Annotated in this window: 114 protein-coding genes, 1 tRNA gene and 1 pseudogene (2 of these 116 cut by a window edge); 62 read left to right on the top strand and 54 right to left on the bottom strand. The window is 64.6% G+C overall.

Annotation, left to right across the window (positions count from 1 at the left end; genetic code table 11):
• Nucleotides 1-693, bottom strand: partial view of a GNAT family N-acetyltransferase gene (locus tag IVB41_RS30735; RefSeq protein ID WP_027567426.1) — the 5' portion only. It extends 150 nt beyond the left edge of the window; 693 of the gene's 843 nt are visible here — the first part of the coding sequence; it begins with the start codon at nucleotides 691-693; the stop codon falls past the left edge of the window.
• A 122-nt stretch (nucleotides 694-815) separates the two neighbouring features.
• Between IVB41_RS30735 and IVB41_RS30740 the strand changes: the two genes are divergently transcribed.
• Together IVB41_RS30740 and IVB41_RS30745 are read left to right on the top strand one after the other, a co-directional pair.
• Nucleotides 816-1,520, top strand: a complete 705-nt coding sequence (locus IVB41_RS30740; RefSeq protein ID WP_247438253.1) for an SDR family oxidoreductase — start codon at nucleotides 816-818, stop codon at nucleotides 1,518-1,520.
• Between the two features lie 271 nt (nucleotides 1,521-1,791).
• The gene (locus tag IVB41_RS30745; RefSeq protein ID WP_247437962.1) at nucleotides 1,792-2,613 is read left to right on the top strand and encodes an outer membrane protein; all 822 of its coding nucleotides are present in this window, start codon (nucleotides 1,792-1,794) and stop codon (nucleotides 2,611-2,613) included.
• Between the two features lie 71 nt (nucleotides 2,614-2,684).
• Here IVB41_RS30745 and IVB41_RS30750 read toward each other — a convergent pair whose 3' ends face one another.
• The gene (locus IVB41_RS30750) at nucleotides 2,685-3,740 is read right to left on the bottom strand and encodes a serine hydrolase (RefSeq protein ID WP_247287428.1); all 1,056 of its coding nucleotides are present in this window, start codon (nucleotides 3,738-3,740) and stop codon (nucleotides 2,685-2,687) included.
• 381 nt (nucleotides 3,741-4,121) lie between these two features.
• On the opposite strand from IVB41_RS30750, the gene IVB41_RS30755 reads away from it, so the two are divergent.
• On the top strand, nucleotides 4,122-4,526 hold the full coding sequence (locus tag IVB41_RS30755; RefSeq protein ID WP_247286965.1) for a helix-turn-helix transcriptional regulator: 405 nt from the start codon (nucleotides 4,122-4,124) through the stop codon (nucleotides 4,524-4,526).
• 2 nt (nucleotides 4,527-4,528) lie between these two features.
• On the top strand, nucleotides 4,529-5,020 hold the full coding sequence (locus tag IVB41_RS30760; RefSeq protein ID WP_247286963.1) for an SRPBCC family protein: 492 nt from the start codon (nucleotides 4,529-4,531) through the stop codon (nucleotides 5,018-5,020).
• Between the two features lie 121 nt (nucleotides 5,021-5,141).
• On the opposite strand, the gene IVB41_RS30765 is transcribed toward IVB41_RS30760, so the two are convergent.
• From IVB41_RS30765 to IVB41_RS30775, 3 genes are read right to left on the bottom strand one after another with little or no spacing between them, the layout of a single operon-like run.
• A complete protein-coding gene (locus IVB41_RS30765; protein WP_247437963.1) occupies nucleotides 5,142-6,362 on the bottom strand; it encodes an ABC transporter substrate-binding protein in 1,221 nt (406 codons plus the stop codon).
• A gap of 22 nt (nucleotides 6,363-6,384) precedes the next feature.
• Nucleotides 6,385-7,359: a tripartite tricarboxylate transporter substrate binding protein gene (locus IVB41_RS30770; RefSeq protein ID WP_247437966.1), complete on the bottom strand. Its 975-nt coding sequence runs from the start codon at nucleotides 7,357-7,359 to the stop codon at nucleotides 6,385-6,387.
• Nucleotides 7,360-7,395: 36 nt separating this feature from the next.
• Nucleotides 7,396-8,274 carry an IclR family transcriptional regulator gene (locus IVB41_RS30775; RefSeq protein WP_247437978.1) on the bottom strand — a complete coding sequence of 293 codons (879 nt, stop codon included), beginning with the start codon at nucleotides 8,272-8,274 and terminating at the stop codon, nucleotides 7,396-7,398.
• A gap of 210 nt (nucleotides 8,275-8,484) precedes the next feature.
• On the opposite strand from IVB41_RS30775, the gene IVB41_RS30780 reads away from it, so the two are divergent.
• The gene (locus IVB41_RS30780) at nucleotides 8,485-9,327 is read left to right on the top strand and encodes a hypothetical protein (RefSeq protein WP_247437980.1); all 843 of its coding nucleotides are present in this window, start codon (nucleotides 8,485-8,487) and stop codon (nucleotides 9,325-9,327) included.
• A gap of 4 nt (nucleotides 9,328-9,331) precedes the next feature.
• On the opposite strand, the gene IVB41_RS30785 is transcribed toward IVB41_RS30780, so the two are convergent.
• Entirely contained in the window at nucleotides 9,332-9,994 is a 663-nt protein-coding gene (locus tag IVB41_RS30785) for a response regulator transcription factor (RefSeq protein ID WP_027518509.1), read from the bottom strand.
• Entirely contained in the window at nucleotides 9,991-11,373 is a 1,383-nt protein-coding gene (locus IVB41_RS30790; protein WP_247286958.1) for a HAMP domain-containing sensor histidine kinase, read from the bottom strand. The genes IVB41_RS30785 and IVB41_RS30790 overlap by 4 nt, the downstream gene beginning before the upstream one ends.
• 191 nt (nucleotides 11,374-11,564) lie before the next feature.
• On the opposite strand from IVB41_RS30790, the gene IVB41_RS30795 reads away from it, so the two are divergent.
• On the top strand, nucleotides 11,565-12,431 hold the full coding sequence (locus IVB41_RS30795) for a DUF3280 domain-containing protein (RefSeq protein WP_247286957.1): 867 nt from the start codon (nucleotides 11,565-11,567) through the stop codon (nucleotides 12,429-12,431).
• 13 nt (nucleotides 12,432-12,444) lie between these two features.
• Here IVB41_RS30795 and IVB41_RS30800 read toward each other — a convergent pair whose 3' ends face one another.
• Genes IVB41_RS30800 through IVB41_RS30810 form a run of 3 tightly spaced genes read right to left on the bottom strand, consistent with a single transcriptional unit; the run spans nucleotide 12,445 to nucleotide 15,482 of the window.
• Complete coding sequence (locus tag IVB41_RS30800; protein ID WP_247437982.1) at nucleotides 12,445-13,476, bottom strand: L-idonate 5-dehydrogenase; 1,032 nt, start codon at nucleotides 13,474-13,476, stop codon at nucleotides 12,445-12,447.
• A 26-nt stretch (nucleotides 13,477-13,502) separates the two neighbouring features.
• Nucleotides 13,503-14,270, bottom strand: a complete 768-nt coding sequence (locus IVB41_RS30805; protein WP_247286955.1) for an SDR family oxidoreductase — start codon at nucleotides 14,268-14,270, stop codon at nucleotides 13,503-13,505.
• A 12-nt stretch (nucleotides 14,271-14,282) separates the two neighbouring features.
• Nucleotides 14,283-15,482 carry a mandelate racemase/muconate lactonizing enzyme family protein gene (locus IVB41_RS30810; protein WP_007603145.1) on the bottom strand — a complete coding sequence of 400 codons (1,200 nt, stop codon included), beginning with the start codon at nucleotides 15,480-15,482 and terminating at the stop codon, nucleotides 14,283-14,285.
• Between the two features lie 180 nt (nucleotides 15,483-15,662).
• Between IVB41_RS30810 and IVB41_RS30815 the strand changes: the two genes are divergently transcribed.
• Both IVB41_RS30815 and IVB41_RS30820 read left to right on the top strand, forming a co-directional pair.
• On the top strand, nucleotides 15,663-16,427 hold the full coding sequence (locus IVB41_RS30815) for a GntR family transcriptional regulator (RefSeq protein ID WP_027567412.1): 765 nt from the start codon (nucleotides 15,663-15,665) through the stop codon (nucleotides 16,425-16,427).
• A gap of 25 nt (nucleotides 16,428-16,452) precedes the next feature.
• Entirely contained in the window at nucleotides 16,453-17,817 is a 1,365-nt protein-coding gene (locus tag IVB41_RS30820; protein WP_027567411.1) for an MFS transporter, read from the top strand.
• An 8-nt stretch (nucleotides 17,818-17,825) separates the two neighbouring features.
• Here the strand turns inward: IVB41_RS30820 and IVB41_RS30825 are convergent, their stop codons facing one another.
• From IVB41_RS30825 to IVB41_RS30835, 3 genes and pseudogenes are all read right to left on the bottom strand, one after another.
• Nucleotides 17,826-19,076, bottom strand: a complete 1,251-nt coding sequence (locus tag IVB41_RS30825; protein WP_247396900.1) for an arsenic transporter — start codon at nucleotides 19,074-19,076, stop codon at nucleotides 17,826-17,828.
• Between the two features lie 24 nt (nucleotides 19,077-19,100).
• Nucleotides 19,101-20,384 (bottom strand): annotated as a pseudogene (locus IVB41_RS30830) (MFS transporter).
• A 254-nt stretch (nucleotides 20,385-20,638) separates the two neighbouring features.
• Complete coding sequence (locus IVB41_RS30835) at nucleotides 20,639-23,116, bottom strand: PAS domain S-box protein (protein ID WP_247437987.1); 2,478 nt, start codon at nucleotides 23,114-23,116, stop codon at nucleotides 20,639-20,641.
• Between the two features lie 215 nt (nucleotides 23,117-23,331).
• On the opposite strand from IVB41_RS30835, the gene IVB41_RS30840 reads away from it, so the two are divergent.
• The 4 genes from IVB41_RS30840 (at nucleotide 23,332) to IVB41_RS30855 (ending at nucleotide 27,928) form a co-directional block, all read left to right on the top strand.
• Nucleotides 23,332-24,402: a putative zinc-binding metallopeptidase gene (locus IVB41_RS30840; RefSeq protein ID WP_247437989.1), complete on the top strand. Its 1,071-nt coding sequence runs from the start codon at nucleotides 23,332-23,334 to the stop codon at nucleotides 24,400-24,402.
• 184 nt (nucleotides 24,403-24,586) lie between these two features.
• Nucleotides 24,587-26,602 carry an acetyl/propionyl/methylcrotonyl-CoA carboxylase subunit alpha gene (locus tag IVB41_RS30845; protein ID WP_247437991.1) on the top strand — a complete coding sequence of 672 codons (2,016 nt, stop codon included), beginning with the start codon at nucleotides 24,587-24,589 and terminating at the stop codon, nucleotides 26,600-26,602.
• Between the two features lie 163 nt (nucleotides 26,603-26,765).
• The gene (locus IVB41_RS30850) at nucleotides 26,766-27,632 is read left to right on the top strand and encodes an oxaloacetate decarboxylase (protein ID WP_247437993.1); all 867 of its coding nucleotides are present in this window, start codon (nucleotides 26,766-26,768) and stop codon (nucleotides 27,630-27,632) included.
• Complete coding sequence (locus IVB41_RS30855; RefSeq protein ID WP_247396934.1) at nucleotides 27,629-27,928, top strand: acylphosphatase; 300 nt, start codon at nucleotides 27,629-27,631, stop codon at nucleotides 27,926-27,928. Before IVB41_RS30850 ends, IVB41_RS30855 begins: the two co-directional genes overlap by 4 nt.
• Nucleotides 27,929-27,936: 8 nt before the next feature.
• Here IVB41_RS30855 and IVB41_RS30860 read toward each other — a convergent pair whose 3' ends face one another.
• Nucleotides 27,937-29,457, bottom strand: coding sequence for a PAS domain-containing sensor histidine kinase (locus tag IVB41_RS30860; protein WP_247437995.1), 1,521 nt, complete (start codon nucleotides 29,455-29,457; stop codon nucleotides 27,937-27,939).
• A 152-nt stretch (nucleotides 29,458-29,609) separates the two neighbouring features.
• Here IVB41_RS30860 and IVB41_RS30865 point away from each other — a divergent pair, with 152 nt between their 5' ends.
• The 3 genes from IVB41_RS30865 to IVB41_RS30875 are packed head-to-tail and all read left to right on the top strand — an operon-like array spanning nucleotide 29,610 to nucleotide 32,282.
• On the top strand, nucleotides 29,610-30,167 hold the full coding sequence (locus IVB41_RS30865; protein WP_247286936.1) for a GbsR/MarR family transcriptional regulator: 558 nt from the start codon (nucleotides 29,610-29,612) through the stop codon (nucleotides 30,165-30,167).
• 16 nt (nucleotides 30,168-30,183) lie between these two features.
• A complete protein-coding gene (locus tag IVB41_RS30870; RefSeq protein WP_247437997.1) occupies nucleotides 30,184-30,849 on the top strand; it encodes a DUF4166 domain-containing protein in 666 nt (221 codons plus the stop codon).
• On the top strand, nucleotides 30,846-32,282 hold the full coding sequence (locus IVB41_RS30875; protein ID WP_247437999.1) for a TIGR01777 family oxidoreductase: 1,437 nt from the start codon (nucleotides 30,846-30,848) through the stop codon (nucleotides 32,280-32,282). The genes IVB41_RS30870 and IVB41_RS30875 overlap by 4 nt, the downstream gene beginning before the upstream one ends.
• Nucleotides 32,283-32,294: 12 nt before the next feature.
• Here IVB41_RS30875 and IVB41_RS30880 read toward each other — a convergent pair whose 3' ends face one another.
• A complete protein-coding gene (locus IVB41_RS30880; protein ID WP_247438000.1) occupies nucleotides 32,295-33,149 on the bottom strand; it encodes a LysR substrate-binding domain-containing protein in 855 nt (284 codons plus the stop codon).
• A 112-nt stretch (nucleotides 33,150-33,261) separates the two neighbouring features.
• Between IVB41_RS30880 and IVB41_RS30885 the strand changes: the two genes are divergently transcribed.
• Nucleotides 33,262-33,684 carry a 4-oxalocrotonate tautomerase family protein gene (locus IVB41_RS30885; RefSeq protein WP_027567400.1) on the top strand — a complete coding sequence of 141 codons (423 nt, stop codon included), beginning with the start codon at nucleotides 33,262-33,264 and terminating at the stop codon, nucleotides 33,682-33,684.
• A gap of 61 nt (nucleotides 33,685-33,745) precedes the next feature.
• Here IVB41_RS30885 and IVB41_RS30890 read toward each other — a convergent pair whose 3' ends face one another.
• Nucleotides 33,746-34,459: a DNA helicase gene (locus tag IVB41_RS30890; RefSeq protein WP_247361751.1), complete on the bottom strand. Its 714-nt coding sequence runs from the start codon at nucleotides 34,457-34,459 to the stop codon at nucleotides 33,746-33,748.
• A 184-nt stretch (nucleotides 34,460-34,643) separates the two neighbouring features.
• Entirely contained in the window at nucleotides 34,644-35,381 is a 738-nt protein-coding gene (lipB, locus tag IVB41_RS30895) for a lipoyl(octanoyl) transferase LipB (protein WP_027567398.1), read from the bottom strand.
• Between the two features lie 80 nt (nucleotides 35,382-35,461).
• Between lipB and IVB41_RS30900 the strand changes: the two genes are divergently transcribed.
• Together IVB41_RS30900 and IVB41_RS30905 are read left to right on the top strand one after the other, a co-directional pair.
• Nucleotides 35,462-35,704 (top strand): FliM/FliN family flagellar motor switch protein, encoded by a 243-nt coding sequence (locus IVB41_RS30900; protein ID WP_007603171.1) that lies wholly within the window; start codon nucleotides 35,462-35,464, stop codon nucleotides 35,702-35,704.
• 184 nt (nucleotides 35,705-35,888) lie between these two features.
• A tRNA-Leu gene (locus IVB41_RS30905) sits at nucleotides 35,889-35,973 on the top strand.
• Nucleotides 35,974-36,117: 144 nt separating this feature from the next.
• Here the strand turns inward: IVB41_RS30905 and IVB41_RS30910 are convergent.
• From IVB41_RS30910 to fdhD, 3 genes are all read right to left on the bottom strand, one after another.
• Complete coding sequence (locus tag IVB41_RS30910) at nucleotides 36,118-36,939, bottom strand: DUF2182 domain-containing protein (RefSeq protein WP_247438003.1); 822 nt, start codon at nucleotides 36,937-36,939, stop codon at nucleotides 36,118-36,120.
• 65 nt (nucleotides 36,940-37,004) lie between these two features.
• Nucleotides 37,005-37,634, bottom strand: coding sequence for a DUF1326 domain-containing protein (locus tag IVB41_RS30915; protein WP_247438005.1), 630 nt, complete (start codon nucleotides 37,632-37,634; stop codon nucleotides 37,005-37,007).
• Nucleotides 37,635-37,796: 162 nt separating this feature from the next.
• Nucleotides 37,797-38,609 (bottom strand): formate dehydrogenase accessory sulfurtransferase FdhD, encoded by an 813-nt coding sequence (gene fdhD, locus IVB41_RS30920; RefSeq protein ID WP_247438007.1) that lies wholly within the window; start codon nucleotides 38,607-38,609, stop codon nucleotides 37,797-37,799.
• A gap of 177 nt (nucleotides 38,610-38,786) precedes the next feature.
• On the opposite strand from fdhD, the gene IVB41_RS30925 reads away from it, so the two are divergent.
• A complete protein-coding gene (locus IVB41_RS30925) occupies nucleotides 38,787-41,108 on the top strand; it encodes an FdhF/YdeP family oxidoreductase (RefSeq protein WP_247438009.1) in 2,322 nt (773 codons plus the stop codon).
• Between the two features lie 34 nt (nucleotides 41,109-41,142).
• Nucleotides 41,143-41,751: a cysteine hydrolase family protein gene (locus IVB41_RS30930; protein WP_247361738.1), complete on the top strand. Its 609-nt coding sequence runs from the start codon at nucleotides 41,143-41,145 to the stop codon at nucleotides 41,749-41,751.
• Between the two features lie 12 nt (nucleotides 41,752-41,763).
• Here the strand turns inward: IVB41_RS30930 and IVB41_RS30935 are convergent, their stop codons facing one another.
• From IVB41_RS30935 to IVB41_RS30955, 5 genes are all read right to left on the bottom strand, one after another.
• Nucleotides 41,764-42,924, bottom strand: coding sequence for a DUF305 domain-containing protein (locus IVB41_RS30935; protein WP_247438011.1), 1,161 nt, complete (start codon nucleotides 42,922-42,924; stop codon nucleotides 41,764-41,766).
• Nucleotides 42,921-43,100 (bottom strand): CsbD family protein, encoded by a 180-nt coding sequence (locus IVB41_RS30940; protein ID WP_247286918.1) that lies wholly within the window; start codon nucleotides 43,098-43,100, stop codon nucleotides 42,921-42,923. Before IVB41_RS30940 ends, IVB41_RS30935 begins: the two co-directional genes overlap by 4 nt.
• 145 nt (nucleotides 43,101-43,245) lie before the next feature.
• Nucleotides 43,246-44,850, bottom strand: a complete 1,605-nt coding sequence (locus IVB41_RS30945; protein WP_247438012.1) for an alpha-amylase family glycosyl hydrolase — start codon at nucleotides 44,848-44,850, stop codon at nucleotides 43,246-43,248.
• A 27-nt stretch (nucleotides 44,851-44,877) separates the two neighbouring features.
• The gene (locus tag IVB41_RS30950; RefSeq protein ID WP_247438014.1) at nucleotides 44,878-45,420 is read right to left on the bottom strand and encodes a hypothetical protein; all 543 of its coding nucleotides are present in this window, start codon (nucleotides 45,418-45,420) and stop codon (nucleotides 44,878-44,880) included.
• A 12-nt stretch (nucleotides 45,421-45,432) separates the two neighbouring features.
• Nucleotides 45,433-46,608 carry a zinc-dependent alcohol dehydrogenase gene (locus IVB41_RS30955; RefSeq protein WP_247438016.1) on the bottom strand — a complete coding sequence of 392 codons (1,176 nt, stop codon included), beginning with the start codon at nucleotides 46,606-46,608 and terminating at the stop codon, nucleotides 45,433-45,435.
• Nucleotides 46,609-46,781: 173 nt separating this feature from the next.
• On the opposite strand from IVB41_RS30955, the gene IVB41_RS30960 reads away from it, so the two are divergent.
• The gene (locus tag IVB41_RS30960) at nucleotides 46,782-47,564 is read left to right on the top strand and encodes an SDR family oxidoreductase (RefSeq protein WP_247438019.1); all 783 of its coding nucleotides are present in this window, start codon (nucleotides 46,782-46,784) and stop codon (nucleotides 47,562-47,564) included.
• A gap of 343 nt (nucleotides 47,565-47,907) precedes the next feature.
• Here IVB41_RS30960 and IVB41_RS30965 read toward each other — a convergent pair whose 3' ends face one another.
• Complete coding sequence (locus IVB41_RS30965; protein ID WP_247287427.1) at nucleotides 47,908-48,312, bottom strand: response regulator; 405 nt, start codon at nucleotides 48,310-48,312, stop codon at nucleotides 47,908-47,910.
• An 88-nt stretch (nucleotides 48,313-48,400) separates the two neighbouring features.
• Here IVB41_RS30965 and IVB41_RS30970 point away from each other — a divergent pair, with 88 nt between their 5' ends.
• From IVB41_RS30970 to IVB41_RS31025, 12 genes are all read left to right on the top strand, one after another.
• Nucleotides 48,401-49,408 carry a chemotaxis protein CheB gene (locus IVB41_RS30970; protein ID WP_247286913.1) on the top strand — a complete coding sequence of 336 codons (1,008 nt, stop codon included), beginning with the start codon at nucleotides 48,401-48,403 and terminating at the stop codon, nucleotides 49,406-49,408.
• A gap of 8 nt (nucleotides 49,409-49,416) precedes the next feature.
• Nucleotides 49,417-49,683, top strand: coding sequence for a hypothetical protein (locus tag IVB41_RS30975; RefSeq protein WP_247286912.1), 267 nt, complete (start codon nucleotides 49,417-49,419; stop codon nucleotides 49,681-49,683).
• Between the two features lie 340 nt (nucleotides 49,684-50,023).
• On the top strand, nucleotides 50,024-53,191 hold the full coding sequence (locus IVB41_RS30980) for a CheR family methyltransferase (protein WP_247438021.1): 3,168 nt from the start codon (nucleotides 50,024-50,026) through the stop codon (nucleotides 53,189-53,191).
• Nucleotides 53,191-53,937, top strand: coding sequence for a Crp/Fnr family transcriptional regulator (locus tag IVB41_RS30985; protein ID WP_247286909.1), 747 nt, complete (start codon nucleotides 53,191-53,193; stop codon nucleotides 53,935-53,937). The genes IVB41_RS30980 and IVB41_RS30985 overlap by 1 nt, the downstream gene beginning before the upstream one ends.
• 88 nt (nucleotides 53,938-54,025) lie before the next feature.
• Nucleotides 54,026-54,319, top strand: a complete 294-nt coding sequence (locus tag IVB41_RS30990) for a hypothetical protein (protein ID WP_247286908.1) — start codon at nucleotides 54,026-54,028, stop codon at nucleotides 54,317-54,319.
• 253 nt (nucleotides 54,320-54,572) lie between these two features.
• Nucleotides 54,573-54,776 carry a hypothetical protein gene (locus tag IVB41_RS30995; protein ID WP_247286906.1) on the top strand — a complete coding sequence of 68 codons (204 nt, stop codon included), beginning with the start codon at nucleotides 54,573-54,575 and terminating at the stop codon, nucleotides 54,774-54,776.
• Complete coding sequence (locus IVB41_RS31000) at nucleotides 54,773-54,982, top strand: hypothetical protein (protein ID WP_247438022.1); 210 nt, start codon at nucleotides 54,773-54,775, stop codon at nucleotides 54,980-54,982. The genes IVB41_RS30995 and IVB41_RS31000 overlap by 4 nt, the downstream gene beginning before the upstream one ends.
• Nucleotides 54,983-55,062: 80 nt before the next feature.
• Nucleotides 55,063-56,139, top strand: a complete 1,077-nt coding sequence (locus IVB41_RS31005) for a flavodoxin family protein (protein WP_247438024.1) — start codon at nucleotides 55,063-55,065, stop codon at nucleotides 56,137-56,139.
• Nucleotides 56,136-57,041: an NAD(P)/FAD-dependent oxidoreductase gene (locus IVB41_RS31010; protein ID WP_247438036.1), complete on the top strand. Its 906-nt coding sequence runs from the start codon at nucleotides 56,136-56,138 to the stop codon at nucleotides 57,039-57,041. Before IVB41_RS31005 ends, IVB41_RS31010 begins: the two co-directional genes overlap by 4 nt.
• Before the next feature lie 18 nt (nucleotides 57,042-57,059).
• The gene (locus IVB41_RS31015; RefSeq protein ID WP_247438037.1) at nucleotides 57,060-58,004 is read left to right on the top strand and encodes a cation diffusion facilitator family transporter; all 945 of its coding nucleotides are present in this window, start codon (nucleotides 57,060-57,062) and stop codon (nucleotides 58,002-58,004) included.
• Between the two features lie 100 nt (nucleotides 58,005-58,104).
• A complete protein-coding gene (locus IVB41_RS31020; protein WP_027567375.1) occupies nucleotides 58,105-58,434 on the top strand; it encodes a four-helix bundle copper-binding protein in 330 nt (109 codons plus the stop codon).
• A 10-nt stretch (nucleotides 58,435-58,444) separates the two neighbouring features.
• Complete coding sequence (locus tag IVB41_RS31025) at nucleotides 58,445-58,633, top strand: hypothetical protein (protein WP_247286900.1); 189 nt, start codon at nucleotides 58,445-58,447, stop codon at nucleotides 58,631-58,633.
• Nucleotides 58,634-58,655: 22 nt separating this feature from the next.
• Here the strand turns inward: IVB41_RS31025 and IVB41_RS31030 are convergent, their stop codons facing one another.
• Nucleotides 58,656-58,913 carry a hypothetical protein gene (locus tag IVB41_RS31030; RefSeq protein ID WP_007603214.1) on the bottom strand — a complete coding sequence of 86 codons (258 nt, stop codon included), beginning with the start codon at nucleotides 58,911-58,913 and terminating at the stop codon, nucleotides 58,656-58,658.
• Nucleotides 58,914-59,201: 288 nt separating this feature from the next.
• On the opposite strand from IVB41_RS31030, the gene IVB41_RS31035 reads away from it, so the two are divergent.
• Nucleotides 59,202-59,576: a hypothetical protein gene (locus IVB41_RS31035; protein WP_247438039.1), complete on the top strand. Its 375-nt coding sequence runs from the start codon at nucleotides 59,202-59,204 to the stop codon at nucleotides 59,574-59,576.
• Between the two features lie 3 nt (nucleotides 59,577-59,579).
• Here the strand turns inward: IVB41_RS31035 and IVB41_RS31040 are convergent, their stop codons facing one another.
• Nucleotides 59,580-60,887, bottom strand: a complete 1,308-nt coding sequence (locus IVB41_RS31040; RefSeq protein ID WP_247438041.1) for a polysaccharide deacetylase family protein — start codon at nucleotides 60,885-60,887, stop codon at nucleotides 59,580-59,582.
• Between the two features lie 178 nt (nucleotides 60,888-61,065).
• Nucleotides 61,066-61,839, bottom strand: a complete 774-nt coding sequence (locus IVB41_RS31045; protein WP_247438043.1) for a polysaccharide deacetylase family protein — start codon at nucleotides 61,837-61,839, stop codon at nucleotides 61,066-61,068.
• A gap of 116 nt (nucleotides 61,840-61,955) precedes the next feature.
• Here IVB41_RS31045 and mgtE point away from each other — a divergent pair, with 116 nt between their 5' ends.
• From mgtE to IVB41_RS31065, 4 genes are all read left to right on the top strand, one after another.
• A complete protein-coding gene (gene mgtE, locus IVB41_RS31050) occupies nucleotides 61,956-63,377 on the top strand; it encodes a magnesium transporter (protein WP_027567370.1) in 1,422 nt (473 codons plus the stop codon).
• A gap of 161 nt (nucleotides 63,378-63,538) precedes the next feature.
• Nucleotides 63,539-63,856 carry a DNA-binding transcriptional regulator gene (locus tag IVB41_RS31055; RefSeq protein WP_027567369.1) on the top strand — a complete coding sequence of 106 codons (318 nt, stop codon included), beginning with the start codon at nucleotides 63,539-63,541 and terminating at the stop codon, nucleotides 63,854-63,856.
• Nucleotides 63,857-64,027: 171 nt separating this feature from the next.
• A complete protein-coding gene (locus IVB41_RS31060; RefSeq protein ID WP_247438045.1) occupies nucleotides 64,028-64,846 on the top strand; it encodes an aldo/keto reductase in 819 nt (272 codons plus the stop codon).
• A 49-nt stretch (nucleotides 64,847-64,895) separates the two neighbouring features.
• Nucleotides 64,896-65,882, top strand: a complete 987-nt coding sequence (locus tag IVB41_RS31065) for a hypothetical protein (RefSeq protein ID WP_247438047.1) — start codon at nucleotides 64,896-64,898, stop codon at nucleotides 65,880-65,882.
• Nucleotides 65,883-66,377: 495 nt separating this feature from the next.
• Here the strand turns inward: IVB41_RS31065 and IVB41_RS31070 are convergent, their stop codons facing one another.
• From IVB41_RS31070 to IVB41_RS31080, 3 genes are all read right to left on the bottom strand, one after another.
• The gene (locus IVB41_RS31070) at nucleotides 66,378-67,430 is read right to left on the bottom strand and encodes an HlyD family secretion protein (protein WP_027567366.1); all 1,053 of its coding nucleotides are present in this window, start codon (nucleotides 67,428-67,430) and stop codon (nucleotides 66,378-66,380) included.
• Nucleotides 67,427-68,692 carry a glycosyltransferase gene (locus tag IVB41_RS31075; protein ID WP_247438050.1) on the bottom strand — a complete coding sequence of 422 codons (1,266 nt, stop codon included), beginning with the start codon at nucleotides 68,690-68,692 and terminating at the stop codon, nucleotides 67,427-67,429. Before IVB41_RS31075 ends, IVB41_RS31070 begins: the two co-directional genes overlap by 4 nt.
• Before the next feature lie 1,037 nt (nucleotides 68,693-69,729).
• Nucleotides 69,730-70,443: a DUF599 domain-containing protein gene (locus IVB41_RS31080; RefSeq protein WP_247286889.1), complete on the bottom strand. Its 714-nt coding sequence runs from the start codon at nucleotides 70,441-70,443 to the stop codon at nucleotides 69,730-69,732.
• A gap of 123 nt (nucleotides 70,444-70,566) precedes the next feature.
• On the opposite strand from IVB41_RS31080, the gene IVB41_RS31085 reads away from it, so the two are divergent.
• From IVB41_RS31085 to IVB41_RS31105, 5 genes are all read left to right on the top strand, one after another.
• Nucleotides 70,567-71,229, top strand: a complete 663-nt coding sequence (locus IVB41_RS31085; RefSeq protein ID WP_247361703.1) for a glutathione S-transferase family protein — start codon at nucleotides 70,567-70,569, stop codon at nucleotides 71,227-71,229.
• Nucleotides 71,230-71,313: 84 nt separating this feature from the next.
• Nucleotides 71,314-71,682 (top strand): YidB family protein, encoded by a 369-nt coding sequence (locus IVB41_RS31090; protein ID WP_247361701.1) that lies wholly within the window; start codon nucleotides 71,314-71,316, stop codon nucleotides 71,680-71,682.
• Nucleotides 71,683-71,860: 178 nt separating this feature from the next.
• A complete protein-coding gene (locus IVB41_RS31095; protein WP_007611353.1) occupies nucleotides 71,861-72,064 on the top strand; it encodes a hypothetical protein in 204 nt (67 codons plus the stop codon).
• A gap of 158 nt (nucleotides 72,065-72,222) precedes the next feature.
• Nucleotides 72,223-73,194 (top strand): hypothetical protein, encoded by a 972-nt coding sequence (locus IVB41_RS31100; RefSeq protein WP_247438052.1) that lies wholly within the window; start codon nucleotides 72,223-72,225, stop codon nucleotides 73,192-73,194.
• Nucleotides 73,195-73,236: 42 nt separating this feature from the next.
• Nucleotides 73,237-73,677: a DUF1489 family protein gene (locus IVB41_RS31105; protein WP_027567361.1), complete on the top strand. Its 441-nt coding sequence runs from the start codon at nucleotides 73,237-73,239 to the stop codon at nucleotides 73,675-73,677.
• Nucleotides 73,678-73,695: 18 nt separating this feature from the next.
• Here the strand turns inward: IVB41_RS31105 and IVB41_RS31110 are convergent, their stop codons facing one another.
• The 3 genes from IVB41_RS31110 to panC form a co-directional block, all read right to left on the bottom strand.
• Nucleotides 73,696-74,013: a hypothetical protein gene (locus IVB41_RS31110; protein WP_247438054.1), complete on the bottom strand. Its 318-nt coding sequence runs from the start codon at nucleotides 74,011-74,013 to the stop codon at nucleotides 73,696-73,698.
• A gap of 29 nt (nucleotides 74,014-74,042) precedes the next feature.
• The gene (locus IVB41_RS31115) at nucleotides 74,043-74,447 is read right to left on the bottom strand and encodes a hypothetical protein (protein ID WP_247438065.1); all 405 of its coding nucleotides are present in this window, start codon (nucleotides 74,445-74,447) and stop codon (nucleotides 74,043-74,045) included.
• Nucleotides 74,448-74,522: 75 nt separating this feature from the next.
• A complete protein-coding gene (gene panC / locus IVB41_RS31120; RefSeq protein ID WP_247438067.1) occupies nucleotides 74,523-75,374 on the bottom strand; it encodes a pantoate--beta-alanine ligase in 852 nt (283 codons plus the stop codon).
• Between the two features lie 282 nt (nucleotides 75,375-75,656).
• Here panC and IVB41_RS31125 point away from each other — a divergent pair, with 282 nt between their 5' ends.
• The 4 genes from IVB41_RS31125 (at nucleotide 75,657) to IVB41_RS31140 (ending at nucleotide 79,449) form a co-directional block, all read left to right on the top strand.
• Nucleotides 75,657-76,580, top strand: a complete 924-nt coding sequence (locus tag IVB41_RS31125) for a division plane positioning ATPase MipZ (RefSeq protein WP_027567358.1) — start codon at nucleotides 75,657-75,659, stop codon at nucleotides 76,578-76,580.
• 345 nt (nucleotides 76,581-76,925) lie between these two features.
• The gene (locus IVB41_RS31130; RefSeq protein WP_007603233.1) at nucleotides 76,926-77,786 is read left to right on the top strand and encodes an alpha/beta fold hydrolase; all 861 of its coding nucleotides are present in this window, start codon (nucleotides 76,926-76,928) and stop codon (nucleotides 77,784-77,786) included.
• Nucleotides 77,787-77,907: 121 nt separating this feature from the next.
• Nucleotides 77,908-78,657: a VWA domain-containing protein gene (locus tag IVB41_RS31135; protein ID WP_247438070.1), complete on the top strand. Its 750-nt coding sequence runs from the start codon at nucleotides 77,908-77,910 to the stop codon at nucleotides 78,655-78,657.
• 66 nt (nucleotides 78,658-78,723) lie between these two features.
• On the top strand, nucleotides 78,724-79,449 hold the full coding sequence (locus tag IVB41_RS31140) for a DnaJ domain-containing protein (protein WP_247438072.1): 726 nt from the start codon (nucleotides 78,724-78,726) through the stop codon (nucleotides 79,447-79,449).
• Nucleotides 79,450-79,674: 225 nt separating this feature from the next.
• Here the strand turns inward: IVB41_RS31140 and IVB41_RS31145 are convergent, their stop codons facing one another.
• The gene (locus tag IVB41_RS31145) at nucleotides 79,675-81,516 is read right to left on the bottom strand and encodes a D-alanyl-D-alanine carboxypeptidase (RefSeq protein ID WP_247438074.1); all 1,842 of its coding nucleotides are present in this window, start codon (nucleotides 81,514-81,516) and stop codon (nucleotides 79,675-79,677) included.
• Nucleotides 81,517-81,905: 389 nt separating this feature from the next.
• Here IVB41_RS31145 and IVB41_RS31150 point away from each other — a divergent pair, with 389 nt between their 5' ends.
• The gene (locus IVB41_RS31150; protein WP_247438076.1) at nucleotides 81,906-82,244 is read left to right on the top strand and encodes a phasin family protein; all 339 of its coding nucleotides are present in this window, start codon (nucleotides 81,906-81,908) and stop codon (nucleotides 82,242-82,244) included.
• Between the two features lie 74 nt (nucleotides 82,245-82,318).
• Here IVB41_RS31150 and IVB41_RS31155 read toward each other — a convergent pair whose 3' ends face one another.
• The gene (locus IVB41_RS31155) at nucleotides 82,319-83,617 is read right to left on the bottom strand and encodes a pilus assembly protein (protein WP_247438078.1); all 1,299 of its coding nucleotides are present in this window, start codon (nucleotides 83,615-83,617) and stop codon (nucleotides 82,319-82,321) included.
• Nucleotides 83,618-84,104: 487 nt separating this feature from the next.
• On the opposite strand from IVB41_RS31155, the gene clpS reads away from it, so the two are divergent.
• The 3 genes from clpS (at nucleotide 84,105) to IVB41_RS31170 (ending at nucleotide 87,763) form a co-directional block, all read left to right on the top strand.
• Nucleotides 84,105-84,437, top strand: a complete 333-nt coding sequence (gene clpS / locus IVB41_RS31160; protein ID WP_018455182.1) for an ATP-dependent Clp protease adapter ClpS — start codon at nucleotides 84,105-84,107, stop codon at nucleotides 84,435-84,437.
• A gap of 293 nt (nucleotides 84,438-84,730) precedes the next feature.
• Entirely contained in the window at nucleotides 84,731-87,136 is a 2,406-nt protein-coding gene (gene clpA, locus IVB41_RS31165; protein ID WP_018455181.1) for an ATP-dependent Clp protease ATP-binding subunit ClpA, read from the top strand.
• A gap of 81 nt (nucleotides 87,137-87,217) precedes the next feature.
• Nucleotides 87,218-87,763, top strand: a complete 546-nt coding sequence (locus IVB41_RS31170) for a cupin domain-containing protein (RefSeq protein ID WP_247438080.1) — start codon at nucleotides 87,218-87,220, stop codon at nucleotides 87,761-87,763.
• A 46-nt stretch (nucleotides 87,764-87,809) separates the two neighbouring features.
• Here the strand turns inward: IVB41_RS31170 and IVB41_RS31175 are convergent, their stop codons facing one another.
• The 5 genes from IVB41_RS31175 to IVB41_RS31195 form a co-directional block, all read right to left on the bottom strand.
• Complete coding sequence (locus tag IVB41_RS31175; protein ID WP_247438083.1) at nucleotides 87,810-89,231, bottom strand: MFS transporter; 1,422 nt, start codon at nucleotides 89,229-89,231, stop codon at nucleotides 87,810-87,812.
• A 148-nt stretch (nucleotides 89,232-89,379) separates the two neighbouring features.
• Complete coding sequence (locus IVB41_RS31180) at nucleotides 89,380-89,541, bottom strand: hypothetical protein (protein ID WP_197031132.1); 162 nt, start codon at nucleotides 89,539-89,541, stop codon at nucleotides 89,380-89,382.
• Between the two features lie 89 nt (nucleotides 89,542-89,630).
• Nucleotides 89,631-90,656 carry an aldo/keto reductase gene (locus IVB41_RS31185; RefSeq protein WP_247438085.1) on the bottom strand — a complete coding sequence of 342 codons (1,026 nt, stop codon included), beginning with the start codon at nucleotides 90,654-90,656 and terminating at the stop codon, nucleotides 89,631-89,633.
• 116 nt (nucleotides 90,657-90,772) lie between these two features.
• Entirely contained in the window at nucleotides 90,773-91,009 is a 237-nt protein-coding gene (locus tag IVB41_RS31190; RefSeq protein ID WP_247438087.1) for a hypothetical protein, read from the bottom strand.
• Between the two features lie 98 nt (nucleotides 91,010-91,107).
• Nucleotides 91,108-92,064 carry a helix-turn-helix domain-containing protein gene (locus IVB41_RS31195; protein ID WP_247438090.1) on the bottom strand — a complete coding sequence of 319 codons (957 nt, stop codon included), beginning with the start codon at nucleotides 92,062-92,064 and terminating at the stop codon, nucleotides 91,108-91,110.
• A gap of 196 nt (nucleotides 92,065-92,260) precedes the next feature.
• Between IVB41_RS31195 and IVB41_RS31200 the strand changes: the two genes are divergently transcribed.
• Both IVB41_RS31200 and IVB41_RS31205 read left to right on the top strand, forming a co-directional pair.
• On the top strand, nucleotides 92,261-93,277 hold the full coding sequence (locus tag IVB41_RS31200) for a carbon-nitrogen hydrolase family protein (protein WP_247438092.1): 1,017 nt from the start codon (nucleotides 92,261-92,263) through the stop codon (nucleotides 93,275-93,277).
• 27 nt (nucleotides 93,278-93,304) lie between these two features.
• The gene (locus tag IVB41_RS31205) at nucleotides 93,305-94,345 is read left to right on the top strand and encodes a phenylacetaldoxime dehydratase family protein (RefSeq protein ID WP_247438095.1); all 1,041 of its coding nucleotides are present in this window, start codon (nucleotides 93,305-93,307) and stop codon (nucleotides 94,343-94,345) included.
• A gap of 4 nt (nucleotides 94,346-94,349) precedes the next feature.
• On the opposite strand, the gene IVB41_RS31210 is transcribed toward IVB41_RS31205, so the two are convergent.
• Nucleotides 94,350-94,988, bottom strand: coding sequence for an HAD family hydrolase (locus IVB41_RS31210; protein ID WP_247438097.1), 639 nt, complete (start codon nucleotides 94,986-94,988; stop codon nucleotides 94,350-94,352).
• A 605-nt stretch (nucleotides 94,989-95,593) separates the two neighbouring features.
• Between IVB41_RS31210 and IVB41_RS31215 the strand changes: the two genes are divergently transcribed.
• Nucleotides 95,594-95,794, top strand: a complete 201-nt coding sequence (locus IVB41_RS31215) for a hypothetical protein (protein ID WP_027567346.1) — start codon at nucleotides 95,594-95,596, stop codon at nucleotides 95,792-95,794.
• A gap of 55 nt (nucleotides 95,795-95,849) precedes the next feature.
• Here IVB41_RS31215 and IVB41_RS31220 read toward each other — a convergent pair whose 3' ends face one another.
• Nucleotides 95,850-96,890 carry a TRAP transporter substrate-binding protein gene (locus IVB41_RS31220; RefSeq protein ID WP_346770877.1) on the bottom strand — a complete coding sequence of 347 codons (1,041 nt, stop codon included), beginning with the start codon at nucleotides 96,888-96,890 and terminating at the stop codon, nucleotides 95,850-95,852.
• A 114-nt stretch (nucleotides 96,891-97,004) separates the two neighbouring features.
• Here IVB41_RS31220 and IVB41_RS31225 point away from each other — a divergent pair, with 114 nt between their 5' ends.
• The 4 genes from IVB41_RS31225 (at nucleotide 97,005) to tsaA (ending at nucleotide 99,668) form a co-directional block, all read left to right on the top strand.
• On the top strand, nucleotides 97,005-97,952 hold the full coding sequence (locus tag IVB41_RS31225) for a transglycosylase SLT domain-containing protein (RefSeq protein WP_247438255.1): 948 nt from the start codon (nucleotides 97,005-97,007) through the stop codon (nucleotides 97,950-97,952).
• A gap of 105 nt (nucleotides 97,953-98,057) precedes the next feature.
• On the top strand, nucleotides 98,058-98,798 hold the full coding sequence (locus IVB41_RS31230) for an AzlC family ABC transporter permease (protein WP_027567343.1): 741 nt from the start codon (nucleotides 98,058-98,060) through the stop codon (nucleotides 98,796-98,798).
• Entirely contained in the window at nucleotides 98,795-99,145 is a 351-nt protein-coding gene (locus tag IVB41_RS31235) for an AzlD domain-containing protein (protein WP_007603256.1), read from the top strand. Before IVB41_RS31230 ends, IVB41_RS31235 begins: the two co-directional genes overlap by 4 nt.
• 31 nt (nucleotides 99,146-99,176) lie before the next feature.
• The gene (gene tsaA, locus IVB41_RS31240) at nucleotides 99,177-99,668 is read left to right on the top strand and encodes a tRNA (N6-threonylcarbamoyladenosine(37)-N6)-methyltransferase TrmO (protein ID WP_247438110.1); all 492 of its coding nucleotides are present in this window, start codon (nucleotides 99,177-99,179) and stop codon (nucleotides 99,666-99,668) included.
• A gap of 109 nt (nucleotides 99,669-99,777) precedes the next feature.
• Here the strand turns inward: tsaA and IVB41_RS31245 are convergent, their stop codons facing one another.
• From IVB41_RS31245 to IVB41_RS31260, 4 genes are read right to left on the bottom strand one after another with little or no spacing between them, the layout of a single operon-like run.
• A complete protein-coding gene (locus tag IVB41_RS31245; protein ID WP_247438112.1) occupies nucleotides 99,778-100,206 on the bottom strand; it encodes an HIT family protein in 429 nt (142 codons plus the stop codon).
• Nucleotides 100,207-100,258: 52 nt separating this feature from the next.
• Nucleotides 100,259-101,500 (bottom strand): GNAT family N-acetyltransferase, encoded by a 1,242-nt coding sequence (locus IVB41_RS31250; protein ID WP_247438114.1) that lies wholly within the window; start codon nucleotides 101,498-101,500, stop codon nucleotides 100,259-100,261.
• A gap of 54 nt (nucleotides 101,501-101,554) precedes the next feature.
• A complete protein-coding gene (locus IVB41_RS31255) occupies nucleotides 101,555-102,301 on the bottom strand; it encodes a glycerophosphodiester phosphodiesterase (protein ID WP_247438116.1) in 747 nt (248 codons plus the stop codon).
• Between the two features lie 5 nt (nucleotides 102,302-102,306).
• Nucleotides 102,307-102,774, bottom strand: coding sequence for a RidA family protein (locus IVB41_RS31260; RefSeq protein WP_007611287.1), 468 nt, complete (start codon nucleotides 102,772-102,774; stop codon nucleotides 102,307-102,309).
• A gap of 235 nt (nucleotides 102,775-103,009) precedes the next feature.
• Between IVB41_RS31260 and IVB41_RS31265 the strand changes: the two genes are divergently transcribed.
• Together IVB41_RS31265 and IVB41_RS31270 are read left to right on the top strand one after the other, a co-directional pair.
• Nucleotides 103,010-103,855, top strand: a complete 846-nt coding sequence (locus IVB41_RS31265; protein WP_007611285.1) for a cell envelope integrity EipB family protein — start codon at nucleotides 103,010-103,012, stop codon at nucleotides 103,853-103,855.
• A gap of 65 nt (nucleotides 103,856-103,920) precedes the next feature.
• Nucleotides 103,921-104,322, top strand: coding sequence for a RidA family protein (locus IVB41_RS31270; protein ID WP_247438118.1), 402 nt, complete (start codon nucleotides 103,921-103,923; stop codon nucleotides 104,320-104,322).
• Nucleotides 104,323-104,363: 41 nt separating this feature from the next.
• On the opposite strand, the gene IVB41_RS31275 is transcribed toward IVB41_RS31270, so the two are convergent.
• Genes IVB41_RS31275 through IVB41_RS31285 form a run of 3 tightly spaced genes read right to left on the bottom strand, consistent with a single transcriptional unit; the run spans nucleotide 104,364 to nucleotide 106,368 of the window.
• Nucleotides 104,364-104,771, bottom strand: a complete 408-nt coding sequence (locus IVB41_RS31275; RefSeq protein WP_247438120.1) for an ACT domain-containing protein — start codon at nucleotides 104,769-104,771, stop codon at nucleotides 104,364-104,366.
• Nucleotides 104,771-106,060, bottom strand: a complete 1,290-nt coding sequence (locus IVB41_RS31280) for a DNA polymerase IV (RefSeq protein ID WP_247438122.1) — start codon at nucleotides 106,058-106,060, stop codon at nucleotides 104,771-104,773. Before IVB41_RS31280 ends, IVB41_RS31275 begins: the two co-directional genes overlap by 1 nt.
• Entirely contained in the window at nucleotides 106,057-106,368 is a 312-nt protein-coding gene (locus IVB41_RS31285) for a DUF3572 domain-containing protein (RefSeq protein ID WP_247286843.1), read from the bottom strand. Before IVB41_RS31285 ends, IVB41_RS31280 begins: the two co-directional genes overlap by 4 nt.
• Before the next feature lie 254 nt (nucleotides 106,369-106,622).
• Here IVB41_RS31285 and IVB41_RS31290 point away from each other — a divergent pair, with 254 nt between their 5' ends.
• Both IVB41_RS31290 and IVB41_RS31295 read left to right on the top strand, forming a co-directional pair.
• Nucleotides 106,623-106,988 carry a response regulator gene (locus IVB41_RS31290; RefSeq protein WP_007603272.1) on the top strand — a complete coding sequence of 122 codons (366 nt, stop codon included), beginning with the start codon at nucleotides 106,623-106,625 and terminating at the stop codon, nucleotides 106,986-106,988.
• A 14-nt stretch (nucleotides 106,989-107,002) separates the two neighbouring features.
• Nucleotides 107,003-108,376, top strand: a complete 1,374-nt coding sequence (locus IVB41_RS31295; RefSeq protein WP_247438124.1) for a PleD family two-component system response regulator — start codon at nucleotides 107,003-107,005, stop codon at nucleotides 108,374-108,376.
• Between the two features lie 287 nt (nucleotides 108,377-108,663).
• On the opposite strand, the gene IVB41_RS31300 is transcribed toward IVB41_RS31295, so the two are convergent.
• The 3 genes from IVB41_RS31300 to IVB41_RS31310 all read right to left on the bottom strand — a co-directional run.
• Nucleotides 108,664-108,897, bottom strand: a complete 234-nt coding sequence (locus IVB41_RS31300; protein WP_245287767.1) for a hypothetical protein — start codon at nucleotides 108,895-108,897, stop codon at nucleotides 108,664-108,666.
• A gap of 295 nt (nucleotides 108,898-109,192) precedes the next feature.
• Nucleotides 109,193-109,867: a hypothetical protein gene (locus IVB41_RS31305; RefSeq protein ID WP_247438126.1), complete on the bottom strand. Its 675-nt coding sequence runs from the start codon at nucleotides 109,865-109,867 to the stop codon at nucleotides 109,193-109,195.
• Nucleotides 109,868-109,916: 49 nt separating this feature from the next.
• Nucleotides 109,917-109,977: the 3' portion of a hypothetical protein gene (locus IVB41_RS31310; RefSeq protein WP_247361659.1), read on the bottom strand. 212 nt of this gene lie beyond the right edge of the window; the window shows 61 of its 273 coding nt (coding positions 213-273); its start codon lies beyond the right edge, outside the window; the stop codon is at nucleotides 109,917-109,919.

Here is a 109,977-nt window from a genome sequence, read left to right on the forward strand (position 1 = left end):
GAGGAATATCTCGCCGCCGTTCGCGCTCGCCAGCAAGGCCTGCACGATCGCCTCCGCCGCCGCGCGGTCGTCGGCGACGAGCGGGCCGATCTTGCGGCCGGTCCGGCACGGCCGGATCACACCCCATGCCGCGAGCTTGCCATCGCGCAGCAATGCGCGACCGACATGTCCTGACGTGCCGATCCAGGCCCGCAGGAAGGCACTGCGCGGAGCCGGAAACACCGTTGCATCGTTGGCTTCAACGAGCGCGAACGGGATCGTGTCGAGCGCAACGACATCGGCGGGCGGCCTCGATGGTGCGGCGGCGATGCCGCCATAGCGGATATTGGCGTAAGCAAGCTGGAAGCCGGACTTTCGGTAATTGTCCTGCTGCGCCACGACGCCGTCGAGACCGATCACGCGAGCGCCCGCATGCGCAATCGCAGCGTTCCAGATGCGCAGGCCGTGGCCTCTGTCGCGATGATCCGATCGCACGATGTAGAAGCCGAGAAATGCGAAGCGATCGTCGTAGTTGACGCAGGAGACGGTCGCGACCGGCTCGCCGTCGATCTCGCCGACAAAGAAGCCACGCGCGTCCGGGATCGCGAAACAGGCGGCGTCGGAGAAGCCCGGATTCCAGCCCTCCGCCGCGGCCCAGTCGACAGCGATGGCGATCTCCTCGGGGCGCAAATTGCGGATCTGCAAATCGCTCATCTTTCAAGTCGCTTTCGACGGTGGACCTTCCGCCTGGTCCGGCGGTAGAAGGCCTCATGATAGGCCGGGCATGCGGCTCGCCTCCACGATATCATAGAGGATGATCGGTCATGGCAGCAGAGATGGCAGCAGAGAAGGTCGCACTCGTGACCGCCGGCGGCAGCGGCATGGGGGCAGGGGCTGCGCGCCGGCTCGCAGCCGACGGCTTTCGCGTCGCGATCCTGTCCTCCTCCGGCAAGGGCGAGGCGCTGGCAGCCGAGCTCGGCGGATTGGGGGTCACCGGTTCCAACAAGTCGAACGACGATCTGAAGCGGCTTGTCGACGGCGCTATGGCCAAATGGGGACGCATCGACGTGCTCGTCAACAGCGCGGGCCACGGGCCCCGGGCGCCGATCACGGAGATCACCGATGAGCAATGGCACACCGGCCTTGACACCTATCTGCTCAACGTGATCCGTCCGACCCGGCTGGTGATGCCAATCATGCAAACGCAAAAGGGCGGCGCCATCATCAACATCTCGACCGCCTGGGCATTCGAGCCGAGCGCGATGTTTCCGACCTCTGCAGTGTTCCGCGCCGGCCTTGCCGCCTTCACCAAGATCTTCACCGACACCCATGCCGCCGAGAACATCCGCATGAACAATGTGCTGCCGGGCTGGATCGACAGCCTGCCAGAGCTAGATGCACGCCGCGACAGCGTGCCGATGCGGCGCTACGGCAAGGTCGAGGAGATCGCCGCGACGATCTCGTTCCTGGCGTCCGACGGCGCGGCCTACATCACGGGACAGAACATCCGCGTTGACGGCGGACTGACGCGTTCGGTCTGAGAGGCGGGGATTCGAATCGCGTCGCGCGGGGTGTCGCGATGCGACAGTGGTGTGCGTGGCCCGCCGCTGCCGCAGGGTGATGCGTGGCTCTCGAGTCACACCCGTCACGCGTTCGCGCGCCGCACGGCTCACACTACGTCACAGTCTCTATGAACTTCGCCGCAGCCCAAGACGGCGAGGGACCGGCAGCCTATGCCCGAACTGCGCCGGACAACTTCCGCCCGCGCGCGTTCGAAACGCGAGATCAATCGCGTGGGGTAAGGAGACCGGAATGAAGAAGTTTTTGCTGGCGGTTGCCGCGGTTGTCTTGGGCTCCGCATCCGTGCAGGCGGCCGACCTCGCAGCGCACTACACCAAGGCGCCGATGATGGCGACGGCCTACAACTGGACCGGCTTTTACGTCGGCGGCAATGTCGGCGGGCAGTGGGGCAGTGCCGATCCGGCCACCTCGACCGCGTTCGCTCCCGCCGGCTATTTCGCGGACACCAGTGTTACTGCGATCGCGGCAGTCGGCGCCCAGCGGGTCAACAGCTCCAGCGTCACCGGCGGTTTTACCGCCGGCCACAACTGGCAGGTCAACAACGCCGTGTTGGGCCTCGAAGGTGACATCAACTATTTCGGCTTCAAGGGCAGTGCGACGGGTTCGGCGCTCTATCCCTGCTGCGCGCCGACCGGCTTCACCGTGTCGTCGTCGGTCTCGGCCGATTGGCTCGCCACCATCCGCGGCCGCATCGGTTTCCTCGCGGCTCCGACCTGGCTGCTCTACGCCACCGGCGGCGCGGCCATCGCCGAGGTGAAGGGCAATTTCAGCTTCACCGACACGTTCGCCGCCGCGACCGAGTCGGCCGCGATCCGCGACACGCGGGTCGGCTGGACCGCAGGTGTGGGCACCGAATATGCCGTCGGCGGCGGCTGGTCGCTCAAGGCAGAATATCTCTACGTCGATCTCGGACGCAGCACCGTGACCAGCACCAATCTGCTTGGCGGCGCGTTTCCGGCCAACGTCTTCACCCATTCGGTCGATCTCAAATCGAACATCGCGCGCGTCGGCGTGAACTACAAGTTTGGCGGACCCGTCGTCGCCAGGTACTGAGCTTCATCCCGTTCCTGATCTGGCGTGGAAAGCCCCGGCTCAGCCGGGGCTTTCTGTTTTAAGGGATGTGTTCAGTGCGGGCCCATGAGCTTCGCCAGCGCGGGCAGGATCTTGTAGCGGGCGATCTCGTGCGGGTATTCGCCGCGATTGGCCAGCAACACGATGCCGATCCGCTGTGCGGGCACGAGGCCGATATAGCCGGAGGCGTTGTTGAGCCCACCCGGTTTGTCGACGACGGTGACGCCCGGAAGATGCACCGTCTCCCAGGCCATTCCCTGTCCGAACTTCTCGTCGACGCGGAAAATCTCGTGCTGTGTCATCCGCAATGCCTCGCGCAAATGCGGATCGATCGATCGGCCGTCGACGCAGGCGGCAACGAAGATCGAGAGATCCCGCGGCGAGGAAAACATCTGGCCCGTGCCGGGGAAATCAAAATAGCTCTGCTGGTTGCCGATGGGGCCGATCGCCATACCCTGATCCGAATAGCCCTGGACCGCGCGCTGCATCCAGGCCTCGTCCATGACGGCACGGCTGTCTTCGCCGCGTTCGGGCACGGAGGTCGCATTCATGCCGATCGGCCTGAGGATGCGTTGTTCGAGCAGGGTCGATATCGGAGCGCCGCAACAGCGCTCGAGCACGAGCTGAAGCAGGACGTAGCCGGCGTGGCTGTAGATGCGCTGCTTGCCGGGCGCTTCGCCGGCTTGCGGTCTCCAGCTGTTGAACATCTCGATGAGCTGCGCGCGGGAAAAAGTGTCGCTCGGCCAGGGCGGATGGTCGGTCGGCAGCAGCATGCCTGAGGTGTGCGTGACGAGCTCGCCGACGGTGACGCGGCGGATATAGTCGCCGGTGAGCTCCGGGAGATATTTCACCAGACGATCGTCGAGCCGCAGCTCGCCGCGGAGGGTGCCGAGCGCGACCAGTGTCGCCTCAAACGGCTTGCGCAGGGAACCGAGGTTGAACAGCGTGTCCGGCGTGACCGGCCTTCGCGTGGCGTCGTCGGCAAAGCCGTAGTTGAAGAACTCGACATGGTTGCCGGCATAAAGCGCGGCGGCCAGACCGCCCGGCTGGTCCGGCGTTGCGGTCGGCGCCAGCTCGTTCGCGACGATGTCGCGCATCTGCGCGATCATGTCGGAATCCGCGGCGGCGCCGCGCGGCCAGGCAAGCGCGAGCGGAACGAGCGCAGCCCGGGCCAGCGCCCGTCGGGTGAGGTACGATGAGGTGACAACAGACGGCACGGCTCTGGCGCAGGATTCGATGCGCCCCCGGTCTCTTGTAGCGGGAAGGACCGTGCCCCCCTATTCACGATCGCGCGTGGTGGGTTCCGTCTGCGGAGCCTTGCGACAGTCCGTAGCCTGGATGGAGCGAAGCGCAATCCGGGAAAGTGCCGCAGCCGAGCGAGCGGTCCTCGATTACGCTTCGCTTCATCCAGGCTACCAGTCGGCAAAATTAACTTAGCTAATTGGCTAACAATGTTGACGCCGGATGGCGACAGTGCTATAGTTAGCCTCATGGCTAACCAATTATCCCAACTCGATCAGGTTTTCGCGGCCCTTGCCGATCCCACCCGGCGGGCGATCGTGATGCGGCTCTGCGCAGGTGAGGCGTCGGTCGGCGAGCTTGCCGGTCCCTTCGAGATGGCGCTGCCGAGCTTCATGAAACACATCCACGTGCTGGAGATGAGCGGTCTCATCCTGTCGGAGAAATCGGGGCGCGTGCGCTCTTGCCGCCTCAGTCCTGACGCGCTCCTCACTGCGGAGGACTGGTTCCAGCATCAGCGCGCGATCTGGGAGGCGCGGCTTGATCGCTTCGAAGCCTATGTGATGAAGCTGAAGAAAGACAGGGCCGCTGCCAAGCGGCCGTCCAAGACAAGTAACAAGACGACCGGCAAGACAACCAAACGGAAAGGTTCCTGACGATGACGAATTCTGCCAATCCCGCCCTGTCGCAATGGTCGCTCGACCGCGAGATCGTGATGTCGCGCGTGATCGACGCGCCGCGCGATCTGGTGTTCGAAGCGTGGTCCGACCCAAAGCACCTGCCACAATGGTTCGGGCCGAAGGGTTTCAAGCTCGATACCTTCGAGATCGACGTGCGGGTTGGCGGCGTCTGGCGCTTCAACATGATCGGCCCCGACGGCACGGTCTACCCGAACCGCATGCGCTTCCGCCGCATCGAGCGACCGTCGCTGTTGGAGATGGATCACGGCGACGACCAGGACGAGGATCCCGGAATGTTCCGTTTCACCGTCACCTTCGCCGAACAGAGCAACGGCAAGACGGTTCTGATGATGCGGCAGCTGGCGTCGAGCACGGCGCAGCGCGACGGCATGATCAGCTTCGGTGCCGTCGAATACGGCTACCAGACGCTCGACAAGCTCGCGGCCTATGTGGGCGGGATGAAGAGATAGGGCGAGCAGCCACCTTCCTCCTTCATGCCGAGGAGGCCGCGGAGCGGCCGCCTCGAAGCACGAGGACCATCGGTGAGGCCTTCATTCTTCAAGGCGCGCGCCCCTCAGGATGAGGGGCGCTTCATTCCTTCGCCTCGTCCGTGACGATGTCGCCGAGTTTCTGCCAGCGCTGGCCGTCGAACTGCACCATCTGGAACTGTTTGTTGACGCGGTAGTCGGTCGGCGTCGTCGTCACCGAGATGCCCGGCAGCGTCAGGTCGAGTGTGATGTTGTTCAGACTGGCGGCCTGGCGCATCACGTTCTCGCGCGTGAGATCGTCGCCGCATTGCTTCAGCACCTGCACCAGCAGCTGCGCGGTGATATAGCCGTATACGTTCAGGTTCGAATCCCTGTCGCCCTCCGGGTAGTATTTGGCCATGAAGGCGAGATATCGCTTCATGCCGGGATCGTCCTTCCATTCGGGGTCGGCCGAATCCTTGACATAACCGACGCTGACGACGCCCTTGGCGTTGTCGAGTCCGGCGGGTTTCAGCACCGCGCTGACCGAGGAGGCGTTGATGTCGATGATGTGCAGCGGCTTCCAGCCGATCTCGGCAACCTTCTTGATCGCCTGCGCGGCCTGTTTCGGCGTCGTGGCGCTGAACAGCACGTCGGCACCTGCATCCTTCAACCGCAGGATCTGCGAATCGATGGTCGGCTCGGTGATCTCGTAGGACGTCTCGGCGACGATCATCTTCGACTTGTCACCGAGACCTGCTTTGAAGCCGGCGAGGTAGTCCTTGCCGAGATCGTCGTTCTGATAGAGCACGCCGACCTTGGCGTTCGGATGGTTCTTCAGAATATATTGCGCGTAGATCCGGCCTTCGACGAGGTAGGAGGGGTTGAAGCCCATGGTCCAGGGGAAGTTCTTCGGATCGGTGAAACGCGCCGCGCCCGTTGCCGCGAAGAGCTGCGGGACCTTCTTGGCGTTAAGATATTTTTGCACGGCGACATTCGGCGCCGTGCCGATGATCTGGAAGGTCAGCAGCACCTCGTCGCTTTCGACCAGCTTGCGGGTCTGCTCAACCGTCTTCGGAGGCGAATAGGCATCGTCATACTGGATCAGATTGATCTTGCGGCCGTTGACGCCGCCCTGGTCGTTGATCATCTTCATGTAGGCGGCCTGGGTCTTGCCGATGACGGCATAGGCCGAGGCCGGCCCGCTGAGCGGGACGGTCTGGCCGACCTTGATCTCGGTGTCGGAAGCGCCGGGATCGTATTTCTTCTGCGCCTGTGCTCCCGGGATCGATAGCGCGAGAGCGATCGCGGCTGCCGCGACATGTTTGAGAAGTAGTTTTTTCATTCCCATTCCCCGTTCGTGACTGTCACTCGCCCTTGAGGCCGGCCTCGCGGATCAGCCGGGTCCACTTTTTTGTTTCGTTGTCGATGAACTGGCCGAATTCGGCCGCGGTGCCGGCGCGCACTTCGAGGCCCTGGGCAGTCAGCTTGTCCTTGATCGCCGGCTCGGCCAGCGCGCGCAGCACTTCGGCCTGCAGCTTGTCGATGATGGCGCGCGGCGTCGTCGAAGGCGCCATGAAGCCGTACCAGCCGGCCGCAGCCACGTTGGGAAAACCCTGCTCGCGCAAGGTCGGCGCCTGCGGATAGAGCGCGCTGCGTTCGGCCGATGCAACGCCGAGCACAATGAACTTGCCGCTCTGGATGTAAGGCAGTGCGGTCGGCAGCGCCGTCAGCGTGGCATCGACGCGGCCGGCGAGCAGCTCGGTGTAGGACGCGGCATCGCCACGGAAGGGGATGTTGAGCCCCTTGACACCGGCATCCCTGAACAGGAGTTCGCCGGCAAGATGTGGCTGCGAGCCGGCACCGGGCGAGGCGAAGGTCAGGCCATCCGGCTTCGATTTGCCGTAGGCGATCAATTCGGGAAGCGTCTTGAACGGCGCGTCCGCGCTGATGATCAGGAACAGCGGCGCGATCACCGCCATCGCGACCGGCTGCAGATCCTTACGCTCATAGGTCAGCTTGCCGAACAGCGCTTCGGCGGTGGCGTAGGGGGCCGCGACATAGAGAAGTGTGTAGCCATCGCCCGGCGCATGCGCGACCGTGTCGTTGGCGATGCGCGTGCCGGCGCCCGGCTTGTTTTCGACGATAAACTGCTGGTGCAGGTTGCGGCCGAACTCTTCGGCCAGCAGCCGCAGCGAGATGTCGTTGGAGCCGCCGGGCCCGTAAGGCGAGATCAGCCGCACCATACGCGACGGCCAGGCGTCCTCAGCGCGTGCAGTAAATGGAAGTCCGGATAGCGAAAGGGCGAGGGTGCCCAAAAATGTTCGCCGTGTGACGGTCATGGTGGCCTCCCGGTGGCGGAGCGCCGATTGCCTTGTTCATCGCTTGGCGCTCTTCTTGTTTTGCTTTTGTGTTTCGGTGGGCGGCGCCGCCCCAATCATGGTGCGGATGCTGTCGGCAAGGGCGGCAATGCGCGGGCCGATCTCGCCCTCCAGCTGGCCGGGCTGGAGCCGGAATGCGGGAATGCCGCAATTGATCGAAAAGGCCTGCTTCGCCTCACGCGCATGAAACAGCGGCGCCGCGACCGCATGGATCGAGGCGATGTACTCGCCGAAGCAGGTGCAGAAGCCGCGGCTGGCGCATTGTGCGAGGCCGGCGCGGTATGTCTCGCGGAAGGCCGACCACAGCTCGGTATCCTCGCTTGCAATGCGCTCTTCGAGCAACGCGGCATCGGCCTGCGGCAAGGTCGCCGCCGCGGCACGGCCCATCGCCGTCATCACCACGGAAATGGGCATGCCGATGTCGGGGACGTGCGGGCCGACGTCGCCGGAGCGCGCGGTCTCGACATAGATCATGGAGGTCGCATCGAGCAGGCCGATCGAGACCGTGCCGCGCACGCTTTGTGCCAGCTCCTGCATCATCGGACGCGCGACCTGGCGGAACTGCATGTCGGCGAGCAGCGGATGCGCCATGCGAAGTGCACGCGCGCCGACGCGATATTTGGCGCGTTCGGCATCGTAGCGGAGGTAGCCGAGCTCGGCGAGCGTATGAGTCAGTCGCGGCACCGTCGGGCGCGGAATCCCGGTCAGCGTCGACAGCTCCATGTTGCCGAGCTGCGTCGCCCCCGCCTTGAACGCTTCGAGCACCACGAGACCTTTTGCCAGCGTCGTCGCGAACGCAGCGTCATCGACGCTGTCCGCCAGCACGGCGGCGGCGGACGAGGAGGCGCGGATCGGTTTGGACGCGGTTCTGGTCATGCGGGCTTAATGAACCCGGTCTCGCCCGTTGTCCAATAGATTCAGAAAATATGCGGTTATGTCCACTATCCGGACGCGGAGCGGCTTTGCCGGCGGGGATAAAATGTGCGCGAAGGGCTCCGCCGCGCACAGATTTTCGTCGCGATTCCGTGGCTTGTTGTGACAGGTTTATTACGACTGAATGTCATATCGATTACATCGGAGCGATTCATGTTGCAGTGGCAGGCGCGGACGAATCCCCTCGCGTGGTGGTGGGGGTCCCTGACGCTGGTCAGTGCTGCCAACATTCTCGTCTGGTTCATGCTGTACCGCGCGTTCTCGCCGACGCCCTCCGGCAGCCTCAGTAGTGGCTCCGACATCGGGCTGATGTTCCTGCTCTGCGCCGGCTATGTCTTCGGCTGCGCCTTCCGTTCCTTCCTGCCGCGCGCCGACGTGCAGCGCATCTGCCTGTTCGACACCTGGCTCTCCAGCGTCTTCGTCGGCCGCACGGTCGCGACCGTGGCCGAACTGTGCTTCGCCGCGCAATGGGCGGTCATCCTGCATCAACTCGGGACCATGACGGGCGCCGAGACGGTCGTGAACATCGCGTGGGTGATCGTGCCGATCATCATCATCGCGGAGTGCTTCTCCTGGTATGCGGTGGTGACGACCAACTTCCTCTTCAACGCGATCGAGAACTCGCTTTGGGCCGTGACATTCTTCCTCGCGGGCATCGCGCTGTGCCGGCTGATGCCGGAATTCCAGGGGCCGGTGCGGTGGGCGCTGATTGCCGGCATCGTCGGCATCGCCTGCTTCCTGGCCTTCCTCGTCACCGTCGACGTGCCGATGTATCTCAGCCGCTGGCGGGCAGGGCATGAAGAGGGCAACAGGTTGCTCGGCTTCCTCGAAGGCTTGCATGACGTTTCGACCCGCTGGGTCGTGACCCACGACATCGCGCACTGGAAGGGCGAGCTGACCTGGATGTTCCTGTATTTCACCGTCGCCGTGTGGTCGAGCCTCGCGCTCTGTGCGCTCTACGCGATGGAAGGCTATCTCACGCGCTATCTGGCCTGAGCGATCAGGCCTCGCCGAGATCGACCTCCGTCAAGATGCCCTGGCGCAGCGCCAGCCGGACCAGCTCGATGTCGGAGCCGACACCGAGCTTGTCCTTGATCAGAGAATGCAGGTTCGCCACCGTCTTGGGGCTGACATGGAGTGTCTCCGCGATCTCCTCTGTCGTGTTCTCGGCGAGCAGCAGCCGCAGCACCTCGAACTCACGCGGCGTGAGGACGTCGGCGGCAGAACTTTCCCCGGCCAGCCGGCTCAGCGCGAGCTCATGGTCGATGTCGGGGCTGATCGCGATCTTGCCGGCGAGCACGTCCATCACGGCGCGCACCAGCGTCTCTGGTGGACTGGTCTTGGTGACGTAGCCTCTGGCGCCGGCGCGGATCGCCTGCACGGCAAAGCCGGCGTTTTCATGCATGGTGAAGACGAGGATTCTCGCGCCCTTGTCCCACTGCCTGATGCGCCGGACCGCCTCGATGCCGCCGATGCCGGGCATGCTCAGATCCATGATGACGAGGTCGGGCGCCTCCGATTTGTAGAGACGGTAGGCCTCCGCGCCGTCGGCGGCTTCGGCGATGACGCGTAGTCCCGGCTGCTTCTGGAGCACGGAGCGGTAGCCCTCGCGGACGACGGAATGGTCGTCGACCAGCAGAATGGTGGCGTCGGCCGCGCTCATGCGGCGTGCTCCAGCGGCGGCCGATCGGCGGCGAGCGGAATGACCACGCGCAGTGCGGAGCCGCCGTTCGGCGAGGCCTCGAAGCTCAATTGGCCGCGCAAAGCCGCGACGCGCTCGCGCATGCCGAGCAGGCCCATTCCCGATTTCGCGACGGAATCGGTCGCGCGTCCGTCATCGTCGATCGCAAGCGCGATCTCGCTCGCCCCCATCGTCAATTCCAGGCTGACTCGTGTGGCGACGGCATGCTTGGCGGCATTGGTGAGCGCCTCCTGCACGATCCGGTAGAGGCTGGCGCTGATCGTGGCCGGCAGGGTCTCGAATGCGCCGTCGAACCGGATCGAGAAGCGCGTCTCGCCGCGGCTGCGCCCGTTCCAGCCCGCGACGAGGCCTTCGAGGCTGGCAACGAGCCCGAGCTCCTCGACATCGGGTGGCCGCAGCCGGAACAGTGTGCCGCGCAACGTCTCCATCATGCCGGTTGCGGTCCGCGCGATGCCGTCGCATTCGCCAAGCAGGGAGGGACACTCTTGTGCGGCGGTCTGGCGGGCGGAGGAGGCGAGCGCGCGGATGGCGGCGAGCGATTGGCCGAACTCGTCATGCAGCTCGCGCGCGAGATGGCGGCGCTCCTCGTCCTGGAGCGCAATCAGCTTCCGCGTCAGCTCGCTGCGTTCGGCAAGCGCGGTCTCGAGGCTTTCGGCGAGATGGTTGAAGCCGTCGCGGATCGCGGAGAGCTCGGCGAGGTCGAACGGCGGCAGCCGCGTGGTGAGGTCGTTGGCGGCAATCCGCTCGAGGCCGGTGCGGATCATGCGGGTGGGGCGCAGCGCGCGTGCCAGCGCGGCGTAGACCAGCGCGCAGAGCAGCGGCAGCGCGATCGCGAGCGCGAGCATCAGGCGGCCGGCCTCGTGCCAAGCCTCCGCGGTCTGCACGGCCGGCTCGACCGAGACCACGGCCTCGCCGAGCTTCGTCCCGCGCACGATCACAGGCCGTGCCGCTTCTCGGCCGGGATCGAACAAGCCGCGATAGAAGGCCGCGAAGGCTTGCGGCGGCGGGTTCGCCGGAACGGGCGCGCCGCTGCAGAAGCGCTGGAGGACGTCGCCGCTGGTGCCGCGGAACGCCAGGCACAGGCCGGGCGTCATCACATAAGCCGAAACGGGGTCGAGGTTGGGAAAGTCCGAGCGCGGGCTCGCGACCCACTGGATCTTGCCCTGCTGCAGCTCCAGCGTCTTGGCCACGATGGCGGCGATATCGTCGAGGCGCGCATGCGCCGCGCGGTCGGCCGTAATCAGGAAATAAGCGGAGATGGCGGCGAAGCAGGCGGCCGATATCGCGGCCACGCGCAACGTCAGACGGACTTTGAGATCGAACCTCGGGCGGTTCCACATCGGCAGGCACCTGGTGCGAACGGGTTTGTCGCGTCCGCATTAAACGGCAGAACGCATCCGGCGCAAAGCCGCCAGGCGCCAGTGCGGTGCACCGTCGTGAAATTTTCCCGGCCATCGCCGGGACCGGCACCGCTGCATGTCCTGATTGCGCCGTCCAGATTGGCGCGCCGCTCCGTCATACGAGGCACATTATGCACCTGCGCCGGTTGATCCTCTCAGTCTGTCTCCTCGTCGTCCTTCCGGTGTCTTATGCGCTGGCCGGCGCCGAGACCGCCATCGGCATCGCCATGGACGATTTCAGTTATACCGATACGTCAGCAGAGCCCGCCAACCAGACCGCCGCCCACGAGCGACGGCTGGCGGCCTTCATGGCCGCGCTCCGGCAAGATATCGGCGGAGATCGGCGCTACCGGCTCGTGCCGTCGGCCCAGGACGGCGCGGCGTTCAAGGTGATCGGCGGCATCCAGAAGACGAGCACGCTGGTGCAATGGGCCAAGATCGCCGTGATCGACGTCGGCGGCAGGAAGGTCGTGATGGACAAGCTCTACACCTTCCGGGGCGACAATGATGAATCATGGGAGCGCGCCGAGATCTTCGTGTCGCGCGAGATCATGGCCGCGCTCGCCACGCCTGCGCCGATTGCCATGGCCGTCTTCGATTTCGAGCTAGAGGATACGACCGCCGCTTCGGCTGGCGCGCCGGCCACATCGGATGCGTCATATCTGGCCGAGGTCACCGGCAGCGTGCGCGAGGCGCTGGGTCAATCCGGCCGTTACCGCATCGTCGATGTCGGCGGCGAGGCGCTGAAGGCGCGTGCGTTGCGCGACTGCGACGGCTGCGAGGCGGCGATTGCGCAGAAGCTCGGCGCGGACCAATCGCTGATCGGCGTGGTGCGGCGGGTCAGCCGCACCGAATACACGCTGGGCTTCCAGGTGCGCGACGCCAGGACCGGCGCGGTGCTCGCACGCGGCGACAGCGGCCTGCGCCTGGGCGCGGACTATTCGTGGAAACGAGGCGCGGTGCGGCTGGTCAGCGACCGGTTGATCGAGATCCAATAGCAGCGGTCCTCGCTCAGAACGTCAGCTGCACCTTCATCGACTGCGAGCGGTCGCTGGCGAGCTCGAACGCTGCGACCGCGTTCTCGAACGGCATGGTCGCCGTGATCAGCGGCTTCACGTCGATCAGGCCGTCACCCATCAGCCGCACCGCCAGCTCGAACTCGGGATCGAAGCGGAAGGTGCCGCGCAGCTGCAATTCCTTGGCGACGATGGAGTTGATCGGCAGCGTCATCTCGCCGCCGAGGCCGAGCTGCACCAGTATGGCACCGGGCCTCAGCACGTCGAGTGCGGTGCGCAGTGCGGCCTGGTTGCCCGAGGCTTCGAACAGAGTATCGAACACACCTTTACCGGTCCGCCAGGGATCGAGCGCCATGGCATCGGCCGCGACATTGATGGCGTGAGTGGCGCCAAGCTTCCTGGCGACGGCAAGCGGCGCGTCGGCAACATCTGTCACGACGATCTCGGCGGCGCCGCCGAAGCGTGAGACCAAAATCATCAGCGCGCCGATCGGGCCGCAGCCGGTGATCAGCACGCGCTTGCCGAGCAGGGGCCCGGCCTGCTTGCCGGCATGCAGGCACACCGCGAGCGGTTCGGCGACCGCGGCTTCCGCCAGCGACAGCTTGTCGGCGATCGGAATGGCCTGCGCCGCATCGACCGTGATGAATTCGCGAAAGCCGCCCTGCACATGGGGAAAGCGCATCGCGCTGCCGAGGAAGCGCATGTCGAGGCACTGGTTGCGCATACCCTCCTGGCAATGCAGGCACTGGCCGCACGGCTTGCTGGGATTGACCGCGACGCGGGTGCCCGGCTTCACGTTCGCGACGCCGTCACCGATGGCTGCGACCACGCCGGCGATCTCGTGCCCCAGCGCCATCGGCTGCTGGATGCGCACGACACCAAAGCCGCCGTGATGATAGTAGTGCAGATCGGACCCGCAGATGCCGCCGTTCGCGATCTTGACGCGGACTTCACCCCGACCGGGCGCTGCATCCGGATAGCTATCGATCCGCAGATCTTTCGGTGCGTGGATGACGACGGCGCGCATGGTTGGCTCCCTCAGCGTTTCGCGGCTCACATCGCAGCGATCATGCCGCCATCGACATAGATGATCTGGCCGTTGACATAGGTCGAGGCATCCGACGCCAGGAAGATCGCTGCGCCCACCAGCTCGTCCGGTCGGCCCCAGCGCTTGGAGGGGACGCGGCCCATCAGCCAATTGTTGAAATCGGTATTGTTGACCAGCGCCTCGTTCATGTCGGTCAGCATGTAGCCGGGGCCGATCGCGTTGGCCTGGATGCCGTGCTGGGCCCATTCCACCGCCATCGAGCGGGTCAGGTTCTTGATGCCGCCCTTGGCAGCGGTGTAGGGCGCAATCGTGGGACGCGCGAGCTCGCTGCCGAGCGAGCCGATATTGATGATCTTGCCGTGCTTGCGCGGGATCATGCGCTTGGCCGCCTCGCGGCCGATCACGAAGGCGCTGGTGAGGTTGGTCTCGATCACCTTGCGCCACTCGTCGGTGGTGAACTCCACCAGCGGCTTGCGGTGCTGGATGCCGGCATTGTTGACGAGGATGTCGACGGCGATGCCCTTGTTGTCGAAGTCGTTGAAAGCGGCGACGATCGCGGGCTCGTCGGTGACGTTGAAGGCGGCGCCTTCGGCCTGGTGGCCGGCGGCGCGAAACTCGGCGACGGCCTGCTCGACGCGCTTGGGATCGACGCCGTTGATGATCAGCCTGGCGCCGGCCTTGGCCATGCCTTCGGCGATGGCGCGGCCGAGGCCGCGGGAGGAGCCGGTCACGAGCGCGGTGCGGCCGGAAAGGTCGAAGAGGGCGGTGCTCATCTCAAAAGATCCTCAGACGTTGGAACGGCGCACGGTCAGATCGGAGCGGTCGAATACGGCGGGCAGAAGGTCGACGCCCAGCCCGGGGCCTTCCATCGGATAGACAAAACCGTCCTTGATCGTGGGCATGGTGGTCACGAGCTCATTGTACCAGCCCTTGTAGAAGGCGCGCACCGATTCCTGGATCAGCGTGTTGGGCTGGCTGAACGACATGTGGATGGCGGCGATGAAGCCGATCGGGCCGATGCAGTCGTGCGGCGCGAAGGGCCGGTGATAGGTCTCGGCCATCGCCGCGATCTTGCGGCCTTCGGTGAGGCCGCCGGTCCAGCACAGATCCGCCATCACCACGTGCATGGCGTCGCGGTCGAGCATGTCCTTGTAGGGAAAGCGCGAGCCGAGCGTCTCGCTGGCGCAGACCCAAACGTCGGTGCAGCGGGCGTATTCGGCCAGCGCCTGCGGCGAGTTCATCCGGATCGGGTCTTCGTACCAGGTTGGCTTGTAGGGCTCGAGCGCGCGCGCGATCTGTTTGGCGGTCGGCAGGTTCCAGAGCGAGTGAAGCTCGACCATGATCTCCATCTTGTCGCCGACCGCTTTTCGGATCTTCTCGAACGGCTCGATCGCCTGCTTCATCTGCGCGGCGGAGATGTAGAGACCCTTGTTCTCCTGCGCCGCGGGATCGAACGGCCAGATCTTCATGGCGGAGATGCCGCTCTCCAGCAGGTTTTCGGCGAGCGCATCGGCGTTGTTCATGAAGCCGTCGAGGTCTTCGTAGGGCCCCTTGGAGCCACCGAGATTCCAATTCGCGACCGGGCTGATATTGGTGGAGCGGACATATTGGGTGCCGGCGCAGGTGTTGTAGATGCGCTGCTTGTCGCGGCAGAGGCCGCCGAGCATCTGGTGTACCGGCTGATTGCAGACCTTGCCGAACAGGTCCCAAAGCGCGATGTCGATTGCCGAAGCCGCGCGATATTCGACGCCGGTGGACGACTGCGCCATCGGCAGGTTCAGCATGTCGCGATGGATCGCTTCGATGTGCAGCGGATTGCGGCCGAGCAGGCGGCCGGCAAAGGTGTCGTGGATCTGGGCTTCAACTGCGCCGGCGCCGTAGAAGGTTTCGCCGAGACCGATCATGCCCGTGTCGGTGTGGACGCGCACCCAGATGACGTTGGAGAATTCTTCGGTGCGCAGCGTCTCGATCGACGTGATCTTCACGGCAATACTCCTCCCATCGCAGGCGCGCGCAGCGCCGTCTTGTTGTCATTCTGCACCGCAGCATGGTGCGGGCACGCGCGGAGTCTTACGCTCGCTTGTAATATATCACAACATGTTTTAGGGATATCACCAACTAGGCGCCGCTCTGCAACGACGGCGCGGGCCGAGGGGAGAGACGACATGGCAACGCGCAAGCGCGCGCTCGAGGTGGTGAGGAACGACGACGGCGAGGGCAAGCCCTCCCGGCGCAACCGTCTCAACTTCTTCGAGCTCGCTTATCAGAGGATCGAAGAGCTGCTCGTCCATTGCGAGCTCAAGCCCGGCCAGTTCATGACGATGCTGGAATTGCAGCACATCACCGGGTTCGGCCGTACGCCGGTGCATCACGCCGTCAATCGTCTCTCCGCCGATACATTGATCATCATCCGTCCGCGCCACGGTCTGCGCATTGCGCCGATCGATCTGGCACGCGAACGCATGCTGCTGGCCTTGCGCCGCGACATGGAGCGCTTCGTGATCCGGCTTGCGGCCGATCGCGCCAGCCTCTCGCACCGCAATCAGGCGCTGCACATCGAGCGACTTTTGCGCGAGCGCCGCGCCAGTCTGACCCTCGACGAGTTCAATCATATCGACCGCCGCATCGACGCGCTGGTGCTGGAGGCGGCAGGCGAACCGTTTCTGGTGCACACGCTGCGCCCGTTGCACACGCTGTACCGGCGCATCGGCTACATCCACCACCGGTTCATGCCGGGACAGGCCGAGCTGTCAGGAACAATCGATCATCATCTGGCTATTCTTAATGCGGTTGCCAATCGTCGTGTCGAGGACGCGGTGAAGGCGAGCGATGCACTGATCGACTACATGGGCGAGATGTTCACCGGCATGGAGGTCGGGATCGACCCGCGCCTGCTCGATTGCAGCATCGAGCCGCTGCTTGGCACGTAAGAGAGTTTTGAAGAGAGGACCAAAGATGTCGACGATGGCGATGCCACAACCGACCGCGAGCGAAGCCGCGGTCCGCTATCTCATCACGAACTACAGTCCCAAGGGCAACAAGGTCGGCTGGCTGATGATGGCCTCGATCCTGGTCGAAGCCTGGGACCTCTATTCGATCGCCTTCGTGCTGATCTTCATCAAGGAGCAGTTCAATCCCGATCCGCTGATGCTGGGCCTGGCCGCGGCCGGTACGCAAGGCGGCGCCATGATCGGCGCACTGCTCGGCGGCTGGCTCTCCGACAAGATCGGCCGCCGCGTCATGTTCCTGGTGACGATGGTATTGTTCATCGTGCTGGCGCTGGCGCAGGCCTTCGTGCCCAGCGTCGGCTGGCTCGTCGTGATCCGCTTCCTGCTCGGCATTCCGCTCGGTTCGGACATCTCGACCGGCTACACCTACATCATGGAATCCATGGCCAAGGGTGAGCGCGAAGTCATGGGCAACCGCTGGCAGTTCATGTTCGCGGTCGGCGAAGTCCTGACGATCGGCGTCATCGTGATCTTCCTGCTGCTCGACATTCACCACGAGACGCTGTGGCGGGTGACGCTCGGCCTCGGCGCGCTGCCGGCGCTGATCATCCTGATCATGCGGCACGACGTGCCCGAGACGGCGGTGTGGCTGGTGCAGAAGGGACGCTACCGCGAGGCCAAGCAGGTGGCGCGCGAGATGTTCAACGACGATCTCGCCATGCTGCCGGACCATGACGTGGAGGTGCCCAAGGTCTCCACCCGCGCATTCCTCGCCGACCTCAAGAAGGATCCGATCCGCTGGCGCGCCACGATCTACGGCTGGATCGCCTGCTTCGCGCAAGCTAGCGAGTTCTCGACCTTCGCGTTCTATCTGCCGGTGCTCTTTGTGATGGTCGGCGTGTCGAGCGTGCTCGGCATCAATCTGGTGACGATGGCGCTGTTCTCCTTCGCCGCCGTATCGGGCTGGGTCGGTCCGCTGCTGACGCCGAAGATCGGCCATCGCGGTATCTCGATCGCGGGCTTCTCGATCGTGCTGGTCTCGCTGCTGGTCGCCGCCTTCGCGCTCTACACCGACAACAAGATCCTGCTGCCGTTCGCGGCTGCCGCGATGCTGTGGGGCCATTATTGGGATGCGTCGAACTGCATGACGATCCCGACTATGGTCGCCAAGCCGAAATATCGCGGCACCGCCAGCGGCTTCGCCTACATGTTCGTGAAGCTGCCGTCGTTCCTGGCGATCTTCCTGTTCCCGACGGTGTTCGCTGCGATCGGGCAGGCGAATGCGACGCTGATGGTCGCGATCTTCCCGCTGATCGGATTGCTCGCCGCGATCTTCATCCTGCCGGAAGTCTACGGCTACGAGAACGACTGATCTCGCAACTACCTGATCGCGGCAGCCAATGCCGCGATCAGAGCGGGCGGCGTCACCAGCAGTCCGAGCTTCAGGAACGGCCAGGCGCCGACTTCGATCTTCTCCCGCCGCAGCGCCACCAGCCACAGGATGGTCGCGAGCGAACCGGTCACCGACAAATTAGGCCCGAGATCGACGCCGATCAGGATGGCGCTCACGACCGGCGCGGGCAAATGATCGCTGGCGGCGACTGAGCCTGCAACGAGGCCGACGGGAAGATTGTTGGCGATGTTGTCGGCGATCGCGCTGGCGATGCCGACGCTCCAGGCCGCCTTCGTCACGGATTGACCGACGGCTTCGTGCAGCAGCGCGCTGAGCTGCCCGATCACGCCGGTCTTGATCAGCGCTTCCACCATCACGAACAGCCCGCCGACCAGCGGTAGTACGCTCCAGGAGACGCCGCGCAGCACGGGTAGCGGCGATTGCCGGCTGAGCAGCAGCACGATGGCGGCCGTCGCCACGCCGCAGACGAAGGTCGGCAGGCCCAATTGCTTGTCCAGCGCGGAGGCGGTGACCAGCACGATGCCGATCGCCACGATGCCGATGGCCGTCAGCTTGCCGCCGCGGCCGAGCTTTGGATGCGGCACGCTGCGCGCGATCGTCTCTTCCTTCAGGGCGCGGTGCTGGGTCAGCCGCAGCACGACATAGGTCAGCAGGATCGAGGCCGCCGAGGGCAGGGCGAACAGGCGCAGCCATTCGGTGAGCTCGGGCATATGCGCCCCGAACACGACGAGATTGGCCGGGTTGGAGATCGGCAACACGAAGCTTGCGGCGTTGGCGATGAAGGCGCAGACGAACAGATAAGGCAGCGGCTTGGCGCCGGCCGCGCGCGTCGCGGCATAGACGGCGGGCGTCAGCACGATCGCGGTGGCGTCGTTCGAGAGCAGCACGGTGACGAGCGTGCCGACGATGTAGATCAGCAGGAACAGCCGCTGCGGCGAGCCGCCTGCATATTCCACGGCGAGCGCTGCGAGATAGTCGAACAGGCCTTCGAGCCGCGCCAGCTCGGCGATCAGCATCATGCCGATCAGGAAAAGATAGACATCGACGCCTTTCTCGATGCCCGTGAGCGCATCCCGCCACGGCAGCAAGCCGAGCAGCACCAGTGCGCCGGCGCCGATAACGGCCCAGATCGCCTCCGGCAGGCGAAAGGGCCGTATGATGACGCCTGCGGTCGCGGCGACGATGATGCTCCAGGCCAGGATGGCGTCAGACGGCACGGTCGATCCTTGAGATGTGTCGGTTCATTCGGCAGCGATAGCCGAAGCCACCGCCGCTGTCTTCCCCCGGGGGCGCGGACCGCCATCTGCGATTTGCCGCGTCTCGGGTAGCGCGACAAAACAGACGGCGGCGCCGATTGCGGCCACCGCGCCAAGCGTGATGAAGGCCGCACTGTAGCCCGCGCCAACCACGACAAAGCCGGCGAGCGTCTTCGACAGCGCCGCCCCGATGCTCTGGGCGGTGATGATGGCGCCTTGCGCGACGTTGAACCGGCCGGTGTTGCGCATGAGGTCGGCGACGATGACGGGAAAGATCGCGCCAAAAATGCCGGCGCCGAAGCCGTCGAGAAGCTGCACGCCGACCAGCCAGAACGGATTGTCCGAAAGCGTGTAGAGCGCTCCCCGGAGCGGCAGGATCAGGAGCGCGGCTAGGAAGAAGCGCTTGTGGCCCCAGCGGTCGGCCTTCGCGCCCACCAGCATCGCGAACGGCACCATCACCAATTGCGCCGCGACGATGCAGGCCGACATCAGGCTGGTGCCCATGTTCTTGTCTTGCAAGGCGAGCTTTTGGCCGACCAGCGGCAGCATCGCGGCGTTGGAGAGATGAAAGAGCAGGACGCAGATCGCAAACACCAGCAGAGGACGGCATGTCAGGAGTACGCTGAGAGCGCAGGCACGTTCAGGCTGCTCGTCCGCATCGGCGTCGTCGAGCCCGCGGGCAAGATCGTCATCGATGGCGCGGGCGGGGATTGCGAGGATGCTGACGAGGCTCGCGATCGCCATGGCGCCGAGAAGGTAGAACACGACAGTCGGTCCGAACCAATAGGCGGAGAGACCTGCGAGCCCGGCCGCGACAGCATTGCCGGCGTGATTGAGCGTCTCGTTGCGGCCGATCCGCCGGGTGAAGGCGGCATGGCCGAAGATGCCGAGCGAGACCGCGGCGATCGCCGGCGGAAACACCACGGCGGCGGCCTGCGCGATGCCTTGGGAGATCGCGACCGGCATGAAGCCGGGAAACAACGGCAGCGACAGCGAGGCGATCGTGACCATAATCGCGGCGATCACCATCACCAGCCGCTTGGACCGCGTCGCATCGACCGGCGCGCCGGCCGGCGTCTGCGCCACGATGCCCGCGATCGTCGCAATCGACATGACGAGGCCGATGCGCGCCTCGTCCCACCGCTACATAGACGGCGAGATAAGGCCCGAGCCCGTCGCGGACGTCGGCGAGAAAAAATTCGCTGCATCCAACGCGCGGCCGGCACGCCTCGCCTGATCGGGGCCTTGATCGCGATTCTGGCTCGACATCGGTCCCTCGATCAAGGCTCAAATTCACCCCGGCAGCAACCGTTGTGATGCCGCCCTGGTTCCGCGCATCGGAGGGCTCCTCAAAAGTCGATTGCCGGCAGCACCGCGCCGGCGCCAGCGTGGTGGGGCCGAGTTTCAGCCGATGAATATCCGATGGGATGCCATTCAGCGGTCGTTATGCGGGCAACCGCACCCTAACATCCCGCCGTCGTCCCGGCCTGCGCCGGGATGACGTAGCGTTCTTGGATTTACACTCACCGCGTCACCGATGGCTTTGCCGTGATCGCCTTGCGCAGGATGCGCGACAGCAATTCCACCGAATACGGCTTCTGGATCAGCTCGAATCCGCGATCGGCGTTCTCGGCGAGAACGTTGCTGTAACCAGAGGTGAGCACGACGGGCAGGCCTGGATAGCGTTCGCGGATGATGCCGGCGAGCTCGACGCCGTTCATGCCGGGCATGATGACGTCCGAGAAGACGAGGTCGACGGCGAACTCGTTCTCGCCGAGGATGGCGAGCGCCGCATTGGCGTTGGCGGCGCGGCGGACGACATAGCCGAGGTCTTCCAGCAGCTCCGTGGAGAAGCGGCCGACCTCGTCGTCGTCTTCCACCACGAGCACGCGATAGCCGCGGCCGGTGGCCGCGGCCTCATAGGTCAGCGCCGCGGCTTCCTGAGCTGTCGCGGGGCTTTGCGCCCGCGGCAGATAGATGGTGAAGGTAGCGCCTTCACCATGCGTGCTCGTCACGGCGATGTCGCCCTCGGACTGCTTTGCGAAACCGAAGGCCTGGCTCAGGCCGAGGCCGGTGCCCTTGCCGACCTCCTTGGTGGTGAAGAACGGCTCGAAGATCGCCTCGATGTTTTCGGGCGCGATACCGCTGCCAGTGTCGGCGACCGAGATCGCGACATAGTCGCCGCCGCGCGCCGATTGCGCGCGCAGGTTAGGGATGCCCTGGACTTTGCGGACCGCAATGGTGAGACGGCCTTCGCCGTCCATCGCGTCGCGGGCGTTGATGGCGAGGTTGATCAGCGCGGTCTCGAATTGCGCGATATCGGCGACCGTGAAGCAGTCGCCATCGTGAACCTCCACCGCGATTTCAATGCGGCCACCGACCAGCGGCCGGACCAGTTGCGCGACGCCTTCAACCTGGCTGCCGACGTTGAAGATCTGCGGTTTCAGCGGCTGCCGGCGCGCAAACGCCAGCAACTGGGCGGTCAGCTTGGAGGCACGTTCGACGGTGTCGGAGATGGCATCGACATAGCGGCGGCGGCGCTCCTCCGGCAGCTCGCGGCGGCGCAGGAAATCGGTGGCCGAGCGGATGATGGTGAGCAGATTGTTGAAGTCGTGCGCGACGCCGCCGGTGAGCTGGCCGATCGCCTCCATCTTTTGCGATTGCCGCAACGCTTCCTCGCCGCGGCGGCGCTCGGTGATGTCGACTGCCTCGGGCACTGCGCCGGTGATGTTGCCGTGGCGGTCGAGCACCGGGCGCATGCCGAACTCGAAATCGCGCTCGCCGATGGGAAGGCGCAGGCGCATCTCCAGCCGCACGGCTTCGCCCTTGAGCACGGTGTCGAAGGCCTCGCGCACCCGCGCATTCATGCCCTCCGTCGTGCTGAACCAGGGCGTCTGCCACAACGGCTTTCCAATCACGTCCGCAGGGCTCGCCTTGATGGCGTCGAGCACGGTCGTGTTGGCGTAAAGCAGCTCGCCCCTGAGATTGACGAGGCCCTGGTATTGGTTGCTGGTCTCCAGGATCGCGCGCAGCCGCGCCTCGTTGGATTCGAGCTCGGCGGTGCGCTCGACGATGCGCTCTTCCAGCGTCTCGTTGAGCTGCCGCAGCTCGATTTCGGCCTGCTTGGCCACCGTGATGTCATGGGCCACGCCGATGAAGCCGATATGCCTGCCGGTCGGGTCCCAGCGCGGCTGCGATTCCGAACGCAGCCAGCGCCATTCGCCGTCGGCGTTCTTGTAGCGGGCTTCCAGCACGAACGGCTTGAGCGATGCTTCACCCTGGACGGACTGCTGCAGCACATGCGGCAGGTCGTCCGGATGCAGCACCTTGCGCCAGTCGAAGGAGATGGCCTGGTCATAGGGCAGGCCGACGAAATCGACATAGGCCTGGTTGGCGAAGGACCGCGTGCGGTCGAGCTTGGTGACCCAGATCGGCACCGGCGCGCTGTCGGCGATCAGCCGGAAGCGCTCCTCGCTCTCGCGCAGGGTCTCGCGCACCAGCATCTGGTCGGTGACGTCGATATGGGCGCCGACGAGGCGGAGGGCACGGCCGCCACCGTCGCGCTCGATCTTGGCGACGACTCGGATCCAGCGGGTCTCGCTGTCGCTGGGACGGATGATGCGGTATTCGGCGGTGTAGTCCTCGCTGCTGCCGGACAGCGCATCGATGAAGTGCTTCACCGTAGCGTCCCGGTCGTCCGGATGAATGCGATTGATCCAGTCCTCGTGCGACTCGTCGGCGGCTTCCGGCGGCAGGCCGTGGAGCATCAGATATTCCGGCGAACGGCGGTTCTTGAAGCCTTCGCGGAAGTCGACTTCGAGACCGCCGACCTTGCCGATGCGCTGGATGCGCGCAAGCTCAGCTTCGCGTTCCTGGAGCGCGCGATAGGCGTTGTCGCGCTCGCGCGCGACGTCTTCCAGGTGCTGGCGCAGCCTTTCGGCGGCGATGGTCTCGGGCAAAGGATCGTTCAAGGCGTTGGCCGGGGTGATGCGAGAGCGCACGTGGCGGACGGATATTCACACAGACGAAGCGTGATGGCCATTGCCCAAAGGGTATATGGAAGGAAAGACGTCGCCGAATGCAGTGTGGTGGGCATGAAAGAACGCCGGGTCTGGCTATTTGTTCCGAACCTTGGAACGATGAGCCCTCCGCGCGCGTATCCGCGAGGCGCCGCAACTTTCATTCATAAAAACTTGCTTTCCGAAGAGGCTAAATCTTGAAGCTTTTTGTCTGCCAGGCCTGCGGCAACGTCATCTATTTCGAGAACCGCGCCTGCGAGCGCTGCGGCCACCGCGTCGCGTTCCTGCCGGAGAAGGAGACGATGTCGGCGATCGAGCCCGACGGAGAGGCCTGGAAGACGCTGGCGACCAAGGGCGAAAGCCGCATGCTGTGCAGCAATGCCGAGCATGATGCCTGCAACTGGCTGACGGACGCGGGTGATACCACCGGCTATTGCCGCGCCTGCCGCCATAACGGCGTCGTGCCGGACTTGTCGGATCCGGCGCAACTCGCCGGCTGGCGCGAGCTGGAGATGGCGAAGCACCGGCTGTTCTATTCCCTGATCCGCTGGAAGCTGCCGCTCCAGACCCGGCAGGACAATCCCGAACATGGCCTGATCTTCAATTTCCTCGCCGACGATCCGCAGAGCGGGCAGAAGGTCCTGACCGGTCACGACAACGGCCTGATCACGATCGCCCTGACCGAGGCCGACGACATCGAGCGCGAGCGGCGCAGGCTGGAGATGGGCGAGCCCTACCGGACGCTGCTCGGGCATTTCCGCCACGAGGTCGGGCACTATTTCTGGGACGTGCTGGTGCGCGACGGCGGCAAGCTGGACGAATGCCGTGCCGTGTTCGGCGACGATTCCGCCGATTACGGCCAGGCCTTGCAGCGCCACTATGCCGAAGGCGCCCCGCCGGACTGGCAGCAGAACTACGTTTCTGCCTACGCGACGACGCATCCGTGGGAGGATTTCGCCGAGACCTGGGCGCACTATCTTCACATCGTCGACACCCTGGAGATGGCCAGCGAGTTTGGCATGGAGGTGCGCCCCAAGGTCGATCGCGACGGGGAGTTGACGACGCGCATCCGCTTCAACCCTTACGAAGCAAGGGAAGTCGAGGCGATCGTCAACGCATGGCTGCCCTTCACCTTCGCCATGAACAGCGTCAACCGCGCCATGGGCATGCGCGACCTCTATCCGTTCATCCTCTCGCCGGTCGTCGTCGAGAAGCTCGGCTTCATTCACGGCCTGGTCCGGAATGTGGGCAAGGCCGGGAAGCCGTAGGCCGCCCAGGGGCCCGCCAGGCCCGTTTCGGTCTAGCTTTGGTCTCGCGCTGGTACGCCAGAGGACCCGGATTTTGACCGTTGCCTCCGGCCTATTTTGATGTACCACGGGAGCCACACGGCCCGTCCCATAGGCTCCAACGGCCAGGGAAGGGTCCCGCCCAAGGTCGAGACTCAAGAAAAGCATGTTCAAACGCATTCTGATCGCCAATCGCGGCGAAATCGCCTGCCGGGTCATCAAGACCGCTCGCCGCATGGGAGTTCAGACGGTCGCGGTCTATTCCGAGGCCGACCGCGACGCCCTCCATGTCGAGATGGCCGACGAGGCCGTGCTGATCGGCCCGCCGGCTGCGGCCGAGAGCTATCTGGTGATCGAGAAGATCGTAGAGGCCTGCCGCAAGACCGGCGCCGAGGCCGTGCATCCCGGTTACGGCTTCCTGTCCGAGCGTGAGGCGTTTCCGCGCGCGCTGGAGGCGGCCGGCATCGTCTTCATCGGCCCCAACCCGGGCGCGATCGCGGCGATGGGCGACAAGATCGAATCCAAGAAGGCCGCCGCGAAGGCGAAAGTCTCGACCGTGCCCGGCTATCTCGGCGTCATCGAGGACGCCACGCACGCGGTCAAGATCGCCGACGAGATCGGTTATCCCGTGATGATCAAGGCCTCCGCCGGCGGCGGCGGCAAGGGCATGCGCATCGCGCATTCGACCTCCGAGGTCGCAGAGGGTTTCAACCTCGCCAAGGCCGAGGCCAAGGCCTCGTTCGGCGACGACCGGGTCTTCATTGAAAAGTTCATCGTCGACCCCCGCCATATCGAGATCCAGCTGCTGGGCGACAAGCACGGCAACGTGATCTATCTCGGCGAGCGCGAATGCTCGATCCAGCGCCGCAACCAGAAGGTCATCGAGGAAGCGCCGTCGCCGCTGCTCGACGAAGCCACCCGCCGCAAGATGGGCGAGCAGGCGGTCGCGCTCGCCAAGGCCGTGAATTACGATTCTGCCGGCACCGTCGAATTCGTCGCGGGTCAGGACAAGAGCTTCTACTTCCTGGAGATGAACACGCGCCTGCAGGTCGAGCATCCCGTCACCGAGCTCGTCACCGGCGTCGACCTCGTCGAGCAGATGCTCCGCGTCGCCGCCGGCGAGAAGCTCGCGATCACGCAGAAGGACGTCACGCTGACGGGCTGGGCAGTGGAGTCGCGCCTCTACGCCGAAGACCCGTTCCGCAACTTCCTGCCCTCGATCGGGCGCCTGGTGAAATACCGACCGCCGGCGGAAGCGAGCCAGGACGGCATCACCGTGCGCAACGACACCGGCGTGCAGGAGGGCGGCGAAATCTCGATCCATTACGATCCGATGATCGCCAAGCTCGTCACCCACGCGCCGTCGCGCGCTGCCGCGATCGAGGCGCAGGCCACCGCGCTGGACTCGTTCTATGTGGACGGTATCCGCCACAACATCCCGTTCCTGTCGGCACTGATGCATCATCCGCGCTGGCGCGAAGGCCGGCTTTCGACCGGCTTCATCGCCGAGGAATTCCCCAAGGGCTTTGCCGTGCGCGTGCCGGAGGGCGAGGTCGCACGGCGGCTTGCCGCGGTTGGCGCCGCCATCGATCACGTGCTGGGCGAGCGCAAGCGGCAGATCTCGGGTCAGATGGGCGGCCGCATCGTGCAACGCGAGCGTCGCCGTGCGGTCTGGCTCGACCGCCAGGAGATCCTGCTGGAGGTCGCGCGCGAGGGCGAGGCGGTCGCGGTGCGTTTCGTCGATGCCGACGGCAAGGCCGGCAATCCGCATCTGTTGCAGTCGGCGTGGAAGCCGGGCGATCCGGTCTGGCAGGGCAGCATCGACGGCCACGTCGTGGCGGTGCAGGTGCGCCCGATCGCGAACGGCATCCGCCTTGCGCATCAGGGCGTCGAGGTGCCGGTCTATGTCTGGACCGAAGCGGAAGCTGCCTCGGCGCGGCTGATGCCGGTGACCACGGCTGCCGACACCGGCAAGAAGCTGCTTTGTCCGATGCCCGGCCTCGTGGTCTCGATCGCGGTGACCGAAGGGCAGGAAGTCAAGGCCGGCGAGACGCTCGCGGTGGTTGAAGCCATGAAGATGCAGAACGTTCTGCGCGCCGAGCAGGACGGCACGGTGAAGAAGATCCACGCCAGCGCCGGCGCGACGCTCGCGGTGGACGCGCTGATTTTGGAATTTGCGTAACGTCATTGCGAGGAGCCACCGGGTCCGCCCGAAGCGCGGCCCTATGACAGGCTCCGCGACGAAGCAATCCAGTCTGTCTCTGCGGATGCATTTCTGGATTGCTTCGCTTCGCTCGCAATGACGGAGTATGCTGCGGCCTCCGTGACCTAACAGAGACATCACCATGGCCTTTCGTTCCCGCCGCGAAAAACTGCGCTCGATCCTGTCGGGCGGGATTTGCGTCCATCCCGGCTCGGTCTACGACGCCATCTCGATCCGCATCGCAGAGGATCTCGGTTTTCCGCTCGGCATGTTCGGCGGCTCGGTGGCTTCGCTCGCGGTGCTCGGCGACCCCGACATCACGCTGATCACGCTCACCGAGCTTGCCGAGCAGATGCGGCGGATGTCGCGTGCGGCGGGACTTCCGGTGCTGGTCGATGCCGATCACGGCTATGGCAACGCGCTCAACGTGCGCCGCACGGTGCAGGAGCTGGAGACGGCGGGTGCCGCCGGCCTCACCATCGAGGACACGCTGCTGCCGGCTGGCTTCGGCGAAGCGAAGACGCAGCTGATCTCGCTGGAGGAGGGCGTCGGCAAGATGAAGGCGGCACTCGACGGCCGCGGTGATCCCTCGCTCGTCATCATGGGCCGCACCGGTGCGGCCTCGATCACCTCGATCGAGGATGCGATCCGCCGCGCCAGGGCCTATGAAGCTGCCGGCGTCGACGCTCTGTTCTTCACCGGCATCAAGTCGCGCGCCGAGCTCGAGGCCATCGCATCCGCCACGCGCCTGCCGATCGTGCTCGGCGGCGCGCCGGAGGAGTTGAACGTGCTCGAATACCTCGCTGGCCAGCGCGTGCGCATCGCACTTCAGGGCCATGCGCCGATCGCGGCCGCAACGCAGGCGGTCTACGAGACGCAGAAGGCGCTGCGCGACGGCACTGCGCCCAAGAATCTCAAAGGCCTTCCGTCGTCGGACTTGACCAGCCGGCTCACGCGCGAGGCCGACGTCAAGGCGCGCAGCGCCCTTGTCCTCGGACTGACAAAATGAGCCAGGCGATCCTCCAGGTCATGATCCGCGGCCGCGTGCAGGGCGTCGGCTATCGTGCCTGGCTCGAGCATCAGGCGACGACCTGCGGTCTCGAAGGCTGGGTCCGCAACCGCCGCGACGGCAGTGTCGAAGCGCTGTTCGCAGGGCCGCCGAAGCACGTCGCCGACATGGTGGCGCTGTGCCGCCACGGCCCGCCGTCCTCGCGCGTCGACAGCGTCACCAGCGAGACGGCCGACGTCGATGAGCTGAACTTGCGCCGGGCAGGCGAGGCGTTCTCGGTGTTGCCGACGGTGTAGCTAAGGAATCACCGCGGCAGCTTGGCGATCGCTTCGCTCAATTCGTGGATCTCGTACGGCTTGCGCAGGATCGGGAAATCGCCGCGCACGCCTGCGGCGACTTCGCTGTAGCCGGTGGCGAGCAGGATCGGCAGGCCGGGACGGATCTGGCGGAGGTGATGGGCGAGGCTGAGCCCGTCCATCTTGCCGGGCATGACGATATCCGAGAACACGAAGTCGACGCCGTTCTTCTCGATCTCGCTCAAGGCGGCTTCGGCGTCCGCGACGCGACGCACCTGATAGCCGAGCTGCTCCAGAAGACCGATGCTGACGGCGGCGACGTCCGGATTGTCCTCGACCAGCAGCACCGTGCCGCTGCCTTGGAACGCCGGTTCTCCCGCCGCCTCGCGCGATGGCTCGTCTTCTCCGCGCGGCAGGAGGATGGTGAAGGTCGTGCCCTTGCCGAGCGCGCTCGCGACCCGGATCGTGCCGCCGGCCTGATGGGCGAAGCCGTGCACCTGGGAGAGACCGAGGCCGGTGCCCTTTCCGATCGGCTTGGTCGTGAAGAACGGCTCGAAGATCTTGTCGAGAACGTCGGAGGGAATGCCAAGGCCGGTATCGCTGACGTCGATCGCGATGAATTCGCCCACGAGGGGGTCCTCGTCGAGCACGAGATTGCGCGCTGCGATCGTCACCGTGCCGCCGTCGGGCATCGCGTCGCGGGCATTGATGACGAGGTTGAGCAGCGCGGTCTCGAGCTCGGAAACGTCGGTCCTGATCGGCCAGACGTCGCCGCTGACGTCGAAAGCCAGGCGCACGGAGCTGCCGACGCCGGCATCGAGCACCTCGCGAATCGCCGCGATGCGATCGGCGAAGTCGATCGCCTGCGGATTGACGCTCTGCCGCCGTGCGAAGGTGAGGAGCTGGTTGGTTAGCGCCGCGCCGCGCCTGGTGGCGGTCTCGATGGCCGAGATCGCGCGCTGAAGCTTGGCTTCGTCGTCGGCCCCTCGCTTCAGCATGTGGAGGCTGCCGCTGATGATCATCAGGAGATTGTTGAAGTCGTGGGCGACCCCGCCGGTGAGTTGGCCGAGCGCATCGAATTTCTGGGATTCGGCGAGCTGCTTCTGCATCGCCTCGATCTTGATCTGGGTATTGCGGCGCTCGGTGATGTCGCGTGTGATCTTGGCGAAGCCCACCAGCTTGCCGTCCTCGTAGATGGGATCGATCACGACGCTCGCCCAGAAGAAGGTGCCGTCCTTGCGGACGCGCCAGCCTTCCTCCTCGTAGCGGCCCTTGTCCCGCGCGATGCCGAGCGCACGGGCGGGCTTGCCGTTGGCGCGGTCCGTCTCGGTGTAAAAACGGGAAAAGTGCTGGCCGAGGATCTCCCCGGGCGAATAGCCCTTGATGCGCTCGCCGCCGATGTTCCAACTGGTGATGATCCCGGTGGGATCCAGCATGTAGAGGGCGTAGTCCGCGACCCCTTCAACCAACAGGCGGAAACTGCGTTCACTCTCGAACAAGTCTCTCTGCTGACTGAACTTCTCGACCATTCCCGGACCCTGCCTTAACGGGAGCAAACGCCGCAGATGGCGGATTGTTCCCCGAGTTTGGAACCTTTTTAGGCAATATTGCGAGCCCGTATGCAGCACGCAAGCCAGCGGATGCTCTTGACAGCCGATCCTATCCGTCAGATATTTCGGTTATGACAGAAACAACCGGAAGAAAGAAACTCCCAGCCGCCGTCGAGCGCTTCATCCTGCATTGGGGTGACATGGGAGACGAGTGGGGCGTCAATCGCTCGGTCAGCCAGATCCACGGGCTGCTCTATCTGGCCGAGGCACCGATGACGGCCGAGGACATCGCCGACACCCTCGGCATGGCCCGCTCCAACGTCTCCAACTCGCTCAAGGAGCTGCTTGCCTGGAACTTGATCCGGCGCGTCCCGATTCTCGGCGATCGCCGCGACCATTACGAGGCCGAGACCGACATTTGGGAGGTTGCGGCCAGGATCGCGGCGCGGCGCAAGGAGCGGGAGCTTGATCCGGCGATCACAGCGCTCAGAGCCTGCGTGTCCGATGCCGCCGACGATCCGACCATCAATCCGGTCGCGAGCAAACGGCTGAAGGAGATGCTCGCCTTCACCGAGCTCGCCGACCACTGGTTCATGCAGATGCTGAAGGTGCCGCGGCCGCGGCTGGCCGCCCTGATGCGGCTTGGTGAGAAGATCGCCAATCTGCTGCCGCTGGGCAAGGCCAAATAGGTTTGAGGAGGGTGCGATGACGTCGGCGAGATTATCAGGCTCCAACGCGTCGACCTTCGCTCACACGAAACTGCTCGACGATCGCCGTTTCCGTGCGCTGCTGTCGGATGAGGATTGGGGCCGGCTGCCGCTGGCGACCTGGCGACGTTTTTCGAAGCGCGTCGCCGACGGCGACAGCGTCGTCTATGTCGGTGTGGTCGATGAGGTCGGCTTCAGCGACATCGGCTGGTGGTTCGCCCAAGCCGTGCGCCTGATCGGCGGTCCGCTGCCGACCGGGCGCGACACCGGCGTCCCCATCATCGTCACGGTGACCGAAGACGCCGGAGGCGGCGGCCAGACCTGGACCCGCATCTGCGCGCGCAAGCGCGGCTTTCCGCAAGTGATCCATTCCGCCAAACGTTTTGCCGGCCCGACCGGGCTGGAAGAATATGTCGGCTTCGGCGTCTCGATGGCGCTCCGCATCGCGGTCGAGGACCAAGCGCTGACGTTTCGCAGCGCCGGCTACGGGCTCCAGTTTGGGCGCCTGTGGATTCCCCTGCCGCGATGGCTGACGCCGGGCGAACTCACGGTGACACACAGCGATCTCGGCGAGGGCGCCTTCCGCTTTACCCTCGATGTCATTCATCCGCGTTACGGCGCGCTGATCCACCAGTCCGCAATGTTCAGGGAGGCCGTGTCATGACACAGCTCATGTGGACGCTCATCGCCATCCAGATCGTGATGGGCGTGTTCGACACCTTCTATCACCACGAATTCACCGAGCGCCTGGCCTGGCGTCCGTCGCAGCGTTTCGAATTGAAGCTGCACGGCATTCGCAACATGCTTTATGCGCTGCTGTTCCTCGTGCTCGGCTGGCTCGAAGTCCATGGCGCGCTGGCGCTGCTGATCGTCGCGGTGCTGGTCGCCGAGATCGTCATCACGCTGATGGATTTCGTCGAGGAGGATCTCAGCCGAAAACTGCCGCCGAGCGAGCGGGTCAATCACACGCTGCTCGCGATCAATTACGGCGCCATCCTGGTGTTGCTGTTGCCGGTGCTGATCGATTGGGCCACGCAGCCCCTCGGCGTGATGGTCGTGTATCAGGGCCTGCTCAGCATTGCCGCGACGGCGTGTGCGGTCGGCGCCGCGCTGTGCGGTGTCAGGGATTTTGCGGCGATGCGCCGGCTCGGCCGCATGAGAAGCGCTCCCGCGCACGGGCTCGTCGAAAAGCTGTCCGACCGCAAGACGGTGCTGATATCAGGCGCCACCGGCTTCATCGGCAGCCGCCTCGCCGCGAGCCTCAGCGGAGCAGGGCATCACGTCATTGCGCTGATCCGCAATCCCGCCAAGGCCGAGATGCTGCCGCCGCCGGTCACTTTGATCACGAGCCTCGATCAGATCGCCTCGGACGCGCCTGTCGACGCTGTCGTCAATCTCGCCGGCGAGCCGATCGGCAACGGCCTGTGGACCGAGGCGAAGCGCGCAAAGATTCTCGGCTCGCGCATCGACATGACCGGCGAGATCGTCAAGCTGATCGCGCGGCTCGAACGCAAGCCCGAGGTGCTCGTCAGCGGCTCTGCGATCGGCTGGTATGGCCTGTGGGCCGACCAGGTGCTGACGGAATCGGCGAAGTCGCACGCCTGCTTCAGCCACGAGCTGTGTGCGGCCTGGGAGGCGGCGGCGCGGCCGGCGGAGGATCTCGGCGTCCGCGTGGTCAATTTGCGCATCGGCCTCGTGCTCGGCACCGAAGGCGGCTTCGTCACGCGCTTGCTGACGCCGTTCGAGTTCGGGCTCGGCGGTCCCATCGGCAACGGGCGGCAGTGGATGTCCTGGATCGAGCGCGACGATCTGATCCGGCTGATCGCCTATGTGATGGCGACGCCCGATCTCGCCGGCCCCGTCAACGCCACCGCGCCGATCCCCGTCACCAACGCAAAGTTCAGCGAGGAGCTAGGCCGCCGTCTGCATCGGCCCGCGGTGTTCCGGATTCCTGGCGGCCTGCTGCGCCGGATCGGCGGCGGTTTCGCCGACGAGCTCCTGCTCGGCGGTCAGCGCGTGCTGCCCAACAAGGCGCTAAGCCGCGGTTTTGTGTTCCGGCACGAGACGCTGCGCAGTGCGTTCGAAGCAATCTTGTAAAGCCGTGCGGCGTCAGATCGCCGCCACGCTCCGGAACGTTGCCGCGACTGCGCGCAGCGCCGCCAGCTTGGCGGGATCGCTGACCTTCGAATGTAACATCACCTTCGAGCTGCCGAGTTTCGGCAGCTTGTGGGTCGGCCCGATGTCGACCAGCCCGGGGGGCGCGATCCGTCGCGCCAGCGGCGCGATTGCAAGCCCGGCGAGCGCGGCTGCAACCACGGCGGTGACGCCGCCGCCGACGAAGCGCTCACGCCATTTCAGGCCAGCCTTATCGAGCGCGCGCACGGCGATGGCGCGGACCCCACAGGGCGGGGCGAGCGTCGCGAGCGGCAAGGGCTGCCCCTTTGGCACCGTGAAGCGTCGTGACGCGAACCAGCCGAACTCGTCCTCGGCCAGCTTCTCGCCGCCGCGCCGGCTGCCTTCCTGGCGCACGATCACCGCATCCAGTTGGCCCGAATCATAGGCCTCCTGCATCTCGCGGGAGAAGCCGATGGTGACGGCGAGCGTGAGGTTCGAGGACATCGCATGCAGCCGTTCGAGCAGCGGTACCAACTCCGGGCCCGCGGCATGGTCGGAGATGCCGAGCGAGAGCGACTGCGTGACTGACCCCTCGCCCGACAGCGCGCAATCATGCGCCGCGATGAGCGCGCGGGCGCGCTCGAGGAACGCTGCGCCATCCGCGGTAAGACGGACCGCGCGCGGCGAGCGCTCGACGAGACGTTTTCCCAGCAGCGTCTCCAGCCGTTGCAGCTTGAGGCTGACGGCCGCCTGGGTCGTGCCGAGCGCTTCGGCGGTCCGCGTAAAGCTCTGGAGGTCGGCAACCAGCAGGAAGGCCTGGACGGTGGCGATGTCGAGCGTTGCTGTCATTATTATCTCTTATCACTGGTATCAACAGAGATAAGATACCAAAATGTCGAGGGCGGGTCTAGCTTCTCACCAACGCCGCGCAACACCTGCGCGACATCCGAGGAGAACGACCATGCCGCTGATCACCGTGTCCTACACCACCTCCCGCCAGTCGCCCTCGCTGAAGGCCGACATCGCGAGCGCCGTGTCCGAGCTCACCGCAAAAATCCTGCACAAGGATCCTGAGGTCACGGCCATCATCGTGAAGTCGGTGGAGGCGGCCGACTGGTTCGCCGGCGGCAAGTCGCTCGCAGAGCAAAAGCTCGCGAGCTACTGGATCGACATCCACGTCAGCGAAGGCACCAACACCAAGGACGAGAAGGCCGCCTATCTCGCCGCGATGTTCCAGCGCATGGCCGGGATCCTGGGCCCGCTGCATCACGAGACCTATCTGCATGTCGACGAGGTCAAGGGCGATGCCTACGGCTTTGGCGGCCTGACCCAGGAGCGGCGCTACGTCGCCGGCAAGCTCGAGGTTTCGCCGGAGAAGGCGTGAAACCGCGGACCGCGGGTGAACGATCTCACCCGCGGCCTGAACCGGTTGAGCCTCCTGATCGTCAGCTCGCTATGCGAAACTGAACTTCGTCCTTGTTCAGGAAACAGGTCTTGTCGAACAGCTTCAGGTCGAGCGGGTTCGGCAGCCTGACATCGTCCAGGTCAGGGCAGGGCTTGAGCGAGGGATCATAGGAACGGTCGATCTGCGAGATGAAGACGACAATCAATCCCTTGTCGCGCGCGAATGATTTCAACGCGCGCACCTGAACGGAAAGGTCGGGATTTTCCCGCCGCTGGTCGAGCAGTTGCAGATAGTCGATCACCACGACGGTGCCGCGCGGTGCTGCGGCCATCTGCTTGACGACGTGGTCGGCACTGATGGCGTCGGAGCAATCGACCTCGAAGAGTTTTTCGAATTGCGCCAGGTCCACGCCGATCGCCCGAAAGCGATCGAAGACGTCTTTCTCGGTGTATTCCAGCGAGAAGAACGCGGCGCGATGGCCTGACCGCATCGCCTCCACGGCAAGCTCCAGGCTCATCAGGGTTTTGCCCTGGCCGGGACGCGCGCCAACCAGCACCAGGTCCCCCGGTTGGAATTGCGGGAAAAGCCGGTTGGCCGGCGTCGCTGCGGCAGCTTTCGCCGCGAGCATGCTCCATGCGGAAAAGCCTTCCGTCGCGGCGATGCGGTCGAGCGCATCGTGCAGCGGAATGCCTTCCTCGCGGGACAGGCGCTTCGCTCTTCGCTTCAGATGATAAATGGGTGCAGACAGTCTCATCGCAAAAACCTCCCATTGCGAGCTGAAACGCAACCCCTCCTTATGCCTGGCGCTCGAACAGTCGGTCCGATGATCAATTCGCCCGGTATGAAATGTACTTTCCCGGCGGAGGGGGGAGGCGTGGGCGACACCGAGATCAAGCGTAGCTGATTCCGGGTTTGCGGAGAATGAGGAAGACCGGAAGTTAGGCCGCCGCTTCCGGCATCAGCGCCTGGGTCGGCCCGAACAGCTCCTCGAAGGCTTGCCGAAGCGCCACGTCGACATCGCTCATCGTCACGAGCTGGCCGAGGTCGACCAGCGAGGTGACGCCGTAGCGGGGATCGGCGACGCCGCAGGGCACGATGCCGTCGAAATGCGACAGCTCCGGCTCGACATTGATGGCGATGCCATGGAACGAGACCCAGCGCTTCAGCCGGACGCCAATCGCGGCGATCTTGTCCTCATGCTCGGGTCCCTTGTCGGGCCGCTTGACCCAGACGCCGACCCGGTCCTCGCGCCGCTCGCCACGGATGTTGAACGCGGCGAGCGTTCGCAGAATCAACTCTTCCAGGCTCGCGACATAGGCCCGGACATCCGGCCGGCGGCGCTTCAGGTCGAGCATGACATAGGCCACGCGCTGGCCGGGCCCGTGATAGGTGAGCTGGCCGCCCCGCCCGGTGGCAAAGGTCGGGAATCGGGCATCGAGCAGGTCAGATTCCTTGCCCGAGGTGCCGGACGTGTAGAGCGGGGGGTGCTCCAGCAGCCAGACCAGCTCCGGAGCTTCACCCGCCGCAATCGCCGCGACGCGCGCTTCCATTTCGGCCACGGCCTCCGGATAGGGCACGGGCGCGTCCGAAATCCGCCACTCCACGGGCTCGCCGGAGGAGGCGGAAAACGCCGTCAAATCGAGCTCTTGGCGGGGGTTTTGGGGTGAATTAACCATTGGCTAACCATAACCGGGTGATGATCCCAGGCGCAAATACCAAGTCCCTAGTCCTAGTCCCAAGTTGCGGTGGTGCTGAAGTGCCTACTCTCGACAAAGTCACCGTGGATCTCATGGTCGTCCTCGGGACGACAACCATGCCGATCCATCAAGTATTACGTCTTTCCCGCGGCGCCATCATCGAGCTGGACGCAACCGAGGCCGACGAGGTCAAGGTTTTGGCCAATAATTTGCCCGTCGCCTCCGGCGTCGTGCTGGTCGACCGCAACCGGATCGCGGTCGAGGTCAAGCAGATGCTGCCCCGTATCCCGGGCACGCGGTAGCGGCCTGGGCACACGTAGCGGCTTGGGCAGGCGGAAAAGGCTGATCCCGGCGCAAGGAGCCGGAACTTTCCTGCCAAGCTTGTGGAATTCAGGGTCTTTGGAGGCTTGTACCCCTCTGATGGATTTGTTAGATCGGCGCCGTTGATCCGGTTGGCCTTCAAGCCTCAAGCCGGCATCCCCAAAAGCGCTCGTGGCGGAATTGGTAGACGCGCTGCCTTGAGGTGGCAGTGAGTAAAATCGTGGGGGTTCGAGTCCCTCCGAGCGCACCAAGCAAACAGACACGCGAAAGATTGTTTCGCGATTTGCGGTGCCCGCCGTGTTCGCGCTGCGAATCCTGGAACGGGGCCTCCCCCAGTCTTCGATGTTCGATCTCGCGGCCGAGAGTCGGCGCGATCGTCGTCCGCGCCTCGCAATCACTTCGGCAAGGTCAGCAGGAGCCACGCGCCCGCGGCCACACAGGCAATGCCGGCAGCGCGCGCGATCCAGCGTCCCACCGGCGTGACTTTCTCCAAAAGTACAAGCAACGACAAAAGCGCAATCCAGAGCACGTTCATCACGCCGCCCACGAACAACAGCGCCATCAATACCCAGCAGCAGCCGACACAATAACCTCCATGCCGAAAGCCCAGCAGCACGCAACCCCGCAGGTCGCTGCGAAAGCCGCCGTGGCGCATCAGGAACAGAAACGGCGACTGGCATTGGGCGAGGCAGATGTCTTTGAGCCGTGTCCATTGATAGGCGCCCGCCGCGATCAGCACGATGCCGCCGAGCAGGTTGCTCGCGATCGCCATCCGGGAATCCAGCAGGGCAGCCCGCTCGATCGCCCATTGGAGCAGGGTGGCTGCCAGCGAAAAGCCGCACCAGGCCAGGAGATAGCCGGCGGCAAACCAGCCGGTCGCTGCGAATAGTTTGCCTTGCGCTTTGCCCTGTCGACCTACGCGGGCGTACATCAGGATCATGGGCGCGGCCGAGGGGGCCATCATTCCGACCATCATCACCGCCCACATCAGGAACACATAGGCGAACTCGATTGTTCGCCACGGCTGTTCGGCTGGCAGCATGATTCCGATCCCAGCCGGGATCATGCGGAACTCGGTCATGTCCATTCCGCCCATGTCCATGTCGTTGGCGAGCCAGAGCACATAGCTCCACGCCAGCGCGACCATGAGGACGATCGCGCCGCCGACGATCCAGCGATCGCGCCGCAGCACGGCTTCCAAGGGGCTGTCCGTCATTTGCGATTGAAGTTGTGCGATCGATGTTGCCGGCCACCGATGCAGGCCGGTATCTGGAGTTTACATCACGCCTGGTTCGACCAGCGGATCGGCGCATAGAGGCCGTTCCTGCCGGAATTATCCCAGCGCATGCCATGATCGCTGAAGGTATTGCCGGCAGCGCCGACTGCCATCACCATGGCGTCGGGGCTGACCGGATGGCCGATGTTCGTCCATATCTCGCCGCTCGGATGCATGGTCGGCAGGGGATTGACGGACATGTGCAGGATGCCGGGGATTTCCGCGGACCGCGCCTTGCCGTCGATCCGGAACGTGATCGGGACCTTGCGTACCCCCAGGTTCTTGCTGATCAGAGGCGCGAACGCGGCCATGGGACCGCCGGCACCGCCGGTGAAGATTGCAGCCAGGGCCTCGGTCTGGTCATCGTTGGCGCGCTGATCGATATAGGCGGCCACCGACCAGTCTCCGTCTGCCATGATCCCAGGTGCGTGGAGGATGACGAGCACATTCAGCTCATCGAGCGCGATATCGCCATAGCGGCCGGTCTCGATGTGGAAGATCAGCGGTACGTTGCAGAAGCCCTCGGTCGGTCGCGCGGTCAACGGCGGCGCCGCCGACATCAGGCAGGGGCACACGATGCTGCAATTGCAATTCTCGAAATAGTCACCGGAAAGGTGCCATGGGACATCCGCCATTGCTGTCTCCCGCTTGGCCGAACCCGATAGATGCTTTCGAATGAGCTACGTAGAGTTGAAAATTACGCTTCGTGAGGAAGCACCGCAAGCCGATTCCACCATCGACATATGTCGAGCAAGGTGAGCGCGACGAAGTTCGCTATCCCTCATGCCCGGGTTCCCTTAGTTTGCCTGCGGTCGAAACTCCGGCTCGATCTGGGTGGCCGCGGGCATGAACACCCGCGCCGGATGGCTGAAGATCTCGAATTCGTCGCCCCGTGCGATCCCGACAAGCGTAATGCCACTGGCCTCCGCCGTTCGGACCGCAAGCGCAGTCGGTGCAGACATGGCGACGACGATGCCGGCGCCCATCGCGGCGGTTTTTTGCACCATCTCGACCGATAGCCGGCTGGTGAGGATGACGGCGCCGGCGCCGCCGGATGCACCTTCGATGGCGAGAGCGCCGGCAAGCTTGTCGAGGGCGTTGTGGCGCCCCACGTCCTCGCGCACCATCATGGTCTTGCTGCCTGGCCGGAAAAAACCCGCGGCGTGAGCGGCGCGTGTCTTGTGGTTGAGGATCTGTGACTCGGTGAGGGCCGCGATGGCCGTGCTGATCTGCTCCGGCGTGAGGCCCGCCGGTTGCTCGACGCACTGAGCGATACGGCCGGCTTCGCGCAGGCTGTCGATGCCGCACAGGCCGCAACCCGTCGGCCCGACCAGATGTCGCCGTCGCTCCTTCAGCCGTCGCCCGGCATTCGGTCGCAGCCATAGCCGCAGTTCGATCCCGTCGGGACCGGGAACGACCGTGAGCTCCTCGATCTCGCCGATGTCGCCGATGATCCCTTCGGTCAGACTGAATCCCACAGCAAGGTCGGTCAGATCGGCGGGAGTTGCCATCACGACGGCGACGGTCGTTCCGTCGTAGACGAGTGCCACGGGACATTCCTCGGCCAGCATCCGCTCATCGTGCGTCCCGCTCGACGTGAGCCGGGGCATTCTCACGGATGGCGTGGGCATGGATGCGCGATCGTGTGCGCCGGATCGAGAGCCGTGCATGGGTGTTCGTCCTACGTCAATTCATCGACGCACGAACCGGAGCAAGGTTCCGAACGGTTGGAACTTGCCATCCCATCTCGGGTTCTGCGTGCAGGGCTTGCGATTGAAGGAAACGCCATGCGGCAAAAGGCAAAGGTCGAGAACAATGATGCGCCGGCAGGCGGCTGGGGCTCACTTAAAGCCGTTGCAAGCATCCTGACGCAGGAAGAGGTCGCCATTCTCGGCAGCGAGATCCTGCTCAAGCAGAACAAGCCCGACGGATTCATGTGCGTGAGCTGCTCCTGGGCCAAGCCGGCCAAGCCACGTCCATTCGAGTTCTGCGAGAACGGTGCCAAGGCGACCGCCTGGGAGATTACTAGCAAGACCGCGAGACCGGAGTTCTTTGCGCAACATACGCTGACTGCACTACGAACCTGGTCCGATCATCAACTGGAGGAGCAGGGGCGCCTGACGACGCCGATGCGTTACGACCTGGCAAGCGACAAATATCTAGCGGTCGACTGGGACGAGGCCTTTGCGGATATCGGCGCCGAGCTGAACCGGCTCGATCCCCGTTCCGTCGTGATGTACACGTCCGGACGTGCCTCGCTCGAAACCAGCTACATGTACCAATTGTTCGGCCGCATGTACGGCACCAACAATTTCCCCGACAGCTCGAACATGTGCCACGAGACGACGTCGGTGGCGCTGCCGGAGGTGATCGGAGTTCCGGTCGGCACGGTGCTGCTGGAGGATTTCGAGATCACCGATTGCATCTTCTTCTTCGGCCATAACACCACCACCAATGCGCCGCGCATGCTGCATCCGCTCCAGGAGGCGGCGCAGCGCGGCGTGCCGATCATAACGTTCAATCCGCTGCGCGAGCGCGGCCTGGAGCGTTTCGTCAATCCGCAAAATCCCGTCCAGATGATCGCAGGCGGCACGCGCATCAGCTCGCAATATTATCAGGTGCGTGTCGGCGGCGACGCGGCGGCGATCGTCGGGATTTGCAAATGGGTGATCGAGGCGGACGACCTCGCTCGGGAAAATGAAACTGCGCGCGTGGTGGATGCCGAATTCATCCGGCAGCACACGGTCGGCTTCGAGGAGTTCGCCGAATTCTGCCGTGCACAGGATTGGGAGGAGATCGAACGGGCCTCCGGGCTTTCGCGCGGTGCCCTGCGCGAGGCCGCGAACACTTATATGGAGGCCAAGGCCGTGATCGCCAATTACGGCATGGGCATCACCCAGCACAAGCACGGCGTCGAGACGAACAAGATGATCGTCAACCTGCTGCTGCTCCGCGGCAATATCGGCAAGCCCGGCGCGGGCATTTCCCCGATCCGGGGCCACTCCAACGTGCAGGGCCAGCGCACGGTCGGGATCTCCGAGAAGACCAAGCTGGTGCCGCTGGACAAGCTTGCGGAGCTCTACGGCTTCGAGCCGCCGCGGTGGGAGGGACTGTCCACCGTCGACGCCTGCCAGGGCATTCTGAAAGGCGACGTTCGCGGCTTCGTCAGCCTCGGCGGCAATTTCCTGCGCGCCGTTCCCGAGCGGTCCCTGATGGAGCCCGCCTGGTCCGGCCTGCGCCTATCGGTGCAGATCGCGACCAAGCTCAACCGGACCCACCTCGTGCCGGGCGAGGTCACTTATCTGCTGCCGTGCCTCGGCCGGATCGAGATCGACCGGCAGGCCAGCGGCGCACAAGCGGTGTCGATGGAGGATTCCACCACCTGCATTCACGGATCGCGCGGCCAGCGCAAGCCGGTGGCCGACCATCTCCTGTCGGAGCCGGCGATCGTCGCCGCCCTGGCGAAGGCGACGTTGAAGCCCAATCCCAAGATCGATTGGGACGCCTGGGTCGCCGACTATTCGCGGGTTCGGGACGCCATCGAGCGCACCTATCCCGACCAGTTCAAGGACTTCAACGCGCGCCTGTTCGAACCCGGCGGTTTTGCGCGGCCGCTCGCGGCGCGCGAGCGGAAGTGGAAGACCCCGAACGGCAAGGCCAACTTCACCGTTCCGAGGTCGGCCTTCGCGCCGCCCCGGGAGACCGACGGCGTCTACGAGCTGATGACACTGCGCGCGGACGGGCAGTTCAATACGACGATCTACGCCGAAGGCGATCGCTTTCGCGGCATCGAGGGCGGCCGCTACGTCGTGTTCATGAATCCCGCTGACATGGAGGAAGACGGGCTAAAATCGGGAGATACCGTCACGCTGGTGACGGAGGCGGGCGATGGCGTCACGCGCAGCTTGAGCGAGCTCCAAATCGTCCCCTATGGCATCCCGCGCAGGAGCATTGCGGCCTATTATCCCGAGTGCAACGTGCTCATTCCGCTCTGGCATCAGGCGGAGGGCAGCAAGGTCCCTGCTGCGAAATCCATTCCGGTGCGTTTGTCCAAGGACGTCCTTCCGGAGATCGTCGAGGGCGGAGAGGCTCCGATCTCGGCGTCGTGAACGCCGTCGATCGCGCCCACAGGAGTGAAGGACGATGAGAGACAGCGCGTCGGAAGTGACCGGCATCAGCGACGCCGTTCACTTGTGCATCGACATGCAGAACATCTTCGCTCCCGGCGGTCTCTGGGCGACGCCATGGATGGCGAGAGTATTGCCGACGATCGCCTCGATCGTTTCGCGCCATCAGGCCAGAACGATCTTCACGCGATTCATCACGCCCGAGAACCCGGAGGATCGGCCCGGACAGTGGCAGAGCTATTTTCGTCGCTGGCGCGAAGCGACCCGCAAGCATCTTCCGCCATCTGGTCTCGAACTCGTGCCGGCCCTGAGCCGCTTCGTTCCTCCGGCGGCCGTCATCGACAAGCCGGCCTATTCGGCGTTCAGCAATCCCGGCCTCGCCAGCCTGCTGATCGACAAGAACGTCGGCACAGTCGTGATCACGGGCGCAGAGACTGACGTCTGCGTGCTCTCGACGGTCCTGAGCGCCGTCGATCTCGGCTTCAGGGTCGTCATCGTCGAGGATGCGCTGTGCAGCTCGTCCGATGTCGGCCACGATGCGCTCATGACGATGTACCGCACCCGCTTTCATGGACAGGTCGATCTGATGACCGCCGAGGAATTGGCGGAGTTCTGGCGCGAGTAGGGTGCAATCTACTCAATTGACGTTGTCGCCGAGCATGTTGCGGAACGCCGTGGTGACGGCAGCAATGCCGCTCGCGCGGTGCATGAGCGCGATCTCCCCCTGCTGCTCGTGGCGGATGGCGTGGGCCATAACACGCAGGCGCAGATCGCCGCCGCTATGCCACATCTGGTCGGCCATCCTGACCGCGCCGGCGTGATGCTTGCTCATCGTCTCGACGAACACCGTGTCGAATTGGTACGCCGGCGCGGTCTTGACCTGTCGCATCTCGGCCTGTGTCAGGAAGCCCGGCATCGCGGCACGTTCGTCCGTGCTGCAATCGGGCATCTCGGTGTCGAACCAGCTCAGCCACCAGGTCTCGAAAATCTGGTTCTCGCCGGTCTGGCTCGCGACCATCAGCATCGCCAGCTTTCGCAGGTGCGGGTCCTGCGCGCGCTCCGCGGCGATCCGCGCCAGCGCGATGCCCTGGGCGTGATGCGCGGTCATGTGACGGATGTAAGTCTGGTCCGCATCTCTGTCGTGGCCCATCCACGGCGGCTCGTAACCGTGGCTGCCGAACAACGCGGTCGCGCCGAGCAGCGCGATCAAGGCCAGCGCGCCGGTGATCCAGGCATTGGTGAAGCGAACATCGCGCGCGGGTGCAGCTCCCCCCGTCCAGCGCAGCCTGGCGAACAGGGGGTACATCACGGCCGAGGAGCTGTGGACGAGCAGGCCGATCCAGTACGGCTGCTGCAGCGTGAACAGCGGCTGCCAGAACGGAAACAGCGGCACCAGCACGAACCATTCCATGCTTGACGAGAACACGGCCCATGGCAGGGCGAGCAGGAGGATCGTGAGCGGCCGCAGGTCGGCGGTCAAGCGTCCGAGCACACCGAAGAACACCAGCGCCCACGAGAAGTCCGCCCATTGGTGGAATGCGATCCCGGCAAGGATCGCGCTCCACGACGGCTCTGCGCTGATCGCCCAATCGCGCGCGGGAATGGCGGCGACCGTCATCCAGTCGACGGCGGCATCGCGTCCGATGCGCGCGGCGAAGAGCTGGCTGACGATGGTCGAGAAGGTGCTGCTGATCAGGCCGAGTTGGGCAGCGGCGATCCAGCGGGAGCGCCGCCGTGAGGCGGCTTCATCACCGGGGCGAATTGAACTGGAAATGGCGGACGGCGCGGCGGCGTTCACGTCAGCTGATTGAGTTTCTTCAACGGATTGAGCTCGCTCGGCTTGCTCTGTTCGTCCCGGCCGCGCCCCGCTTGCTCCTTGCCTTCCTCATGGAGATCCTGATCGCCGACGATCTCGCCGACGGCCTGTTTCGCCTTGCCAGCGATCCGCTGACCGAGGCCCTTGGTCTTGCTCATGGTCTGCCTCCAGGCTCACGCCGTGACCCCGGCGCTTGAAGGGGGATGAGCGCCGGGGCCGCGGTTTCGTCTATTCAGCCTCCGGCAGGGGGGACGTCGGAAGCGTTGAATGAGACTCGCTGACGCGTGGATGGTTCCTCGGGCGTCATCTTGGCTCGAGTTCGATGATCACGCCTTCATTGCCGCGGAGCAGGATGGTGGCGCCCGGCAACCGCTCGGACGGCAGGTCGAGATGCGTCGACATCAACAGGCGGCCGCGACCTTGCCAATGCAATTTCCGCGGCTCGGCGGCAATGTTGAGCGCGACCAGAATGTCGTTGCCGCCGTCCGTCCGCCTGTAGGCAAGAACATCGTTCTGCGAGCGCAGCGGCTCGTAGCCGCCGTGACGCAGGCGCGCCTGCTCGTGCCGCAGCGTCATCAGCGCGCGAAACAGCGCCAGGATCGAACGCGCATCGCGCTGCTGCGCGGCCACGTTGGCCGCGCCGTCGGGCGGCTCCAGCGGCAGCCATGGGTCGCCGGTGGTAAAGCCACCGTTGGTGCTGTCGTCCCATCGCATCGGCGCGCGTTCGGGATCGCGGCAAAGGCCAAACCCCGGCACGAGCTTCTCGAAGGGATCGCGGACGCGGTCGGGCGGAACGGGAACGCGCTTGCGACCGATCTCGTCGCCCATGAAGAAGAACGGCGTTCCCCGCAGCGTCATCAGCAGCATCGCCAGCACCCGCATCTGCGCGTCGCCGATTTTGCTCGCAATCCGCTGCTTGTCGTGACCACCGACAACCCAGACCGGCCATGCATGATCCGGGATGGCGTTGAAATACGCGTCGATCGTCGCTTGCAGCGACAGTGCGTCCCAGGGGGCGTCGAGCAGCGCGAAATTGAGCGGCAGATGCAGGCGCGGCCGGTCGTTGCCGTAGAAGTGCCCGATGCGGTCGGTCTTGCCCTGGACCTCGCCGCACAACATCCGCCCCGGATAGCCATCGATCACCTCGCGGATGAATTCGATGCAATCCATCGTCTCCGGCCGATCGTCGGTAAAGACCGGCGTCTGGCGCTGCGGCGGCGGCTTGCCTTTGGCTTGCGGGTTATGCGGATTGTCGCGCAGCAGCGCGTCCTTGATCAGGACCGCGCTGGCATCGACGCGAAAGCCGTCGACGCCGCGATCAAGCCAGAAGCGCATGACATCGGCGATCGCGGCGCGCAGCTGCGGGTTGCGCCAGTTCAGATCGGGCTGCTCGACCAGGAACGAATGGTAGTAATATTGCCGCCGCGCCTCGCACCATTCCCAGCCGCTGCCGCCGAAGCGGCTCAGCCAGTTGTTGGGCGGGCCGCCGTTCTCGGCCCCGTCGGCCCAGATGTACCAATCGGCCTTCGCGCTGTTCCGCGAGCTGCTGCTCTCGACGAACCATGCGTGATCATTCGCAGTATGGTTGGGCACGAGATCGAGGATCACGCGGATCCCCGCCGTGTGCAGGGCCTTGAGCAGGCGGTCGAACGCATCGAGGCTACCGAACGCCGGGTCGATGGAGCAGTAGTCGGAGATGTCGTAGCCGAGGTCGCGGAAGGGGCTCTTGTAGATCGGCGTCAGCCACACCGCGTCGACGCCGAGCCATTTCAGATAGTCGATCCGTGATGTCAGGCCGGCGAGGTCGCCCTTGCCGTCACGGTCCGAGTCCTGGAACGAGATCAGTGCGATTTCGTAGATGACGGCGGATTTCCACCAGGCACCTTCATCACGGGACTCGTCGCTCATTGCCTTGCATCACCTCGTCGTGCGTCTTCAGGTCCGTCCCGCCGTGGCGTGCGCCGCGATCTGTTTGGCCGCGGTCCGGGCGCTCTCGATGCCCTTGGGAAAGCCGCTGCGGTTCGGATACAGCTTGCGCCGGGCGTCGCGCGGCGGCCGCCGCGGCTTGGTGTCCTGCGCGGCGCGGTAGTCGAGCATCGCGATTCCGCCGACCATCAGCAGCGCCAGCGCGATATTGCCCTTTTTGGGATTATCCGCGGTCAACCCGGAAAGCAGCGCGGCGGCATCGAGGCCGTCGCCGCCGACGCGGGCCCACAGGCCGGCGTTCTTCTCGACCGAGAGCGTCGTGACCCCGGCCAGGATCTCGCGCACGCCGAAGGCGCGGACCAGCGTCTCATGGCCTTCCATGCCCAGCGTTTCCGTGACGCGCCGTGGCGCGAAGAATTCGACGACGCCGAGGCCGATGCTGAACCAGCCGAGCGCGCGGGCGAGCTGGTCTTCGGGGCGCTTCAGGCTCGGGCCGCCCGCGACGATCTTCGGATCGCCCTTGGTGCGAACGATGTTGGAGAAATGAAACATGTATCTGGCTCCTCAGGGCTTCAGCACGACCTTGACGCAGGAGTCGCGCTTGTCGCGAAACACCTGATACATCTCGGGACCTTGGCTGAGCGGGACGGTGTGGGTGATGACAAAGGACGGATCAATCTGGCCTTCCTCGATGCGATGGAGCAGGTCGTCGGTCCAGCGGTTGACGTGGGTCTGGCCGGTGCGCATTGTCAGGCCCTTGTTCATGAAGGCGCCCATCGGAAGCATGTCGGAGAATCCGCTGTACACGCCCGCCACCGAAAGGATGCCGCCGGGACGGCAGACATAGATCATCTCGCGCAGCACATGCGGCCGGTCGCTCTCCACCATCACCATCTGCTTGGCGCGGTCGAGCAGCGTGTCGGGCAGGGAGGCCATCACATGCGACTCCATCCCGACGCAATCGATGCATTTCTCGGGGCCTCTGCCGTCGGTGAGCTCCTCGAGCCGCTCCAGGACGCTTTCGTTCTCGAAATTGATGGTGGTGGCGCCGCCGGCTTCGGCCATGCTGAGCCGTTCAGGCAGGCAGTCGATCGCGATAACCTGGTTGGCGCCGAGCAGGATGGCGCTGCGGATCGCCATCTGCCCCACGGGCCCGCAGCCCCAGATCGCGACCGTATCGATCGGCTCGATGTCGCATTGCACGGCGGCCTGCCAGCCGGTCGGGAAGATGTCGCTAAGGAACAGCAATTGCTCGTCGGGAATTCCGGCGGGCACCTTGATGTGGGTGGCGTCGGCAAAGGGCACGCGCAGATATTCGGCCTGGCCGCCGGGATAGCCGCCGGTCAGATGCGTGTAGCCGAACAGGCCGGCGCCGGAATGACCGAACACCTTTTCAGCGAGATGGCGCTTGCGGTTGGTGGTCTCGCAGACGGAGAAATTGCCGCGCTTGCACTGGTCGCATTCGCCGCAAATGATCGTGAAGGGCACGACGATGCGGTCGCCCTTCTTCAGCTTGCCATCAACCCCCGAGCCGACCTCGACCACTTCGCCCATGGTCTCGTGGCCCATGATGTCGCCGGGCAGCATGCCCGGTATGTAGTTGTGAAAGAGGTGCAGGTCCGAACCGCAGATGGCACAGCTCGTGACTTTAATGATCGCGTCGCGCGGATCCTGAATCTCGGGATCGGTGACGGTGTCGCAGCGAATGTCTTCCTTGCCGTGCCAAACCAGCGCCTTCATCTCTGTCCTCCCGCGAGCTACGAGGCATCCAAGTCGAACAGCGAACGATGGTTGCTATCGCACGGTGCAGAATCTTTGCGCCGCACCAGAGTGCGTCCCCGATAGGAACGAGCGGCCACCGCGGTGATTGGAGCGTCATCAATCCCACTCAAGGACTAGCGAAGGATACGCTCATGGCCGCGAACCAACTTGCAGTCGTTACCGGCGCCTCCACCGGCATCGGCCTGGAACTCGCCAGATGTTGTGCCCAAGGAGGCTTCAACCTTGTCATCGCTGCCGATGAGCCCGAGATCGAGAGGGTGGCCGTGGATCTCCGCAGGCTCGGCACCAGCGTCGAGGCGGTCGAGGCCGATCTCGCCACCACCGAAGGCGTCGACAAGCTCTGCGCCGCGGTCGGCGACCGGCCGATCGACGCGCTGCTGGCCAATGCCGGTGTCGGCCTCGGTAAGGCCTTCCTTGACCAGGATTTTGCCAGGATCAGGCACCTTGTCGACACCAACATCACCGGCACGCTGTATCTGATCCATCGCGCCGGCAACGAGATGCTTCGCCGCAATTCGGGCCGTATCCTGATCACGGGCTCGATCGCTGGATTCACGCCGGGCAGCTTCCAGGCGGTCTACAACGCCAGCAAGGCATTCCTCGATTCATTCTCGTTCGCGCTCCGCGAGGAGCTGCGCGACAGCGGCGTCACCGTCACCTGCCTGATGCCGGGCGCCACGGAAACCGAGTTCTTTCGCCGCGCCGACATGATGGACACGAAGGTCGGCACCGAGCCGAAGGACAGCGCCTACGACGTGGCGAAGGCCGGCTTCGACGCCATGTTGCGCGGCGAGTCCGACATCGTGACCGGAATGAAGAACAAGATCCAGACCACAATCGCCAACGTCACGCCCAACGAGATGTTGGCCAAGCAGCATCGCAAGATGGCGGAGCCGGGCACGGCGAAGTCGTAGAACGATGCCGTCGCAATCTATGCTGAGGGCCCCGCCGCTCCCGCGGATCGACAAAGGAGGAATCCGATTCACATAGCCTAATGCGCGTGGCTTCCCAGTCCGCCAGATTGGTTCGGCTGGAGAAGGGGGCTGTGATGCCGATGGATCGCGTCGAACAGGCCTTTATCGCAACGGCAATCACGGGTTTTCTGGTGATGATGGCGGCGATCGTCTGGATGATGATGGGTTAATGGCGGGGAGGGCTGCTGATTTGCGGATCGCGTTGCCCTATGCTGCGGTGCTCCTGTGCCTGGCGGTGACCGCTTGGCTCGCTTTCGCGCATCTGTTCTGATCGCCGTTCGGCTCACCCCTGCGGGTCGGCGATCAGTGCGGCCAGCCTGTGGGCCATCGCCGGCAGATCGATCGGTTTCTCCAGGATCAACACGTCGTGGAATTCCGGACTGATCGTGACCTTGTCGTATCCGGTCGTGAAGAGGAACGGTATGTTCCGTGCCTTCAGTTCGCGCGCGACAGGAAAGATCATCTCGCTGCGGATGTTCACGTCGAGCACGGCGGCATCCAGGATGCTGCCGTCGTGCAGGATCCTGAGTGCGTCCGCGAGATCGCCGACGGGGCCCGCGACGTCTGCGCCGAGCGCGCGACATGCCTTGCCAATGTCATCGGCGAGAAAATATTCGTCCTCGACAACGAAGATCCGCCGCCCGCTGAGCGGCGGCAGCGGATCTGACGACGTGGGCGATATCACCATGACGCCTCCCATGCCTTCCTTTCCGGTCCGTAGGAACATAGGGCGGTGACCCGCCTTGGTACAAACGTTACAACCGAAAGTGGGTTCCATGAGCAACCGCGACATCATCGTCATAGGTGGCTCGGCCGGCGCGACCGCACCGCTGAAGCAGATCCTGGGCCGCCTGCCGCCGGATCTGCCCGCGGCGGTGTTCATCGTGCTGCACATCCCGGCGCAAGGCATCGGCATTCTCTCGACGGTCGCCAGCAGCGCCGGCCCGCTCCCGGTCCGGCAGGCCGAAAACGGCATGAAGATCGAGCCGGGCCAGGTTTATCTGGCCGCACCCGACCATCATCTGCTGCTGTCAGAGGATCGCGTGTTCCTCGGGCGGGGTCCGCGCGAGAACATGGTGCGGCCGGCCATCGACGCCTTGTTTCGCTCGGCCGCCATCAATTACGGCCCGCGCGTGATCGGCGTGCTGCTCAGCGGCCTGTTGTCCGACGGTGCGGCCGGTCTCAACGCGATCAAGCGTTGCGGCGGGATATCCGTGGTTCAGGACCCCTCGGACGCCATCGCCGATGAGATGCCAAGGAGCGCCCTGGAGGCCTCCATCATCGATCTTTGCGTCCCAGGCGCCGGAATGGGTGATGTCCTGTCCGATCTCACCAGGGAAGTTGCCGGCGCCGCGCTGCCGATCCCGCCGGAGATCCGGCTCGAGGTCGAGATCGCGGCCGGCGAGCGGATCGGCAGTGACAAGCTCATCTCGGTGGCTGATCCGGTTGCGCTGACCTGTCCGGCCTGCGGGGGGGTGCTGTCCGAGATTAAGGAAGCGCACCCGATGCGCTTCCGTTGCCAGGTCGGTCACGCCTACACCGCCGACATCCTCGCCAAGGAGCAGGAAGGGCAAGTGGATGAAGCCCTGCGGGTCGCGCTGCGTATCATCGAGGAGCGGGCGGAGCTAGTGCAGCGCATGGCCGCCGACGGCCGGCGCAGTGGCCGGCCCGCGGTTGCCGAGATGTACCAGGCGCGGGCTGCCGAATATCGCGAATATGCCGACATGATCCGGCGGGTTGTGCTAAAGTCGCTCGATCCTCCGGTTCGCAACCGGGAGGCTTGAGGGTCGCCATGAACATTTCCCTCGCCGAATGGACCGAGCAGCTCGATACCGAGCGCCGCCATCTGATCAAGGCCGATCGTGATATCGATGAGGGTTGGCAGCGCATCCGAGACCAGGAGGATCGGATTCGTGCACTCAGTGCCGGCAGCCATGAGGCGGCCCTGGCGGAGCGGTTGGCGGAGGCCCTGAAGCAGACCCTGACCGAATGGCTGCGCCATCGTGTCCTGATCGAGCAGCGGATCGCCTACCTTCGGCAGCAAGTCGGTCCGGAGTGATCCGGGCGGCAGGCCGCCCGAAATCTGCGCCGAGTTCATACATGAAGTCGAGTTGCCGCTCGACGTTGCGGCGCAAACGGTCGTTCTCGCGGAGCAGCCGGCGGGCGGTCGCGGTGGCATCCTCGGCCCGCCTGATCAGGGCCGCGAGTTCGTCGGACGTTTGCATCCTAGGGCTCCTGCCGCACGCAACTATGGGCCCGTGGTCGGGAATTGACAACGACGCTCGCTGTATGGAACGCAGCGTGGCATTTCCGCCTTTCACCTGTTGAGATAACGTCAATTCTGCTATTGCGGCGAGCGGGCATCCGGTCCCGGCACTGAATGAGAGCCACCGAAGACCATGCATGAAGTCGGCGACCAGTCGGTCGAAAGAGAGCGCCAGATCAACTCCCCGCTGATCATCGGGGTGGGTGCCCCGCCGACCGCTCTGGGCAGCATCGAACGCTTCTTTGGCAAGTTGACCCTTGGGGCCGACCAGGCCGTCGTGCTGGCGCTTCAACATCATGAGGCGCTCGATGAACCCCGGCTGCGCCGGATCGTGCAGAATTCCAGCGGCGGCAAGATCGCCGACATCAGCGACGGCCAGACCATCGAGGGCGGCACGATCTACCTATGCCCGCCGGCGATGATCACCACCATCCGTGGCGGGCGCTTCGCAGTCCGAGAGGCCGAGCAGGCGCCGGGCGAGCGGGCCACCATCGACAGCTTCCTGGTGTCGCTGGCTGAAGAACGCGCCGAGCAATCGATCGGTGTGATCCTGTCAGGCATCGGCGGCGATGGCACGCTGGGTACTGCGACGCTGAAGGATCACGGTGGTCTCGCGATCGCCGAAAAAGGCGCGAGCGACGAGGCGGATCATCTGAAGGACGCCGATACGCCGGCCGCGATCGCCGACTACGTGCTGACCGCCGAAGACATCGCCGAGCACATCCAGGTCTATGCCCGTCATCTGCGGCGGCTGGAAGAGAAGCAGGGGTTCGACGAGGTCTTGGCCGCTGCGGCGACCTCGCTGTCGCGCATTGCCGACGTCCTGCGCAGCAAGACCGGCAATGATTTCCACGGCTACAAGCAGAATACCTTTCTGCGCCGCGTGCAGCGACGCATGCAGGTGGTTCAGATCGCCGATATTTCCGCCTATGTCGATTTCCTGCGCAACGACCAGGACGAGGTGCAGCACCTCTTCAACGATCTCTTGATCGGCGTCACCGAATTCTTCCGCGACAAGCGCGAATTCGAGGTGCTGGAGAGCCAGATCGTCCCGAAGATCTTCGAAGGCAAGACCGCGGGCCAGCAGGTTCGCGTCTGGGTGCTCGGCTGCGCCACTGGAGAGGAGGCCTATTCGATCGGTATCCTCCTGCGCGAGCACATGGCAAAAATGGACTCCGCGCCGCAGGTTCAGATCTTCGCTACCGATATCGACGGGCGGGCGCTGGCGACCGCGCGCGTCGGCCGCTACCGCACCAAGATCGAGGCGGACATGACCAGCGAGCGGCTGGCGCGCTGGTTCGTGCGCGAGGGTGACACCTATTGCGTGGTCAAGGAGCTGCGCGAAATGTGCATCTTCTCGCAGCATAACGTGATCAAGGACGCACCGTTCTCCAAGCTCGATCTCGTCTCCTGCCGCAACCTGCTGATCTATCTCAATGCCGAACTGCAGAACCGGGTGATCCCGCTATTCCATTTCGCACTTCTGCCGGATCGCTACCTGTTCCTCGGCAATTCCGAGAACGTGACGCGGCATCCAAAACTGTTCGTGCCGATCGACCGCCGCGCCCGCATCTTCAAGAAGCTCGAGACCGGAACGCGGCTGCCGCCGGAATTTCCAATCACGACCGCTGCGGGGAGGGCAACCCTCGAGGTGGTGCCGGCGCGCTCGTTCCGCCCCGACGTCGGGCTGGAGCGCCGCGCGCAGCGGGTCGCGGAACGCTACTCGCCGGCCTATGTCATCATCGACGGCAACTTTCAGGTCCTGCATTTTTCCGGGCGCACCGGCCGCTTCATCGAACCGACGGCAGGGGTCGCTACGCTAGACCTGCTCCAACTCGTCCACCGCGATCTCCGCCTGGAACTGCGCGCGGTGCTCAGTCGCGCGACGGAGACCAACGAGGCCGCCCATGTCGTGCAGGTGCAACTCGGCGCCAACGGCCATCGCATTCTCGTCGACATCACGGTGGAGCCGATTCAGGATGGCGGCAGCGGCCACCGCAATTTCGTCGTCCTGTTCAAGGAAGGCCCGGTCCGCGCCATTGATCCCGAAGAGGGCCAGCCCAATGCGCTGGTGCAGACCGAGCATGTGGAGCGTATCGAAGGCGAGCTGCGGGCGACGCGGGAGCGCCTTCAGGCGACCATCGAAGAACTCGAAAGCACCAACGAGGAGCTGAAGTCCTCGAACGAGGAATACCAGTCGCTCAACGAAGAGCTTCAGTCCGCAAACGAAGAGCTCGAAACCTCGCGCGAGGAACTGCAGTCTGTCAACGAGGAGCTGACCACCGTGAACGGCGAGCTGGCCCACCGCGTCCAGGAATTGACGCGCGCCACCAGCGACCTCGAGAATTTCCTGGAGAGCACCCAGATCGCGACCGTGTTCCTCGACAACGATTTGCGGGTGATGAACTTCACGCCGGCGATCACGCAAATTCTGCATCTCGTCGAAACCGACACGGGCCGTCCCATCGCGCATATCAAGGCGCGCATCCCGATCGAGGAGCTCTATGACGACATTCGCGGCGTGCTGCGCACGCTCGCCATCGCCGAGCGCGAGCTGAGGGACCCCGACGGCGGCACGCGCTACATCGTGCGCATCCTGCCCTATCGCAGTATCGACAATTTCATCGCCGGGGTCGTCATCACTTTCGTCGACATCACCGCCATTACCCGCGCCGAGGAGCGGCAGCGCCTGCTGCTGGCCGAGCTCCAGCACCGCGTCCGCAACACGCTCGGCGTGGTGCGCTCGATCGCGCGTCGCACGGCCGATACGAGCTCGACGGTCGAGGAGTTTGCTTCCCACCTCGACGGCCGGCTCAACGCATTCGCCCGTACCCAGGCGCTGGTGACCCGCGACCCCGAGGGCGGCGTTGATCTCGAATACCTCGCGGTCGAGGAGCTGCTGGCCTATAATGCGAGAGAAGGCGAGCAGGTGCGTGTCAGCGGGCCCACGGTGCGTTTTCACTCGAAGGCCGCGGAAACCTTCGCGCTTGCCATTCACGAGCTCGCGACCAACGCGCTGAAATATGGCGCCCTGAGCCGGCCGACGGGTCGCATCGAGATTTCCTGGCGCATTGAGCAGGGCACCGAGCCGGCGGAGCTGGTATTCGAGTGGCGGGAGCGCGGTGGGCCGCCGGTTGCGCCGCCGCCGCACAAGGGATTTGGGACCGAGCTCCTGGAGCGCACACTCGCGTTCGAGTTCAAGGGGCAGACCACGATGGCATTCAATCCGAGGGGACTGGAATGCACGATCGCCATTCCCCTCAGCAAGCGCGCGTTTCATACACCGGCGGTAGCCAACTGATGCCCTTGTCGACGCTAGATCGCAGCCTGCTGGATCCGGTCATTCGCCGGCTGAACGTGCTGAGATCGTTGTCGGCCGAGGCCCGCACCTCGCTCGAATACGCAATGCTCGAGGGAATCCAGCGCGCAGGGGCGGGCGAGGATCTGATCTCGGAGGGCGATCCGGTCGACAGCGTGCGCCTGGTGCTGTCGGGCTGGCTCTGCCGCTACAAGACGCTCGAGGATGGCAGGCGCCAGATCGTCAATTTTCTCTTTCCGGGCGAGAGTTGCGACGCGCACGCGTTCCTGCTGTCGGTGATGGATCATTCCATCGCGGCGATGACGCCGGTCGTCTATACCGAAATCAAGCGCGCGCGGTTCGAGGGTCTGGTGGCGGGCGACCGTGGGCTCGCGGAAGCGTTCTGGTGCGAGACCCTCGTCAACAACGCCATCCAGCGCGAATGGGCCATCAATCTCGGCCGCCGGGTGGCCTTCGAACGCGTGGCCCATCTGTTCTGCGAGATCATCGAGCGGCTGCGGCCCGTCGGCATGGTCGAGGGCAATTCCTGCGTGATGCCGGTGACGCAAATGGATCTTGCGGACGCCACCGGCCTGTCGGTGGTCCACCTCAACCGCACGGTTCAGGAGCTGCGTGCCTCCGGCCTGATCGTGCTGCGCGATCGCACGCTGACCATCACCGATCTCGATGCTCTCAAGGACGCGGCGCTGTTCTCGCCGAGCTATCTGCAACTCTATCGACGGGCCTAAGCGCTTTCTCGCCTGGGAACGGTCGTTGGTCCGGTATCCGATCGGGTGTTCCGAGGTACTTGATCCAGGTTAGTGTTCGCGGCTGTTTTTGAGCGGACGGCTGGTTTTGAGCAACTTACGTAACTTACGTAAAGGCGCCTTCGTCGCGAAGCTTTTATACTCTCGCTCCATGAACGACGTCCTCCTTTCCCGCGCTGAGCGCGCGATCGAAGCAAGCCGCGTCCTTCGGGCGCAGCACAGAGCGGTCGCGGATCAGCTTGAAAATGCGAAGCGCGAGGTGCGCCGCGTGGTGATGGAAAGTGCGATGTTGCGTGCGGAGCTCAAGGCTCTTCGCGACGATCGCGAAGAGCAGCCCGCCCAACACCTTGTGCCGCCGGAATAGGAGCCGACGAAGTGAACGTGCAGCACGCGCCCCATGGCGCCCCGCTGCGGGCGTCCGGCGCTGCTCGGCCGCTGTCCTTCGCACCGCAAAATCACGCACCGTTAACTTACTGAAATGCAGGAACCTGCGGTTGCGGCCGAAGCTCTGAACGCTGCCGGTCTGGGCCGCCCCAACCGGCACGAAACTCCGGCCCCGGCGCCGACCTCCCGCCGGGGCCAATTTCCTTCCATCCAAAGGGTTTTGTGAAAGTACAATGACCGCCAAACGCAACCGCAGGAAACAAACCCAATCGCTCCAGGAGCGATTAGCGGCATTCGCCGAAACCGCCCGCGAGCGCGCGCGCAGCCTGCCGCCCGGCAAGGAGCGCGACATGCTGCTTCGGCGCGCCATGCAGAACGAAGTGACCTCGAACCTGACGGACTGGTTGAGCGAACCCGTCTACCCGAGACGAGGATGATGATGATGCGGAGCATCAAGCACTACCGTGCTTTCCAGATCGATCCGGACGGGCATGTGTTTGGATGCATCAACCTGGTCTGCGACGATGACGAACAGGCCAAGCGCGAGGCCGCCTCGCTCGTGCTGGTGCACCGCATCGAACTGTGGCGGCTGGACCAGCGCATCGCGCAGTTCGATGTGCCGCTGGAAGTTGTCCGCCAGTAGAGCGACGAGAGGAGAGCGACGAGGAACCGCGCGCTGCGCCCCGGGTTGGTCGGACTGTACCGACCTCGCGAGGAGCCAGCATGACGGAAGCCGACGTTCGCAAGGGGATGCCGCCCGTCAAGCTCTCGCGCGAGGCGTTCGAGCGTCGCTACCGGAGCCGGTTCGTCGATCCCGCCTTTGCACCGCTCCAGCGCGAGCTCGACGCGATCGTCGGCGCGGCCTGGGATGCCTACAGCGGTTCACGCAAGGCCCCGCTGACGCGAAAGGCGGGCGCGGGATTCGCCGATCCCGGTTACGACATCGCCGTCGACTGGCTTGATGCGCGCGCGAAGATCCTGGCGGCGCAGCGACGCCATGACGATGCGGACGAGACGCCGCGCATCCTCATCATCAACGGCTCGGCCCGCAGCGAGCACACCTGTCCCGGCGAGATGTCCAAGACCTGGCGTCTGGTCGAGCTCGCCGAGCCGGTCTTTGCCGAGCTTGGCTTTGCCGTCGACATCCTCGATCTGTCGCGCCTGGCTTCGGAGTTCGGCAAGACGATCCATCCCTGCAAATCCTGCGTCGGAACCGCGATGCCGCTCTGCCACTGGCCGTGCAGCTGCTATCCGAACTATTCGCTGGGGCAGACCGACGACTGGATGAACGATATCTATCCGCTGTGGGTCGCCGCCCACGGCATCCTGATCGTGACGCCGGTGAACTGGTATCACGTGCCCGCCGGACTGAAGGCGATGATGGATCGCATGGTCTGCGCCGACGGCGGCAATCCCGATCCGACCTCGACCCACGGCAAGAAGGCGGACGAAGCCAAGGCGCTGGAGCTGAAGGGCTGGTCTTATCCGCGCCATCTCGCCGGCCGTCATTTTGGTCTCGTCGTTCACGGCGATGCGGTCGGTGCCGAGGGTGTGCGCCGGGCCTTGTCGGATTGGCTGACCGACATGCAGCTGATCTCGGCGGGCCGCTTCGCCGAGCTCGATGGCTATGTCGGCTACATGGAGCCATACGCCACCTCGCACGGCGACCTCGACGACGACAGGGCATTCCAGACAGAGGTGCAGAACGTCGCGCGCGCACTCGGCAATGCGGTCCGGCTGGCGCGGAGTGGACAGCTTCGCGAGCCGGGTGCGGGCCTGTCCGATCCAAACCCAAAATGACGGAGTATGATCAGCCGTATGATTGCCTGATCGTCGGCGGGGGCCCCGCCGGGCTGATGGCTGCGATCTACCTCGCGCGATTTCGGCGCCGCGTCTGTGTCGTGGACGCAGGCGCGAGCCGGGCGGCGCTGATCCCGCGCAGTCACAATGTGCCGGGCTTCGTCCACGGCCTGTCCGGCACCGACCTGCTCGCGCGCATGTCCGCGCAACTCAGCGAGCTCGCGGTCACGCGCGTTGATGCCGAGGTCACCGGCTTGCGACGACACGATCACGGTTTTCAGGCGATCTGGAACGGCGGCGCGCATACGGCCGCCACCGTCATCCTTGCCAGCGGCATCGTCGACGTCCATCCGCCGTTCGACGAATGGCGCGCGGCGGTCGCGGACGGGCTGTTGCGCTACTGTCCCGTTTGCGACGCCTTCGAGGCGATCGGCCGTCGTATCGGCATCGTCGGTCCGCTTGACCGCGCCGCCGGCAAGGCGCTCTTCATGCGCGGCTACTCGCGCGACGTGACGCTGCTGGCAACGGGCGAGGATGACGGGAAGACCGCCGCACAGGAGCTGAATGAAGCGGGTGTCGAGATCGTCGTCGCGCCCGGCCTGCGCCTGAGGCGGAGAGACGACAGCATCGAAGCCGTCTTCGCAGGAGGCCACACTGCGCAATTCGAGATGGTCTACCCCGCGATGGGTGCGGAGGTGCGCTCGCATCTCGCGATGAAGCTGGGGGCCGAGCATACCGGGGAGGGTTACCTGAAAGTCGACGACCATCAGCGCAGCTCAGTCGATGGGCTCTACGGGATCGGCGACGTCGTTACCGACCTGCACCAGATCTCGGTCGCGTTCGGCCACGCCGCGGTCGCCGCCTGCACCATCCATCACAGCTTGCCGCGGCGGCTGGCATGAGGAGCGGGGTATCGGACATTGGCAACAGAATCATCCTCGAAGACCGCGGTCTATGCGGCGCTCTTCGGCAATGTCCTGGTCGCGGTCACGAAGATTGGCGCCGCCGCCTGGACGGGAAGTTCGGCCATGACGAGCGAAGCGGTGCATTCGCTCGTCGACACGACCAACGAGATCCTGCTGCTCTACGGCTACCGGCGCGCAAGCCGTTCGCCCGACGAATCCCATCCGCTCGGTTATGGGCGCGAGCTGTATTTCTGGAGCTTCATCGTTGCGCTGCTGATCTTCGCCCTGGGCGCCGGTGTCTCGCTGTATCAGGGCATTCTGCATGTCGCCGCACCCGAGCCGATCGAAAGTCCGATCGTCAGCTTCGTGGTGCTCGGGCTGTCGTTCCTGTTTGAAGGCGGCTCCTGGTTGGTTGCCCTGCGGCGCTTCGGCCCGGACGGCCGGCGGTTCGGTTATTACCAGGCTTTCGTTCGCAGCAAGGATCCTCCGGCATTCATGGTGCTGCTCGAGGACAGCGCGGCGCTGGTCGGCATCGCCATTGCCGCGGCGGCCACCGCGGCGGCCGTATGGCTGCGCCAGCCGGTCTGGGACGGGATCGGTTCGATCCTGATCGGGATCTTGCTGGCGATCGTGTCGATCGGTCTCGCGCGCGAGAGCAAGAGCCTGCTGATCGGCGAGCCTGCCGATCCGGAACTTGCGCGATCGGTCCTCGACATCGCAAGACGTTCGCCCGGCGTGCTCAGGGCCAACGGTCTTCTGACGGTGCAGCTGTCGCCGGTCGAGATCGTTGCGGCCCTCAGCATCGAATTTGCGGATGACAAGCGCGCCGACGACATCGAGCGATGCGTCGTTTCGATCGAGGCCGAGATACGCAAACGCCATCCAAGCGTGGCGGCGCTGTTCATCAAGCCGCAGACCGATGCTCGCTACCGGGCGGTGCGCGCGAGGCGTTACGGCTAGCTTCGCGAAGTTCCCCGGTGTCACAATCGGCAGGACGGCAGGAACGATCGCAACATCCCACTGGTTGACCCATGCAGGGGGCGAGCATTGGAGACACCGGATGGCTCAATCCGAAGACATGACGCGCTGCATCGCGCTCTGCATGAGCTGCTACCAGACCTGCCTCGGCACCGCGATGAACCATTGCCTCGAGACCGGCGGCAAGCACGTCGAGCCCAAGCATTTCCGCCTGATGATGGCGTGCGCCGAAATGTGCCGGACGGCGGCGCATTTCATGCTGATCAACACGCCGCATCACCGGCACACATGCGGCGAATGCGCCGAAATCTGCAGCGAATGCGCCGAGGATTGCGAGCGGGTCGGCGGCATGGAGGAGTGCGTCGCAATGTGCCGCTCCTGCGCACAATCCTGCCGTGCGATGGCGGCCTGAGGACAAGCCCATGCTGGAAGAGAAACTCACGGAAGCCATCGTCGAGGAGCTGAAGCGGCAGGCGGCCAACCGGCCGCAATCGCTGAAGGTCGAACGGGCGGACGACGCGAAAGCCTCGGAGGAGCTGATCGTCAACGGCAAGATCGACTTGGCCGCGTTGGTCATGGTGATCGCCGGATCTGTCGCCGGCGGACCTTAGGTCCGGCCGGTCAACGGCGCTCTCAGCCATACTCTTCGCCGATGCCGTATTCCCGGTAGATCTCCAGCGGATCGAGGTCGGGAAACAGCCGGCATTTGGCCTGTGCGAGATGCAGGCTCACCGCCGCCGGCTCCTTGCCGTTCGAGAGCATCTTGCGGATGTCGTCCATATGCGCGCTCGGCTGGTGCTTGGTGTCGAGCTGTTCCAGCGCGACTAAGGCAGTCGCCAGCGCCTCGGTCAGAACCCAGTCGTCGTGGCCGGTGATTCCCTTCTTCGGCATCGGCAGACCCCACATGTGGCGGCCCCAGTCTATCGGGACTTCCGCCAAATCTCCAAGGAGCCGTTGCATCCAACAGGCGCGCGGAAGGCACCGGCGGCCTTGCTCCGGCTTGCATTATGGCCGGGCGTGGCTAAAAGGCGGCATTGCAGGGGCAATAGTATCTTTGTTGAAACAAAGTTGGCGTAGACGGGCCTGCATGGCATTCAGGCCGGCTGTTCCGGTCTGGGCTCCTGATCCCCGCATTTGCAACACGGTCCGGTTGCGCCACCCTCCAAGGCTTGAGCCCGCATGGTCTTTTTAAGCTTCGTCTATCGCTTCGTGACCAACTTCGCATTCATGGCGATGGTCTATTTCAGCCTGAATTTCATGGAGAAGTACCAGAACCGGGCGATCATCGCGATCCTGGTGCTGGTCTATACCGGCATGCGCGCAGCTTCGACGCTGCGGGCGTTCTACTTCTACCAGAAGATCGAGCGGCTGGAGGCTGAGACCAAGCGGCTGCAAGGGCCGATCAATGACGGCGCGGGCGGAACGAACGCGCGCAGGCAGGTCGTGATTGACGTCGCCCGGCTGCGGCGCGACGGCGAGGTCAAGTCCTATATGGACCTGTTCTTCCTGGCGCTGATCGTCTTGCTCTGCGTCGCCAACATCATGCGACAGTAAGCTCTACTGCGCGCGCTTCTTCAGGCTCGCCACGCGGGTCGGGCGCGGCGCGGCGCTCTTGGGCGCAGTGCTCTTGGGGGTAGTGCCCTCGGCCTCTGCGGCATGCTTCGGTGTGCCATGAACAGCGTGCGCGGTGCGGGGAGCGCGCGCCTTGCCGGCTTTGCTCTTGGCCGCGCGGGGCGTCTCGGCTGCCATCGCCAGGCGCGTCGCGGCGCGCCGCGACAAGGTCGTCGACAGCAGCACCTCGACCGAGCCTTCCGGGATCGCAAAGAGATCGCGGCCAGGCACGGGCAGGGTGGCCGCGACATTGGCGAGCGCCATGGTCTTGTGCGGCAGCAGCGGTTGGTGCGCGGCCTGTGCGTTGAGGTCGGCCAGCGAGGGTGCCGGAAGCATCTTGGTCTGCGCGAACACGAAGTTCGGCACGGCCGGCCAGCGCGCGATCGGTGTGGTCTCGGTCGGCGGATGCAGCAGCCATTCGACCGGCGTTGTCGGCGTCGCCGGCTGCTCGGGGGTCGCGGGCACCACGTGCACGATGCGATAGCCGCGTGCCTTGAGATCGCGGATGATCTTCGGCAGCGCCGCCACGGTGCGGGCCTGGATGTCGTGCAGCAGCAGGATGCCCTTGCCCTTGGCCTCAAGCCGCTGGATCGCGAGCTGATAGACGCGGTCGGACGACACATGGCGCCAGTCATCGGCCGGGAAATCGGCGCTCCAGACCTGGATCCCGCGCGAGATCAGAACGTTCTCGACGCCGTCGGCGCGCATCAGGCCGGGAATGCGGAAGAACGGCGCGAGCTTGGACGGATCGGTCATTGCGGCCGATGTCCACTCGATGCCGCCATTGATCTGCGCCTCGGCCTTGTCGAGCGGCATCCGGTCCATTGTGAGCGGATGGTTCATGCTGTGCGTGCCGACGGTATGGCCCGCTGCGACCAGCTTGCGCACGCCTTCCGGGTTCGCCTTGGCCTGTTCGCCAATGATGAAGAAGGTCGCCTTGATGCACTCGTCGGCGAGGATCTGCAGCACCTGGTTGGAATATTTCGGCAAGGGGCCGTCGTCGAAGGTCAGGACGACTTCATGGTCCTTCAGCGGCAGCGTCTCGCGGTACTGCATGGTGCCGATGCGGGGATGCTCGTGCGGATCGACCACGAGCGTGCGGGAGGTCCCGAGCGCGTCCGGATGGCCGGGGCACTCGGCCGCAATGGCCGCCTGCGCGCCGATGGTCAGGACACCAAGCAATCCGCCAAGGAATCCGCCAAGGCAAAGGACGATCCACGATCGCGTCCGGGCAACAACGCTGCTTCCGATCATGAACCCCGTCTGCCCTCTTGCGCGATTGCCGCCATAGTAGGTCGGAGACATCAGCAAACGGTTCAGGCGCAAGAACCGTTGCCGTTGCAAGTCCCTTCAATACTTGCATGGCGTAGCATGAACAGACTGTTAATAGGGCCCAAATCACCCCATTTTGCGCCGGCGTGACATTCCGGCATCAATGCGCGTCGGCACTCTTCTGCGATGCGCCCGCCGGCACGACGTGAACCACCCGATAGCCGTTCTCCCTCAGATACCGCAGGAAGGCCGGCATGATCGCGGCCGTGCGCGCCTTGGGATCGTGGAACAGGATGATCCCCTTGCCGGCGGCGGCGAGCCGCTCGGTGACGAGCTTCAATTCCTGCTCCGGCGTCATCTCGTTCCAGTCGCTGGCCCACAGGTCAGCCCCGAACACGACGATGCCGCGGGACTGGAGCAGGTCGAGCTCGGCTTGCGTCGCTTCGAAATAGGGAAACCGGAAGAACGGCGTCGAGGGTATCGTCGTCGGCGTGCCGTGCAGCGCCATCTCGTCGGCGGCAATGCCGCGGTCGATCTCGGTCTTCGCTTTTTCGAGCGGGATCCGCGCCATGAACGGATGCGAGAAGGTGTGGTGGCCGATGCTGTGGCCCTCGCGCGCGATGCGCTTGACCATCTCAGGGTGTTCGGAGGCGTGCAGGCCGATCAGGAAGAAGGTCGCGCGCACGCATTCCTGCGCCAGCGCCGCCAATACCTTCGACGTCGTCGGCGGATGCGGTCCGTCGTCGAAGGTTAGCACGACCTCGTGATCGGCGAGGGCCAACGTCTGCGGAAAGCTCTTCAGGCCCACGCGCGGCGTGGTCTTGGCGTCGACGCTCAGAATGCGGGAGGTGCCGAGCGCGTCCTTGCGCGGGCACTCGGCGGCTTTAGTCGAGGCGATGCCGGTGAGGGCCGCGAGGGCTGCGCCTGCCGCCATCGAGGTCCGCCTCAGTCGAAGCATCTTTGTCATTGCGCTCGGAGTTGCCTTGTGGGTATTGCCTGAACCAACAGCTCAGACCACTCGTTCCAACCTGTCGGACGGCGAGGCGCGCCATGGATGAACATCTGGACGGTGCCGCGTCTGCCGCGGAATCGGTACTCGACCACGTGCCGATGCGCAATGAAGACGGCGAAATTCGTCACGAATTCGTCGCGGAAATTGCCCATGCGATCGAGGCCGGCGACAGCGCCGCGCTGCGGGCCTGCGTTGCCGAGCTGCACGAGGCCGATCTCGGCGATCTCATCGGGGCTCTCGAGCCCGACGATCGGGTCCGCCTGGTCGAGCTGACGGGACGCGATTTCGACTTCTCCGCGCTGAACGAGCTCGACGAGGGCGTGCGCGAGGAGATCCTCGAGGAATTGCCGCCGCAGACGGTCGCGGAAGGTGTGCGCGAGCTCGAATCCGACGACGCGGTCGAGCTGCTGGAAACGCTCGATCAGGCCGATCAGGAGGAGATCCTCGAGAAGCTGCCGCTCAAGGAGCGCGTCGTGCTCGAGCGCAGCCTGCTTTATCCGGAAAATTCCGCCGGTCGCCGGATGCAGACCGAGTTCATCGCGGTGCCGCAGGATTTCACGGTGGGACAGGCGATCGACTACATGCGCGAGACGCCGGATCTGCCCGACCGCTTCTACGAGATCTATGTGGTCGACAAGGAGCAGCACTGGCAGGGCGCGGTCTCGCTCGACGTGCTGCTGCGTGCCCGCCGCCCGGTGGCGCTTGCCGAGCTGACTGACGAGGATCGCCGCCGCGTCTCCGTCCTGGAGGACCAGGAGGAGGTGGCCCGCATGTTCGGCAAGTACAACCTCGTCGCGGCCCCCGTGCTCGACACCCAGGACCGCCTCGTCGGCGTCATCACCGTCGACGACGTTGTCGACGTCATCGAGGAAGAGGCGGACGAGGACCTCAAGGCGCTCGGCGGCGTCAACAGCGACGAAGAGCTGTCCGACACGGTGTTCACCATTGCACGCGCGCGGTTCAACTGGCTGCTGGTCAATCTCGCCACCGCCTTTCTGGCGTCCTCCGTGCTCGGCCTGTTCGAGGGCCAGCTCGAGAAGATGGTGGCGCTCGCCGTGCTGGCGCCGATCGTCGCAAGCCAGGGCGGCAATGCCGCGACCCAGACCATGACGGTCGCGGTGCGGGCGCTGGCGACGCGCGAGCTCGGCTCCTCCAATGCATGGCGCGTCGTGGTGCGCGAGGGTCTGGTCGGCCTCGTCAACGGTCTCGCCTTTGCCGTGATCACGGGCGTCGCTGCGGTGGCCTGGTTCAGGATCCCGGGCCTTGGCATCGTCATCGGACTCGCGATCATCGTGAACCTCTTCGCCGGCGCGCTCGGCGGCATCCTGATCCCGATGGCACTCGAACGCGTGCGAGCCGATCCGGCGGTGGCGTCAGGCACGTTCGTGACAACGGTCACCGACGTCGTCGGCTTCTTCTCCTTCCTGGGAATTGCGACCTTGTGGTTCGGGCTCAGGTAGGAGCTGTTGAAATCCGTAGCCTGGATGGAGCGAAGCGTCATCCGGGCCGCCGGGTCGGCTCCAGAGACGCCCCGGATTGCGCTGCGCTCCATCCGGGCTACTGGCCTTCATCTTTAATTCGAACTTAAGCGGCCTGCCGCATCATCGCCTTGCTTGGGGGAATGAGCATGCGTGTGCGGCTGAAGGCGGACGGACGGATCGTCGAGTTGCGGGATGGGCAGGAGTTTCCGGTCCAGCCATTTCCAATCCAGCCGGTACCCAACGCAGCGCCGGCCGAAGCCAGCTCGCTCGCCGTGCGCGATTTACGCCGCCGCGCCTGCCTGACGCAGATGGAGTTTGCGGCGAAGCTCGGCGTTCCCGTCGAGACCATCCGCAACTGGGAGCAGGGCAAGCGGGCCCCGCGGGGACCCGCCCGCGCGCTGCTCGCCGTGATCGCGCATGCGCCCGACACCGTGTTCCAGGCGCTCGCCAAAGCCTGAGCTCAAAGCCTGACGTCATGGCTTGAGTCAGGGCTTGGCGCGAACCTCCCGTTAGCATTGCGCCGAAGATCCGGCTCGGCCGCCGACGTCGCCCGTTGGCAGTGTCGCCAGCCGGGTTCATAATGACGCCTGGATGATGATTTGGGGCGACCGCGACAGAGAGGATTCCTCATGCTGTTCGTCGAGACCAATGGCGCAAGGATACCGGCGATCGGGCTGGGAACCTGGGAGCTGAGCGGGCGCATGTGCGCGCGTGTGGTCGAGCAGGCACTGCGGCTCGGCTATCGCCACATCGATACCGCACAGGTCTACGAGAATGAGCGCGAGGTCGGCGACGGCCTGCGCGCCTCCGGCGTGCGCCGCGACGACATCTTCCTGACGACGAAGGTCTGGACCAATCATTTCGCGCCCCACGATCTCGAACGCTCGGTCAAGGAGAGTCTGGTGCGCATGCGGCTTCCCTCCGTCGATCTCTTGCTGCTGCACTGGCCCAATTCGCACGTGCCGCTGGAGGAGACGTTGGGCGCGCTGTCGCATGCCAAGCGCACGGGCCTGACCCGCCACATCGGCGTCTCCAATTTCACCGTGGCGCTGATCAAACAGGCGGTGGCGTTGTCGCCGGAGCCGCTGGCCTGCAACCAGGTCGAATACCACCCTTATCTCGACCAGACGAAGGTGAGGGCGGCCTGCGATCAGCACGGGCTCGCTCTGGTCGCCTACAGCCCGATCGCCAGGGGGCGGATCAAGAGCGACCAGACGCTCGCCGAGATCGGGCGTCTGCATCACAAGACGCCGGCGCAGATCTGCCTGCGCTGGCTGCTGCAACAGAATGTCGCTGCGATCCCGCGCACCTCGCGCGTCGAACGCCTGTCGGAAAACATCGAGATCTTCGATTTCGAGCTTTCGGACGACGAGATGGCCCAAATCGCCGCGCTGGCCAGTCCCAAGGGCCGCCTGACCGATTTCGGCTTCGCGCCAAAATGGGATTGAGAGGGGGCTGCCGTATGCTAGGACCAGCTTGGCAACCTGAAGTCAGGCGATGGAACTGCGGAAGATCATACGGACGGACATTGCAGCGTCGGCGATCGCCCATCTGACGCTGGTCGCGCTGATCATCGTGATCAGCGAAGTCCATCCGTTTCACGCCAGCCCGCCCGAATCGGTTTCCGTCAGCATCGTGACGCCGGAGCAGGTGAAGCAGGAGGAGGCCAAGGCCGAGGAGAAGGCCGAGGAAAAACTCAAGGCGAAGCCGCCGGAGCCGACCCCTGACCTGAAACTGCCGAAGCTGGATTTCACCGACAAGGACAAGGCGGCCGCCGCGCCGAAGCCCGAGGCGAAGCAGCAGGCCGCAGCACCGTCCTCGAAGCAGCAGGCCTCGCCCGAACAGCCGCAGCAAAAACAGCCGCAGCCACAGCCTTCACAGACGCCTCAGCAGCAGCGCGAGGCAAACACGCAGACGCAACCGCAGCCTCAACAGCCACAGCCTCAGCCATCGCAGTCGCCGCCGCCTCAGGCCATGCCGCAGCCCCCCACGCCGCAACTCCTGCCGCAAGCGATGCCGCAGCCAGAGGCCGCGCCGCCCCCGTCCTATCAGGCGCCGGAGCCCGACGTCACCGTCAAGTACGGTGTCATGCTGGGCCTGCCGCCGGAATTGCCGACGGAGCTGCCGAAGGACGCCCCCAAGGACGATGGCGGCGATGCCAAGGATTCAATCGCGGCCAAGCTGCCGGCCGAAATCATCGCCGAGCTGCGCCGTCACTTGCGAAGCTGCGCCAAGCTGCCGGCGGGGGTCGCGCCGACCGACAACGTCAACATAAAGCTGCGCACGGTGCTCGCCACCGACGGCACGCTGGCGCGCGAGCCGATCCTGATCGAAGCCCCGCCGTCCGCGAAGGGCGTGGCGCTTGTGAAGTCCGCCATGAGCGCGCTTCAGGCCTGCCAGCCCTACAAGATGCTGCCGGCCGACAAATACGGGGAATGGAAGGTGATGGACCTGCCGTTCAGCCCACGGGATTTCGGCGGATAGCAGGTCATCATGTAGCCCGGATGGCTTGTCCGCCGTAGCTCTAAGAGCGAAGGCGGAAGCGAAGCGTAATCCGGGGCCGCTCGCCCGGCATTCGGCACCTTCCCGGATTACGCCGCTGCGCTCCATCCGGACTTGCTGCTCAGCGCATAGAATGACCGTACGTCCAACTTTGCGTCTGGCGACGGACAAGCCCGAGATCGCCGCTAGTCCTTACAAGCCAGCCGGAGCACACGCTGGGGACACCACCATCTCAACCCAACACCTTGTGCACCGCGCGCTAGTGCCCAGGATCTCGCATGCTGGGTCAGCCGACACAATGTCGCGGCAGCACTTCGGGCACGTATATCCCGCGATGCTTGGTGCGAAGTCATACTCCGGACCAACGTAGGCGCAGATCATGTGGTGGAATACTGGAAACGAGATCAGAGCGGATGAGCCGCAAGCCGGGCAATTCGTTTGAGTCCCTTCGATCTGCATGCTGCACCTCGCTCCCTCTCACAGCTCGTCGAGCCCGAATAGTCCCACCAGCACGGAAGCGATCCGCGCGCTGAGTTGCGTATAGTGCATGTGGACGTCGACGGCCGAGTTCAGCGCCGGGAGATGCGCGCCTGGGCTGAACCTAATTCGCGCGATTTGCGAGGCGGTACGCTCGCGCGCCACTGACGAGCCCGGTCCCGGGTACACATCTGACACCGGCAGGATTTCAATGATCTCGCCCAGAATTCGCCGGTTGCCGAACAGGACAAACACTTCGTTGCCGACTTTTGGATCGGACAGGCGTTCGTTAGGAACGTACCAGTCGACGAAGACATCAGTGGGGTCGAGAATTTCTGCAATCGGAGTGCCCGCCACCAGCGATTGGCCGGCGCGCGCAGGATTGTTCGCGACTATGCCAGCTATGGGCGCGAAGACTCTCCCATCTGCAAAGCTGCTTTCAACCTTTTCGAGGCGATCACCGAGTTGCCGGCTGAATTCGTCGAGAGCGGCCAATTGAGTGCTGGCTTCGGCGGCTTCCGCCTCCTGCGAGACCACGGCTTTGTTCGCCAAGGCGCGCTCCCGGGACATGTCTATACGGTAATTCAGGCTCGCGGCTGATGAGTTTGCGATAAGTTCGACGGCTTCCTCAGCAAGCCGCAGATGTGAGCGCGCCGCGTCGAGAGATTCGCGCGCAACCCGGGCCTTGACACGCAGTTCCGCTCTGCGGCCGGCGATGTCCGCGAGCGAGCGCATATAGGTGGCGACAATTTCATCGTGCTGCGGAGACCGAACCCTTCCGATTTCTTCGCCGGCCTTGACCGATGCACCTCTCAGCACCGTGATGCTGTTGATCTGCACGATGTAAGGCAGTGAAATCAAATATCTTGGTGAGGACACGCTGCCCGGCCCGCCGAGATAGAGAATTGGCCTCCCGAAATAGACGACAAAGAATGCGAGTATGCCGAATACGATTGTCGCATAGGCGGCGCGGACAGCCCGTCCCGCCGCGCGCCGACGGCTCTCGATGGGGTCGGGGATATGGGGATCGAGTCGTGTTAGCGTGATGGTCATTTGGCCACTTCCTTCGTCCGATCGCCGAATAGTGCACGGCGAACGCGCGGCGGCACGAAATCATCGTTCCGCGACGAGGCAAAGATGATTTCCGAAGAGTAGGAAAAGAACCGCGCGCACTTCAGATAGACGCCTTGGTAAAGCGGAAAGATCAGCGCCATCTTCCAGCCGAAGGTTCCGACGGATCGATGGAATAGGGCGAACACAAGTGCCATATTGAAGACCGAGATCCAGAGCAGCAGCACGTATATCGCCGAAAGAAACAACACGGCATCCGAGCCGAACAACAGCACAATGTAGGCCAAGTAGAATGGCAGGCTGAGCGTCGGAACGAGATCGAAGACGATGAAGTCCAGCCGTTGGATTGTGTCCGGTAAACGCTCTAGCGGGTGGCGAAAACTCAGCTCGCCATACATCATGAAACGGATGCGCAGAGCATCGCGATCCCAGCGCGCGCGCTGGCGCAGCAGACTTATGCCGCTTGCGGGGGCGGCTGTTTCCGCCCAGGCGTCGGACACGAAGCGAATGACATAGCCGAGCCTGCGGAGCCGCAAGGTGTATTCCATATCCTCTCCCGGGCCGACGTCGAGCCCGCCCTGCTGCGCGAAAATATCCCGGCGATACATGGAACAGGCGCCGGACAGACACGCGATCGCATCCACCACGTCTAGGATCGACCGCCCCGCGGTGATCGACATCAGGTATTCGACGCTTTGAAGTCCTGTCCATATCGAGTCGCGCTCGTTGCTGATCGCGATGCTGCAACTTGCGCCGGCGACGAGCGGATCGCTGAACGCAGCCGCGAGGCGCTCAACCGCGTTCGGTTCGAAGACAGTGTCGGCATCTACGGTCAAGAGAAGATCGCCGCGGGCAAACCGTGCTGCAGCGTTGATGGCGGCGCTGCGGCCGCAGCGCGTCCCATGGCAGATGACCATGTCAACCTGCCCCTGCGCTCTCGCCCGCTCCGCGACCGCACGTGTTTCGTCGGTGGAGCCGTCGTCGACGACGATGATTTCGACAGGTCGGAGGGTTTGCCGGCGCAGCGAACTGATCGAAGGAGCAAGCCCGGAGCCGCCGTTGAACGTCGGGATAATCACGCTTACCCTCGCTTGGCAAACCGTCCCACTGGCGCTTCGCCGCTTCGAGTTGAACAGAGCAAGAGACACCAACGATAAGGTGTAGCGGGGGATGTCGAATATCAGCAGCGAGAAGGCGAGTAGAAATAAACTCGTTCCGGCGAGCACTTCGACCATTTCGGACATGCCGCCACCTCCACTACGACAGGACCACTCCGAGCATCCGACCAAACAAGGTGCGCAAGGCAATTATCAGACCAGAAAATGAAGACCATCGCGTTGATGGTCGAGTGGTAAATTGCGTAAACATTTGCTTTTTGTGTTTGCGCTATTCACCTGCAGCGTCGGCTTCGTCAGTTGACGATGACCGGCTCTCGAAGGCTGATTGTTGGCGTGCCGGCATCAGCGTTGCAGGGAGTTGTTTCCCGCGTCGATAAATCCCACAAGGTGACCAGGTCCGTCCAACCTTTCAGGCGCAAGACGGCCTCAGTCTGGAAAGACTGAGGCCGGTGGGGGCGTCGATGTACCGTTGGGGTCGGTACTCCAGAACTCTAATCGCGACGCACCAATCTGCGTATTGTCCTTGAGGACAACCAATCAGCACGTCGTCCCTCTCACACATCTGCGAACCGCCCGACGGGTATGCCGGACGGCGGTCCGTGCCACGCACACGCCGTTGATACGTGTCCTACCGACGCCGCAGGCAGCAGCGACTTCCGTAATCAGGCTTTCGGGCTGTGAAATCGGGGCAGGTGTCATCGCCTGAGCCGATACTGCGAAGAAGAAGGCGGACGTGGCAATTCCGAGCGACTTGATCATATCGAGCTCCCTGGAAGCGCCCAACCGCCCGGCCGGCGCGGCGAAGCGATGGACGCGACTCCCTCAAGCTGATGCCCGCTCAAGTCAGAAAATTGAGATAGATCAAAGCGACTTCAGGAGTTCCCATGAGGCAATCGCTGCACAGGCCGAGACGCCGGCTTAGGATTATGATCGCAGGCTTCCCTGTGCCCTTGGATAAGAGGGGGAGGTGACCAGGCAAAGATACGGGCGAAATGCGCCGCGAGAGTGCGAAGCTATGTCTGCAATTCAAAATGCGAGCTGGAAAAGTGGCGCTGCCGCCTCATACTGCGTCAATGCGAGCGCAGCGACTTGTCCGCCACACTCCGCCCTCGTACCCCGGACGCAGCGCAAGAGCGCTGCAGCGCGTCCGGGACACAAGCGCGTCAACGACCGCGCCTCGTCTCCTCGCCATCCACCACCTCCGGCGCCATGGCCTCCCACGCGCTCGAGGCGAATTGCCGCCGCCAGGTCACGATCACCACGGCGGCCGTGGTCACGAACAACAGCCAGGGGCTGACGAACCAGCCGAGATAGCCGAGTGCGAAGAAGAAGGCGCGCTGGCCGCGGTTGAAGTGGCGGCCGGCGGATTCGAACAGGCGCGAGGTGCGGATCACATGGGCTTCGGCCTCCGGCGTGTCACGCTGCGAGGCCGCCGGCATGCCGCCGAACAGGATCGCGACATAGTTGAACAGGCGGTACGACCAGGCGAATTTGAAGAAGGCGTAGACGCAGATCAGGACAAGGCCGACGCATTTCAGCTCCCACATCGCCGGCGAGGTGCTGAGATCGATCGGCAGCTTGCTCAAGATCGTGATCGCGTCGTTGGTCGCGTGCAGCAGCGCCAGCGCGCCGCCGAGCGCGATCAGGCTGGTGGAGGCGAAGAAGGCGGTGCCGTTCTGCAGCGAGGCCATGATCTGCATGTCGACCATGCGCGCGTCGCGGTCGAGCAGCCGGCGCACCCACACTTCGCGGTAGCGGTTCATGCGCGCCGACAGGCTGTCCCGGCCATAGGCCGAATGCTCCAGCGTCAGCGCGTAGACCAGCCACTCGATGATGAAGAAGCCGACGGCGGTGATGTCGACCCAATGCCTGCTCATGTCTGTCTCCTGGCGAGGATCGCAACGCTTGCCACGCATGGCGAGGTGCAGCAACGATTGATTGGCGGCAGGCGATGGCGTTAAAAGCGGCTCGCTTCAAGCGTATCGGGAAGGACTGATGACATGGCTGCGCTGAAACTCGCAATCGGCAACAAGAATTACTCGTCATGGTCGATGCGGCCCTGGCTCGCGCTCCGCGCCAACGACATCCCGTTCGTTGAGACCCTCATCCCGCTCTACACCGACAATCCCGCGGACAAGGAGCAGATCATCTCGTTCAGCCGCGCCGGCAAGGTGCCGGTGCTGGTCGACGGCGACATCACGGTGTGGGATTCGCTCAGCATCATCGAATACCTTGCCGAGCGCTACCCGGAAGTGAAGTTGTGGCCGGACGCCGCCGCCGCCCGCGCCCATGCCCGTTCGGTGTGCGCCGAGATGCATTCCGGCTTCATGGCCCTTCGCAACGAATGCGGCATGAACCTGCACCGCCCGGTGCGCCCCATGACGCTGTCGGCGGACGCCGAGGCCAATATCGCGCGCGTGCAGGAGATCTGGCGCGAATGCCGGACCCGGTATGGCGCCAATGGACCGTTCCTGTTCGGGCGCTTCGGCGCAGCGGATGCAATGTATGCCCCGGTCGTGCACCGCTTCCGCACCTACGCAATCGAGGTCACGCCGGAGACCCGGGCCTACATGGACACGATGCTGGCGCTGCCGGCGTTCCAGGAATGGACCCGGGACGCGCTCGCCGAAACGCTCATCATCGAAAAGTTCGAGAACGTGTAGTCGCGAATGTGATTGAGCGCGGCTTGACGGCATGGTGCATGGCGGCGCTCAATCGTGGAGCTAGGGGCAAGGAGAGGGGACATCATGGGAATCCTAGACTCGCTGGAGAACAATCCGGCGCTGCGTAGCGCGCTCGGCCAGCTCGGCGCAGCCGTGTTGCCCGACGTGCTGAGCGAGGTGCTCGGCAGCAACAATCAAGGCGGTCTCGGCGCGATCGTCGCAAAGCTCCAGCAGGCGGGGTTCGGTGACCAGGTCAAATCCTGGCTCGGCAAAGGCCAGAACCTGCCGATCTCGGCCGACCAGCTCCGCGGCGTTCTCGGCAGCGATATCGTCCGCCAATTGGCTGCCCGCTACAACATCCCGGTCGACCAGCTGGGCCAGATTCTGGCCCAGGAACTGCCCAAGGCGGTGGATCACGCCAGCCCCGACGGCCGTTTGCCCCATACCGCCTGAAAAACCGGTTCCAGCGGTATCATCGGCTGGCGGCATCACTCTGAAATAACTGCAAAATTCGCACGTTTGCCATGTTGCATACTGCTGGCCAAAAACGCCCGCCGCATGCTATACCACGGCCGGGTTTCCGGCCGGCCGACGCAGTGGGACCATGGGCGTGGCAGGCGTTGTTTGAGTGATGGAGAGGGTGTTGAAGCACAAATTCCCTATTGGCGCGCGCGTATTGTTCACCGCCAGCAATGTCGCACGCCCCGCTGCCAGCGGCTCGTATGAGGTCATCCGCCTCCTGCCGACCGATGGTGACGACTGTCAGTACCGGATCAAGAGCTCGACCGAAGCCTTCGAACGCGTCGCCAAGGAAAGCCAGCTCGCGCTGTCCTGAAGGCCGCCGCTATCCGCGCATTGGCGCGTCCCGGGGAATTGTATTCTGCCGCCGTCAAAAGGCCCGCTTCACCTTCAAAAGGTGGGCCGGGGGCAGCAGCCGACTCTCGGTGCTCGCTTTGACCATTCGCTCTCTGCTCGCGTGAGGGGACGTCGCGCATGAACTGGGCATGGGCCTCGTCGCTCGACCAAATCTGGCGCTTGCCGGCGTTTCCAATGTGGATGATGCTGGCGGCTGCCGGCTTCTTCGGACTGATCCTCCTGGTCACGCTGCTGCGCGCCGAGCGATCGGTCGCCAACGGTGCGCTGACCGTTGTTGCACTACTCGCCATTGCCATCGCCTTGGCTGCCGTGGTGCGCGTCGATGGACCGGCGGGGCAGACCACGCCGACCGAGGCGCGCGCGCAGGCCGCGATGACTGCGAGCCTGCCGGCGCTGTCCTGTCTCGACGATCTTGCCGGCGAAGCCGTGGCCATTGGCTGCGAGAAGGCGCTGTTCGGCGCGCCTGACGCGGCGGCTGCGGCCGTCTCCACGACCGGGGCCAGGATCGACCGGCTGACGGCGCTCGGCGATGCCGCGACCGCGGAGAGGAGCCTGACGCCCGACATCAAGGTGCTGCGCAAATCGTTGGAGCGTGATCGCTACGGCCTAGTCGCGCAGGTGCTGGTCGCGCGCGACGGCTGCACGCAGTTCGACTGCGCCGCGTTCCGCTCGCTGACCGACCAGCAGCAGGTCGCCGCCAACATGGATTCCCATCTCTACGACACGCTGGTCGCGCGCTACGCGCCGACCTGGAATGCGCCTGCAGCAGCGCAATCGTTGCCGGCCACTGCCGCGCTTGCGGGACTGCCGCCGTCGATGCCGACGGGCAAGCCGACCAATGCGGAGTTCCCGAGTGCCTCGTCGACGCCGCCGGTCAGCATCATGAACCCGGAGCCGCCGACGCGCCAGGCGTCCCCCACCGCGAACGCAGCGGCCGCGGCTCCGCGCGCCCCGGCGGCGGCCTCGGCACAGGCCGCAGCTCCCGCCGCGAAGAAGCCGCCTGCGCCGAAGGCTGCGCGGGCGCCGGCGGCAGCACCGGTTCCGCTCACGCCGCCGGCGGCAGCTCCCCCGGCTGCGGATAACGAGTAGATCGGCATTCCAAATGCGTGGCTGCCCGGCTAATGCTTGGGCATGCCACTACATCTGATCAAGCTCGCTGTCGGCTGCGAATCCGTCAAGGAATTGAAGGAGTGGACCGCCGAACGGATGCAGACCGCCAAGAAGAAGGGTCTGCCGCAACATCACATCCACATCACCCGCATGGTGCCCAAGCGCGACGCCGAGATCCTGTCGGGCGGGTCGCTCTATTGGGTGATCAAGGGCGAGGTTGCCGCGCGCGAAAAGATCATCGGCATCGAGCCGTTCCGCGACAAGGACGGCATCGGGCGCTGCCGGATCGTGATGCAGCCGAAGGTGATCGCGGTGTCGCCGCGGCCGATGCGCCCGTTCCAGGGCTGGCGCTATCTCGCCGACGATTCGGTGCCGCCCGATCTCGGCAAGTCCGCGGCCGGCTCGATCGCGGCGATGCCGGAGCCGATGCGGCGCGAGCTGCGCGATCTCGGGTTGTTGTAGTCCGATACTCCCAAGGCGTCACTGCGACGGCGTCACGATGTGCAGCCGCGCCCAGTCGGACGGCGGTATGACGACGGGGCGCCCGCCTTCGCCGATGCCATCGACGATGTCGACGAGATCGGGCGCAATGCCCATCTCGTTCAGATATTTCCGGTGTTGCTCGCCAAAATACTCCGTGAGGCTCTCGCGCTGCTCAGCCGGGATGTTGGGCGCGAGCCGGTTACGGACGGAGCGGCTGCCCAGCACAACCTTCGTGCCCGGCGGCAGGCTGCGATGCACGCCGCCCGCCAGCGCGAGCACGCAGGCAAAATCGCAAATCAGATTCGACGCCGACAATCTTGCATCGAGCGGTCCGCCCGGACGCTTCAGCGTAAAGCATTCGGCGTCCGGCTTCCCGGCGCAGGCTGTGACCTCGGTCGTCCCGGCGGTGGCGTCGAGGCCGCGGTCGCGCAGGATGCGGCCGAGGCTGCTTGCGACCTTGAGATTGGATACGCCCAGCTATGGATCACGACAGGCAGCTTGCGCCCGGCCTGACGGTCGAGGATCGCGATCAGCCGCTTGTAGCTATCCCACTGCACAGCCCCTTCCGCGGCAATCCAGTCGGAACACCCGGGCCCGCAGGCATCGGCCGGGCCATGGGCGACGTAGAAGATCATGGCGTCGGGCGGCGAGCCGAAGGCGCCGATCGGCGGACGCTGCTGGGCCTGTACGGCGCCTGCTGCAACGAGCGCCAGCACGCAGCTCACGATCCTCGCGCTGATGGATGACATGCCCCGCCAGTCGGCTCGCTTCCTCGTGCCGATCATCCCTCCGGGCGAGCAAAGGTGCAAGATCAACCTTGGCGGTTACACCGCCATATTGTCGATCAGCCGGGTCGTGCCGAGCTTGGCCGCGACCAGGATGCGCAAGGGGCCGTCCTTGCGCGAGATGACAGGCGCCAGGGTCGCTGCATGGCGCACCTCGAAATAGTCGAGCTCAAAGCCGGCCGCCGTGATCATCGTGGCACCGCGTGCCATTGCGGCTGCGACCGCTTCGCCGGCGCGGATGCGCCCGGCGCTGTCCTTCATGGCGCGGTACAGCGTGGTCGCGGTCTGCCGCTCCTGTGGTGACAGGTAGACGTTGCGCGAGGACATCGCGAGCCCGTCGCGCTCGCGCACGGTGCGGGAACCGATCACCTTGACGCCGAGGTCGAGGTCGCGGGCCATCTGCGCCACCACCCGCAACTGCTGAAAATCCTTCTCGCCGAAGATCGCGACATCCGGCCGGCACTGCGTGAACAGCTTGCCGACGACGGTGGCGACGCCGCCGAAGAAATGCGGGCGGAAGCGGTCCTCGAGGCCGGCCAGCGCTGGTCCCTCCGGTACGATGCGGGTGGCAAAGCCCTCCGGATACATGGCCTCGGCGCCGGGATGCCAGACGATATCGACGTCCTCGGCGGCGAGCTTGGCGAGATCGGCCTTCCAGGTTCGCGGATAGGCGCCAAAATCCTCGGTCGGAGCGAACTGGGTCGGGTTGACGAAGATCGACACCACGACGCGGCTCGCGCGCCGCCTGGCCAGGCGCACCAGCGACACATGGCCGTCATGGAGCGCTCCCATGGTCGGGACCAGCGCGATCGTGGCCTTTCGCTTGCGAAGATTGTCGACGGCGCGTCGCAAGGTGGGGACCGTGCGGGCGATCAAGGGGCTGCGTGACATCAGAACTCGACGGAGTTGGGGAATCGGCGGGCGCGTCCCGGCGCCGGCAGGCTAACCTTAACAAGCGGCGACCATGGACGCCACGCATCCGGATGCGGCACAGCATCCCGCGCAAAGCCGCGTAAGAGGTCGCGACATTGTGGGTTGGATCACAGACGCGAAGCGGCGCGGCGATTCATGATGAAGGTCGGCGCGCCGCGATTTGTATTGCCTGTCACGCATTTCACTTGACCGCAGACGCGGCCAACTCGAAGATATTCGTTAGGGGTGTTGAGGATCGCGATGCTTGTGCAAGCTAGCCAAGGCCAGTCCGGCTCGGCGCATGTGGTCGTGCTCGGCAACGAGAAGGGCGGCTCCGGCAAGTCGACGACCGCCCTGCACATCGCAGTCGCGCTTCTGAAAGCCGGCCAGCGCGTCGCCACCATCGACCTCGACTGCCGTCAGCAGAGCTTTACTCACTACATCAACAACCGTTCCGCCTGGGCGCGCCGCACCAAGCTCGACCTCGAACTGCCGCTGCATCGCTGCATCAAGCTCGGCGAGACCATGCAGGTCGCCGAGAACGAGAATTCGGAGTTCCTTCAGTTCATGGAGGCGGTCTCGGCGGTCGAGAGCAGCTTCGACTTCATCGTCATCGATACGCCCGGCACCGACAGCTACCTGATGCGGCTTGCGCACTCGATGGCCGACACGCTGGTGACCCCGATCAACGACAGCTTCCTCGATTTCGATGTGCTCGGCACCGTCGACCCCGCCAATTACGCTGTGACGGGCGAGAGCCACTACGCCGAGATGGTGCGGGATGTCAGGCGCAAGCGCCGCCAACTCGACGGCGCGACCACCGACTGGATCGTCGTGCGCAACCGCCTGTCGATGCTCGGCTCCCGCAACAAGCAGCTGGTTGCCGAGGGGTTGAAGGATTTGTCGATGCGGCTGGGCTTCCGCTACGTCGACGGCTTCGCCGAACGCGTCGTCTATCGCGAGTTCTTCCCGCGCGGCCTAACCGCGCTGGACGAGATCGACGAGGCCACCCTCGGCATGCGACCCAATCTCGGCCATCTCACCGCGCGGGAGGAGGTGACGAGCCTGCTCCGCCAGCTCAAGCTTCCGCTCGATGAGCGCGGACGCCGCCGCGCCGCCAACCGTGCCGAGTGGTTCAACCAGGTAGACAAGCCGCTCGAGGTCCACGACATCCTCGGCGCCTGAGGCGGCGGTATATCGCTACTTCCGGTCGATCAAAGCGGCCGGTCTCCCGTGGGAACCCAGCCCGTGCTCAACAGTTTTCACCCCGCGTTTACTGCAAAATTGAACCCGATCGAGACAGGTTGCGTCGGAAGGTGACGTGCACCCTGACGTAGCCGTATGAGAGCGAGGTGCCCAACAAACGTGTGCGCCGCACAATGAAAGGGCTGCCAGTTCACAATATTTAGCCTTCCTGTCACGCGGCTGTGACATATATTAGGGAATAGGCGACCAGGGGCCGAAGAGCTCCGGAAGAACACGATTTTCAACAGGGATTCAGGCCGCAAGAGCCTGAGGCTGAGGACGAAAATGAAGCGTGGAATTGCCGTTCTGGTTTCGGTCAGTGCCCTCTGCGGCGTCGCCTATTTCACGGCGAGCAAGTGGGCAATCAGGCACGAGACCATCACCTTCTACGATGCCTCGCGCGACAACCGTGCGGTGCCCGTCGATATCGCGATCCGTCGTGACAAGGAAATGCAGGCCAATGCCGGCATGATCACGATGCCGGTCGCCGTGATCAACCACGGCAACACCGTCAAGAACACCGAGTACGGCTTCCTCGCCAACATTTTCGCTGCGCGCGGCTATCTCGTCGTCAGCCCGCAGCATGATTTGCCGACCGATCCTCCGATGGTGACCAAGCCCGGTGAGATCTATGTCGGCCGGCTGCCGCAGATCCTGCGCGGCGTCGCCAACATCCATCTCGCCATGCAGGAGATGAAGAAGGTTCAGCCCAACGCCGACTACGAAAAGGTGACGATGGTCGGCCACTCCATGGGCGGCGACATCACGATGTATTTCGCCAAGCAGTATCCGGATGAGGTCAAGAAGGTCGTCACGCTCGACAATCTTCGCGTGCCCTTCGTCACCGCCGGCAAGTTCAAGATCCTGTCGTTCCGCTCCACCGATCCGCAGTTCAAGGCCGATGCGGGCGTGATCCCGACCGACGAGGAATGCGAGAAGGCCGGTATCCAGGTCGTGAAGACCGAATTCCAGCACAACGATATGCGCGACACCGGTCCGGACGCGGCCAAGAATTCGATCCAGGGCATGCTCGACAAGTTCCTGAGCGCGACCGACAGTGAAGTGGCGCCGGTCGATACGCAATCGTCCCCGCCCAAGATTCTCGAGCCCGGGCCGGTCGCTTTGATGGCGCCTGCCAAGAGCTGACGCCTTCCTCGTCGTCGATACCGATTTTCAAAGCCTCCGCCGGCTTCCGCCTGCGGGGGCTTTGCACATTGACCGGGCGTCATGCGCTGACCACATTAGCCGTTCACGCCAAGGTCAAGAAATGTCCGGCGAACCCATCAAACCGCGCGGCCGCGATGCCGTCTCGACGCAACCAGGCGGCGCTGTGCCGCAGGCGGGGACCTCGACCCCGGAGGACATCGCCGCCTTCGTCGCAAACGCGCGCGCGCTGTCACCGCATGCGCCCGGTGCGAAAGGGCGGCTGATCTTCGCGCTGGATGCGACGATGAGCCGGCAGCCGACCTGGGACATGGCCTGTGCGCTTCAGGCTGACATGTTCCGTGAGACCGCCGCGCTCGGCAGTCTCGACATCCGACTCGTCTACTATCGCGGCTTCAACGAGTGCCGCGCCACGGGATGGATCTCCGACAGCGCCAGGCTGGCGGCGCTGATGAGCAAGATCGATTGCCGTGGCGGCGACACCCAGATCGGCAAGGTGCTGAGCGAGGCGCGGCGCGAGGCAGTCGCATCCGGCGTGCGCGCCGTCGTCTTCGTCGGCGACGCCATGGAGGAGAACGTCGACGAGCTCTGCGCCAAGGCCGGCGAGCTCGGCATGCTCAAGGTACCTGTGTTCGTATTTCAGGAAGGCTATGACGCGGTGGCCGAGCAGGCCTTTCGCGAGATCGCGCGCCTGACCGGCGGCGCCTGGTGCCGGTTCGATCCGGGTGCGGCGGCGCAGTTGCGCGAGCTGTTGCGCGCAGCCGCCGCCTACGCGGCCGGCGGACGCGAGGCGCTGTTGCAATTGGCGAAGACCGCCAGTGGCGCGGCCAGGCTGATCGGCCAGATGAAGTAGCGCTGCAGCGGTCTGCGGGGCCAAGGACTCGATGCTTTTTGGCGATAGGCCGACTATATTCCGGCCATGACCCTGATTGCCGGTGCTATCGCTGTTATCACCCTTTATCTGCTGCTCCAGATGTTCCGTTCGGCCAATCCGGCCGCGCTTGCGCGCGCGATCAGGTTCGGTGGCGGCGTGGTCGCGCTGGCTGTCGCAGCGTTCACGGGATTGAAGGGCGAACTGGTGGTGGCGATCCCGCTCGGGATATTCGGCGCCGGGCTCCTGGGCTGGACACCGATGGCAAACGCCGGCTTCGGCAATATCGGCGGGCTGTTCGGCGCCGGCGCGACGCGCCCGGCTGGTCAGGCGTCGCGCGTGCGCTCGCAATTCCTGGATATGCGGCTCGATCACGATTCCGGCCAACTCGGAGGCCGGATCGTCGCCGGCCCTCACGCCGGCCGCGATCTCGATGAGTTCGATCTCGCGGCCCTGCTGGCAATGGTCCCGGCGTTCGACGCCGAGAGCGTGGCCCTACTTGAAAGCTATCTGGACCGCCGGTTTCCCGCTTGGCGTCAGAACGCGCAGGGCGACGCGGCAGGGGGGCAGCGCCGCACGGTGGCGACCGGCAAAATGACGACGGAGGAGGCCTATCAGATCCTTGGCCTGCAGCCGGGGGCGGGCCGTGACGACATCAGCCGGGCTCACAAGTCCCTGATGAAGAAACTGCATCCCGACCAGGGGGGCTCGACGTATCTCGCTGCCCGGGTAAACGAGGCCAAGGATACTCTGCTTCGCACGCATAACGGCTGACTCCGGCACCACGCTACAAACGCTCGTCCCGTGTGTGCCCCGCTCGCTCTGTTTGCCGTCGCCCCGATGCCCGCCATTGTCGGCGTGGTCGATCCCTTGCGTAAAGTTTTAACCGTAAATCCTTGACGAGAGGTTGTCGTGGAACAGCCTCGTCGGCCACCGCATCCCGAAAATGAAAATGCCCGCGCAAGGCGCGGGCATTTTGATTGGAACGGTGCGAAAAGATCAGTTGCGGACGGTCATGCAGGAGATATCGGCACGCTTCAGGGTGCGGCAGACGGCTTCCGCCTGGTCGCGGTCGAGCCCGGCGAAGCGGGCGCGGTAGAGCTTGCGATTGTCTTTCGCGACGACCGGCTCGGTGAACGGATCGGCCTTGCTGAGCAGGCCGCGAGCCGAGCTGCGCGCCGCGTCGATGCGCTGCTGGGCTTCGTTCTCGCTCTCGAGCGCGCCGACCTGGACGATCCAGCCGCTGTGGGTGACGATCGGCTTCGTGGTGGCGCTCATCTGGACCGGCTGCAGCGCCGGGTCGGCTGACGCAAGCTTCGTAGCAGCCGGGGCGGGTGCGGCGGCGGCGGCCGGCAATACGCCGAGGATGCCATTGCCGGTGCCGAAGCCCGCCGGCTGACGCGGCAGCTCGGTACGGGCGATCTCGGCCTTCGGCGCCTCCGGTTGGCTGGCGACCTCGGGCTTGTTGATGAGGTCTGCCCGGGCCACGACGGCGCCGGAGGTTTCGGCGACGTCGGAACGGGACGCGATCGTGCTCGTGACCTGCGGTGCGATCTGAGCCGGGGCGGCGGAGGCGACCTTCACGGTGCCGGCCTTGACCTGCACGGTCTTGACCCGGACCGGCTTCATCGGCTCGGACGAGCCGGGGATGATCGAGAGGGGCTGGCTCGAGATCACGCCATTGGTGAGCGGCGCAGGCTCGATCTTGGATTCAGTCGACCGACCTTCAGGCTTGTTGGCTTCAGATCTGGGCTGAGACGGCGGCACCGCGGCAGTCGCAGCCGCGAGCGTCGACAGGCGCGCGGCGAGACGCGACGGGGCTGCTTCGGGAGCAGGGGCAGCCTGAACCTGCGGAGCGGAGCGTGCCGGGGTATCCGACGCATCAGCGACTTCGGCAGCGGCGTCGGAGCCGTTGCGCTCGGTGACCGCGGCGACGGTGTGGGTGGTCGCGGCCTTGTCGAGGTTCTCCGCGAGCAGGTTGCGCATGATGGCGTCGCGCGAGCCGCCGCTCCGGCCGCCCAGCACCACGCCGATCAGGTGGCGGTTGCCGCGGCGCATCGAGGTCACGAGATTGAAGCCGGAGGCGCGGGTGTAGCCGGTCTTGATGCCGTCCACGCCCTCGACATTCCCGAGCAGATGATTGTGGTTCCGGATCGACTGTCCGCGCCAGTTGAACGTCGAGGTCGCGAAATAGCGATAATAGCGCGGGAAGCGCTCCTGGATGGCGCGGCCGAGCGTGGCCTGGTCGCGCGCGGTCGTGACCTGCTCGTCGTTGGGAAGACCGTTGGCGTTGCGGTAAACCGTCCTGGACATACCGAGCGAACGCGCCTTGCGCGTCATCATCTGGGCGAAGTCGTCCTCGTCGCCGCCAATCGCTTCAGCGATCACAACGGCTGCGTCATTGGCGGAGCGGGTGACGAGACCCTTGATTGCGTCCTCGACGCGAATGGTCTGGCCGGCACGCAGGTTCAACTTGGTTGGATCCTGATCGGCGGCGTGCTGCGACACCGGCATCTCGGTGTCGAGCTTCAACTTCCCGGACTCGAGGCGCTCGAACAGCAGATAGAGCGTCATGATCTTGGTCAGCGAGGCCGGGTGGCGGATCCCGTCGGGACTCGTTGCCTGAAGCACGGACCCGGAATTGCCGTCGACGATGATCGACGCGAATTTCGGGCTGGAACTCTCGGACACATCGCGCTGCACGCGGTGGTGCGCGTAGTGACGACGGTGGCGCCGCGCCTCGGCAGCATCTGTGGTGAAGATGACCGCACTGGTGACCGCAAGTAGCCCAAAAACGCCAACCCGCGCCAAGCGCGAGGAAGACAAGTTTTTACGAAGCATGAAACCCCGTCCCCGTTTCTGACTTGATCACCGGCTCGTGAGGCGAAATTGTGCCCATGGGACCCGGGATCATTACCTGCTCAGGCTGTCCTTCCGCAGGTGTTCTCTGCGGGGGGACGTTGGGCCTGAGCCGCTATTCTGGCTAAGGTGATGTTCTCCAACGGCTTTTGGCCGTTTGTGGAAGCTGAACACGTCCAGGGAATCAAAGTAGGGCGCTGCGGTTTCCAAAAGCTTAAGGAACCCTTGCGGGAAAACCCGGGAATTGGTGCGAACTTGTCCTTATTTTTGTGCGTCGCACAAAATTCTTGACTTTTTTGTGCGCTGCACTAATTGTAAGCAGGGTCAGGGAGCCGGGGCTTCCCGACGAGAGCTAGGGAAAAGGATTCCGAATGTTCAAGGTTGAAGACTTTCAAGGCTACGGGAAAGAGCACTTCGAGCAGTACGTCGCCTCCGCGACCTCGATGCAGCACGGCCTTCAGGCGATCGCCAGCGCCTATGGCGACTACACCAAGAAGTCGTTCGAAGACACCAAGTCCTTCGTCGAGAAGCTTTCCGGCGTGAAGTCGCTGGACAAGGCCGTCGAAGCGCAGACCGAATTCGCCCGTTCCGCCTACGAGTCCTTCGTCGCGGAATCGCAGAAGATCGCCAGCCTTTACAGCGACCTCGCCAAGCAGGCCTTCAAGCCGGTCGAGACCATCGTGTCGAAGTTCACTCCGGCCGCCAGCTAACGTTTCCTGACGTCCTGGAATCAAAAGCCCGGCTGAAGCAGCCGGGCTTTTTTGTTTGTCGTGGCGTGTCGATCTCAGCGCGCTACGCGCAGCTTGGATAACGACGTGCCGATGTCCTTGAACACCGAGACGGTCTGATCTGCCTTCGTCACCAGATAGAACTTGTCGGTGCCGCTCGCGCAATATTGCAGCACGCTGGACGTCGGATCGCTGCCGGTGTTCACCTGCACCGTATAGATCGTGATGTTCGCCGCCTTGGCGTTGTCGCACAGCTTCTTCTGCCGCGCGTCGATTTGCCAGGCGTTGCTGTACCAGCGGTTCTGCGTATTGAGACCGTCGGAGAGCAGCACGATCGCATCCTTGTAGGTGTAGTTGGGGTCCTTGGCCGGCGCGGTCATGGGATCGCCAGCCGACAGCGTCATCCAGCCCCAGGCGAGGCCAATGCCCTGGTTGGTGTTGCCGGTGGGCTTCATGGCGTCGATCCGACTCTTGAGTAAGCTCCAGTCGTAGCTCAGCGGCATGATTGGCTGCAGATAGGACGAACTGCCGGGGTCGCAGTAGGAGTACTGTTCGGCCGGGAACTGCGTTCCCGCGTTGCCGCTCGTGGGCGTCGTGTTCTTCGTGTCGTAGTCCTGGTCGCGGTCGACCACGCATCCCGTCCATGTGTTGTGGTTGGCGAACCTGGTGCCGCGGGCCGCGTCCCAATCGCTGAAATCGACCCAGTACTTGCTGTAGTTGCTGGCGCCGACGTTGACGTCCTTGGCAAACGGAACAATCGAGATGTAGACGTCGCCATCGGTCTTGGCGAGCGGGCTGAGCTGGTCGACCAGGCTCTTCGCGGCGGTCTGCATCGCCGCCATCTTGCCGTCGTCGGCCATCGACCCCGTGTTGTCGAGCACCAAGGCCACGCGCATGCGCACCAGGCCCCAGGCGCTGGTGGAATTGGCGCCGACGTCAAGTGTCGGGAAGCCTGCGACCTTCATGAAGGTGGTCGTGTAGGTGCCGGTGCCGGTGACCTGGATGGTGGAGCCCATGCTGGTGCTTGCGGTGTAAGTGGCCGCGATGCTGACCGACGGCAGGGCGTTGGTTGCGGTGAACAGGGCGTTGAAATAAGCCTGCGCCTTGATGCTGATCTGCGAAGTCGTGATGGTGCCGGACGACAGATCCTTGGAGACCATCAGCGAGGTCGAATCGAGGGCTGCCTGCATTGCGGAACGAGCCTGGGCCGCGCGGCTGTAATCGATTGCAGCTCCGACGAAGCCTAAAACCGGGAGCAGCGCGATGGCGAAGATCACGGCGATATTGCCTTGTTCGGCCGCTGCAAACCGGGCGAGGTGTCGACCAATACGGCTGACGAATGGCAGGCGAGACATGACGATTCCCGGAAATCTGTGACTTTGCCCGTTTTCGCGCCACGCCGTTGAACGCAGGGTAAATCGGTCCGTAGAAAACCGGAGATAGCCCGCGCGAAACAGCCGCAGCCACGCTGCCGGCCGGGTTCCTGGTCAACATCTTCTAAACGGGCGGGGCGGAAGCTTTTGTCAAATCAGTCCGGATTGATTAACCTTGGCAAGGATCGCCCGGACCGGGAATCGGGACCGCCATGGCCGCATCGGCCGAGCTGTCGTACGCTTGCGGCGAGCCGGGGGCAGGCCCATATTCGGTGAGGCCGATCCGGCTTGGACCGGACCGGCTGGAAGCGGCGATCCAACAAGGCGGTGCGCCTGTGCGAAGCTCCAAAAGCCGGGGCTGCGCGGCAAACCGTCATACGCTTCCGTGGGGAATTTGAACGCCTGAGCCATGCCGCAACTGTCTTCCAGACCAGATCCGTCCGCGGCCGCCGCCGCCCACGCTGCCCTGATGAGCAACGACGAGAACCGTTCCGGCGGTCCCTCCGCGCCAAACACGTCCGTCATCACCAAGGTCAAGCCGAAGACCAAACGGCCGAACCTGTACCGTGTGCTGATCCTGAACGACGACTACACGCCGATGGAATTCGTCGTTCATGTGCTGGAGAAATTCTTCCAGAAGGACGCCGAGGCTGCAACCAAGATCATGCTGCACGTTCATCATCACGGGATCGGGGAGTGCGGCGTGTTCACCTACGAGATCGCCGAGACCAAGGTGACGCAGGTGATGGATTTCGCTCGCAAGCACCAGCATCCGCTGCAATGCGTGATGGAAAAGAAGTAAGACTCGACACGTTACGGCGCGTTCGAAGCCGGCTTGTGCATGCCGCAGTGTGATTGCCGCGTGATGTCTGCGCGCGATGTTCGTTGCAGACGGCAAAACTACGGAATTTCGGACCGGTGCCGAGCGTGCCCAAACCGGAACGGGTTTTGCATCGAAAAATACCTCAGCTGTGCAGCCGCCTGAGTCGCGGAACCGGTCTTTCGCCGCGATCTTGTATAACTATATGTGACAAAGGTTGTTGTTGCCTGACCGGGCGATGGCGATCATGATGGTGGGGGCCATAGAGGACGCGAATGCCGACTTTTTCCCAAAGCCTTGAACAATCCCTGCATCGTGCACTGGCGATCGCAAACGAGCGTCATCACCAATACGCGACGCTCGAGCATCTTTTGCTCTCCCTGATCGACGACTCCGATGCAGCCGCCGTCATGCGCGCCTGTAGCGTCGATCTCGACAAGCTCCGTACGAGCCTCGTCAATTATCTTGAGACCGAATTCGAGAACCTGGTGACTGACGGCGCCGACGACGCCAAGCCGACCGCAGGCTTCCAGCGCGTGATCCAGCGCGCGGTGATCCACGTGCAGTCGTCCGGTCGCGAAGAGGTGACCGGCGCCAACGTGCTGATCGCGATCTTTGCCGAGCGCGAGAGTCATGCCGCGTATTTCCTGCAGGAGCAGGACATGACGCGCTACGACGCCGTCAACTACATCAGCCACGGCATCGCCAAGCGGCCGGGCGTCTCCGAGGCGCGGCCGGTGCGAGGCGTCGACGAGGAGACGGAGACCAAGGGCAGCGAGGACGCCAAGAAGAAGGGCGAGGCGCTCGAGACCTATTGCGTCAACCTCAACAAGAAGGCGCGGGATGGCAAGATCGATCCGGTGATCGGACGCAATTCCGAGATCAACCGCGCGATCCAGGTGCTGTGCCGCCGGCAGAAGAACAATCCGCTGTTCGTGGGCGAGGCCGGCGTCGGCAAGACCGCGATCGCGGAGGGCCTGGCCAAGCGCATCGTCGACAGCGAGGTGCCGGAGGTGCTGGCGGCTGCGACCGTGTTCTCGCTCGACATGGGCACGCTGCTCGCCGGTACGCGCTATCGCGGCGACTTCGAGGAACGCCTGAAGCAGGTGCTGAAGGAGCTCGAGGCGCATCCCAATGCCATCCTGTTCATCGACGAGATCCACACCGTGATCGGTGCGGGCGCGACGTCGGGCGGGGCGATGGATGCCTCGAACCTGCTCAAGCCCGCGCTCGCTTCCGGCACCATCCGCTGCATGGGCTCGACCACCTACAAGGAATACCGCCAGCACTTCGAGAAGGACCGCGCGCTGGTGCGGCGCTTCCAGAAGATCGACGTCAACGAGCCGACGGTCGAGGACGCGATCGCGATCCTCAAGGGCCTCAAGCCGTACTTCGAAGACTACCACCGGCTGAAATACACCAATGAGGCGATCGAGGCTGCGGTGCAGCTCTCTTCGCGCTACATCCACGACCGCAAGCTGCCGGACAAGGCGATCGACGTGATCGACGAATCCGGCGCGGCGCAGATGCTGGTCGCCGAGAACAAGCGCAAGAAGACCATCGGCATCAAGGAGATCGAGACGACGATCGCCTCGATGGCGCGGATCCCGCCGAAGAGCGTGTCGAAGGACGATGCCGAGGTGCTCAAGCATCTCGAGCAGACCCTGAAGCGCACCGTGTTCGGTCAGGACAAGGCGATCGAGTCGCTCGCCGCTTCGATCAAGCTGGCGCGTGCCGGCCTGCGCGAGCCGGAGAAGCCGATCGGCTGCTATCTGTTCTCTGGTCCGACCGGCGTCGGCAAGACCGAGGTCGCGAAACAGCTCGCGGCGTCGCTCGGCGTCGAGCTGTTGCGCTTCGACATGTCCGAATACATGGAGCGGCACACGGTGTCGCGCCTGATCGGCGCGCCTCCCGGCTATGTCGGCTTCGATCAGGGCGGCTTGCTCACTGACGGCGTCGACCAGCATCCGCATTGCGTGGTGCTGCTGGACGAGATCGAGAAGGCGCATCCCGATCTCTACAACGTGCTGCTCCAGATCATGGATCACGGCCGGCTCACCGACCACAACGGCAAGCAGGTCAACTTCCGCAACGTGATCCTGATCATGACCACGAATGCGGGCGCGTCCGATCTCGCCAAGCAGGCGTTCGGCTTCACGCGCTCGAAGCGGGAAGGCGACGACCACGAGGCGATCAACCGGCAGTTCGCGCCGGAATTCCGCAACCGTCTCGATGCCGTCGTGTCGTTCGGCCATCTCAGTGTCGAGGTGATCGGTACGGTGGTCGAGAAGTTCGTGCTTCAGCTCGAAGCGCAACTCGGCGATCGCGATGTCACCATCGAACTGTCCGACCCTGCCAAGACCTGGCTGGTGAAGCATGGTTACGACGAGCAGATGGGCGCACGTCCGATGGCTCGCGTGATCCAGGAGCACATCAAGAAGCCGTTGGCCGACGAGGTGCTGTTCGGCAAACTCAAGGGTGGCGGCCATGTCCGCGTCGTCCTGGTCAAGGACGAGGCCGACGAGACCAAGGACAAGATCGGCTTCGAGTTCGTCGAGGGGCCGGTCACGCCGAAGCAGGAGAAGCTCCCGGGAGCCCGCAAGCGCCCGCCGGGCAAGTCCAAGCCAGGTGGCCCCGGCGGCTCGAAGGGGCCGACCAAGAGCCCGCTGGTCAAGGCTTGATCCGCACGCGATGAATTGAAAAGGCCGGCTGAGAAGCCGGCCTTTCTTATTGGCAGTCAAATATAAGCAAGAAGATCCGACATGACCGACACGCCTTCTGCAAACTCGCCGTCAGCTTCCTCGATCCCCGCCGACGATCCCGCGCGCGCCCTGACGGTCGCCAATCCCGACGGCGCTGACGTGCCGCATATCTCTGTGGCCGGCGGCACCTACACGGTCCTGGTGTCGGGCGCGCAGACCGCAGGACGCTATTGCCTGGTCGACATGCTGGTGCCCGCCGGCGGCGGGCCCCCGCCGCACCGCCACGACTTCGAGGAAATGTTCACGCTGCTCGAAGGCGAACTTGAATTCACCTTTCGCGGTAAGTCCCACACGGTAAGTGCGGGGTCGACCGTCAACGTTCCGGCCAACGCGCCGCACGCGTTCAAGAACGTGTCCGGCAAGACGGCCCGTATGCTCTGCATGTGCACGCCAGCGGGACAGGACGAATTCTTCCTGGCGGTTGGCTTTCCCGTCGAAGGCCGCACGTCGCCACCGCCGAAGCCGACCCCGGAAGAGATGGCCGAGAAAGGCAAGCTGATCGCAGCACTGCTGCCGAAATATCGCACCGAGATGGTGAAGATGTGAAGAGGGGCGGACCTAGCCGAAATCGGCCTTCCCAAATGGTCACGCGCTATTCGCCGCGCAGGCGCTGGTCGTCTTGCACCCGAACATGCTCGGCGCCGCGCGCACCCGCGGACGACAGCCGCAACATGCTCAGGGCCGCGCCGCAGAGCGCAAAGCCGACGCCTGTCAGCAACGCGATCCTGGTTCCCTCGATCGGATAGCGGCCGAGGAACAGCGCGACCAGCGCTGCCCCGGTGGTCTGCCCAAGCAGCCGCGCCGTGCCCAGCATGCCGCTGGCGCCGCCGGCACGCTCGCGCGGGGCGGCTGCGATCATGGTGCGGTTGTTGGGGGTCTGGAACAGGCCGAAGCCGGCGCCGGCCAGCGCCATTCGCCAGATCACGTCGAGCGGCGTGGGCGCCGCCGGCAGCAAAGCGAGCGCAGCGAGGCCGCAGGCGAACAGCGTGAGGCCGATGCCGCCGAGCAGGCCGGCCGGATAATGCTCGACCAGGCGGCCGGCGAGGGGGGCTGCGAACGCCACCGCGATCGGCCATGGCGTGATCAAGAGGCCCATATGGACCGCCGAATAGCCGAAGCGGCTCTGGAGGTAGAAGGGGATCGCAACGAAGGCCAGCATTTGCCCGCAGAACGAGGCGATCGAGGTTGCAATCGACAGCGCGAACACCGGGATACGCAATAGGTCGATCGGCAGCAGCGGCGAGGCCATGTGGGTCTCGCGGTAAATCAGCAATGCGCCGGCGACGAGCGCTACGGCGAACTGCACGAGGCAGGTGATCGCCGCTTCGCCATGACCGACGCTATCGACGGCCGCGATGCCGACACCGAAGGTGATCGCGGACAGCCCCGCGCTCTGCCAGTCGAAGGAATGGCTCGCAGGCCTGGTGTGCGGCAGGCTGCGCAGGCCCAGCACCAATGTCACCACGCCGAGCGGGACGTTGATGGCGAACAGCCAGGGCCAGCTGCCGAACGCGAGGATGCCGGCGGCCAGCGTCGGGCCGACCGCGGCCGAGAAGGCGACGACGAGGGCGTTGAGCCCGATGCCACGGCCGAGCTGGCTGCGGGGGTAAGTGAAACGCACCAGCGCTGCGTTGACGCTCATGATTCCGGCCGCGCCGAAGCCCTGCACGATGCGTGCGATCGTGAGCAGCGGCAGCGTGTGCGCCAGCGCGCAGAATGCGGAGGCAAGCGTGAACAGCACCAGCCCGACCAGATAGACGCGGCGATAACCGACGATCTCGCCGAGCGAAGCCAGCGGCAGCAGCGAGATCGTGATCGCGAGCTGGTAGCCGTTGACGATCCAGATCGAGAACGCCGGGCTCGCGTCGAGGTCGGCCGCGATCGTCGGGAGCGCGACGTTGGCGATGGCGCTGTCGACCACTGCCATGATGATGCCGAGCGCAATGGTCAGGACCGCCTGGCCCCGCTGCGGCTGCGGCAGGCCGTCGGCGTGCTCCATGGGGGCTGGCGACATGAGGGCGGCGTGCTTGATTCGAGCCGTGGTTCGTCTCCGGATTAGGAAATTGCGAGATGCATCGCAACCCGGCAGGATACGGGCGGTTCCTGCGTCGGGAGCGGGTCTCCCGGCACCGCGGGCATGGGTCGGAACGGCCTTCGCGGACTCACCAGCGCGAGGTCGACTTCCCGAACACATAGAGCGCGACGAGCCCAACCGTCACCGCGGTCGAGACGATCCGGATGGTGCGGTCCCAATCGATTCCGCTCCGCTCGGCGCGGTTGAGATTGAGAGCGGTGAACAGGGCCTTCATGGCAAATCGGCGCATCGGGCTGCCTCGCGGGTGCGCACGATGCCACTGTCGGCGCGGACCGGCTTGATGCAGCTCAAGCCGGACTGCGCCCGGCGCCCCGGCCGCTACACCGCCGGTGGATTGCGGTCGGTGAAAGTCGTGCGCTGGTGCCAGTAGGGATAGGGCAGCGTCACCTTGCTCGCCGCATCGAGCTTTGCGATCTGGTCCTTGGTCAATGACCAGCCGACCGCGCCGAGATTTTCGCGCAGCTGCGTCTCGTTGCGCGCGCCGATGATCAGCGTCGAGACGGTCGGACGCTGCAGCAGCCAGTTCAGCGCGATCTGCGAGACGCTCTTGCCCGTTTCCTTGGCGACCTCGTCGATTGCCTCGACGACGCGATAGACGTGCTCGTCCGGCACGGGCGGGCCAAACTCAGCCGTCTTGGGCAAGCGGCTTACGTCAGGCTTTGGCTGGCCGCGGCGGATCTTTCCGGTGAGGCGCCCCCATCCGAGCGGCGACCAGACCACTGCGCCGAGGCCCTGGTCGAGGCCGAGCGGCATCAGCTCCCATTCGTAGTCGCGTCCGATCAGCGAATAATAGGTCTGGTTGGCGACGTAGCGCGGGAAGCCATGTTTGTCGGCAACGCCAAGCGATTTCATCAGGTGCCAGCCCGAAAAATTCGACACGCCGACGTAGCGGATCTTGCCGGCACGCACGAGCACATCGAGAGTGCTAAGCACCTCTTCAGGCGGGGTGAAGGCATCGAAGCCGTGAAGCTGGAACAGGTCGATGTAGTCGGTACCGAGCCGGCTCAGCGAAGCATCGATGGCCGAGAGCAGATGCTGGCGCGACGACCCGATCTCGTTGGGGCCGTCGCCGAAGCGGAACGTCGCCTTGGTCGAGACCAAAACCTTGTCGCGGCGGCCCTTGATGGCCTCACCAAGAACGCGCTCGGACTCGCCGAGCGAATAGACGTTCGCGGTGTCGAACATCGACACGCCGGCATCGAGGCAGATATCCAGAAGGCGCCGCGCTTCGGTCGCGTCAGTCGCGCCCCACGCAGCGAGGCGGCCAACGCCGCCGAAGGTGCCGGTCCCAAGACTCAAGGCGGGCACCATGAGGCCCGAGCGGCCCAAGCGTCGGTATTCCATCGATTTGCTCCTCGGCTGGCCGCTGATTGATCCCCGCGACCTCTGTGCCGGATGGTAGTGCAAGCACGCGCCGTGTCCTACACCGCGCTCACATACCGGCCTTGCTTGGGAGAAGCCTAGTCGTGCAGACGCATGTCATCGAATGCTGCGTCAATCACGCGCGGACCGACCGTCGTCGCGGGAAGCCGAGCCGCGCTCCTCGCTAGTGGCGATTGAAGGCAGGCGACCTCGCTCTCGCGCGCCTGCTGCGGCAGGAGCGTCAGGCTCCAGCCCACCACGACCAGGAACGCGAGCCGGATCGCGATCACGCCGAGCAAGACTTCCGATCCGCTTATCGTCGCATTGTTTCTCATGTGCAGAGCCTGATCCCGGCAGCTGCACCTGACAATCTGGAATTCACGAGCACCGCCTTCGCCTGAAGCGAAGGCTCGGGCCAGTGGCTAACCGGACCTCAATGCCGCGACTGGCTCTGCCGGAAGTCACGCGGTGACATCCCGAAATGCTCGCGGAAGACGCGGCCGAAATGCGAGAGGTCGTTGAAGCCCCAAGCGAAGGCGATCTCGCTGATGTGGCGGTGAGCGAGCACGGGGGAGGCGAGGTCGCGCCTGCATTGGGCGAGGCGCTCACCGAGGACGTAGCGCTGGAACGAGGTATCCTCGTCGGCGAGGAGATCGTTGACGTAGCGGGACGAGATGCCGAGCGCCGCTGCGGTCTCGGAGAGCGAGAGATCGGGATCGGCAAGATGAGCCCGGATATGCGCCTTCAGCCGGTAGAGCAGGGCGGAGCGATGGGTCGAGGACGGCAGCGGCGTCTTGCCCAGCCGCTCGCCAAGTGCCATCGCCAGGACATCGACGGCCTGTTCCGACAGAGCGGCGGCGTGGTGCGGATCGATCTGATCCGCACTCTCGCAGAGCCGGTAGATGAAATCGTAGGCGATCCGCTGCAGCGGCGAGTCTGGTCCGAAAGCGCTGGCAGTAAGGGTTTCGGTCGCGCCGAGCCGGCGCTGCAGCATCTCGCGCGGCACCTTGAAGATGGTCTGCGTGAAGATGCCGTCGAATTTCAGCTCGTAGGGACGGGTGGTGTCATAGAGCGCAAATTCTCCCGGATGCACCACGGCCTCGCGGCCGTCCTGCACCACAGCGCCGGCGCCGCGATTGCCGAGCGCGATCAGGATGAAATCCTGATCCGAGCGCGCGATGCGCGAGGGCGTGCGCAACACGTGCTGACGGTCGGAGCAGACCTCGGAGCATTCCGCCTTGCCCAGTGGCGCCCGGGTGACCGAGCCGCGAAAGGCGCTGCCAAGATCGGACTTGCAGTCGAGTCCGACGAAAACGTCGCAGACGATATCCTGCCAGAGCGCAAGGCGGCGGTGGCCTGGGCTGTCGTCCGTGGTGAACTGGATTGGCATCTGCAGAGCCTCCCTTTCACATCCCGCAAAATTGCGTGTCGGCGCAGGTCCCCACTGACGGAGGCAAATCCCGTACCGGGCCGACGATTCCGTCCGGTCGAGTTTTTGTTCCGCCGTGGTCGAGCGCCCGCCGCCCGGCTTGGTCAAATAGACTGCATCGGACCTGGCTTCCGATCAACCGGCAAGGGAGGTGGGAATGGGCATCGAACATCCGAAATACAAGGTCGCGGTGGTGCAGGCGGCGCCCGCCTGGCTAGATCTCGATGCCTCGATCGACAAGTCGATCGCCCTGATCAGGGACGCCGCCGAGAAGGGCGCCAAGCTGATCGCCTTTCCGGAAGCCTTCATTCCCGGCTACCCCTGGCACATCTGGATGGATTCGCCGGCCTGGGCGATCGGCCGCGGCTTCGTGCAGCGCTATTTCGACAATTCGCTGTCCTACGACAGTCCGCAGGCCGAGCGGCTGCGTGATGCCGTGCGCAAGGCGAAGCTCACTGCCGTGCTCGGTCTGTCCGAGCGCGACGGCGGCAGTCTCTATCTGGCGCAATGGCTGATCGGGCCTGACGGCGAGACCATCGCGAAGCGCCGCAAGCTGCGGCCGACCCATGCCGAGCGCACTGTCTATGGCGAGGGCGACGGCAGCGATCTCGCCGTGCACGCGCGGTCCGACATCGGCCGCATCGGCGCATTGTGCTGCTGGGAGCATCTGCAGCCGCTGTCGAAATACGCGATGTATGCCCAGAACGAGCAGGTCCATGTCGCGGCCTGGCCGAGCTTTTCGCTCTACGATCCCTTCGCGCCGGCGCTCGGCGCCGAGGTGAATAACGCCGCCTCGCGCGTCTATGCCGTGGAGGGCTCCTGCTTCGTGCTCGCGCCTTGCGCAACGGTCTCGCAAGCGATGATCGACGAGCTGTGCGACCGGCCGGACAAGCACGCGCTGTTGCATGCGGGCGGTGGCTTCGCCGCGATCTACGGCCCCGATGGCAGCCAGATCGGCGACAAGCTCGCGCCGGACCAGGAGGGCCTCTTGATCGTCGAGATCGATCTTGGCGCCATCGGTGTCGCCAAGAACGCTGCTGATCCAGCCGGGCACTATTCGCGCCCTGATGTGACGCGGCTCCTGCTCAATAAGAAGCGATACCAGCGCGTCGAGCAGTTTGCGCTGCCGGTCGACACCGTCGAGCCCACGGACATTGCCGCGGCGGCGAGCTGATCGCCGGAATCAAGGGGAGGCACGATCATGGAATCCGCAATTCCTCTGCATCTCGACACCCCACGCACGCGCCACAAGCGCGTGCCGGACGATTACCAGCCGCCATACCCGTCCTTCGTGGCGCGCTATAAACCTGGAGTGAACCGGGTCGTGATGGCCTATTTCGGCCTTCAGTATCGCGGCACGGCGTCGGCGGCTGCAACGGACGCGCTCGCCGACATCGCGGCGCGGTTTGCCGCGGAAGGCGGTCCTTCGCATTGGGACCGCGCGCAATATGTTGATCAGGCCGGCTACGAGAACGTCGTCTCGGTGGCTTATTGGGACGACATTGCGCGGTTCGACAGATGGTTTGCACCGGCGCGCGAGGCCTGGACCGGAACGCAGCGCGAGGGCATCGGCACTTTCATCGAGGTGCTGCGCCCCACGGTGGCGCGGCACGAGACGCTATTTTCCTCGCTCGGCCGGCCGGAGGGCGTCGCCGCTATTGCGGGCGGCATGAGCGGCGAGGTGCAGGAGCACGCCTATTGGGGCGGCATGCGCGACCGCATCCCGCTGTCGCAGACCGATCCAATGTTGCCGGGCGGCAATCCCGAATTGATCCGCGACGGCGCGCGGCTGCGCGTGCAGGCGCACGACAATCTGTGCCTGATCCGATCAGGCCAGGATTGGAGCGATACCGAGACCTCGGAGCGAAAGCTCTATCTCGACGACGTCGAACCGGTGTTGCGCGAGGGCATGGATTTCCTGCGCGATGACGGCCTCGGCATCGGCTGCTACGCCAACCGTTACATGCGCGTGCTGGCAGCCGGCGGGGACGCGAGTGAAAAGTCCTATGGTCAAAGCTGGTGGAAGAGCCTGGCTGCGCTGGAGCGGTGGGCGGAATCGCATCCGACCCACGTCAGGATATTCGGCGCAGCGATGAAGTACCTGTCGACGCTCGGCGCCTCGGCAAAACTGCGGCTCTACCACGAGGTCACCGTGGCGGCTGCCGACGAGCAGTTCTTCGAATATCTGAACTGTCACCCCAGGACCGGCATGCTGGCGGCGGTGGAGACCGTCAGCGCTTGATCGATTAGATCACGCAGTGACCGAGCAACTCGGGATGCGCGGCGCAGATGTGATGCGCGCCGGCGTCCCGCAGCTCGGCCTCGCTGCCGTAGCCATAGAGCACGCCGATCGCGGTCATGCCGTTGGTGCGGGCGCCGACCACGTCATGGCTGCGGTCGCCGATCATGATCGCGTTGGCAGGATCGACCTTGGCTTCGTCGAGCGCGTAACGCAGCAGGTCACGCTTGTCGACGCGCGTGCCGTCGAGCTCGGAGCCGAACACGCGCTCGAAATACGGTTTCAGGCCGAAATGCTCGACGATACGGGTGGCGTAGACCGCGGGCTTGCTGGTCGCCACGAACATGCGCGGTGTTGTCGCGGCAAGCGTTGTCAACGTGTCCACGATGCCGGCATAGGCTTCGTTCTCGAACAGGCCGACATCGCTGAAGCGCTCGCGATAGAGCAGCAGCGCCCGGTCCGCGAGTTCCGCGCTTCCCGTGAGCTTTTGCAGGCTGGCATGCAGCGGCGGGCCGATGCACCAGGTCAGCTCGTCCTCGCTCGGCACCGCGACGTTCAGTCGCTCCAGGGCGTACTGGATCGAGCGCGTGATCCCGGGCTTCGGGTCGGTCAGCGTGCCGTCGAGATCGAAATAGATTGTCACCATATTGCCGCGCCTGTGTTGATACCGCCGTCTATGCCAGACCTAAACGAGGCCGCGGACCAAGGCAAACGCCCAACCATTGTCACGCCGAAATTCGCCTTCCCGATACCGTGTATCCCTTAAAGCTCGCTATTCACGGGAGGGAAGCGTAGAGTCGCGCCATCACCGCCTTCCATTGGCATCGACCGGTGACTGAGGGTCACCAGCGCTCCCGCCGACTAAGCAGGAGCGTGCATGACTCGTTTTCGTCTGGTTTACCGGATCCGCCGGAGAGCGCTTCTTGTCGCGTCGATGCTTGGCACATTGATACTTGCGACACTGCCGCAAGGCGCTGTCGCGGCAGGACCGGACTGCCGCGCGATCGAAAGCACGAGCGGACGTCTCGCCTGCTACGATGCTGCGTTTCCTCCGAAGGAAAAAAAGCCCGCTGCTGCGGAGAACGATGGATCGCGTGCTGCCTACAAGGACCCGTTCGTGGCGGAAGAAGCCAGAACCGCAGCGAAGCTGAAGAACATCTGTCGCGGCTGTTGAGAGGTGCTCGTTCGCCGCGTTCTCGTTGATCGGCGAACCCGGACGAGAGATCGAGACAATTTTCCAGGAGAGGCCGGATGAGCGAGCGACTTGAAACCCTGAAGAAGGCCCGTGATCGCATGATCGAGGACAGGGACGCGCATGCGAAAGTGCTGGCCGCTCCCTTTGTGCGCGACACGGCCGAGCGCGCGCGCAACAAGTTCATCGAGATCCAGGCGCTGATCGATGCCCTCGACCGCGCCATCCGGGGCGAAATCCCGGTTCCGGTCAAAGACTAAGGCAGTAGGCAGCGACACCAGCGGAGCGTTCATTGCTGATGCCGCTAGCGCTCCCTCATTGCTGTCTCGCCCATTCGACGATGGCGGTCGCCTCCGCGCCTGCCCGGGTTTCCCAGGCGGCGATGGCGTTCGTTGCTGCCTTCCGAAGCTCCGTGACAAGGAACGCAGGCGCCGGCTCGGCGATATGGACGCCATTGTCGCGCATGCGCGCATAGTTCTCGATGGTGCGGTGGGTCAGTAGCGCGAGCTGGCTCTGTTCTGTCTCGGCCGCCGCGGCCAGCACCTCGCGCTGCATCGGCTCGGAGAGTTCGGCAAAGGCGTCGCTGCGGACGAAGGCAATCGAGATTGGCATCGCGTAGTTGATGGCCGTGAAATGCGGCAGGAAGTCCCACAATTTGCGCCCCGCGCCGCCGTCGCCGGAGGTGAGGAAGGCATTCAGCCGGTGTTCCCTCAGTCCGGCGAGCGCCGCGTCCATCGGCAGGAATTGCGCGTTCGCGCCGGCCGCGCGCATGACCTCGGTGGAGTTGGCATCGTAGGTTCGCAAGTTCAGTTTCGGCAAATCGTCGGCGCCTTCGAGCGGCCGCTCCGACCAGAGGCCCGTGGCCGGCCAAATCGTCACATACAGCAGCTTGAGGCCGCGCGCCGCGAGCGCCTTCTCATAGAGCGGGCGCGCCCGCAGATTGGTGGCGCGGGCAAGATCCACCGATTGCACCAGGAAGGGCAGGGTGGACAATCCGAGCACGGGATCGAGGCCCGAGAGCGCGCCCGCGAAGGCATCGCCGCCCGCGATCCGGCCGTCCAGCGCCGCGCGCGGCATCTCGCCCGAGTTGATCTTGAGCTGGTTGTCGAAGGCGTTGGTCACGGTCACGAAACCGTGGGTACGGTCGGAGACGCGGCTGGCGAAAGTCGAGAGTCCAATCCCGGAGATGTTATTCTCGGGGTATTCCGTGGTCATCCGCCAATTGACTTGAGACGCGTCCTGAGACGCCAGCTGCGCGGCGGCTGGCGCGACGCTCAGGATGAGCGCGGCGAGGACAAGGATCGTGCGGATCCGTTTGGCGGGGTAACGCATTGGGAGAAGGAGGTCAGGCAACATATATTGGCAACTCGTCGAACCATGGCACGATGCCACAACATGGCAGATCACATTGTCGCATGCCGCGCCGAGGCGCGCCACCGCCATGCCTGCACAGGATGGGTGCAGACGGCGATGTGCATTATCCCCGCGCTGCTCGTCTCGGCGACCCAGGCCGCGGCGTGGGACAGTTCGCCCGCCAAGACCGATGTCGCTGTCCCCAGCGTCGAAGAGCTCGCGACGCCGCCGGCGAAGCCCGCGGAAGCGCGCGAGAGCGACACGCGGGAATCGATCTGCCTGATCGTCGAGGCGGCAGCGCGCGATGCCAATCTGCCGCTGGAGTTCTTCGCCCGCGTGATCTGGCAGGAGAGCCGCTTCCAGGCCGATGCAGTGGGGCCCATGACGCGCAGCGGCGAACACGCGCAGGGGATCGCGCAGTTCATGCCGGGCACCGCGAGCGAGCGCGGGCTGCTCAATCCCTTCAATCCGGTGCAGGCGCTGCCGAAGTCGGCGGAATTCCTGAACGAGCTGCGCAACCAGTTTGGCAATCTCGGGCTGGCCGCCGCCGCCTACAATGCCGGACCGCGCCGAGTGCAGGAATGGCTCGCCGGCACCGGCGGCATGCCGGAGCAGACCCGCAATTACGTTCTTGCCATCACTGGCACGAGCGTCGATGCCTGGGCTAAGGCAGGCGCGACCGGCAAGGGGCCGCCGAGCGCGCCGCCGACAAGCTGCCGCGATCTGATGGCGCTGTTGAAGCGCGCGCCGAATGCCTTCGTCGCCGAGCTCGAGCAGCATGTGGAGCTTGCGGCTGCAAAGATCTGGGGCGTGCAGCTCGCCGCGGGCTTTCACCGCAACCGGGCGTTGGCGATGTATTCCCGCGCGGTCACGCGGCTGGGCGCCGTGATCGGCGAACGTGATCCGAGCCTGCTGAGCTCAGTGATGCGCAGCCGTGGCACGCGCGCCTTCTACCAGGTGCGCATCGGCGCCGATACGCGGAGCGAGGCGGATGAACTCTGCGGTCGCATCCGCAAGGCTGGCGGGGCATGCTTCGTTCTGAAGAATCGCGGTGTGAGCGGATAGGGCATCTGTCCCAGCGTGCATGCCAGACCCGCCGCGCGCTTCCTTGACGCGAGGCGCCGCATTGCCCGTTATGCAGGCACGATTCCTCACCCGGCCAAGACTCCCGTGGCGCTTCCTCCGCTCGATTCACCTCAATGGCAAAGTCCCTGGCGCGCCTTTGCGTGGGGACTGCGCTCGATCACGCAGACGATCCTCACCCTCGTCCTGTTCGCGACCTATCTCGGCATTGGCGCGCTCGCCCACGACACCCATTTTAGCCTGCTATGGGCGCTCTGCTCGACACTGTTCGTCTGGGCGGGGCCGGCGCAGATCATCCTGATCACCACGCTCGGCTCAGGCGCGACGATCATCCAGTCGGCGATCGCAGTCACGGTCAGCGCCGTCCGCCTGTTTCCGATGGTGGTCTCGGTGCTGCCGCTGATGCGCACGCCGACGACGAAGCGGCGCGAGCTGTTTTTCGCGGCGCATCTCACCGCGGTGACACTGTGGGTCGAATGCCATCGCTTCCTGCCGCAGGTGCCGCGTGAACGCCGGATCGCATTCGTCAACGGACTTGGCTTCGGGCTTGTCTCGGTGTGTCTCACCGCCAACACGGTCGGCTATTTCCTTGCCGCGAATCTGACCCAGACGCTTGGGGCGGCGATCCTTTTGCTGACGCCGCTGTCCTTCCTGTTCTCGACCGCGCGCAACAGCCGCGAGGTCGCCGATGTCGTCGCGCTCGCGATGGGGGTTCTGCTCTATCCATTGGCCGCGAAGATGAATTCCGGCCTCGACATCCTCGTCAGCGGCCTCGTGGCGGGCACCATCGCCTATGGCGTGCATTGGTGGCGGGAGGTGCGCGCATGAGCTTTGCGCAGCTCATTGGCGACTGGCACGCGCTGGCGGTGCTGTTCGTGGCCGGCGTCGTTCCCAACCAGATATGGCGCATGCTGGGCCTGTGGTTCGGCGGCGGCATCGACGAGGGCTCCGAGCTTCTGGTCTGGGTACGGGCGGTCGCCACCGCGATCCTGGCCGGCGTCATCGCCCAGATCGTGGTCGAGCCGCCCGGGGCGCTTGCGAGCGTGCCGGATGCCTTGCGCTACGGTGCGGTCGGCGCCGGCCTCGTCGTCTTCCTATTGACCCGCCGCTCGATCTTCGCGGGCGTGGTCGCGGGCGAAGTCTTCATGCTGGCCGGCAAGTGGTGGTTGGGCTAAAACCACCGGCGAACAGCAGGGAATTGGAAATATGGTTCGCGAAAACGAGCTCCGCGAGGGTGAAGTCTCCATCGAGCTGCCGCCGACGCAGGATGCCGGCCTCGTCTTCATCGGCCGCATCCGCACGCCCTGGAGCTCGCGGCTGGAGACCCCGCGACAGGGCCGGCATGACGGCCCGATATGCCGCCTCGAGATCTTCGAGCCGTTCGTGCCGGCGATCAAGGGCGTCGATTTCTACGGCAATCTCGAAGTGCTCTACTGGCTCGACAAGTCGCGCCGCGACATTGTCCTGCAAAGCCCGAAGAACAACGAGAAGACCCGCGGCACGTTTTCGCTGCGCTCGCCGGTGCGCCCCAATCCGATCGGCACGTCGATAGTGAAGCTCGTCGGTATCGAGGGCAACGCGATTCTGGTGCGCGGGCTCGATTGCCTCGACAACACGCCACTGATCGACATCAAGCCGGATCGTTGCGAGTTCACGCCGCTGGTCGCGCCGCAGCCGGGGGATTTCCAGACGGAGTGAAGTCTCTCCTCCGTCATTGCGAGGAGCTCTTGCGACGAAGCAATCCAGACCGCCACCACGGACACAGTCTGGATTGCTTCGCTGCGCTCGCAATGACGCGTGGAGAGCGTCAGCCCGCTTTCAACGCCGCGATCAACTTGGTCGCGTTCTCTTCCAGCACCTTGACGTCTTCCTTGCGGCTGGCGGGCGGAAGCATCGCCACGCCGTCGTGGCGCGGCATCACGTGCATGTGGAGATGAAACACCACCTGTCCGCCGGCCGCCTCGTTGAACTGCTGCACGGTGATGCCGTCGGCCCTGAATGCCGTCATCGCCGCGGCTGCGATCTTGTGCGCGCCGCGGGCGACATGCGCGTAGTCGTCCGGCTTGATGTCGAGGATGTTGCGGGCAGGGGCTTTTGGAATCACCAGGGTGTGGCCAGGTACCCGCGGCATGATATCGAGGAAGGCGAGCACGTGCTCATCCTCGTAAACCTTGTGGCAGGAGAATTCACCGCGCATGATCTTTGCGAAGATATTGTTGGGGTCGTAGGCGGTCATGGCGGCGGCTCCCTAGAATTTTGCGATTACTGTCACCAGCCGCAGCGAACCGTCAAGGCACCTCGTCGGCGCCTTTGCGGAACGGGCCGAGCTCGGCCAGCTCACGTCCGGCTTCCGCGACATAGGCGCGCTCGCGCTTGAGGTAATCGTCGATGGCGCGGCGCAAGCCCGGATCGGCGATGAAGTGAGCGGAGTGGGTGGTCCGTGGCAGGTAGCCGCGTGCGATCTTGTGCTCGCCCTGCGCGCCCGCCTCGACATTCGTGAGGCTGCGTTTGATGGCGAAGTCGATCGCCTGATAGTAGCAGACCTCGAAATGCAGGAAGGGATGATGCTCTACCGCACCCCAGTTGCGGCCGAACAGCGTGTCCGATCCGATGAAGTTGATCGCGCCCGCGATCCAGCGATCGTTGCGGCGCGCCATCACCAGCAGCACGTCATCGCTCATGGTCTCGCCGATCTGCAAAAAGAATTCCCGCGTCAGATAAGGCCGGCCCCATTTGCGTGAGCCGGTCTCCATGTAGAATTGAAAGAAGGCGTCCCAGGCATCTTCGGTGATGTCCTTGCCCGTGAGGCAGTGGATGGTGATCCCGGCAGCCAGTGCATCGCGCCGCTCGCGCTTGATCGATTTGCGGTGACGGGAGTTCAGCGTCGCCAGGAAATCGTCGAAACTCGCAAAACCCTCGTTGTGCCAATGGAACTGCTGGTCGGTGCGCTGGAGGAAGCCGTGCTCGGCCAGCAGCTTCCACTCCGCCTCGCGGGCGAAGGTGACGTGGACCGAGGAAGCCTTGCTGACGCCGCACAGCGCCACCAGCCCGCTCGCCAGTGCCTCCGTGATACGCGCGTGGTCGACGCCGTCGCGGACCAGCAGCCGCGGTCCCGTGGCCGGCGTGAAGGGAACCGAAACCTGCAGCTTCGGATAGTAGCGCCCGCCGGCGCGCTCATAGGCATCGGCCCAGCCGCGGTCGAAGACATATTCGCCTTGCGAGTGCGATTTCAGGTAGCAGGGCACGACACCGGCGACGCGGCCGTCGATCTTAGCCACGAGATGCCGCGGTCCCCAGCCGGTGCGGATCGTGGCCGAACCCGATTTCTCAACGGCCGATAAAAACGCGTGGGAGATGAAGGGGTTATAGGCAGGCTTTGAGAGGCCGAGAGAATCGCCTGGAAGCCCGGATGAGGTTCCCTTGTCATGCCCGTTGCAAGACTTGCCGGGATTGGCGCAGGCATCCCAGTCGTCCGGCGATACTTCGCCAATGGAAGGTACGGCCTCAAGGGTGATTTCGGATGGTGCCATCGTGCCCAAGATCGTGCATTGCAGCAGCGACTTCAAGAGTGGGAAACATCAAGCCTACGGCACGAAGCCCTCGAAGATCATCTGGTCCGCATGTTGCGCGACCCGCGTCCGCTGCTCGGTCGTACGCACGGTCCACCCGAGCAGAGCGCAGCCGAACAAATTGCGGGCCATCCAGGGGGCCGGGGCGGGCAGGTCGTCGACCCTGAAGGCGACGAAGTGCGGCTGGGTCTGGAAGCCGTGGCGCAGGTACAGCATGCTATCGCGCTGCTCCTGGGTCAGGTAGGCCCAGTATTCGTCCTGATAGCTCCGCTGCGCGACGATGCCGCGGGGACGGGAGGGCAGCAGCTCGCGCAGCGCCAGCACCTGGTCCGGGTCGAAGGACATTCCGACGGCGGGGCCGTCATAGGAAGCCAGCACCTCCGCCATCCGCGTCACCAGCTTGCGGTCGCCGTCGAAATGACTCTTGACCTCGATCACCAACGGCACGCGGCCGGCGACCAAGCCGCAGAGGTCGCTGAGCGACATCATCCGCTCGGCCGTGTCCTTGAACGTGAGCGCCTTCAGTTCAGTGGCGGTTTTCTCGACCAGCGGGCCGGTGGCCTCGGTAAGGCGGCCGAGCGCATGGTCGTGATGCACCATGGCCTCGCCGTCGGCGGAGAGCTGGATGTCGACCTCGATCGAGAAATTGCCCGCAATCGCAGCCTGCACCGCGCCCGGCATGTTCTCGACGATGCCGCGGGAAATGTCGTGCAGGCCGCGATGGGCGACCGGGCGGGCTGTTAGCCAATCAGGAGCGCGCATTCGCCTCAGGCGACCTCGAACACGCCTTCGACCTCGACCGCCGCATCCGCGGGCAGGGAGGCGACGCCGACGGTGGTGCGGGCATGACGGCCCTTGTCACCGAAGGCGGCGACCATCAGGTCGGAGGCGCCATTGAGGACCTTCGGCCCGTCCAGAAAGTCCGGCGCCGAGTTGATGAAGCCGCCGAGGCGCACCACGCGCACGACCTTGTCGAGGTCGCCGAGCGCCGCCTTGACCTGGGCCAGCAGGTTGACGGCGCAGCCGCGGGCGGCGGCGGCGCCGTCTTCGATTGTCACGCCGGCGCCGAGCTTGCCCTTGGCGATCAGCTTGCCGGCGGGATCGAAGCAGACCTGGCCCGAGACGAACAGCAGATTACCGGTGCGCACGAACGGCACGTAATTGGCCACGGGGGTGGGGGCCTCGTGCAGCTTGATGCCTTGTTCCGCCAGCTTCTGCTCGACCGTTCCCGCCATGTCCGACCTCGTTGTCCAAAAATCCATCAGCCCCGGCGCATCCGATGCAGCCCGGGGCGGGACCTGTTTCGCCCATCGTGCCGCCACATGCAAGCAACCCTCGGGGTGGGATTTTGTTAAGGCAGGGCAGGAGGTTCAACGCGGGGGCCGCAACTTTACGTGAAACGGCCTCAGTTGCGACGCAATGGAACGTTCATTAAAATGTCCAATCTGCGCTTTCCCCAAGGGACCAGACATGCTGCACCTTTTCCGGACTTCGCTCGGCGTGACGGCGCTCGCGGCGGCCGCTCTCGGCCCCGGAGGCGGGGCGCTGGCCGCGAACGGTCCGTTCCTCGCGCATCAGGCGCTCTATGATTTGAGCCTGGTGAAATCGCGCTCCAATTCGATCAACAGTGCGCGCGGCCGCATCCTCTACAATTTCACGGGAAGTTCGTGCGAGGGCTACACCTCCGAATTCCGCCAGGTCTCCGAGCTCGACAGCGGCGAGGGTAAGGTCACGCTCAGCGACCTCCGCTCCAATTCCTGGGAGGACGCTGGCGGTAAAAGCTACCGCTTCAAAATCGAGACGCGGATGAACGAGGCTGACGCCGGCCGGGTCGACGGTTCGGCGGAGCGCGACGGCGACCACATCAATGTCAAGCTGAAGCTGCCGGCACCGAAGAGCTTTACGCTCGACGGCAAGATCGTATTCCCGACCGAACAGATCCAGCGCATCATTGCCGCCGCGAAGGACGGCAAGTCGCTGCTCGAGCTCTCGGTCTATGACGGCTCCGACGATGGCCAGAAGGTCTACAACACGCTGACCGTGATCGGCCAGCCGATCCCGGCCGAACGCGAAGGTTCGCCCGATCCGTCGACGTCAGACGAGCACATGAAGTCGCTCAAGCGCTGGCCCGTCACCGTCAGCTATTTCGACCGCGAGGCCCAGCAGAAGGAAGGCGAGCAGACGCCGGTCTACGCGATGGCGTTCGAGCTCTACGAGAACGGCGTCTCGCGCCAGCTTGTGCTCGATTACAACGATTTTGTGATTTCGGGCGCGATGGGCAAGTTCGACGCGAAGGACAGCAAGCCCTGCAATTGAGGGCTGGCCTGCAACGCGGTCTCTGGCTACGCTCCTCCCAACCACAAACATCCGGGAGGCTCACCATGCCCAAGCTCGATCATCTCCGCCCCAGCGGCCTGCATCACAATCCTGCCTATTCGCATGTCGTCACCGCCACGGGGGCGCGGACGATCTACATCTCCGGCCAGGTGTCGGTGGACGAGGAGGGGCGGATCGTCGGCGAGGGCGACATCGCCGCGCAGACAACACAGGTGATGCAGAATCTCGGGCACGCGCTGAAAGCGGCCGGCGCGGGCTACGCCAACATCGTGAAGATCACGACCTTCGTCGTGAACTACAAGCCGGAGCTGCGCCCGATCATCGGCAAGGCCCGCTCGGCCTTCTTCGAAGGCATGGAGCCGCCGGCCAGCACCCTCGTCGGCGTCTCGGCGCTCGCCGCGCCGGAATGGATGATCGAGATCGAGGCGGTGGCGGTCGCGGATTGAGATCTGTCCCGTAGCCCGGATGGAGCGAAGCGTAGTCCGGGCTACGAGCGCGTAGCCTTGGACATCTCTTGCAGAAGAACGATCGCGTCGTCCGCCCTGTCAGCCGGCACAAACAGATGATCGTGGTGGAACGCCGAAACGGCGTTCACGCTGATGCCGGCTGTGGCGAGGCGTGCCGTGATTGCGGCCAGAAAGCCCACCGCATCGAGTGCGGAGTGAACCGTCAGGGTGATCAGGCACGATGCAAACGCGTAGCGTAGTCCCGCCGCTTCGGCCTGTTCGCGAGTGATCACGAGCGTCGTTCCTTCCTGCTCGCGGAACGTCAGCAAAGGGCTGAGCGCCGCGGGGATCGACTGGTCTGTCGGGATCGTGCAGAACACGAAAATGCCCGGCCGCATCTCCGGCTTCATGTGTTTCAGCAGCGCGTCGAGATCGCGTTCGCCTGTCATCACTCCTGCGCCTTTTCCGGCCCCTCGTAGGCGATGCCGCGGATCACTGCGGCGCTGCCGAATTTCTTGCGCAAGCTGTCCACCGCGCGCTCGGCGTGGGCGGCACGGCGGTCGAGCATGTCGGTGTCGTCGGCAACCGAGCCGTCGCGCAGGGCGCTGACGCCGGCGCCCATCAGGCGAAAGGCGGTGCCGTCGATCTCTTTCGCCAGCATCTCGCGGCAGATCGAGAAGATCTTTGCGGCAAGCTGCGTCGGGGCCGTGATCGACTGCGAGCGGGTGCGCTGGCGGAAATCGGCGGTCTTCAGCTTCAGCGTGACGGTCAGGCCGGCGAGTTCGCTGCTCTTGAGGCGAGACGACGTCTTCTCGCACAGCCGCCACAGGATCTTCTCCAGCGTCGCGAAGTCGCGGATGTCGGTCTCGAACGTCGTTTCGCTCGAAATCGTCTTGGCGCCCCGATCAGGCTCGACGCGGCGGTCGTCGATGCCGCGCGCGAGCCGCCACAGCCTGCGGCCGTCGCTCGGAAACTGCCGCATCATCTCGATCTCGTCGGCCTTCTGCAGGTCGGCGATGATGCGGAAGCCGCGCTGCACCAGACGCTCCTGCGTTGCGGGTCCAACGCCGAAAATGAAACCGACCGGCTTGTCGGCCAGCATCTCGCGCGCTTCCTCCTGGTCGAGCGCGGCAAACCCGCGCGGCTTGTCGAGGTCGGAGGCGATCTTCGCCAGGAACTTGTTGCAGGAGAGGCCGACCGAGACGCTGATGCCGATGTCGCGCTCGATGTTGCGTGCGAACCGCGCCAGCACCTTGGCCGGGATCATGCCGTGCACCCGCTCGGTGCCGGAGAGGTCGAGGAAAGCCTCGTCGATCGAGAGCGGCTCGACCAGCGGCGTCAGCGCCTGCATGGCCTGGCGCACCTCGCGCCCAACCCGGACATATTTCGCCATGTCCGGCGGGATCACGGCCGCATGCGGGCAGGCTTCCAGCGCCTTGTACATCGGCATGGCCGAGCGCACCCCGTAGGTGCGAGCGATGTAGCAGGCGGCCGACACCACGCCGCGCTTGCCCCCGCCGATGATGACGGGCTTGTCGGCGATGTCGGGATTGTCGCGCTTCTCGACGGTCGCGTAGAAGGCGTCGCAGTCGATATGGGCGATGGTCAGGCTTGCGAGCGCGCGGTGGCGGGCGAGGCGGGGGGAACCGCAGGCGGAACAGCGCCGCACCCCCATATCCAGATCGGCCGAACAATCCCGGCAGAAGCAGCGGGGTCCGGCCGTCTCCAGGGAGGTCACGGCACGTCGCGCTCCCAATTGAAGTCGCCGAGCGCATCGCCGAGAACCTGCCGCGCTGCGGCAACGTTGGTCGGATGCAGTTCCGCAGTGCTGGCAAAGGCCTTCACGGTGGCGTCGTCGCGCATCACGAAATCGAGCACGCTGAGCAGGAAATTGGGGTCCGAGGCCGCATTGCGCAGCATCTCCGGGCCGACCCCTGTCTCGGCCAGGAACAGGCCCAGCCGCTCCGGCTCGCCCGCGACGAAAGACAGCGCCTGAAGCGCAACGATTTCAGCGACTTCGCGCGGGTTGTGAACAGGCTTTTTCACGTGGCCGGTTTGCCTTTCCGTTAACTTTCGGTGTCTACTTTGGGGTCACCATGCCCGAGTCTCGTTCCCAAGTCTCTTGCCCAAGTCTTGCGACCCCCGACAAGCAACTGGAAACCACATCGCAGAAAGTCGGCCCTCGGGTTTAACGAAACTCAAGCGAATTCGAGGCTAGTTTGAATCCAGTTTTCGAAGCGCCGGCGACCGGCGCCTGAGGCGTCACATGCATCGGTCTGCGGACCAATCAGGAGGGCGGGATGGCTAAGACCGTCCTGATCGTGGAAGACAACGAGCTCAACATGAAGCTCTTCCGCGACCTGTTGGAGGCGCACGGCTACCAGACCACCGGCACCAGCAACGGCTACGAGGCGCTCGACCTCGTTCGCAAGATGCGGCCCGACCTCGTGCTGATGGATATCCAATTGCCGCAGGTCTCGGGCCTGGAGGTGACGCGCTGGATCAAGGACGATCCGGAGCTGCGCAGCATTCCCGTCGTCGCCGTCACGGCGTTCGCGATGAAGGGCGACGAAGAGCGCATCCGCGAGGGCGGCTGCGAGGCCTATTTGTCCAAGCCGATCTCGGTCGGCAAATTCATTGAGACGGTCCGACGTTTCATCGGATAGGAAGTGAGTTCACAGTGTCCGCGCGTATTCTCGTCGTCGACGACGTCCCTGCCAACGTCAAGCTGCTCGAAGCCCGCCTGTCCGCCGAATATTTCGACGTGATGACCGCCGCCAACGGCACCGAGGCGCTGGCGATCTGCGCCCGCGCCGAATGCGACATCATCCTGCTCGACGTCATGATGCCGGACATCGACGGTTTCGAGGTCTGCCGCCGCCTCAAGACCGATCCGGCCACGCATCACATTCCCGTCGTGATGGTCACCGCGCTCGACAGCCCGGCCGACCGCAACCGCGGGCTGGAGGCCGGCGCCGACGATTTCCTGACAAAACCCGTCTCCGATGTCGTGCTGATCGCGCGCGTGCGCTCGCTGACGCGGCTGAAGATGATGACGGACGAGCTGCGCATGCGCGCCATCACCTCGCTCGAGATCGGCATGCAGGCACCCGAGCGCAGTGCAATCTCCGACACCGGCAAGGGCGGCCGCATTCTGCTGGTCGACGACCGCCAGTCTTCCTATGAGCGGCTGGCGACGATCCTCGCCGCCGAGCACACCATCGATGTCGAGCCGAACCCGACGGAGGCGCTGTTCCACGCCGCCGAGGGCAATTACGATCTGCTGATCGTCTCGCTCGACCTCAACAATTTCGACGGGCTTCGGCTGTGCAGCCAGGCGCGCTCGCTGGAGCGCACGCGGCATGTGCCGATCCTGGCGATCGCCGACCCCGAGAACTCGACGCGGCTGCTGCGTGGGCTCGAGATCGGCGTCAACGACTACCTGCTGCGTCCCATCGACAAGATCGAGCTGCTGGCGCGTGCCCGCACCCAGATCCGGCGGCGCCGCTACACCGACCATTTGCGCGACAACGTACAGAACTCGATCGAGATGGCGATCACGGACGCGCTCACCGGCCTGCACAATCGCCGCTACATGGAGAGCCATCTCACGACGCTGGCCGAGCAGGCCGCAACGCGCGGCAAGCCGCTGGCGCTGATGATCCTGGACATCGACTACTTCAAGTCGATCAACGACAATTACGGCCACGACGCCGGCGACGACGTGCTGCGCGAATTCGCGGTGCGGGTCCGCAAGTCGATCCGCGGCATCGACCTTGCCTGCCGCTACGGCGGCGAGGAATTCGTCATCGTGATGCCCGAGACCGATCTCCACGTCGCCGGCATGGTCGCCGAGCGCCTGCGCCGCTCGATCGCCGGCGAGCCCTTTGCGATCCACAAGGGCACCAAGCGCATCGAGGTCACGATCTCGATCGGCCTGACCACGCTGGAGCAGAAGGGCGAGGCGGTTGGCGACGTGCTCAAGCGCGCCGACACCGCGCTCTACCGCGCCAAGCACGACGGCCGCAATCGCGTGGTGTCGCACGCGGCGTGAGGCCGCTCGCACAGGCGGCGTAAAAAAAAACGCGAAAACAACCCCATGCACAGTAGCCGACGCCAGTCGGATCAATGGCTTACGTCAGCTGCAAAACGGGTTGTTGCAGCCGCCAACGCCGTTTGACTCGTCGGGCAAAACAGGAGCATCCTGCTAGCATCCCGAACGCCCCACGAACTCAGCCGTCATTCCCCGCCACCGGGTCTCGCCTTCGGCGAGCCCGATGACAGGCTCCGGCGGGGAATTCGGCACGCCGCGTCCGGACAAGCGGGCGTCCACCCTTCAAGTCAGGGAGGATACGGCTCCGACCATTCTGCCTTGGCCAGAGCCGCGCCCGTGCTGGACTTTGCGATGATCTCGTAAGTGTACAGGCCGGAATTGCAGGGGCCCCAGGTTCGTAAGCTCTCCGGCTTCACGATGTTATCTGAGGGGAATGGGATCTCCTGGCCGCCCATCTCGTAGTTCTTCTCTCTGCGAAACCTGACGACGATCGTGCGCGTTCCGGGGGGAACACTTTTCATCTTGATTTCGGGATTTGGAAAGACGGTGGTGCAGGGCCGGGGAGGTGCAAACGCGAATTGGATCTTCATCTCGTCAGCCGCGGCCGGACTACAGATGATCAGAAGTGAAAATGGCAGCAACGACGAAAATCTAATCATGGGCGCGCCCCAAAAAGAAACCAGTGTATCGGCAGGGGTGCTTGATGCCAAGTTTACCCCATGTCTCGCTCCCGCAGCCCTAGGCCTTCCACTCCCTTCGGGACGTCACAGAAAAGGCCCACCGTAGCGGGCCCTGTGGAGATGGAGAAAGTCCGGGTTACTTCTGATCGACGTTGCTGGTCCCCGACCCGGGCGTGCCGATCGGCAAGCCGTTCGCCGCATGACCGACGCCAACGCCCGGCGCACTGACGGCTCCTGGAGTTTGATCCTGTGGAAGCGTCTTGATCCCCGTCCTTGCTTGCTCCGCGGGGCTGATCTGAGCCTTGTTGTCGCTATTGGCACCGTTGGTTGCCGTGATGCCGGACCTGTCGGTCCCGTTTGGCGTGCCCGTCTGTGTCGACCCGGACGCGGTGTTGCCCGCGCCCGAGCTGCTCGGTGCGGCCGGTGTACTCGCGGAATTGCCGTTCGGCGTGGGGGGCTGAACGTTCGGGTTGGTTGGAGAGTTGTTGGTGTGAGCGCCGGTGGAAGTTCCGTTTGTGCCCATGCCGGATGGCGCCGAGGGGCCTCCGTTGGCGGCCCCAGACGTGCCAGTACCTGCGCCTGAGCTCGCGGATGATCCGGAGGCGCCGCCGCTCGCGGCCGCGCCACCCGCGCCACCCGCGCCTCCGCCACCACCACCTCCGCCTCCGCCGCCGCCTTGGGCGAAGACGGGAGCGGCAACAGCGAAGGACAGCGCGGCTGTAAGAAGAAGCGATTTTCGGTTCATGACCTTCTCCGGTGTAAAGAAGGTCAACGACGCCGAAATGACGATGGTTCCTTTCAGTTCGGTCATGCAGGTGACCGCTCCCGGTTTTCCGAGAGCGGCTGTTTCGTATGGCTTGTCAGGCAGCCTTTTCCTTGAGTTCGAAGTCCATGGTCCAGGTCGATTTTCCCGGCTGCGTG

This window comes from Bradyrhizobium sp. 44 (genome assembly GCF_023073095.1).
Lineage (GTDB): Bacteria > Pseudomonadota > Alphaproteobacteria > Rhizobiales > Xanthobacteraceae > Bradyrhizobium.

Coding starts and splice junctions, on each gene's coding strand:
- IVB41_RS30740 (WP_247438253.1), top strand. CDS start 816: ATGGCAGCAGAGAAGGTCGCACTCGTGACCGCCGGCGGCAGCGGCATG.
- IVB41_RS30745 (WP_247437962.1), top strand. CDS start 1,792: ATGAAGAAGTTTTTGCTGGCGGTTGCCGCGGTTGTCTTGGGCTCCGCA.
- IVB41_RS30750 (WP_247287428.1), bottom strand. CDS start 3,740: ATGATCGCGCAGATGCGCGACATCGTCGCGAACGAGCTGGCGCCGACC.
- IVB41_RS30755 (WP_247286965.1), top strand. CDS start 4,122: ATGGCTAACCAATTATCCCAACTCGATCAGGTTTTCGCGGCCCTTGCC.
- IVB41_RS30760 (WP_247286963.1), top strand. CDS start 4,529: ATGACGAATTCTGCCAATCCCGCCCTGTCGCAATGGTCGCTCGACCGC.
- IVB41_RS30765 (WP_247437963.1), bottom strand. CDS start 6,362: ATGAAAAAACTACTTCTCAAACATGTCGCGGCAGCCGCGATCGCTCTC.
- IVB41_RS30770 (WP_247437966.1), bottom strand. CDS start 7,359: ATGACCGTCACACGGCGAACATTTTTGGGCACCCTCGCCCTTTCGCTA.
- IVB41_RS30775 (WP_247437978.1), bottom strand. CDS start 8,274: ATGACCAGAACCGCGTCCAAACCGATCCGCGCCTCCTCGTCCGCCGCC.
- IVB41_RS30780 (WP_247437980.1), top strand. CDS start 8,485: ATGTTGCAGTGGCAGGCGCGGACGAATCCCCTCGCGTGGTGGTGGGGG.
- IVB41_RS30785 (WP_027518509.1), bottom strand. CDS start 9,994: ATGAGCGCGGCCGACGCCACCATTCTGCTGGTCGACGACCATTCCGTC.
- IVB41_RS30790 (WP_247286958.1), bottom strand. CDS start 11,373: ATGTGGAACCGCCCGAGGTTCGATCTCAAAGTCCGTCTGACGTTGCGC.
- IVB41_RS30795 (WP_247286957.1), top strand. CDS start 11,565: ATGCACCTGCGCCGGTTGATCCTCTCAGTCTGTCTCCTCGTCGTCCTT.
- IVB41_RS30800 (WP_247437982.1), bottom strand. CDS start 13,476: ATGCGCGCCGTCGTCATCCACGCACCGAAAGATCTGCGGATCGATAGC.
- IVB41_RS30805 (WP_247286955.1), bottom strand. CDS start 14,270: ATGAGCACCGCCCTCTTCGACCTTTCCGGCCGCACCGCGCTCGTGACC.
- IVB41_RS30815 (WP_027567412.1), top strand. CDS start 15,663: ATGGCAACGCGCAAGCGCGCGCTCGAGGTGGTGAGGAACGACGACGGC.
- IVB41_RS30820 (WP_027567411.1), top strand. CDS start 16,453: ATGTCGACGATGGCGATGCCACAACCGACCGCGAGCGAAGCCGCGGTC.
- IVB41_RS30845 (WP_247437991.1), top strand. CDS start 24,587: ATGTTCAAACGCATTCTGATCGCCAATCGCGGCGAAATCGCCTGCCGG.
- IVB41_RS30850 (WP_247437993.1), top strand. CDS start 26,766: ATGGCCTTTCGTTCCCGCCGCGAAAAACTGCGCTCGATCCTGTCGGGC.
- IVB41_RS30855 (WP_247396934.1), top strand. CDS start 27,629: ATGAGCCAGGCGATCCTCCAGGTCATGATCCGCGGCCGCGTGCAGGGC.
- IVB41_RS30860 (WP_247437995.1), bottom strand. CDS start 29,457: ATGGTCGAGAAGTTCAGTCAGCAGAGAGACTTGTTCGAGAGTGAACGC.
- IVB41_RS30865 (WP_247286936.1), top strand. CDS start 29,610: ATGACAGAAACAACCGGAAGAAAGAAACTCCCAGCCGCCGTCGAGCGC.
- IVB41_RS30870 (WP_247437997.1), top strand. CDS start 30,184: ATGACGTCGGCGAGATTATCAGGCTCCAACGCGTCGACCTTCGCTCAC.
- IVB41_RS30875 (WP_247437999.1), top strand. CDS start 30,846: ATGACACAGCTCATGTGGACGCTCATCGCCATCCAGATCGTGATGGGC.
- IVB41_RS30880 (WP_247438000.1), bottom strand. CDS start 33,149: ATGACAGCAACGCTCGACATCGCCACCGTCCAGGCCTTCCTGCTGGTT.
- IVB41_RS30885 (WP_027567400.1), top strand. CDS start 33,262: ATGCCGCTGATCACCGTGTCCTACACCACCTCCCGCCAGTCGCCCTCG.
- IVB41_RS30890 (WP_247361751.1), bottom strand. CDS start 34,459: ATGAGACTGTCTGCACCCATTTATCATCTGAAGCGAAGAGCGAAGCGC.
- lipB (WP_027567398.1), bottom strand. CDS start 35,381: ATGGTTAATTCACCCCAAAACCCCCGCCAAGAGCTCGATTTGACGGCG.
- IVB41_RS30910 (WP_247438003.1), bottom strand. CDS start 36,939: ATGACGGACAGCCCCTTGGAAGCCGTGCTGCGGCGCGATCGCTGGATC.
- IVB41_RS30915 (WP_247438005.1), bottom strand. CDS start 37,634: ATGGCGGATGTCCCATGGCACCTTTCCGGTGACTATTTCGAGAATTGC.
- fdhD (WP_247438007.1), bottom strand. CDS start 38,609: ATGCCCCGGCTCACGTCGAGCGGGACGCACGATGAGCGGATGCTGGCC.
- IVB41_RS30925 (WP_247438009.1), top strand. CDS start 38,787: ATGCGGCAAAAGGCAAAGGTCGAGAACAATGATGCGCCGGCAGGCGGC.
- IVB41_RS30930 (WP_247361738.1), top strand. CDS start 41,143: ATGAGAGACAGCGCGTCGGAAGTGACCGGCATCAGCGACGCCGTTCAC.
- IVB41_RS30940 (WP_247286918.1), bottom strand. CDS start 43,100: ATGAGCAAGACCAAGGGCCTCGGTCAGCGGATCGCTGGCAAGGCGAAA.
- IVB41_RS30945 (WP_247438012.1), bottom strand. CDS start 44,850: ATGAGCGACGAGTCCCGTGATGAAGGTGCCTGGTGGAAATCCGCCGTC.
- IVB41_RS30950 (WP_247438014.1), bottom strand. CDS start 45,420: ATGTTTCATTTCTCCAACATCGTTCGCACCAAGGGCGATCCGAAGATC.
- IVB41_RS30955 (WP_247438016.1), bottom strand. CDS start 46,608: ATGAAGGCGCTGGTTTGGCACGGCAAGGAAGACATTCGCTGCGACACC.
- IVB41_RS30960 (WP_247438019.1), top strand. CDS start 46,782: ATGGCCGCGAACCAACTTGCAGTCGTTACCGGCGCCTCCACCGGCATC.
- IVB41_RS30965 (WP_247287427.1), bottom strand. CDS start 48,312: ATGGTGATATCGCCCACGTCGTCAGATCCGCTGCCGCCGCTCAGCGGG.
- IVB41_RS30970 (WP_247286913.1), top strand. CDS start 48,401: ATGAGCAACCGCGACATCATCGTCATAGGTGGCTCGGCCGGCGCGACC.
- IVB41_RS30975 (WP_247286912.1), top strand. CDS start 49,417: ATGAACATTTCCCTCGCCGAATGGACCGAGCAGCTCGATACCGAGCGC.
- IVB41_RS30980 (WP_247438021.1), top strand. CDS start 50,024: ATGCATGAAGTCGGCGACCAGTCGGTCGAAAGAGAGCGCCAGATCAAC.
- IVB41_RS30985 (WP_247286909.1), top strand. CDS start 53,191: ATGCCCTTGTCGACGCTAGATCGCAGCCTGCTGGATCCGGTCATTCGC.
- IVB41_RS30995 (WP_247286906.1), top strand. CDS start 54,573: ATGACCGCCAAACGCAACCGCAGGAAACAAACCCAATCGCTCCAGGAG.
- IVB41_RS31000 (WP_247438022.1), top strand. CDS start 54,773: ATGATGATGATGCGGAGCATCAAGCACTACCGTGCTTTCCAGATCGAT.
- IVB41_RS31005 (WP_247438024.1), top strand. CDS start 55,063: ATGACGGAAGCCGACGTTCGCAAGGGGATGCCGCCCGTCAAGCTCTCG.
- IVB41_RS31010 (WP_247438036.1), top strand. CDS start 56,136: ATGACGGAGTATGATCAGCCGTATGATTGCCTGATCGTCGGCGGGGGC.
- IVB41_RS31020 (WP_027567375.1), top strand. CDS start 58,105: ATGGCTCAATCCGAAGACATGACGCGCTGCATCGCGCTCTGCATGAGC.
- IVB41_RS31025 (WP_247286900.1), top strand. CDS start 58,445: ATGCTGGAAGAGAAACTCACGGAAGCCATCGTCGAGGAGCTGAAGCGG.
- IVB41_RS31030 (WP_007603214.1), bottom strand. CDS start 58,913: ATGCCGAAGAAGGGAATCACCGGCCACGACGACTGGGTTCTGACCGAG.
- IVB41_RS31035 (WP_247438039.1), top strand. CDS start 59,202: ATGGTCTTTTTAAGCTTCGTCTATCGCTTCGTGACCAACTTCGCATTC.
- IVB41_RS31040 (WP_247438041.1), bottom strand. CDS start 60,887: ATGATCGGAAGCAGCGTTGTTGCCCGGACGCGATCGTGGATCGTCCTT.
- IVB41_RS31045 (WP_247438043.1), bottom strand. CDS start 61,839: ATGGCGGCAGGCGCAGCCCTCGCGGCCCTCACCGGCATCGCCTCGACT.
- mgtE (WP_027567370.1), top strand. CDS start 61,956: ATGGATGAACATCTGGACGGTGCCGCGTCTGCCGCGGAATCGGTACTC.
- IVB41_RS31055 (WP_027567369.1), top strand. CDS start 63,539: ATGAGCATGCGTGTGCGGCTGAAGGCGGACGGACGGATCGTCGAGTTG.
- IVB41_RS31060 (WP_247438045.1), top strand. CDS start 64,028: ATGCTGTTCGTCGAGACCAATGGCGCAAGGATACCGGCGATCGGGCTG.
- IVB41_RS31065 (WP_247438047.1), top strand. CDS start 64,896: ATGGAACTGCGGAAGATCATACGGACGGACATTGCAGCGTCGGCGATC.
- IVB41_RS31070 (WP_027567366.1), bottom strand. CDS start 67,430: ATGACCATCACGCTAACACGACTCGATCCCCATATCCCCGACCCCATC.
- IVB41_RS31075 (WP_247438050.1), bottom strand. CDS start 68,692: ATGTCCGAAATGGTCGAAGTGCTCGCCGGAACGAGTTTATTTCTACTC.
- IVB41_RS31080 (WP_247286889.1), bottom strand. CDS start 70,443: ATGAGCAGGCATTGGGTCGACATCACCGCCGTCGGCTTCTTCATCATC.
- IVB41_RS31085 (WP_247361703.1), top strand. CDS start 70,567: ATGGCTGCGCTGAAACTCGCAATCGGCAACAAGAATTACTCGTCATGG.
- IVB41_RS31090 (WP_247361701.1), top strand. CDS start 71,314: ATGGGAATCCTAGACTCGCTGGAGAACAATCCGGCGCTGCGTAGCGCG.
- IVB41_RS31095 (WP_007611353.1), top strand. CDS start 71,861: ATGGAGAGGGTGTTGAAGCACAAATTCCCTATTGGCGCGCGCGTATTG.
- IVB41_RS31100 (WP_247438052.1), top strand. CDS start 72,223: ATGAACTGGGCATGGGCCTCGTCGCTCGACCAAATCTGGCGCTTGCCG.
- IVB41_RS31105 (WP_027567361.1), top strand. CDS start 73,237: ATGCCACTACATCTGATCAAGCTCGCTGTCGGCTGCGAATCCGTCAAG.
- IVB41_RS31115 (WP_247438065.1), bottom strand. CDS start 74,447: ATGTCATCCATCAGCGCGAGGATCGTGAGCTGCGTGCTGGCGCTCGTT.
- panC (WP_247438067.1), bottom strand. CDS start 75,374: ATGTCACGCAGCCCCTTGATCGCCCGCACGGTCCCCACCTTGCGACGC.
- IVB41_RS31125 (WP_027567358.1), top strand. CDS start 75,657: ATGCTTGTGCAAGCTAGCCAAGGCCAGTCCGGCTCGGCGCATGTGGTC.
- IVB41_RS31130 (WP_007603233.1), top strand. CDS start 76,926: ATGAAGCGTGGAATTGCCGTTCTGGTTTCGGTCAGTGCCCTCTGCGGC.
- IVB41_RS31135 (WP_247438070.1), top strand. CDS start 77,908: ATGTCCGGCGAACCCATCAAACCGCGCGGCCGCGATGCCGTCTCGACG.
- IVB41_RS31140 (WP_247438072.1), top strand. CDS start 78,724: ATGACCCTGATTGCCGGTGCTATCGCTGTTATCACCCTTTATCTGCTG.
- IVB41_RS31145 (WP_247438074.1), bottom strand. CDS start 81,516: ATGCTTCGTAAAAACTTGTCTTCCTCGCGCTTGGCGCGGGTTGGCGTT.
- IVB41_RS31150 (WP_247438076.1), top strand. CDS start 81,906: ATGTTCAAGGTTGAAGACTTTCAAGGCTACGGGAAAGAGCACTTCGAG.
- IVB41_RS31155 (WP_247438078.1), bottom strand. CDS start 83,617: ATGTCTCGCCTGCCATTCGTCAGCCGTATTGGTCGACACCTCGCCCGG.
- clpS (WP_018455182.1), top strand. CDS start 84,105: ATGAGCAACGACGAGAACCGTTCCGGCGGTCCCTCCGCGCCAAACACG.
- clpA (WP_018455181.1), top strand. CDS start 84,731: ATGCCGACTTTTTCCCAAAGCCTTGAACAATCCCTGCATCGTGCACTG.
- IVB41_RS31170 (WP_247438080.1), top strand. CDS start 87,218: ATGACCGACACGCCTTCTGCAAACTCGCCGTCAGCTTCCTCGATCCCC.
- IVB41_RS31175 (WP_247438083.1), bottom strand. CDS start 89,231: ATGTCGCCAGCCCCCATGGAGCACGCCGACGGCCTGCCGCAGCCGCAG.
- IVB41_RS31180 (WP_197031132.1), bottom strand. CDS start 89,541: ATGCGCCGATTTGCCATGAAGGCCCTGTTCACCGCTCTCAATCTCAAC.
- IVB41_RS31185 (WP_247438085.1), bottom strand. CDS start 90,656: ATGGAATACCGACGCTTGGGCCGCTCGGGCCTCATGGTGCCCGCCTTG.
- IVB41_RS31190 (WP_247438087.1), bottom strand. CDS start 91,009: ATGAGAAACAATGCGACGATAAGCGGATCGGAAGTCTTGCTCGGCGTG.
- IVB41_RS31195 (WP_247438090.1), bottom strand. CDS start 92,064: ATGCCAATCCAGTTCACCACGGACGACAGCCCAGGCCACCGCCGCCTT.
- IVB41_RS31200 (WP_247438092.1), top strand. CDS start 92,261: ATGGGCATCGAACATCCGAAATACAAGGTCGCGGTGGTGCAGGCGGCG.
- IVB41_RS31205 (WP_247438095.1), top strand. CDS start 93,305: ATGGAATCCGCAATTCCTCTGCATCTCGACACCCCACGCACGCGCCAC.
- IVB41_RS31210 (WP_247438097.1), bottom strand. CDS start 94,988: ATGGTGACAATCTATTTCGATCTCGACGGCACGCTGACCGACCCGAAG.
- IVB41_RS31215 (WP_027567346.1), top strand. CDS start 95,594: ATGAGCGAGCGACTTGAAACCCTGAAGAAGGCCCGTGATCGCATGATC.
- IVB41_RS31220 (WP_346770877.1), bottom strand. CDS start 96,890: ATGTTGCCTGACCTCCTTCTCCCAATGCGTTACCCCGCCAAACGGATC.
- IVB41_RS31225 (WP_247438255.1), top strand. CDS start 97,005: ATGTGCATTATCCCCGCGCTGCTCGTCTCGGCGACCCAGGCCGCGGCG.
- IVB41_RS31235 (WP_007603256.1), top strand. CDS start 98,795: ATGAGCTTTGCGCAGCTCATTGGCGACTGGCACGCGCTGGCGGTGCTG.
- tsaA (WP_247438110.1), top strand. CDS start 99,177: ATGGTTCGCGAAAACGAGCTCCGCGAGGGTGAAGTCTCCATCGAGCTG.
- IVB41_RS31245 (WP_247438112.1), bottom strand. CDS start 100,206: ATGACCGCCTACGACCCCAACAATATCTTCGCAAAGATCATGCGCGGT.
- IVB41_RS31250 (WP_247438114.1), bottom strand. CDS start 101,500: ATGGCACCATCCGAAATCACCCTTGAGGCCGTACCTTCCATTGGCGAA.
- IVB41_RS31255 (WP_247438116.1), bottom strand. CDS start 102,301: ATGCGCGCTCCTGATTGGCTAACAGCCCGCCCGGTCGCCCATCGCGGC.
- IVB41_RS31260 (WP_007611287.1), bottom strand. CDS start 102,774: ATGGCGGGAACGGTCGAGCAGAAGCTGGCGGAACAAGGCATCAAGCTG.
- IVB41_RS31265 (WP_007611285.1), top strand. CDS start 103,010: ATGCTGCACCTTTTCCGGACTTCGCTCGGCGTGACGGCGCTCGCGGCG.
- IVB41_RS31270 (WP_247438118.1), top strand. CDS start 103,921: ATGCCCAAGCTCGATCATCTCCGCCCCAGCGGCCTGCATCACAATCCT.
- IVB41_RS31275 (WP_247438120.1), bottom strand. CDS start 104,771: ATGACAGGCGAACGCGATCTCGACGCGCTGCTGAAACACATGAAGCCG.
- IVB41_RS31290 (WP_007603272.1), top strand. CDS start 106,623: ATGGCTAAGACCGTCCTGATCGTGGAAGACAACGAGCTCAACATGAAG.
- IVB41_RS31300 (WP_245287767.1), bottom strand. CDS start 108,897: ATGAAAAGTGTTCCCCCCGGAACGCGCACGATCGTCGTCAGGTTTCGC.
- IVB41_RS31305 (WP_247438126.1), bottom strand. CDS start 109,867: ATGACCGAACTGAAAGGAACCATCGTCATTTCGGCGTCGTTGACCTTC.